The 115,343-nt window shown below is 50.7% G+C and carries 99 protein-coding genes and 3 tRNA genes (1 of these 102 running past the window's edge); 31 read left to right on the top strand and 71 right to left on the bottom strand.

Features of this window, described 5'->3' with window-relative positions:
- From B5D63_RS31830 to B5D63_RS31805, 6 genes are all read right to left on the bottom strand, one after another.
- Nucleotides 1-9, bottom strand: partial view of a SusC/RagA family TonB-linked outer membrane protein gene (locus B5D63_RS31830; protein WP_143313249.1) — the 5' portion only. The gene continues 3,003 nt to the left of window position 1, outside the view; the window shows 9 of its 3,012 coding nt (coding positions 1-9); its start codon is at nt 7-9; its stop codon lies beyond the left edge, outside the window.
- Nucleotides 10-452: 443 nt separating this feature from the next.
- Nucleotides 453-1,697 (bottom strand): MFS transporter, encoded by a 1,245-nt coding sequence (locus tag B5D63_RS31825; RefSeq protein WP_078672936.1) that lies wholly within the window; start codon nt 1,695-1,697, stop codon nt 453-455.
- A 31-nt stretch (nt 1,698-1,728) separates the two neighbouring features.
- Nucleotides 1,729-2,295 carry a TetR/AcrR family transcriptional regulator gene (locus B5D63_RS31820; protein WP_200817144.1) on the bottom strand — a complete coding sequence of 189 codons (567 nt, stop codon included), beginning with the start codon at nt 2,293-2,295 and terminating at the stop codon, nt 1,729-1,731.
- A gap of 129 nt (nt 2,296-2,424) precedes the next feature.
- The gene (locus tag B5D63_RS31815) at nt 2,425-3,468 is read right to left on the bottom strand and encodes an alpha/beta hydrolase family protein (RefSeq protein WP_078672934.1); all 1,044 of its coding nucleotides are present in this window, start codon (nt 3,466-3,468) and stop codon (nt 2,425-2,427) included.
- 21 nt (nt 3,469-3,489) lie between these two features.
- Nucleotides 3,490-5,910, bottom strand: a complete 2,421-nt coding sequence (locus B5D63_RS31810; RefSeq protein ID WP_078672933.1) for an ABC transporter permease — start codon at nt 5,908-5,910, stop codon at nt 3,490-3,492.
- Nucleotides 5,911-6,051: 141 nt separating this feature from the next.
- Complete coding sequence (locus B5D63_RS31805; RefSeq protein WP_078672932.1) at nt 6,052-6,945, bottom strand: hypothetical protein; 894 nt, start codon at nt 6,943-6,945, stop codon at nt 6,052-6,054.
- Between the two features lie 102 nt (nt 6,946-7,047).
- Here B5D63_RS31805 and B5D63_RS31800 point away from each other — a divergent pair, with 102 nt between their 5' ends.
- Entirely contained in the window at nt 7,048-7,788 is a 741-nt protein-coding gene (locus B5D63_RS31800) for a glycine-rich domain-containing protein (RefSeq protein WP_078672931.1), read from the top strand.
- A gap of 36 nt (nt 7,789-7,824) precedes the next feature.
- Complete coding sequence (locus B5D63_RS31795; protein ID WP_078672930.1) at nt 7,825-8,178, top strand: hypothetical protein; 354 nt, start codon at nt 7,825-7,827, stop codon at nt 8,176-8,178.
- A gap of 13 nt (nt 8,179-8,191) precedes the next feature.
- Here B5D63_RS31795 and B5D63_RS31790 read toward each other — a convergent pair whose 3' ends face one another.
- The 7 genes from B5D63_RS31790 to B5D63_RS31760 form a co-directional block, all read right to left on the bottom strand.
- Nucleotides 8,192-9,370, bottom strand: coding sequence for an acetyltransferase domain-containing protein (locus B5D63_RS31790; protein WP_078672929.1), 1,179 nt, complete (start codon nt 9,368-9,370; stop codon nt 8,192-8,194).
- Nucleotides 9,371-9,450: 80 nt separating this feature from the next.
- Nucleotides 9,451-12,699, bottom strand: coding sequence for a S41 family peptidase (locus tag B5D63_RS31785; protein WP_078672928.1), 3,249 nt, complete (start codon nt 12,697-12,699; stop codon nt 9,451-9,453).
- Nucleotides 12,700-13,039: 340 nt separating this feature from the next.
- The gene (locus B5D63_RS31780) at nt 13,040-13,486 is read right to left on the bottom strand and encodes a DinB family protein (RefSeq protein ID WP_078672927.1); all 447 of its coding nucleotides are present in this window, start codon (nt 13,484-13,486) and stop codon (nt 13,040-13,042) included.
- Between the two features lie 9 nt (nt 13,487-13,495).
- Entirely contained in the window at nt 13,496-15,400 is a 1,905-nt protein-coding gene (locus B5D63_RS31775) for an AAA domain-containing protein (RefSeq protein WP_078672926.1), read from the bottom strand.
- A 136-nt stretch (nt 15,401-15,536) separates the two neighbouring features.
- Nucleotides 15,537-16,391, bottom strand: coding sequence for a YwqG family protein (locus tag B5D63_RS31770; RefSeq protein ID WP_159456248.1), 855 nt, complete (start codon nt 16,389-16,391; stop codon nt 15,537-15,539).
- An 11-nt stretch (nt 16,392-16,402) separates the two neighbouring features.
- Nucleotides 16,403-17,047 (bottom strand): PAQR family membrane homeostasis protein TrhA, encoded by a 645-nt coding sequence (gene trhA / locus B5D63_RS31765; protein WP_200817143.1) that lies wholly within the window; start codon nt 17,045-17,047, stop codon nt 16,403-16,405.
- A 73-nt stretch (nt 17,048-17,120) separates the two neighbouring features.
- Entirely contained in the window at nt 17,121-18,122 is a 1,002-nt protein-coding gene (locus tag B5D63_RS31760) for a hypothetical protein (protein WP_143313247.1), read from the bottom strand.
- Nucleotides 18,123-18,218: 96 nt separating this feature from the next.
- Between B5D63_RS31760 and B5D63_RS31755 the strand changes: the two genes are divergently transcribed.
- The gene (locus B5D63_RS31755; protein WP_078672922.1) at nt 18,219-19,676 is read left to right on the top strand and encodes an SDR family NAD(P)-dependent oxidoreductase; all 1,458 of its coding nucleotides are present in this window, start codon (nt 18,219-18,221) and stop codon (nt 19,674-19,676) included.
- Nucleotides 19,677-19,712: 36 nt separating this feature from the next.
- Nucleotides 19,713-20,690: a leucine-rich repeat domain-containing protein gene (locus B5D63_RS31750; RefSeq protein ID WP_078672921.1), complete on the top strand. Its 978-nt coding sequence runs from the start codon at nt 19,713-19,715 to the stop codon at nt 20,688-20,690.
- A 19-nt stretch (nt 20,691-20,709) separates the two neighbouring features.
- Here B5D63_RS31750 and B5D63_RS31745 read toward each other — a convergent pair.
- The 7 genes from B5D63_RS31745 to B5D63_RS31715 form a co-directional block, all read right to left on the bottom strand.
- Nucleotides 20,710-20,781, bottom strand: a tRNA-Ala gene (locus B5D63_RS31745).
- A 91-nt stretch (nt 20,782-20,872) separates the two neighbouring features.
- The gene (locus B5D63_RS31740) at nt 20,873-21,835 is read right to left on the bottom strand and encodes a zinc-binding dehydrogenase (protein ID WP_078672920.1); all 963 of its coding nucleotides are present in this window, start codon (nt 21,833-21,835) and stop codon (nt 20,873-20,875) included.
- 43 nt (nt 21,836-21,878) lie between these two features.
- Nucleotides 21,879-22,184 (bottom strand): ArsR/SmtB family transcription factor, encoded by a 306-nt coding sequence (locus B5D63_RS31735; RefSeq protein ID WP_078672919.1) that lies wholly within the window; start codon nt 22,182-22,184, stop codon nt 21,879-21,881.
- A gap of 150 nt (nt 22,185-22,334) precedes the next feature.
- Nucleotides 22,335-22,410 (bottom strand) — tRNA-Cys (locus tag B5D63_RS31730).
- 12 nt (nt 22,411-22,422) lie between these two features.
- A tRNA-Trp gene (locus tag B5D63_RS31725) sits at nt 22,423-22,492 on the bottom strand.
- A 35-nt stretch (nt 22,493-22,527) separates the two neighbouring features.
- Nucleotides 22,528-22,884 (bottom strand): GIY-YIG nuclease family protein, encoded by a 357-nt coding sequence (locus B5D63_RS31720; protein ID WP_078672918.1) that lies wholly within the window; start codon nt 22,882-22,884, stop codon nt 22,528-22,530.
- The gene (locus B5D63_RS31715) at nt 22,881-23,480 is read right to left on the bottom strand and encodes a TetR/AcrR family transcriptional regulator (RefSeq protein ID WP_078672917.1); all 600 of its coding nucleotides are present in this window, start codon (nt 23,478-23,480) and stop codon (nt 22,881-22,883) included. The genes B5D63_RS31720 and B5D63_RS31715 overlap by 4 nt, the downstream gene beginning before the upstream one ends.
- Nucleotides 23,481-23,733: 253 nt before the next feature.
- Between B5D63_RS31715 and cfa the strand changes: the two genes are divergently transcribed.
- Nucleotides 23,734-24,900 carry a cyclopropane fatty acyl phospholipid synthase gene (gene cfa, locus B5D63_RS31710; RefSeq protein ID WP_078672916.1) on the top strand — a complete coding sequence of 389 codons (1,167 nt, stop codon included), beginning with the start codon at nt 23,734-23,736 and terminating at the stop codon, nt 24,898-24,900.
- Here cfa and B5D63_RS31705 read toward each other — a convergent pair.
- A complete protein-coding gene (locus B5D63_RS31705) occupies nt 24,890-25,723 on the bottom strand; it encodes a class I SAM-dependent methyltransferase (protein WP_078672915.1) in 834 nt (277 codons plus the stop codon). The genes cfa and B5D63_RS31705 overlap by 11 nt on opposite strands.
- Nucleotides 25,724-25,912: 189 nt before the next feature.
- On the opposite strand from B5D63_RS31705, the gene B5D63_RS31700 reads away from it, so the two are divergent.
- Both B5D63_RS31700 and B5D63_RS31695 read left to right on the top strand, forming a co-directional pair.
- On the top strand, nt 25,913-27,142 hold the full coding sequence (locus B5D63_RS31700) for a YncE family protein (RefSeq protein ID WP_078672914.1): 1,230 nt from the start codon (nt 25,913-25,915) through the stop codon (nt 27,140-27,142).
- Nucleotides 27,142-28,383 (top strand): TolC family protein, encoded by a 1,242-nt coding sequence (locus tag B5D63_RS31695; RefSeq protein WP_143313245.1) that lies wholly within the window; start codon nt 27,142-27,144, stop codon nt 28,381-28,383. Before B5D63_RS31700 ends, B5D63_RS31695 begins: the two co-directional genes overlap by 1 nt.
- Here B5D63_RS31695 and B5D63_RS31690 read toward each other — a convergent pair.
- On the bottom strand, nt 28,372-29,115 hold the full coding sequence (locus tag B5D63_RS31690) for a class I SAM-dependent methyltransferase (RefSeq protein WP_078672912.1): 744 nt from the start codon (nt 29,113-29,115) through the stop codon (nt 28,372-28,374). The genes B5D63_RS31695 and B5D63_RS31690 overlap by 12 nt on opposite strands.
- Nucleotides 29,116-29,122: 7 nt before the next feature.
- Nucleotides 29,123-29,929 carry an aminotransferase class IV gene (locus tag B5D63_RS31685; RefSeq protein WP_078672911.1) on the bottom strand — a complete coding sequence of 269 codons (807 nt, stop codon included), beginning with the start codon at nt 29,927-29,929 and terminating at the stop codon, nt 29,123-29,125.
- Nucleotides 29,930-30,056: 127 nt separating this feature from the next.
- On the opposite strand from B5D63_RS31685, the gene B5D63_RS31680 reads away from it, so the two are divergent.
- The 6 genes from B5D63_RS31680 (at nt 30,057) to B5D63_RS31655 (ending at nt 39,337) form a co-directional block, all read left to right on the top strand.
- The gene (locus B5D63_RS31680; RefSeq protein WP_078672910.1) at nt 30,057-30,659 is read left to right on the top strand and encodes an RNA polymerase sigma factor; all 603 of its coding nucleotides are present in this window, start codon (nt 30,057-30,059) and stop codon (nt 30,657-30,659) included.
- Nucleotides 30,660-30,757: 98 nt separating this feature from the next.
- On the top strand, nt 30,758-31,927 hold the full coding sequence (locus B5D63_RS31675; RefSeq protein ID WP_078672909.1) for a FecR family protein: 1,170 nt from the start codon (nt 30,758-30,760) through the stop codon (nt 31,925-31,927).
- A gap of 328 nt (nt 31,928-32,255) precedes the next feature.
- Complete coding sequence (locus tag B5D63_RS31670) at nt 32,256-35,777, top strand: SusC/RagA family TonB-linked outer membrane protein (protein ID WP_159456247.1); 3,522 nt, start codon at nt 32,256-32,258, stop codon at nt 35,775-35,777.
- A 14-nt stretch (nt 35,778-35,791) separates the two neighbouring features.
- Nucleotides 35,792-37,243, top strand: a complete 1,452-nt coding sequence (locus tag B5D63_RS31665; protein WP_078672907.1) for a RagB/SusD family nutrient uptake outer membrane protein — start codon at nt 35,792-35,794, stop codon at nt 37,241-37,243.
- Between the two features lie 25 nt (nt 37,244-37,268).
- Nucleotides 37,269-38,177 carry a hypothetical protein gene (locus B5D63_RS31660; protein ID WP_143313243.1) on the top strand — a complete coding sequence of 303 codons (909 nt, stop codon included), beginning with the start codon at nt 37,269-37,271 and terminating at the stop codon, nt 38,175-38,177.
- Between the two features lie 38 nt (nt 38,178-38,215).
- Nucleotides 38,216-39,337, top strand: a complete 1,122-nt coding sequence (locus B5D63_RS31655; RefSeq protein ID WP_078672905.1) for a TlpA disulfide reductase family protein — start codon at nt 38,216-38,218, stop codon at nt 39,335-39,337.
- 41 nt (nt 39,338-39,378) lie between these two features.
- Here B5D63_RS31655 and B5D63_RS31650 read toward each other — a convergent pair whose 3' ends face one another.
- Complete coding sequence (locus B5D63_RS31650) at nt 39,379-39,792, bottom strand: nuclear transport factor 2 family protein (RefSeq protein ID WP_078672904.1); 414 nt, start codon at nt 39,790-39,792, stop codon at nt 39,379-39,381.
- A gap of 42 nt (nt 39,793-39,834) precedes the next feature.
- Between B5D63_RS31650 and B5D63_RS31645 the strand changes: the two genes are divergently transcribed.
- Nucleotides 39,835-41,478 (top strand): acyl-CoA dehydrogenase family protein, encoded by a 1,644-nt coding sequence (locus tag B5D63_RS31645; RefSeq protein ID WP_078672903.1) that lies wholly within the window; start codon nt 39,835-39,837, stop codon nt 41,476-41,478.
- A 209-nt stretch (nt 41,479-41,687) separates the two neighbouring features.
- Nucleotides 41,688-42,380, top strand: a complete 693-nt coding sequence (locus tag B5D63_RS31640; protein WP_078672902.1) for a hypothetical protein — start codon at nt 41,688-41,690, stop codon at nt 42,378-42,380.
- A 54-nt stretch (nt 42,381-42,434) separates the two neighbouring features.
- Here the strand turns inward: B5D63_RS31640 and B5D63_RS31635 are convergent, their stop codons facing one another.
- Complete coding sequence (locus B5D63_RS31635; RefSeq protein WP_078672901.1) at nt 42,435-43,400, bottom strand: DUF5996 family protein; 966 nt, start codon at nt 43,398-43,400, stop codon at nt 42,435-42,437.
- A 49-nt stretch (nt 43,401-43,449) separates the two neighbouring features.
- Nucleotides 43,450-44,619: an acyltransferase family protein gene (locus B5D63_RS31630; protein ID WP_078672900.1), complete on the bottom strand. Its 1,170-nt coding sequence runs from the start codon at nt 44,617-44,619 to the stop codon at nt 43,450-43,452.
- Between the two features lie 170 nt (nt 44,620-44,789).
- On the opposite strand from B5D63_RS31630, the gene B5D63_RS31625 reads away from it, so the two are divergent.
- Nucleotides 44,790-45,668 (top strand): alpha/beta fold hydrolase, encoded by an 879-nt coding sequence (locus tag B5D63_RS31625; RefSeq protein ID WP_200817142.1) that lies wholly within the window; start codon nt 44,790-44,792, stop codon nt 45,666-45,668.
- 74 nt (nt 45,669-45,742) lie between these two features.
- Here B5D63_RS31625 and B5D63_RS31620 read toward each other — a convergent pair whose 3' ends face one another.
- The 3 genes from B5D63_RS31620 to B5D63_RS31610 all read right to left on the bottom strand — a co-directional run bounded on the left by B5D63_RS31620 (nt 45,743) and on the right by B5D63_RS31610 (nt 48,307).
- The gene (locus B5D63_RS31620) at nt 45,743-46,249 is read right to left on the bottom strand and encodes a hypothetical protein (protein WP_078672899.1); all 507 of its coding nucleotides are present in this window, start codon (nt 46,247-46,249) and stop codon (nt 45,743-45,745) included.
- 215 nt (nt 46,250-46,464) lie between these two features.
- A complete protein-coding gene (locus B5D63_RS31615; protein ID WP_078672898.1) occupies nt 46,465-47,403 on the bottom strand; it encodes a helix-turn-helix domain-containing protein in 939 nt (312 codons plus the stop codon).
- A gap of 10 nt (nt 47,404-47,413) precedes the next feature.
- On the bottom strand, nt 47,414-48,307 hold the full coding sequence (locus tag B5D63_RS31610; protein WP_078672897.1) for an NmrA family NAD(P)-binding protein: 894 nt from the start codon (nt 48,305-48,307) through the stop codon (nt 47,414-47,416).
- A gap of 301 nt (nt 48,308-48,608) precedes the next feature.
- On the opposite strand from B5D63_RS31610, the gene B5D63_RS31605 reads away from it, so the two are divergent.
- Genes B5D63_RS31605 through B5D63_RS31595 form a run of 3 tightly spaced genes read left to right on the top strand, consistent with a single transcriptional unit; the run spans nt 48,609 to nt 52,187 of the window.
- On the top strand, nt 48,609-50,015 hold the full coding sequence (locus B5D63_RS31605) for a TolC family protein (protein WP_078672896.1): 1,407 nt from the start codon (nt 48,609-48,611) through the stop codon (nt 50,013-50,015).
- Nucleotides 50,016-50,048: 33 nt separating this feature from the next.
- Nucleotides 50,049-51,005: an HlyD family secretion protein gene (locus B5D63_RS31600; protein WP_078672895.1), complete on the top strand. Its 957-nt coding sequence runs from the start codon at nt 50,049-50,051 to the stop codon at nt 51,003-51,005.
- A gap of 6 nt (nt 51,006-51,011) precedes the next feature.
- Nucleotides 51,012-52,187 (top strand): ABC transporter permease, encoded by a 1,176-nt coding sequence (locus B5D63_RS31595; RefSeq protein ID WP_078672894.1) that lies wholly within the window; start codon nt 51,012-51,014, stop codon nt 52,185-52,187.
- Nucleotides 52,188-52,230: 43 nt separating this feature from the next.
- Here the strand turns inward: B5D63_RS31595 and B5D63_RS31590 are convergent, their stop codons facing one another.
- The 6 genes from B5D63_RS31590 to B5D63_RS31565 all read right to left on the bottom strand — a co-directional run bounded on the left by B5D63_RS31590 (nt 52,231) and on the right by B5D63_RS31565 (nt 57,431).
- Nucleotides 52,231-52,782, bottom strand: coding sequence for a hypothetical protein (locus tag B5D63_RS31590; RefSeq protein WP_078672893.1), 552 nt, complete (start codon nt 52,780-52,782; stop codon nt 52,231-52,233).
- A gap of 43 nt (nt 52,783-52,825) precedes the next feature.
- Entirely contained in the window at nt 52,826-53,536 is a 711-nt protein-coding gene (locus B5D63_RS31585; protein WP_078672892.1) for a peptidase associated/transthyretin-like domain-containing protein, read from the bottom strand.
- An 86-nt stretch (nt 53,537-53,622) separates the two neighbouring features.
- Nucleotides 53,623-54,321, bottom strand: a complete 699-nt coding sequence (locus B5D63_RS31580; protein WP_078672891.1) for a LytR/AlgR family response regulator transcription factor — start codon at nt 54,319-54,321, stop codon at nt 53,623-53,625.
- Between the two features lie 32 nt (nt 54,322-54,353).
- Nucleotides 54,354-55,424 (bottom strand): sensor histidine kinase, encoded by a 1,071-nt coding sequence (locus tag B5D63_RS31575; RefSeq protein WP_078672890.1) that lies wholly within the window; start codon nt 55,422-55,424, stop codon nt 54,354-54,356.
- A gap of 120 nt (nt 55,425-55,544) precedes the next feature.
- Entirely contained in the window at nt 55,545-55,895 is a 351-nt protein-coding gene (locus B5D63_RS31570; RefSeq protein WP_078672889.1) for a VOC family protein, read from the bottom strand.
- Between the two features lie 75 nt (nt 55,896-55,970).
- The gene (locus tag B5D63_RS31565) at nt 55,971-57,431 is read right to left on the bottom strand and encodes a hypothetical protein (RefSeq protein WP_143313241.1); all 1,461 of its coding nucleotides are present in this window, start codon (nt 57,429-57,431) and stop codon (nt 55,971-55,973) included.
- A gap of 226 nt (nt 57,432-57,657) precedes the next feature.
- Between B5D63_RS31565 and B5D63_RS31555 the strand changes: the two genes are divergently transcribed.
- The 3 genes from B5D63_RS31555 to B5D63_RS31545 are packed head-to-tail and all read left to right on the top strand — an operon-like array spanning nt 57,658 to nt 59,923.
- Complete coding sequence (locus B5D63_RS31555) at nt 57,658-57,852, top strand: PepSY domain-containing protein (protein ID WP_078672886.1); 195 nt, start codon at nt 57,658-57,660, stop codon at nt 57,850-57,852.
- Nucleotides 57,853-57,909: 57 nt separating this feature from the next.
- Complete coding sequence (locus B5D63_RS31550; protein ID WP_078672885.1) at nt 57,910-59,160, top strand: MFS transporter; 1,251 nt, start codon at nt 57,910-57,912, stop codon at nt 59,158-59,160.
- 28 nt (nt 59,161-59,188) lie between these two features.
- On the top strand, nt 59,189-59,923 hold the full coding sequence (locus tag B5D63_RS31545; protein ID WP_078673055.1) for a DUF2625 domain-containing protein: 735 nt from the start codon (nt 59,189-59,191) through the stop codon (nt 59,921-59,923).
- Nucleotides 59,924-60,042: 119 nt separating this feature from the next.
- Here B5D63_RS31545 and B5D63_RS31540 read toward each other — a convergent pair whose 3' ends face one another.
- From B5D63_RS31540 to B5D63_RS31505, 8 genes are all read right to left on the bottom strand, one after another.
- Nucleotides 60,043-61,545 (bottom strand): RagB/SusD family nutrient uptake outer membrane protein, encoded by a 1,503-nt coding sequence (locus B5D63_RS31540; protein ID WP_078672884.1) that lies wholly within the window; start codon nt 61,543-61,545, stop codon nt 60,043-60,045.
- A gap of 27 nt (nt 61,546-61,572) precedes the next feature.
- On the bottom strand, nt 61,573-64,686 hold the full coding sequence (locus B5D63_RS31535; protein ID WP_078672883.1) for a SusC/RagA family TonB-linked outer membrane protein: 3,114 nt from the start codon (nt 64,684-64,686) through the stop codon (nt 61,573-61,575).
- Nucleotides 64,687-65,023: 337 nt separating this feature from the next.
- Complete coding sequence (locus tag B5D63_RS31530) at nt 65,024-68,212, bottom strand: PVC-type heme-binding CxxCH protein (RefSeq protein WP_078672882.1); 3,189 nt, start codon at nt 68,210-68,212, stop codon at nt 65,024-65,026.
- Nucleotides 68,213-68,248: 36 nt separating this feature from the next.
- A complete protein-coding gene (locus tag B5D63_RS31525; RefSeq protein WP_078672881.1) occupies nt 68,249-69,118 on the bottom strand; it encodes a ThuA domain-containing protein in 870 nt (289 codons plus the stop codon).
- 23 nt (nt 69,119-69,141) lie between these two features.
- On the bottom strand, nt 69,142-70,092 hold the full coding sequence (locus tag B5D63_RS31520) for a 2-hydroxyacid dehydrogenase (protein WP_078672880.1): 951 nt from the start codon (nt 70,090-70,092) through the stop codon (nt 69,142-69,144).
- Nucleotides 70,089-70,577, bottom strand: a complete 489-nt coding sequence (locus B5D63_RS31515; protein WP_078672879.1) for a VOC family protein — start codon at nt 70,575-70,577, stop codon at nt 70,089-70,091. The genes B5D63_RS31520 and B5D63_RS31515 overlap by 4 nt, the downstream gene beginning before the upstream one ends.
- A gap of 15 nt (nt 70,578-70,592) precedes the next feature.
- Complete coding sequence (locus B5D63_RS31510) at nt 70,593-71,759, bottom strand: mandelate racemase/muconate lactonizing enzyme family protein (RefSeq protein ID WP_078672878.1); 1,167 nt, start codon at nt 71,757-71,759, stop codon at nt 70,593-70,595.
- Nucleotides 71,760-71,766: 7 nt separating this feature from the next.
- On the bottom strand, nt 71,767-72,651 hold the full coding sequence (locus B5D63_RS31505) for a sugar phosphate isomerase/epimerase family protein (RefSeq protein ID WP_078672877.1): 885 nt from the start codon (nt 72,649-72,651) through the stop codon (nt 71,767-71,769).
- Nucleotides 72,652-72,887: 236 nt separating this feature from the next.
- Between B5D63_RS31505 and B5D63_RS31500 the strand changes: the two genes are divergently transcribed.
- Nucleotides 72,888-73,793 carry an AraC family transcriptional regulator gene (locus tag B5D63_RS31500; protein ID WP_078672876.1) on the top strand — a complete coding sequence of 302 codons (906 nt, stop codon included), beginning with the start codon at nt 72,888-72,890 and terminating at the stop codon, nt 73,791-73,793.
- Nucleotides 73,794-73,842: 49 nt separating this feature from the next.
- Here the strand turns inward: B5D63_RS31500 and B5D63_RS31495 are convergent, their stop codons facing one another.
- The gene (locus tag B5D63_RS31495; RefSeq protein ID WP_078672875.1) at nt 73,843-74,298 is read right to left on the bottom strand and encodes a DinB family protein; all 456 of its coding nucleotides are present in this window, start codon (nt 74,296-74,298) and stop codon (nt 73,843-73,845) included.
- Nucleotides 74,299-74,304: 6 nt separating this feature from the next.
- A complete protein-coding gene (locus B5D63_RS31490; RefSeq protein WP_078672874.1) occupies nt 74,305-74,811 on the bottom strand; it encodes a RidA family protein in 507 nt (168 codons plus the stop codon).
- Between the two features lie 65 nt (nt 74,812-74,876).
- On the opposite strand from B5D63_RS31490, the gene B5D63_RS31485 reads away from it, so the two are divergent.
- Nucleotides 74,877-75,269, top strand: a complete 393-nt coding sequence (locus tag B5D63_RS31485; RefSeq protein WP_078672873.1) for a Fur family transcriptional regulator — start codon at nt 74,877-74,879, stop codon at nt 75,267-75,269.
- A 76-nt stretch (nt 75,270-75,345) separates the two neighbouring features.
- Here B5D63_RS31485 and B5D63_RS31480 read toward each other — a convergent pair whose 3' ends face one another.
- Complete coding sequence (locus B5D63_RS31480; protein ID WP_078672872.1) at nt 75,346-75,732, bottom strand: MmpS family transport accessory protein; 387 nt, start codon at nt 75,730-75,732, stop codon at nt 75,346-75,348.
- A gap of 164 nt (nt 75,733-75,896) precedes the next feature.
- On the opposite strand from B5D63_RS31480, the gene B5D63_RS31475 reads away from it, so the two are divergent.
- Together B5D63_RS31475 and B5D63_RS31470 are read left to right on the top strand one after the other, a co-directional pair.
- Nucleotides 75,897-77,855, top strand: a complete 1,959-nt coding sequence (locus B5D63_RS31475) for a tetratricopeptide repeat-containing sensor histidine kinase (RefSeq protein WP_078672871.1) — start codon at nt 75,897-75,899, stop codon at nt 77,853-77,855.
- Nucleotides 77,818-78,453 (top strand): response regulator, encoded by a 636-nt coding sequence (locus B5D63_RS31470; protein WP_078672870.1) that lies wholly within the window; start codon nt 77,818-77,820, stop codon nt 78,451-78,453. Before B5D63_RS31475 ends, B5D63_RS31470 begins: the two co-directional genes overlap by 38 nt.
- Before the next feature lie 51 nt (nt 78,454-78,504).
- Here the strand turns inward: B5D63_RS31470 and B5D63_RS31465 are convergent, their stop codons facing one another.
- The 12 genes from B5D63_RS31465 to B5D63_RS31425 all read right to left on the bottom strand — a co-directional run bounded on the left by B5D63_RS31465 (nt 78,505) and on the right by B5D63_RS31425 (nt 89,027).
- The gene (locus B5D63_RS31465; RefSeq protein ID WP_078672869.1) at nt 78,505-80,547 is read right to left on the bottom strand and encodes a GxGYxYP domain-containing protein; all 2,043 of its coding nucleotides are present in this window, start codon (nt 80,545-80,547) and stop codon (nt 78,505-78,507) included.
- A 573-nt stretch (nt 80,548-81,120) separates the two neighbouring features.
- Nucleotides 81,121-81,270, bottom strand: a complete 150-nt coding sequence (locus tag B5D63_RS35210) for a hypothetical protein (RefSeq protein ID WP_159456245.1) — start codon at nt 81,268-81,270, stop codon at nt 81,121-81,123.
- A 6-nt stretch (nt 81,271-81,276) separates the two neighbouring features.
- On the bottom strand, nt 81,277-82,620 hold the full coding sequence (locus tag B5D63_RS31460; RefSeq protein ID WP_235021680.1) for a c-type cytochrome: 1,344 nt from the start codon (nt 82,618-82,620) through the stop codon (nt 81,277-81,279).
- A 13-nt stretch (nt 82,621-82,633) separates the two neighbouring features.
- Entirely contained in the window at nt 82,634-84,091 is a 1,458-nt protein-coding gene (locus B5D63_RS31455; RefSeq protein ID WP_078672868.1) for a c-type cytochrome, read from the bottom strand.
- A gap of 186 nt (nt 84,092-84,277) precedes the next feature.
- Nucleotides 84,278-84,412: a hypothetical protein gene (locus B5D63_RS35635; protein WP_262488182.1), complete on the bottom strand. Its 135-nt coding sequence runs from the start codon at nt 84,410-84,412 to the stop codon at nt 84,278-84,280.
- A 14-nt stretch (nt 84,413-84,426) separates the two neighbouring features.
- Nucleotides 84,427-84,579, bottom strand: a complete 153-nt coding sequence (locus tag B5D63_RS35205) for a hypothetical protein (protein ID WP_159456244.1) — start codon at nt 84,577-84,579, stop codon at nt 84,427-84,429.
- A 129-nt stretch (nt 84,580-84,708) separates the two neighbouring features.
- A complete protein-coding gene (locus tag B5D63_RS31450; RefSeq protein WP_159456243.1) occupies nt 84,709-85,572 on the bottom strand; it encodes an AraC family transcriptional regulator in 864 nt (287 codons plus the stop codon).
- A gap of 47 nt (nt 85,573-85,619) precedes the next feature.
- Nucleotides 85,620-85,985, bottom strand: a complete 366-nt coding sequence (locus tag B5D63_RS31445) for a hypothetical protein (protein ID WP_078672866.1) — start codon at nt 85,983-85,985, stop codon at nt 85,620-85,622.
- The gene (locus tag B5D63_RS31440; RefSeq protein WP_078672865.1) at nt 85,982-86,626 is read right to left on the bottom strand and encodes an SCO family protein; all 645 of its coding nucleotides are present in this window, start codon (nt 86,624-86,626) and stop codon (nt 85,982-85,984) included. The genes B5D63_RS31445 and B5D63_RS31440 overlap by 4 nt, the downstream gene beginning before the upstream one ends.
- 139 nt (nt 86,627-86,765) lie before the next feature.
- Nucleotides 86,766-87,293 carry a DUF3237 domain-containing protein gene (locus B5D63_RS31435; RefSeq protein ID WP_078672864.1) on the bottom strand — a complete coding sequence of 176 codons (528 nt, stop codon included), beginning with the start codon at nt 87,291-87,293 and terminating at the stop codon, nt 86,766-86,768.
- Nucleotides 87,294-87,322: 29 nt separating this feature from the next.
- The gene (locus B5D63_RS31430; protein ID WP_078672863.1) at nt 87,323-88,174 is read right to left on the bottom strand and encodes an RNA polymerase sigma factor; all 852 of its coding nucleotides are present in this window, start codon (nt 88,172-88,174) and stop codon (nt 87,323-87,325) included.
- Nucleotides 88,175-88,223: 49 nt separating this feature from the next.
- Nucleotides 88,224-89,027, bottom strand: coding sequence for an SDR family NAD(P)-dependent oxidoreductase (locus B5D63_RS31425; protein WP_078672862.1), 804 nt, complete (start codon nt 89,025-89,027; stop codon nt 88,224-88,226).
- A gap of 189 nt (nt 89,028-89,216) precedes the next feature.
- On the opposite strand from B5D63_RS31425, the gene B5D63_RS31420 reads away from it, so the two are divergent.
- Together B5D63_RS31420 and B5D63_RS31415 are read left to right on the top strand one after the other, a co-directional pair.
- Nucleotides 89,217-90,761, top strand: coding sequence for a hypothetical protein (locus B5D63_RS31420; protein ID WP_143313239.1), 1,545 nt, complete (start codon nt 89,217-89,219; stop codon nt 90,759-90,761).
- Nucleotides 90,761-91,849: a hypothetical protein gene (locus B5D63_RS31415; protein ID WP_078672860.1), complete on the top strand. Its 1,089-nt coding sequence runs from the start codon at nt 90,761-90,763 to the stop codon at nt 91,847-91,849. Before B5D63_RS31420 ends, B5D63_RS31415 begins: the two co-directional genes overlap by 1 nt.
- 57 nt (nt 91,850-91,906) lie before the next feature.
- Here B5D63_RS31415 and B5D63_RS31410 read toward each other — a convergent pair whose 3' ends face one another.
- The 4 genes from B5D63_RS31410 to B5D63_RS31395 form a co-directional block, all read right to left on the bottom strand.
- The gene (locus B5D63_RS31410; protein WP_078672859.1) at nt 91,907-93,283 is read right to left on the bottom strand and encodes a RagB/SusD family nutrient uptake outer membrane protein; all 1,377 of its coding nucleotides are present in this window, start codon (nt 93,281-93,283) and stop codon (nt 91,907-91,909) included.
- Nucleotides 93,284-93,309: 26 nt separating this feature from the next.
- Nucleotides 93,310-96,654: a SusC/RagA family TonB-linked outer membrane protein gene (locus B5D63_RS31405; RefSeq protein WP_159456242.1), complete on the bottom strand. Its 3,345-nt coding sequence runs from the start codon at nt 96,652-96,654 to the stop codon at nt 93,310-93,312.
- Nucleotides 96,655-96,890: 236 nt separating this feature from the next.
- Entirely contained in the window at nt 96,891-98,072 is a 1,182-nt protein-coding gene (locus tag B5D63_RS31400; protein WP_078672857.1) for a FecR family protein, read from the bottom strand.
- A gap of 102 nt (nt 98,073-98,174) precedes the next feature.
- Nucleotides 98,175-98,783, bottom strand: a complete 609-nt coding sequence (locus B5D63_RS31395) for an RNA polymerase sigma factor (RefSeq protein WP_078672856.1) — start codon at nt 98,781-98,783, stop codon at nt 98,175-98,177.
- Nucleotides 98,784-99,131: 348 nt separating this feature from the next.
- On the opposite strand from B5D63_RS31395, the gene B5D63_RS31390 reads away from it, so the two are divergent.
- The 3 genes from B5D63_RS31390 to B5D63_RS31380 are packed head-to-tail and all read left to right on the top strand — an operon-like array spanning nt 99,132 to nt 101,484.
- The gene (locus tag B5D63_RS31390; protein ID WP_078673053.1) at nt 99,132-99,413 is read left to right on the top strand and encodes a hypothetical protein; all 282 of its coding nucleotides are present in this window, start codon (nt 99,132-99,134) and stop codon (nt 99,411-99,413) included.
- 52 nt (nt 99,414-99,465) lie between these two features.
- The gene (locus B5D63_RS31385) at nt 99,466-100,209 is read left to right on the top strand and encodes a helix-turn-helix domain-containing protein (protein ID WP_078672855.1); all 744 of its coding nucleotides are present in this window, start codon (nt 99,466-99,468) and stop codon (nt 100,207-100,209) included.
- Nucleotides 100,210-100,218: 9 nt separating this feature from the next.
- Nucleotides 100,219-101,484, top strand: coding sequence for an FAD-dependent oxidoreductase (locus B5D63_RS31380; RefSeq protein WP_078672854.1), 1,266 nt, complete (start codon nt 100,219-100,221; stop codon nt 101,482-101,484).
- Nucleotides 101,485-101,561: 77 nt separating this feature from the next.
- On the opposite strand, the gene B5D63_RS31375 is transcribed toward B5D63_RS31380, so the two are convergent.
- The 9 genes from B5D63_RS31375 to B5D63_RS31335 all read right to left on the bottom strand — a co-directional run.
- The gene (locus B5D63_RS31375) at nt 101,562-101,954 is read right to left on the bottom strand and encodes a RidA family protein (RefSeq protein WP_078672853.1); all 393 of its coding nucleotides are present in this window, start codon (nt 101,952-101,954) and stop codon (nt 101,562-101,564) included.
- A 79-nt stretch (nt 101,955-102,033) separates the two neighbouring features.
- Complete coding sequence (locus B5D63_RS31370) at nt 102,034-102,726, bottom strand: helix-turn-helix transcriptional regulator (protein WP_078672852.1); 693 nt, start codon at nt 102,724-102,726, stop codon at nt 102,034-102,036.
- On the bottom strand, nt 102,723-104,180 hold the full coding sequence (locus B5D63_RS31365) for a serine hydrolase domain-containing protein (protein ID WP_235021689.1): 1,458 nt from the start codon (nt 104,178-104,180) through the stop codon (nt 102,723-102,725). Before B5D63_RS31365 ends, B5D63_RS31370 begins: the two co-directional genes overlap by 4 nt.
- A 338-nt stretch (nt 104,181-104,518) precedes the next feature.
- Entirely contained in the window at nt 104,519-104,821 is a 303-nt protein-coding gene (locus tag B5D63_RS31360; protein ID WP_078672850.1) for a helix-turn-helix domain-containing protein, read from the bottom strand.
- 170 nt (nt 104,822-104,991) lie between these two features.
- A complete protein-coding gene (locus tag B5D63_RS31355) occupies nt 104,992-107,364 on the bottom strand; it encodes an outer membrane beta-barrel protein (protein WP_159456240.1) in 2,373 nt (790 codons plus the stop codon).
- 155 nt (nt 107,365-107,519) lie between these two features.
- Complete coding sequence (locus B5D63_RS31350; RefSeq protein ID WP_078672848.1) at nt 107,520-109,802, bottom strand: M28 family peptidase; 2,283 nt, start codon at nt 109,800-109,802, stop codon at nt 107,520-107,522.
- Nucleotides 109,803-109,826: 24 nt separating this feature from the next.
- Nucleotides 109,827-111,461 carry a cyclic peptide export ABC transporter gene (locus B5D63_RS31345; RefSeq protein WP_078672847.1) on the bottom strand — a complete coding sequence of 545 codons (1,635 nt, stop codon included), beginning with the start codon at nt 111,459-111,461 and terminating at the stop codon, nt 109,827-109,829.
- A 46-nt stretch (nt 111,462-111,507) separates the two neighbouring features.
- A complete protein-coding gene (locus tag B5D63_RS31340) occupies nt 111,508-112,209 on the bottom strand; it encodes a thioesterase II family protein (RefSeq protein WP_078672846.1) in 702 nt (233 codons plus the stop codon).
- Nucleotides 112,203-115,343: condensation domain-containing protein (locus tag B5D63_RS31335; protein WP_235021679.1), on the bottom strand; the 3,141-nt coding region annotated here is incomplete at its 5' end. The genes B5D63_RS31340 and B5D63_RS31335, both read right to left, overlap by 7 nt.

Raw genomic sequence — 115,343 nt, 5'->3', positions numbered from 1 at the left:
TTTGTTCATAAAAGTGCGCTTTAATTTAGGCTGTGTGAAAATGATGATTGATTACCGGGCATACGGATGCCCGTGAAGAAATTCAAATGACGTGCGTTTCAGTGATTAGTTCGTGGAATTGTACATCTGTAAGGCTTTTCGGTTGATAAAGATGTTTATAAAAAATACTTTTTTTTATCGATTGTCCGAAGGATGATGTACATAAAGATCCACCATGCGAGTGCGAACTGACCGCAGTGATTTTCTTCATTGATAAGCAGGTTTGTAATAAAATTGATTTTGTAAAACTAGAAAGGGGAAACAGGATTTAATAGCGAATGGTGTTACCAGATTATTAATAATTAAGCGTGTAAACCATGGTCAACCTGGGTGATCATCTACCGGAAAAAGAAAATAAAAAAGGTGTATCCCTGATGGACACACCTTTTAAAACAATGTATTTGATTCCGCGCTTATGCTTTCTGCAGCTGCATTCTGGCCTTGATCATTTCGCTGACGCGATAGACCATCCAGATACTGATCATGGTTAAAGCGGTCATCAGATAACCAACGATATCATAATGTTCCAGCGGACTGCTTTTATCTTTCTGCGTGACAATCATGCCTGCAATCGCTGCTGCAACTCCGCCTGCAATTTGTTGCAAGGAAGAGTTGATACTCATAAAAGCGCCTCTGTCTTCCATATTGGGCACTGCGCTGATGAGTGCATTAGCGGGAATGCTACGCCCGAGGATTCCTATCATCAGCAGCACATTCCAGGTGATCACGATCACGAGCGGCGTAGGGCCCAGCTTTGTATAGATGAGTGCGATGATGATCATCCAGATGGCGCCCATGGCGAACAGTTTGAATTTATCAATGCGGTCTGCCAGCTTGCCTACAAAAGGCAGTATCACCAGTGCTACGACACCGGACACCATGAACAGGAAAGGCAGTTGTTCGTTCGTAAGGCCGAGGTTATTGACGGCGAACGCGCTACCGAAGGGCATCATCAGGAAGCCCCCGATGGATACCAACGCAGTGGCAGTATACCCCATCCTGTACTGTTTATTGGCAAACGTTTTCCATAAGTGTGCCAGGGGTGATTTGTTTCGCTGCATTTGCAGGTGCTGGTTCACTGGTTTTAATTTTACCTGTATCAGCACCATTACCAGCATGGCAAAGCCGGCCACCAGCAGGAAAGGCATCCACCATCCATAGCGGTTGGCGAAGAAGAGGCCGATCGGCACGCCTAACACCTGGCTGGCGCCGAAGCCCATCATCAGAAAGCCCATCACCCGTCCCCGATGATGAATATCAAACAGGTCGGTAACGATGGCCATGGAAATGGAAGCGATCACGCCGCCGAAAAGGCCGGTGATGATACGGGCGGCTATCAGCAATGGATAGGTGTGCGCGAGGCCGCAGAAAATAGTACCCAGGATAAAGCCGCTGTAAAAAAAGGTAAGCAGCTTTTTACGGTCGAAGCGGTCGGCAAATCCTGCTGTCAGCAGGCCGGAAGCCCCGGCACTGAACGCATAGGCGGAAACCGCCAGCCCAAACTGGCTGGGATGGAGGTCCATGGATTTCATGAGCAGGTCTCCCATGGGCGACATGATCATGAAATCGAGGATGACGGTGAACTGGGTGAGCGCCAGTATCAGCACAACAAATTTTTGATACCCTGTAAAGGGCACCTTAGTGGTATCTTTTTGCATGTGAATTAAAAATTGAAAATAAGGGCTGAGATTACGGTTTTAAAGCTTTTACAACGACTTCAAATGTTTGACGGAGCAATTCGTCGGTTAGTATAAATGTTTTTGTAGTAACACCGCGGCCTTTATAATGAAAGCGCAGCAGGTTGTACAGCGGTGCAAACGCCACCGACCACCAGGCTTCCACCGGAAGCGGAATCAATTCTTTTCTTTTTATCGCACCTTCCACAAAACGCTGCATACTGTTATGGAACATGCTACTGATGACAAATCCGGCTTTTTCACCATAGCTGGACATTTGTATCCTTTCTATAAACGCGGAAGACAATGGATTCGCCTTCAGATAAATGGCCCTGCTCGTCCACTGTTGCCACAGGCCCGTTTCAAAAGACTGGTCCGGATCAAAGTCTTTTAAAATAGCGTCTGTCAGCCGGACGCCCTCTTCCATGGCCACCTGTATGATCAGATCGTCTTTGTCTTTGTAGTAAATATACAAAGTGGCGACGGAGATACCGCAGGCCTTTGCCAGGCTGTTGACCGAAAAGTTTTCTATACCATTGGTCGCTACCATCTGCATCGTCATTTGTCTGACGAGTTCCATTTTTTCCGTGTTCCGGGTCCGCATATTTTTATTCTACAAACGTTTGAGAGCACAAAAATAAGTGAATGTTCGCTTATTTATGTTTTTTCCTACAGATTTTTTTTCGGGAGACAGGAAGGTTGCCGCTGCTCAGCGTACTTTCAGCCATTGCAGTAGTGCTGTCAGCATTTGCGATTTATAGTCCGTCATATCGCGGGGATTGGCGGTATTGCGGAAAAAATGGTCCACGGGGTATACTTTATAGGTAAGGTTTTTCTTACCGAGGCGCAGGAATTCGAGCGGCAGGTAATCGAGGCTGTATATGGGGGAATTGGTATCGTGGATGCCCGCCACCACAAACAGGGGAATATCGAGTTGGGCAAACTGCTGCACCGGCGGTTCTGCGCCGTAGCTGGCCCAGCGCTGGTAGGTATTATTTTCCCAGTCTTTCCGGGTATCCTGCGGATGCCGGTAGATATCTTCAAACCGGCGGAGCAGCGAATCGATCCGGCGCTGGGCCGCCTCGTAGGAAATATGGCCTTTTACAGCTTCCAGGCGAGCGTCGTGTATGAAGTCGTACAGTTGATTGAGGCCGCTGCCGAAGACGCTGGCGCAATGGGTCACTCTTTTATTGAGCACCGCCACCTTGGGCGCCACCTGTGCCCCTTCCGAGTAACCATACACCACCACGCGGCCGGCGTCTACCGGGAACTTCGCGCACACCACGTCAATTACCCGGGAAGCCGCCTGCGCACGCCATTCAAGGCCGCCTTTATGCCGGTAGATATACGGCATGGGCAGCAGCCGGTCCACGTCGTCCATGGTTACTGTATCCCGTTGCACCTGTATGGTGTCACAGAACGGGACGCCTGGCTTGCTGATCATTACCACATGGAAACGGTTAGCCAGTTTCAGCAGGTCGTGGTCGAAGGTGTTCATCACCTCCATACGGTGCGGCTGCTTCACCAGCAGGGCCAGCGGCAGGTGACTGGAGCCATCCAGTAGTACTAGCAGGGGCTTTTTGGTTTGCAGACCGTCAGTGGAGATATAGTAACGTACATCCCCCAACGCCGCATCGTGCAGCGTATAAGCGTTCAGGTGATAATCCGCCGGGGTTACGGGTTGTGCGTTTAAGCCGGTCGTCAGCCATAATAAAAGCAGGCAACCGGCCCATCGGTATAAGCGAAACATCATACCCTTAATATACGAAAAGTATTAACGCAACGCCACCACCGGATTTGCCCGCGCCGCCTTTATTGCCTGCAGGCAGATAGTGACGAGGGTAATGAGGACAGCCAGCAATGCCGTGGCGGCAAACACCCACCACCCGATACTGATACGGTAGGCAAAATCCTGGAGCCACCGGTCCATAATCCACCAGGCCAGCGGCGACGCCACTACGATAGCAACGGCCACCAGCTTCAGGAAATCTCGGGACAACAACGTGACGATGCTGGTCACGCTGGCGCCCATCACCTTACGGATGCTGATTTCTTTGGTCCGCTGCTCCGCGGCGTAGGTCACCAGTCCGAACAACCCGAGGCAGGAAATCAGGATAGCGAAACAGGTAAAGGAAACGAAGATCTTACCCGTACGCTGGTCGGCCGCATAAAGGCGACTGAAATCGTCGTCCAGGAAGGTATACAGGAACGGCTGCCCTTCCATGCCGGCCACGCTGTGGTACTTATCTTCTATTTTACTGAGCAGCGCAGGGATATCACCGGTGCGGATACGGAAAGCCATCATATCCGGCCGTTTTGCCAGGTGCAATACAATCGGCGGTATCTTCGTACGCAATGAACCGCTGTTAAAGTCTTTTACAATACCGATGATACGCAGCGGTCTATTACCTTCAGCATTCGAGTACAGGAAACGGTCATTCAGATCGGAATAGCCCAGCAGCTTAGCCGCTGTTTCATTGATCAGCAGCGTGTTGCTGTCGGAAGGCATTGCCGGCGAGAAGTTACGACCTGCGGCCATCTGCATTCCGAGCGTATGGAGATAATCTGCGTCCACTCTCCATTCAAACAGCCCCATTACCTGTCCGGCGCTGGCAGCGGCATCCTTAGCGAAAATGCTGGTGTTCATAATGGTGGATACCGGCAGAGCGTCAGCCATGGTACCGGCCTGCACACCCGGCAGCTTCAGCACCTCTTCCTTAAAGGCTTCGGCATGCGCCCAGAGCGACTGTGTATTTTTTAATACCACCACCTGCTCGCGGCTGTAGCCCAGCTTTTTATTGCGGATATAATTCAGCTGGCTATAGATTACCAGTGTGCCTACAATCAGGATCACCGCCGTAGAGAATTGGAACACCACGAGGCTGTTGCGCAACCATCCACCCCGGAAGCCTGTCGCCAGCTTTCCTTTGAGCACCTGCACCGGTTCAAACGAAGAAAGGAAAAATGCCGGGTAACTACCCGCCAGCAATCCCACCACAAAAATGGTGGTCAACATACCCAGTAATAACCACTTGCTAAGCAACACGTCCGGCGTAATCGCTTTACCGGCCACCTGGTTGAGATAAGGCAACAACAACAGCGCCACCGCTACCGCTATCAATGCGGCTATCGTTGTCGTCAGCATAGACTCGGTAAGGAACTGCGTAATGAGGTTGGAACGTTGCGAGCCCAATGCTTTCCGCACGCCTACTTCCCTTGAACGGCCGGCAGAACGGGCCGTAGAGAGGTTCATAAAATTGACGCAGGCTATCAACAGGATAAACACTGCTACTATCGTGAATATATATACGTACTGGATGTTACCGCCTGGTTCTACCTCGTTGGTGAAAGGAGAATACAGGTGTATTTTGGTGAGTGGCAGCACATCATACCGGAAATGACCATTGCTGCGTTCCAGCTCTTCAATACTGCTGCCGATCATCGCTTTCAGCGGGCCGTCCATATAGGTTTTAGTCAGCGTTTTCAACTGACTGAGGAGCGTGGCTTCGTTGATCCCCGGCCGTACCAGCAGGTAAGTATCATAGTTATCAGCCATCCAGGCCGTATTACGGCTGTCTTCCAGGCTGGCCATAGACTTGATAATGTCGAAGTGCATGTGTGAAGCGGCCGGCACATCTTTAATAACACCGGTCACCATATAATCATCCGTATTGTTGATATGCAGTGTTTTCCCAACAGCTGCCGCGGTGCTACCGAAATACTTTCCGGCCATCTTTTCTGAGATGACCATCGTATAAGGTTTGGTGAGGGCCGTTTTAGGATCGCCGGCCAGCATCGGCAGGGTAAACACATCAAACAAGGTGGAATCCGCAAAACCGGCGTTGTGTTCCATCAGCGTTTCATTCCCCTTTTTGATCAGGACGGAGCGGTCCCCGAAACCGCGGAACCGCACATAATTTTCGATGCCCGGAAAGTCTTTCCTCATGGTAGCACCCAGCTGTGCCGGCGTATATCTTTCCCGGAAAGCGTTGCCATTCACCAGGAAGTCCGCATTCACCCGGTAGATACGGTCAGCCTTCTGATTGTACCGGTCGTAACTCAGTTCATCGATCACAAACAGCGTGATCAGCAGACAGGTAGCCAGCGCTACTGCAAGACCAAAAATGTTAATAGCAGCATATCCCTTGCTGCGTGCAAGATTCCTGACAGCAATTTTAAAATAGTTCCTGATCATTGAACGGTTGGATGTTTGCCCTTATGTTAAAAAGACAATGCCATATTTTAATACATTGAAAATCAATATTTTATTTTTTGCATTTCAAGATAAATGTACGGTTTTAAAACATGCTTTGTCCATTTCCGGACAAGCTGCCGGCTAGTGTTCCATGATACGGTTTTCCCGTACATCTTTCAGGTGTGTCATGATATGCGGTGGTAACAGCGGGCTGTCAAACGGCAGGTCTATGGATGCTTTCTCAAAGTTACGGGCATGCGGCACACGATCGAAGATTTCATAGAGTGCTATGGGTTCTTCCGTGAAACTGACGCAGGTGCTGATGAATGAAAGTTCATTGACCTGGAAACCGGGGCGTTTCATTTTATCTTCCACGTCTTTCAACCGGCCTACAAAATGGCGCTGCCGGATAAAAGTGGTGCTGTTCATGATAATGAAGAGATAATTGGCAAACGAGGTGATCTTACCGTAATACATGTGATTGTCGCGTCCTGTCCGCTCTACCAGGTACTCGTCCCCGGAGCGGTATATCTCCAGGGAAGAGCGCCAGATGCGGTCACCCTCTTCCTGTTCCCGCATCGGCAGATTGCGGTTGTAGCAGTACCAATAACCCACCAGGTGCTCCAGCAGCTTATGGTTGACCGGCGCCAGCGGGATATTGATCTTCAGTTCATGAAAGGGAAACCCTTCCGTGGCGGTATTGATAAAATCGATGTAGTTCGTGTACCCGAGTGCGTTAGCGATAGTATTCAACCGGGAGAAGTTAGGGCTGCTGATGGCGGCCGCTGCTGTCCGGTTTTTCCATGGTTTTAGTTTTTTGATGACCAGGTGTTCGTAGAAATAATTATCACCGAAAGCCAGCGGGGCTGCAGCCGTTCTTTTCTTCTTCCGCTGTTTGTCCAGCAGGGCGTTAAACTCACCTGCCACATGCGTCCACTCTGTTTTGGAGACGTCTTTCCATTCTTTTTTACGGAGGAAATGCCAGGAGATATAGTTCATCAGGCGTTCCAGGTTAACCAACTCTTCCCTTGTCATGATAATACGATTTTAAGACGAAAAAAAGACGCTGTAAGATAATCAGAAGATTCGGGTATTATGGGAAAAAACGAATTTACTTTCAAATAAAAACAACGAACGATGACAAGTATCACACACACCACACCCCGCATCCGTGCAGGGACTAATTTCAGACAAGACCCGCTATGGCAAAGAATTGCAGCCTTTCAGCCGGATGACCCTACCGCCCCGCAGCCCTTCTCACGAAAACTGGCCCGGGAAAACGACTGGAACGAACGTTTCACCAGCAGGGCCATTACAGAATACCGCCGCTTCGTGTATCTCTGCTGCATCTCCCCCACCGGCGCTTCTCCTTCATATGTGATCGACCAGGTATGGCACAAACACCTGCTTTACACGGAGAACTACTGGGACGAATTCTGTGAAAAGGTCCTTGGCCGGAAACTCCACCATCACCCTTCCAAGGGCGGCCCGCCGGAAAAGACAAGACACGACGACTGGTTTATACAAACGCTCCGGCTTTACAAGACTGTTTTCAATGAAAGTCCTCCTGCCGACATCTGGTACAATACCCCACGTTCTCCCCGAAAACGCCTCCGCGACTTCTTCTTTCCACGGCTTCTCCCCTTGTTATTACTCCTCAGCTTCCTGCTAACAGGCTGTACTCCCGGCGGAACAGTGTTTGGACTAATCATACTGGCCCTGCTGGCTTATAACACCGCCCGCAAAAGCAGTAAAAACCCCAACAAGGGCGATTCCTCCGGCAGCACCTGCGGCGGCAGCAGCAGTAACTCCTGCGGAAGCAGTTGCAGCAGCAGTTGCGGAGGCGGATGCGGCGGTTGTGGCGGAGGAGGCGATTAAGCCTTCCACCATTATTCACCTCAAAAAAAATTACTGATGCGAACCATTTCCAGACAAACAAGTTATCTCCTGCTGACGGCCAGCGGTGCAGCCGTCCTTACCTTCCTGCATTTTGTTTATCACCGCTTCAATCCTTTTCACCTTGCAGGTAAACAGTTCCTCGGCTTTTACAGCCTGTTGCTGCTGTTTGCGCTGGGCAACGTGTTATTGCTGTGGCGGCAGTATCCCCGGATGGCCGGTCTGGTCAACGGGTTTTGCCTGCTGCTGGGCATTGCCCGGCTGATACAGGGCATGTATCACCATAAACCTGTCGGTTACCTGATGTTGTTGTTGATGTTCCCCGTCATCATTGCCTTCGCGCTGAAATCCTCCGCAGACAATCCTTCCTGACCTTCCCTTTTCTTTACAGGTAACTCAGCCACCATTGCCGGTGCGCAGCGCGGTACCGGTCAAACCAGCGACAGGGCCTGTATAGTGCCGCTACCACCCCGATCCAGATAAGGTATACCAACGGTAACGCATATCCGAATTCAGCGGGCCTGAACCAGAAGGGCACCTGCGCTATCTGTGCGGCGGAATGCCCGGTAGCAAAAAACACGATCACCAGCAAGGCGTGCAGCAGGTAAAAATGCAGCACGTAATAGAAAAAAGGCACCCGGCCATAGACGGTTAACACGCCGCTCCATTTTTGTTGCAGGTTTTCAAATGCTGCCAGCGCCAGCAGTGCCGGGCCAAGGGTCATCGCTGCATATTGCAGGGACGGCGGATACTTACTGGTGTCGAAGAATGACAACATGTTGGACCAGAGATCAGGATATATTTTACGGGGAACAGGATTACCATACAGGTTGATCCATCGGAGCAGCACAAACAGCGCGACTAATGTCACACCGGCCATGACCAGCCGTTGTTTTCTTTTTGCTGCGGGGAAGTCGCGGATAAACCAGCTGCCGATGCTATAGCCCAGCAACATAATGCCCGTCCACGGTAATATCGCGTAAAATATACCGAGTAAATGGGTGGCATCCAGCGGCACCACGGCGCCGCGGGTGGTCAGCAGTATCTGCCACATCACCGCTGCGGGACCTTCGGCCGGAAGTTTCATATAGTCGACCACGTTATGACCGAAAAACAACAGGATACCTGCTATGAGCACTGCTTTCCGCGACCACCAGCTCAGCAGTCCCAGTATCACCATGCTCCATCCGATGGCCCATATCACCTGCAGGATAATAAAATTAAAGGAAGGGTTGAAAGTCAGTCCCAGCGTTATCAGCGTTACTTCCACCAACACCAGCCACAAGCCTCTTTTAATGAGGAAATACGCTGCGTCCTGCCGGGTTCTCCGTTGTGCCGCCAGGAAAGCCGACACGCCGGAGAGAAAAACGAAAGTGGGCGCGCAAAAATGCGTGATCCAACGGGTAAAGTACAGCATCGTACTGGTAGTGGACGGATCGAGCGGGTCTGCCGTCATGGCCGTACGATGAAAAAAATCGCGGGTATGGTCCAGTGCCATAATTACCATCACGAGGCCACGCAGCACATCAATGGACGTTACCCTGTAGGGGGTGGTTGTGTTCATGTGGACGGTTTTAAAAAAAAGTCAGCCCGTCCGGTAATGGGTACCAAACGGGCCGACGGTGTAACGACTATAAATATACGTTATCTTTTTTCATATGCCGGTGTTGCCGGCGCTTTATATCCTTTGGACTGCAGCAGTGCTTTAATTTCTGTGATACCGCGTTCGAGTTGCGGATCGATGCCTCTGGCCATATCGCCCAGATTTTCATCGACCTGGATATCCGGGTCTACGCCGTGGCCTTCCGGGAACCAGGTACCATCGGGGTAATACATACGGAAGCTCGGGGCTGTCACATCACCGCCGTCGATCAGGGTAGGTGTGCCGGAGTAGCCGATCAGGCCGCCCCAGGTGCGGGTGCCGATCAACGGGCCGAGGCCTCTTTTACGGAAATAGTCCGGAAAAGCGTCGCCGCCGGAGCCGCTCCAGCCGTTGATCAGCATTACTTTGGGGCCGAAGTGGCCTACCAGTGGCGCTGATACCAATGCTCCGTCGCGGGTGGCCCAGTAAGCCAGCGGTTTGCGGTTGAGCAGTTCAATAAAACGGTCGGGTATCTGACCACCGTTATTGAAACGTTCGTCGATGATCAGTGCGGCTTTGTTCCATTGGGCGCTGAACTGGCGAACCAGTTCGTCCTGCCCGTCGATGCCGGTGCTGGGAACAAAGATGTAACCTACCTGGTTGTTGGTCGCTTCCGCCACATGTTTGCGGTTGCTTTCAATCCAGGCCAGATGGCGCAGGCGGTATTCGTTGCCGATAGCTTTCACCACCGCTGTTTTTGCGCCTTCAAAAGAAGGACGGGTATTGTAGGTGATCTCGACGGCTTTGCCGGCCAGTCCCTGGAAAGCGCTGAAAGGCTCACTGGCGGTCGTCAAAGGCACGCCGTTCACCGCCAGGATATAAGTACCTTCCGGTATATTGATGCCCGGTTCATCCAGCGGGGAGCGGGCTTCAGCGTCCCATTCGGCGCCGCGGATGATACGTTTCACTTTATAGAATTTGCCATCCGCTTCCCAGTCACAACCCAGGTATCCTACATTCATTTCCTTCGGTGTTTCCAGGTCGCCACCGGACACATACGCGTGGGAGGCGTTCATCTCCGCGATCATTTCACCGATCACAAAATTGACTTCCTCACGGGTACGGGCGCCTTCGAGGATGCGAGCATATTTCTGTTTCATTTCGGCCCAGTTAACGCCGTGCATGTTCGGATCGTAGAAGAAATCGCGCTCTATGCGCCATGCTTCGTTGAACAGCTGCTTCCATTCCTGCATCGGGTCCAGCAGCATGGTCATTTCGTTGATGCGGAGTTTTTTGTCCACCTTCTGGTTCGGTCCCAGATCGATGATCGCGTAGCGGTCGCCTGTAACGAGGATTTTTTTGCCATCAGCAGACACCTGGTACTGGCCCGCGTCTTTGATGATTTCTTTTTCCTCGCGGCTGTCGAGATCATAATATTTCAGGGTAACAGACCGGTCGCTGACGCCGGTGTTGGAGGCGTTGTTGTAAAGGATCTTGCCTTTTACCGCCGTAAGCCGGGAGTAGTTGCCTGCTTCCACCGGCAGCTCGTATAACCGGGCTTCGATATTCTCCAGATCTATTTTTACTTCGTTATTGTTTTTAGCGGTTTCTTCTCCCCCTTTCTTTTTATCTTCTTTTTTGGGAGACGACTGTGCGGAGTCTTTACCTATTTCCACCGCATCGTTTTGGGTGGATGTCACCGGCGGTACGTCTTTACGCAGGCTGATCGCAGCCACTTTGGTGGTATTGGCGTAGATGAAGCTATTCTCCACATCGCTGTAGATCGGCTTAAAGGTCCTGTTGGTAAGCAGGTAGAGGTATTTCCCTTCCGGATCAAACACCGGGTCGATGCTTTCGTAGAAGTCGGCCGTTACCTGATGACGCTGATTGCCTGGCACATTATAGAGGAAAGCGGCATTGTGCAGGTTATCACAGTCACGGCTATACGCCAGCCAGCGGCTGTCGGACGACCAGCTGCATTTCCAGGTGCGGAGGGCGTCTTCCGTATAATGCAGGGCTTTGTCTATGTTAGTCACCTTGCCGGAGGCCACGTCCACAATATGGATCCGCATTGTCTGATCGATGAAAGCTATTTTTTTATTGTCGGGCGACCAGTAGGCGTGGTAGCGAAAGCCTGGCCCGATATGGGTTACCTGTCTGGCAGCTTCTTCTTTGCCATTTTCGGCGATCCACAGTTCGTAGTCACCGGTCTGATCGCTCCACCAGGCGATATATTTTCCGTTGGGGGACCAGGACGCATCTCTTTCAGCGACGCCGCTGGTGCGGGTAAGGTCTTTCACGAAACCATTTTCAGCAGGCAGGGAGAATACTTCGCCGCGGGCGCCGATGAGGGCGCGTTTACCGTCCGGGCTGATGTCTGCATACTGGATATCTTTATCCGTTTTAATGGTGCGTGGTTTCAGGGTAGCCACGTCAGTAGTGATATTAATTTTCACTTCTCTGGACTGCTGGGATTCCAGGGAGAGGGTATACAGTTTGCCACCCGCTTCGTATACGATATCGGTTGGTCCCATGGCAGGCGTATGCACGTCATAGTCGGTATAATGCGTTACCTGCTCAAAGGTTTTGGTATCTGTTTTATACCGCCAGAGGTTCATTCTTTTCTCCGGTCCGCGGTCAGACAGCAGATAGACGTAGTTGTTATACCACATCGGAAATTCATCGCCGGCGTCGCTTTTAGCGGAGATATTTTCTGACTGGCGGGTATCGAAGTGATAAATATGGATGTTGGCTTTCATACCGCCGCGATAACGTTTCCAGGTGCGGGCGCTTTGCGAGCGGATGGCCACGGCGATGCTCTTACCGTCTGGCGAATAGCTGCCGAATTCGGCGTAGGCCAGGGGCAGTTTAACGGCAGTGCCACCGGTTTCAGGAATCGTATAAAACTGGTTGAAGCGTTCTTTGGTGCTTTCGCGGCGGGAAGAGAACAGTACCTGTTTGCCATCCAGTGTCCAGTCGATGACCATATCGGGGTTACCGTGCTGGGTGAGCCGAAAGGGCACGCCGCCGGTCACCGGCATCACATATGCCTCCAGATTGCCGTCGTAGTTGGCCGAGAACGCGAGTTTGCTGCCGTCCGGCGAAAAGCGGGGGTACATCTCCATCCCGGCGGGAGAGGTCACCCTGATAGCGGTACCGCCCTCTTTGGGGACCAGCCAGATGTCGTTGGCATAACTGAAGGCGATCTGCGTACGGGAAACGTCCGGGTAGCGGAACAGGCTGGCGCTTACCTGCGCATAGGAATGGGCGCCCAACAGGCACGCCATGGCCAGCATAACGTTTTTCTTCATAAGCGGTTGATTGTTAAAGGGTCTTCTCCGGAGGTTGATTTTTCCGGATAAACGAATGTAGCAAAAACGAAACATTTTATTTTAAATTATCTGTGTCGTTTAAAAGACGACTGTGCCGCAGAAAAGTTGCTTTTTCTGCAGGATTTTTTATCTGATTGGCCGTTCACGGCTGCAGAACTACAGCTTTCTTTCCAATAATACGATTGACGGCAGGAATAATACATCCCCTGGCATTGCGTATGCAACAGCCGGCAACAGGAGTAACCTTGTCCCGGGATAACAAAAGGGCGTAGCAGGAGGTCCTGCTACGCCCCGCGTAAAAAGGTCAGTGTAAATGCAGCTAAGAGTAAGCCACCAATTGCCGCAGGTGATGCTCCAGGTGGACCACATAATCTTCTATGAGAAAAGCCAGTGTGACCGGTTCCGGGCCGCCGGCATAACCGCGGCGCTGCAAGGCATCTTCCGGTATATGGCGGGCGATGCCCAGCAGCAGCCGGTTAAACCCCTCCCAGCTGTCGATCAGCTGACGGGCGGGCTGGAGCTGATGGTAACTATAACGGTTCCATTCATTCTGATGATATGTGATGCGGGGTGTTTCTTCAAACTGCACGCGTACAAAACGCTGATGGTTATTGGCGGCGCTGTCTATCAGGTGGCCCAGTATTTCTTTTTTGCTCCACTTTGTGGGAAGAGGTTTAAAAGTGAAATCTTCTTCACTGATATTTTTTAGCAAAGGCGGGATGATATTACACAGGTGTTCCCAACGATCAAGGCTTGCTGCGATCATATGATAAGTTTATAAGTCCATAAATTCCCAGGCGCTCTGGTAAGCGTTCTGTGTTTCTGCGTAGGCGATGAAGCCTGCGTAGAAAGGTAGTTGTGATAAAGTGGCGCTATCGCCCACCACGACCAGTTTTTTCCGTGCCCTGGTCATGGCCACGTTCATGCGGCGTATATCGGAGAGGAAGCCGATGTTGTTATCGGCATTGCTGCGGGTCATGCTGATGTACACCACGTCCCGCTCCTGTCCCTGGAAGCTGTCGATCGTATTCACGGAAATACTGGCGGCATGTGGCTGTAGTTCAGCGGCATGTTGCAGCTGTTCCTGCAACAGGTACACCTGTTGTTTGTAAGGTGAGATGATCGCAATTTCCGGGAAAGTATTGTTGCCCGGTTGTGCTTTCAGCGCAGCTACCAGCTGCAACAGATGGCGGAACAGGAAGGAGGCTTCTTCAGGGTTGGAAGTGCTGGTGCCTTCTGTTTTTTCATCGAAGCCACAGCCGGCGGTATCCACGAAAGTCAGCGGCAAGTCGTCTGCAAACAGGCGATGGCCGGCCACCGTATGATGGGCCTTTAGTTTGTTGTCATAAAAAACAGCCGAGGCATACCCCATGATCATTTCGTTCATGCGGTACTGTTCTTCCAGCAATACTACTGCTTCCGGATGCAGCGCCACACTCTTTTCCAGGAGTGTATTGCTGAGTCCCTGACGTGCCGCTTCGGCCGACTTGATGGTTGGCGGCAGCTGGCAGTGATCACCGGCGAAAATAACCTTCTGCGCTTTAATGATGGGTATCCAGCAGGCAGGTTCGAGCGCCTGGCCCGCTTCATCGATCACGACGGTTTTATATCGCACATTCCGTACCGTGTAATGGTTGGCGCCAACGAGCGTAGCGGTGATCACCTGTGCTTTGGCAATCAGATCGTCCGTGATGTATTGCTCTGTCTTGTCCACCTCTTTCATGATTTTATGTGCTTCATCAAAGAGGGCTTTACGTTGCTCCCTTTCCGCCTTGCCGAAGTTACGCTTGTACTTATGCGCCATATTTTTAAACTCGCTGGCTTGTTTCTTCAGGCGTTTCACTTCCTTCATGCTGGCGTGTTCGGACATTTTACTGTCGAGGGTGAGCGATGACAGTCGCGCTGATACGCGTGCGGGGTTGCCCACGCGCAGTACATTGAGTCCTTCATCCGCCAGTTTTTCACTGAGCAGGTCAACAGCCGCGTTGCTGGGCGCTACCACTAATATTTTCTCCTGGTCTTTTCTGATCAGTGCCTTGATAGCCTGTACCAGCGTAGTAGTTTTTCCGGTGCCCGGCGGGCCATGCACGATCGCCAGCTCGTTGGCCGACAGGATTCTATTGACGGCTTCCCGTTGTACGGAATTCAGTCCCGGCAGTGTTACCGGTGGCGTTATAGCGTCAAAGGTGGGTTTTCTTTCACCAATAAGAATTTTCACGAGATGACCTTCCGGCTTGTCTGCCAGGGCAGCCGCTTGTTTCAGCGCCTGTTGCATCTCATCGTAGCTATTGTCATCGAACAGCAGATCGATGCCCAGTTTGCCGTTGTCGGCCCATTCCGGCAGCTCATCCGTACGTAATGTCAGCTTCAGGCGGTTGCCTCCCTGAAAGGTAACAGTGCCTTCTACCCTGTCCTGTAACGGATCATGATTGGAAAACAATACCGCAGATACGCCGAAACGCAACTGGTGCGCTATATCCTGGTGAGTGGTACGTTCCACTTCCACGGTGAGATAATCCCCCCGGCTCATTTCCGTGCCCCTGATGGCCACCGGGTACCAGGTAAGGCCGTTCGTTCTGCGTTCTGCTGCAGATGAACTGGCTGTCTGGCGGAGCCAGGATTGTTTATCTTCTTCTCTTTCCTGGCGCAGCAGCTGAAAGAGCTTATCGAAATATAACATTGAACTTTGATTACGCTGATTTTGACTGATTTTCCTGAACTATGATGGTCATGATTATAATTGGTCCTCCTTGATATGCTGACTGATACCGTTTTCCACATCAGCGCCATCAGTCGTCATCAGGATCATGATCGTTTCAGGAGCTGTACAACGAGAGATACGTTTTATCAAACGTTCGGGCGAGCAGTGCTTTTTTATCCATCATAAACTGCAGGCAGCCGGCATCTCCCCAGCAGAAGCCCACTTCCTGGTCGGAGTCTACCTGGAGCAGCAGGGTCATGTCCTTTTCTGCGGCATCTGCGGCTTGCTGATCGCCTTTGAAGTGCTTCAGCAGGGCGTTGCGCGCATTTTTTGGAGAGTAGTCGTACGGTTGGCCAACAACGAGGTACATGGCCGCTTCTATATTGTGATCATCGTGTTGTCCGTCGGGGTAGCCGCCTATGCGGGCCACGCCGTCCGTCAGTTCCGAGCAGAGGTCGTCCATGGCGTCTCCTTCATCGTCAGAGAGCACTTCATAGTCTGCATAAGCATAGTTAGGCGGCATCAATGCGGCCACAGGTTCCATACGGTATCCGTTGAACCTCCCCTCTTGTTCCAGGATGGTAACGGCTGGAGGCGGTGTACGCTGCAGTCCGGTTTTGCCGGCCACATATATCACCTTATGGACGATATTTCTGGCCGTTTCCAGGTCGCCCATGAAAAAATACAGGACACCTGCGGGTGGCAACAGCTGTTCTGTTTCCAGCGGATAGACGGTCTCCAGGTCCAGCTGTGCGACGAAAGTCATCGGCGCCCCTGTTTCTGTTAAAGGCCACGCAAAACCTGCCGGCAGGTCAGGATCGCCACCTACACGGGAATTACCGGGTTGCTGGTAATTTTCCTTTGCTGCCCGTTTAAAATTCACAATGGGACGGGCGGCGGATAATACATAATCGGCTACGCCCGTAAGTTCGAATTCGAGGATTAATTCTTTATACTGTTCAATAGTCAAGACTACAATATTTACATGGATAACAAAATGGCTACATAATGGCATACCGCCCCGGAGAGTACCAGCAGATGCCAGAGTGCATGGGTGTATTTGTATCTGTCCCACAGGTAAAAGATCACGCCGATGGTATATAAGCCGCCTCCTACGCACAACATAACGATGACTGACAGCGGCATGTCGGCGAAGAAACGTTTGCCGCCTACCACCAGTATCCAGCCCATTACCAGGTAGATGAGCGTGGAGATGATATCGAACCGTCCCGTGAAAAAGACTTTAAACAGGATGCCTATTGCCGTAAGGCCCCACAGCACCGACAACAGCGAGATCCCGAAAGCGTTGTTCATATACACCAGCAGAAAGGGGGTATAGGTACCGGCAATCAGGAAATAGATGCTGATATGATCGAAGATGAGAAATACTTTTTTGACGGCCGACTCCTGGGAGATATGATAAATCGTTGAACAGGTAAATAACAAAATAAAACAAAAACTGTAGATCCCTGCCCCTACAATGCCCGGCGTATTACCGTGCGTGGCAGCGATGCTTGTCAGTACCGGAAGCCCGCTGATACCGAATACGATGCCAATAGCATGTACCAGTCCGTTTACAATTTCCTGCTTCCGTGTATAGCCTGTTGGTGAAGCTGTCATTCCCATGAGTCAAAAACATTTACCGGCTGTAAATGTAGGACAAACCATGGAGCCGCCGCGATAGAGATTGTCTATAGGATTATCGTTTTTTGAGGAATCCGCCCACCATTTCTCCGTTGGTGATCGTCAGCTCCCCGCCTGCTTCGTTATAGAGCTTACAGGAAAACTTCATCTTTACCTTCAGGCCGTAATATCCCGGATAGCCGGACCAGTCTTCCGCGCTCATGATGGTGAAGGTGCCGTTGGGCTGGCCGGTGGCGCCGTTCAGCGATGTCCAGGACACTCCTTTTTCATCCGTCCAGTTAAGCAGCATACCAGTGCCGAAAGTCTGGTTGTTCATGATCATGTAATTGTAATTGCCCGGCTGGAAGAAGTTTTTGAATTCCTGGTTGCTCACAGCGTCAAAATTGGCCAGCATCCCTTTGGCGATGATCATTTCCGTTTTGCCCAGGGGGAGACTGGCGCTGCCTGCCCAGGAGATACCGGTGCCCAGCAAGACATCGGTGCCGCCGGTGGTTTGCGAAACGAGTACGTACAGGCCGGCATCCGTCACTTCCTGCATATAGTCTTTCCCGTTAGCCGTCATCTTGTAGTAAAAATCTGCCGGCGGCGTAGGTATTTCAGGACCATTGCCACTTACCTTGACGGTGACGCCGCAGGAAGATCCGCTGGTCTTCAGCGGAAAAATAAAGGAGCCCTCCTGTTGAGGCGTTCCCCTGCCCATCAGCGTGATCGTATATTTGCCGGTAGCGGTGAAGGTGCCGCCGCCGGTAAATTCCATCCCATTCACGTTTCCGGTTGTCAGTATCCATGCACCCGGCATGGCCACCTGCACCGTTACCTGTATTTTTGCACCGGCCGCCACGGGAGTACCGGCTTTAAAAGTACCGGTCACCACAGCGTCGGAGCAGCTGCCACCCTGGTGTTCGAGGGCATAGGCCGCCATCTCGGAAGGCTGCTCCACCGGATCTGTTATCGGGCTTTCCCTGGAATACTCTTTGGAGCATCCCCACAGGGAGATAACCGTCAACAGGGTGAGTAAAGTACGGGCGCAGTGTATTCGGAAACGTAAGATCATCATGGTTTGTATTAAATAGGGTGCAGCCACAAATATATTAACATAAATTAATAAGATCTATCTTTAATCATCCAATTTATTTTTTAACCCAAGCGGAAGATGGAGCGAGCATTTACACAAGAAGAATGGGAAGCCTGCATAAAAGTGCTGCAGGTTTTATCACGGGACCCTGACCAGTCGCCGGACAACATGGTCTTAAAAGGACTGGTGACCAAACTGTACAAGCGTGCCAAGAAAGATAACAAGGCGGCGGTGGCAGAAGCCGCGCTGACGGCGGTAGCTCCGCCGCCGGTGAGAATGACCCTGCAGCGGTTGAAACAAATATCACAAAAGCAGGATGTATTGCGGCAGTACGACAAAAAAGAAGTGCTTTCCCAGACACAGCTTTTCCGAAAATATGAACTACCGGACACCGGTCAGCCGGCCGGTAAAAACGAAGACCTGACGCTGACCGGTCATCAACGCTGCTACACCTGCCAGGTCCCCTACTTGAGCGTGCATTTCTTTTATCATATGTTATGCCCATCCTGTGCGGCGCTCAATTACAGCAAGCGGCTGCAGTGTGCCGATCTTCGTGACCGCGTGGCGGTAGTCACCGGCGGCCGCATCAAAATAGGCTATCTCACCGCCCTGCGGCTGCTGCGCGATGGCGCCCGGGTGTGGGTGACCACCCGCTTTGCCAAAGACTGCGCGCTGCGCTTCAGCGAAGAAAAAGATTTTTCCGAATGGGGCCACCGGCTGAAAATTGTGACGCTGGACCTGCGCCACCCCGGGCAGGTCCGGCAGTTCATACAACAGCTGTATGCCGAAGAAACCCACCTGGACATCCTGATACACAATGCGGCGCAGACGGTCAAAAGGCCGGCAGCTTTTTACCAGCACCTTTTCGCGATGGAAGAAGCGCCGCTGGAAGCGCTACCCGCGGCAGTACGTTCCTGCCTCGCTCCCGCCCCACCCTTCCGTTACCCTGGTGATGTATGGGAGCAGCAGCTGTTGCCTGCCGAAATACACCAGTCCTTTCCCGCCGGACAGTACGACAAAGACCGGCAGCAGGTAGACCTCCGGGCTACCAACAGCTGGACGCTGCGGCTGGATGAAATACCACCGGGCGAAATGCTGGAAACGCAACTGGTGAACGTTACCGCACCTTTTATGCTCAACAGCCAGCTGAAAGCCCTGCTGAAAAAATCGCCCTTTCCCCGCCGGTTTATCATCAACGTGTCAGCGATGGAGGGACAATTCAACCGGGGCTCCAAAACGCCGTACCACCCACATACCAATATGGCCAAAGCCGCGCTGAATATGATGACCCGCACGTCCGCACAGGATTATGCGCTGGATGGCATCTATATGAACAGTGTGGACACCGGCTGGATCACGCAGGAAAATCCGCATCCTAAAAAAGAACGGCTATACGAAGAGGATGGTTTTGTACCACCGCTGGATGAAACCGACGGCATGGCGCGCATCTACGACCCGATCGTGTCCGGCCTTGCCAGTCCCGACATACCACTGTTCGGACATTTCCTGAAAGACTACCAGCCTTATGCCTGGTAAAACTTGTTTCGATCATCACCCGTAAAAGAAATAATTATGCAGAATAATACCGTTGTCTGTCCCGTTGACTATGTAAAAGAAACGTTTCCTTTTCACCGGAGCGACCTGGCCCCTGTGCTGGCCTACCTTGAAAACAACCAGCCGTTGCCCTTTACCAACCTGGTGTTTCCGGTAGGCACAGTTACTACAGACGGGCGACTGGACATGTGCAAGCAACAGCTGGGGGTGGAAGGCGTACAACTGGTGGCAGCCGCGCTGCGGGAGAACACACAGATCAAACATATCCTGATGGGCACCAATGCCTTTGGCAATGCCGGTGCGCGGGCGGTAGCAGACCTGGTATCTGTCAACCATACGATCGAAACGGTATATCTCGGATGTAACTACATAGAACAGGCGGGCGCACAGGCGCTCTGTGAGGCCCTTGGCGGAAACCAGTCCGTTAAAAGCATGTGGCTCAAAAGGAATCCCATCGGCAGCCAGAGTATGAAAAACATTGTGCAGCTGCTGCAACAAAATCCGCACCTGCGTACGCTGGACCTGGTGAATACCTGTGCCGGCGAAGGGTTTCTGACACTGCTGGAATACCTGAAAGAAAACAGGACAGTAGAGCGGCTGTACCTGAGCGGCAACTACCTGACCGCTGACATGATGATACCCGTCAGCGATATGCTGATCGCCAATAAACACCTGAAATCCCTTTTTCTGAGCGTGAATAATATCGGTGATAAAGGGGTGGCGCACCTGATACGCGGGCTGCAGCAGAACACCACGCTGGAACAACTCAGCCTGTCCAGCTGCGGCATTGAAGCTGAAGGTATGCAGCTGCTTCATGACCTGTTGTCCGCCAGGCCTTACCTGAAATGGATAGACCTTGGCTATGCCCCTTCCACCAAGGCACTGGGCGCCAAAGGCAATTTACCGCTGCATCTTTCCGCCATGAAAGATTTCCCGGCAGCAACCGGCGAATTTGTACATCCGGACAGTAAAGCGATAAAGAGTGTATATCGTTAGCGGAGAGCAAAAAATGTGACAGGACCGGAGAGAATCGAACTCCCACCTCCTGCTTGCAGAGCAGGCGCTCCTCCAATTGAGCCACGGTCCGTCACGGGCGCAAACATAATAACAGTTTTCAATATTTATAAAGATATGTTGTAAAACAGAAGAGGGTATCTTTCAGGACGCCCTCTTCTGTTTTACAACGACAGTACTATTTTGCCCAATAAAGGCCTGTCCCGTTTTGTATCTTCTATTCTTCGATGGGCATTTTTAACGTCTTCCAGCGGATAGATGCTGTCTATTACCGGCTTTACCTGTCCTGCTTCGATCAGCCCGGTAATATGATGAAGTTCATCCCTGCTTTGCCGGGTAAAAACGAAATGGTAGGTCGCATTCCGTTCCCAGGCATCGATCAGATTTTGCGGCTGTGCAATATCCACCAATGTTACCACTGTACCGTAGTTAGCCAGGGCGCGCGGACTATCCGAAAGTGTGGTGCCTCCTACTGTATCGATAATGACATCGACCCCTTTTCCCTTCGTATGTGCCTGTACCTCTTCGATGTAGTTTTTCCTGTGATGATCGATCACTACATCCGCTCCAAGGTGATACAGTTGTTCTTGTAAAATCCCCTGTCCTGTGGTGTACACGAATGCCCCCAATGATTTAGCCACCTGTATGGCTAATGTACCAACGCCGCCGGCCCCGCCGGGGATGAGGACCGTATCCCCTTTTTTCAGTTTGGCCCTTACCACCAGCATTTCCCATACTGTTCCCCCTACAAGCGGAATAGCAGCAGCTTCCGTGTAACTAAGGTCCTCAGGCATCCTGCTCAACGAAGATTCATCTGTAAGGTGGTACGCCGCATAACTGCCCGGCCCCCCAAAACGCGGGGAATAATAGACCTTATCGCCGGGCTGCCACTTTTTCACGCCTTCGCCCACGGCGATCACGTCGCCGGCAACATCGTGACCGGTGATAATCGGCAGATCGAACAGCGATGCATAATCCCCCCGCCTTACCTGGTAGTCGAGCGGGTTGACCGAGGCAGCCCTTACCTTCACCAGCACCTGGGCTTTATCTGTTATAACAGGAGTAGGCACCTCTTTTAACTGAAGGACTTCCGGTCCGCCATAGTTCTCTATGACAATTGCTTTCATAATTCGATATTTCGCGTATTTTCGAAATGTTTAGTTAAAAAAATCAGCGCATATTTTGGACTAACCCGCTCAGTTGCGCTATCGTCGCTTCATTGCGTTTATAGTATGTCCACTGGCCCACCCGGGTGGCTTCGATAAGTCCGCACTTTTGCAGTGAACTCAGGTGGTCTGACGTTGCAGACAGCGATAGACCGGCTTTTTCGGTAATGTCGCTGACACAAACTCCGAGATGGGCGTCATAGTCTTCCAGCTCCTCAGCCGGAAAGTGAAGCCGGGGCTGTTTGAGCCAATGGAGCATGTTGACCCTGGTTTCATTGCTGAGCGCTTTGAAAATCATTTTTAATTCCATGGCGCAAACATATCTAGATTTTCCGAAATAACGAAATTTAAATTTTTTATTTGGGTGATGCAGCGGTGGCGATGCGAATAAAAAAAGGGCGTCCTTTTGGACGCCCGCTACTGTCAATATCGTATACCCGTAAGGGTTACTTACTAAAAATGGTGGAGGAGCAGGGCTCGAACCTACATCTTCCGGCTTATGCTGGCCGGTGTTTTTCCATTTTAAACTATCCCCCTGAATAACGCAATAAAGCCGGCAGGAATCGAACTTACATCTCACGTTTTGGTGACGTGTATTTTTCCATTAAACTACAGCCTATTGCGGACGCAATATACTTAAAATCCGTATCTGCTTAGCTTTTCTGCTGGTGATATCCTCTATCCTGATAAGGCTGCAGTTCCTCCAGGCACAGTTTATACAGCGCCTGCACCTCTTTCTTATAATCCACCGCAGGGTCCCGGGTATCTTCCAGTTCCTCTACGATCTCATACATAAAATTCTCTTCTCCCAACCGGTTCCAGTCCTCCTGCAATGCGGCATTGGGATGCCTGTCTGACTGCAACTGCAGGCGAACGGAATTCCAGGCGCGGTCGAGGTCCATGCTGTGATGTATCCAAACGCGGTTGTCCTTTTTATTACGCAGGCGGAACACGCCCATGCGGAAAGTCATCTGCCGGTAAGCGTCTTTTAATTCCTTTTTTGATTTCATGTGTTCATCTCTTTTAGCTGGCTGTCGATGAAGGTATTGGCGGCTTTCAGGAACGCCGGGTAGCCTGCAGGCATCTGCCGGTTGATGTACAACAACAGCAGACCGGAAAGCCCGTAGAGCAGCGCTGCTCTTTTATTGGCTGCCGCTGCCGCACTTACTGTTTTATTTGCGATCAAATATTTCCATTCCTCCTCGCACAGCCTGTCCGGAAAACCGGTGATCATGGAAGCGGTCTCCGGTTGTTTGTTCAGCTCCGACAGTTTCTCCATAAAGAACAGTTCAAATATGCCGGGGTACTGCACGAAGTATTCGAGGTAAGCCAAAAGGATGGCGCGCAGTTTCTTCCCTCCTCTTGCCGCTTTGGCGCTGCGGGTAACCACATGCGCGCTGCATTCTTCCTGGAAGTCCTGCACGCAGAGGAATACAAGGTCTTTGGCATCCTTAAAATAGTTGTACAAGGTGGCAAAGGAATAACCTGCTTTCTCCGCGATGTTGCGGACGCTGACGCTTTTGAGTCCTTCGCTTTTCAGGATCTCTTTGGTTGCTTCAATGAAGTAACCTCTGATCCGTTGTTCCTGCAAAGCCTTGTTCTTCATAATAACCTATTCACGTTTTTTTTATTACCTGCAAATATAATGAACACTGTTCAAATTATAAAACAGTATTCTACAAAAGTACACGACAGCCTCAGGCAATCCTGCGACCCACATGCAGCAGCAGTGGTTTTTACCCGTGGAATATCGTTACATTTGTGACAGGCGATCGCACCCCAAACGGCCCGACACCTCAAAAAAAATCATTTTGGCAGGAACAAATAACTCTCCTGGCCTGTTAACTTGTTATACAGCCATGAACAACGAAAAAACAAAGGGCATTGTCACCCGGCTGCTATTGACAGCGGGCATCACGGTAAATGGAAGCAATCCGTGGGACATTCACGTATACAACGATGATTTTTATTCCCGGGCCTTATATGGCGGCTCTCTCGGACTGGGCGAATCGTACATGGAGGGCTATTGGGACAGTCTCCGGTTGGACGAATTCTTCTATAAACTACTGCGTTCCAACCTCGACAAAAGCGTCCGTAAAAGTATACGGCTGAAGATGGACATTCTGCTGGCGCGCCTGTTTAACTTCCAGCGGCCGGCACGCGCCACCCGCAATGGACAGCACCACTATGACGCGGGCAACGACCTTTTCCTGAACATGCTGGACAAACGCCTGGTGTACACCTGCGCTTTCTGGGATAACGCCATCACGCTGGACCAGGCCCAGGAAAACAAACTGGACCTCTCCTGCCGCAAGCTGCAGCTGAAGCCGGGCATGCATGTCCTCGACATTGGCTGCGGCTGGGGAAGCTTTGCGAAATATGCCGCCGAGAAATACGGGGTCACCGTTACCGGGGTCACTATCTCCAAAGAACAGCTGGCCCTGGGGCAGCAGCTCTGCGCCGGCCTGCCCGTTACCCTCCGGCTACAGGACTACCGCCTGCTGGATGAAAAATTCGACGCCATCGTTTCGCTGGGCATGTTTGAGCACGTAGGCCAGCATAACTACGGCGAATATATGAAAGTCGCCTCCCGCTGCCTGAAAGATAACGGCCTGTTCCTGCTGCATACCATCGGCGGCAATGAAACACACGCCTTCACCGACCAGTGGCTCAATAAATATATTTTCCCCGGCGCCGTCATTCCCACAATACGGCAGATAGGCCAGGCCATAGAAGGTATTTTCGTGATGGAACACTGGGAGAATTTCAGTGTTAATTACGACAAAACCCTCATGGCCTGGTACGACAATATCAGCGCCAACTGGGACAAGCTCAGGAACCGATATGATCAACCCTTCTTCCGTATGTGGAAGTACTACCTGTTGTCCTGCGCGGCATCGTTCCGTGCGCGGCATAGCCAGCTATGGCAGATCGTGCTGTCGAAAAGCGGGCTGCCCGGCGGCTATCACTTCACCACCGCCCTGGAGAACAACGGACTGACATATGCCAGCGCCATCAGGCCTTAACGCCTGAAGTCACCCGCAGGCTCCACTGGAAATAGAGCTTTCCATCGATCACATGCCGCCCTACCGCGCTGGCCACTTCCGACCGGATGATCTCCTGCACCGGCGGCGGGATATCTTTCAGTGCGTTGACCACATCCGCACTGACGCGCGTCACGTACTGCCAGTGATCGTCTACCGAATTAAACTGTACGATGCCCGTCAGTGCTTCCTCCTGCACCGATTGCAACTGGGCCGTTTCAAACCAGTCGGCCATTACCCCCGGCCGCATACAGTGAAACATGCCCGGCACATGCTGGTTGTACAGCTTACGGCGGGTCACCGCTGCAATGATGTCCAAAACCAGACTGATCCACAGGTTATGTTCCAGCAGCCCCCATGCAGAAGCTGCCAGGCGACCGCCGGGCTTCAATACCCGTTTGATCTCTCTCAATCCATCAGTGATATTCTTAAAAAACATGACACCGTTCCTGCATACTACAGCGTCGAAATAATGATCTTCAAAAGGCATGGCGACGGCATCACAACACACCGCCTCAAAATTGGTCAGGCCTTTCTCTTTTCCTTTTTCGTTAGCGATATCCAGCATCCGGGGAGATATATCCGTTCCTGTCACTTCCGCTTCCGGATATAACTGCGCAATAGACAATCCCGGTTCCCCGGTACCCGTGCCAACATCCAGTATCCGCACGGGATTTTTCAGGTGAAGGTGCTGCAACAATGCAGTGGTTACAGGTTTCAAAAAAAGGTTAATAACGTTTTCCCATTGTCTGCGATCATCTGACCGATGGTCCCAATAATCGCCGGGAAGCAAAGCATTTTCCATGGTGGGTGGAGTTAAAGGTTCACGAATAGTAACAAATCACTGCGCCGGTGAACGGTGCAATCAACGTTAAAAGTAGCGCGTGCTTATGCAGGCCAACGTCAGTAACAGACTGCTACATAGGTTCTTAGCACGTCCATTAGTTTTATTGCTCCGTTTGAATCATGTATGTCCTTTTAAAAACCACCACATATGAAAACTGCACGATTATTAACCAAAGTCCTGCTTTGTTGCTGCACGCTCTTCCTGTTGCACGCCTGCAAAAAAATTGAAAACCCTGCCGACAAGCAGCAGACCCTTTTCTTCATCGACTACCGGCATCTGGCCGGCGGCAACGATGGTATTGCGGTGATGGAGCTGGACCCGGAGTCCCCGGACTTCGGGAAGATCCTTCACAAAACTGAGCTGGGGAAAGGCGTACTACCACATCACCTGTATTTCAACAGGGATGAGAAAAAACTGTACACCACCGCGCTGGGCGGCAGCTTCCTCTATGAGCTGAAGATGGAATGGAACCATGAAGGATACCCGGTGATCTACCAGGTAAATCCCATCAACACCGGCGGGAATACGGTAGGAGAAGATATATTTTTTACCCGCAACGGCCAGTACTGGGTCACCTTCATGGGTGGCCAGGGAGGGCTCCGCGATGGCAGCGTAGGCGTTTTCAATGCGCAAAACAACCAGCTGATCAAAACCATTTCGTCGTCTATCGATACCAATCCCGATAAATTCATCATGTATCCGCACGGCATCTCCATGTTTGAAGACAAGGGCCTCGCCATGGTGACATCCACCATTCATCCCGATTTGACCAGCGGCGTCGGCAACACCTGCACGCTGATAGATATGCAAACTTTTAACATCATCAAGACCTACCGTGTGGCAGATAGCGCCAACGACCTGTCCAGCCCCGTAGAAGTACTGCTGCTTCGTAACGAATATCCACCCTACGCGCTCGCCAACACCATGATCGGCGGCGATATCTGGATGGCGTCCTTCAACGCTGAAGCCCGCCAGTACAGCGAATTCAAACGGGTATTAAAAGGCGCATCGAAAGGACTGGGCTGGGCATTGGAATTTTATATTGCGGATGATAAACGTATGTACGTCACCTTCGGCCAGCCGGGGAAGATATTGGTCTTCGATCTTAACTACCTCCCTGAGCTGCGGCAGGTGCGGACACTGCCGGCCGACAAGGGCGCGCATCATATGGCCTTTTTCAAAACCAAATCCGGCCGTTCTGTGGTAGCGGTGCAAAACAACCTGCTGAACCTGCCTAACCTCAATGCCGGCACCATCGATGTGGTAGACATCAACACCGGTGAAAAACTGGGCACGGTGGATATGCGCAACAAATACCAGCTACTGCCGGAATCCATTGAGGGCACTTTAGGCAAGGCACATTATATGCACCACTGATGATGTACCGGTTACTGGTCCTGTTGCTGACCGTCACCCTGCAGCAGTTAAGCGCACAGCCACCGCCGCCCGTGCTCCAGCCCGACAGTTTGCGGTCCCGCATAGCGCACAGCCACCTGTTGTTACAGGCGTATACCCTGAAAGCACAGGCTTACCGGTTGAATGCCGGCGCGGCCCTCGCCTGGACGCCGCCGGTGATAGGCGCCGGTACGTTCATGATCCCATGGTCGGCCCGTTATGTTTATAATGATATTGCCCTGGGCAGCCGCATCATACAGGCGGAACAGGAGATCCCGCATCCGGGACGGCTCCGGGCACGCTATCAGTATCTTGCTTTTCAGGCAGACAGGGTACTGACCGCGCAGCTTATCCTGTTGCACCAGCTTCATTTCACTGCCCGGCAGCAGTATATCCGCCGGGTGATGGCCTTGCAAAAGGCAGCAATATTGCGGCGGCAAGAGCAGGTCTTATTTTTTCTTCGGCAGGTGGCGCTGGTCCGCCTTCCTTACCGGCAGGCACAAGTGGCCGACGTAAGCATGGCGGACGCACGGCTGACCGGGGTACGTACCCGTATCCCTATGGAAGAAGCGCTGGCTGCCGGCTGCAAGGCACGCCTCAGCAGTTTGTTGTCCCTTCCGGGGAATTTTACCACAGACAGCCTGTACGCGCCGGTGTTTATCCCTGGCCATACAGATACAGCGTCACTGGCAAAAACGAACCGGGACACCTATCAACTGGAAGAGGCCATACGAGCGCAATATCTTAACAGAAAAGCGCTACGGCAGGAGCAAAAGCCGGACTTCAAAGTAGGTTTTTATCAATTCTTCCCCCTGTCTCCGTTGGTACCAAACAGTTTTAACATCATGGCCGGCATCCGGATACCGCTGGCGCCGTGGGCGGCGGGGTATCACCGGCGAAAAGCGCGGGCTATCGAGGCAACGATAGCGGCGCTCGCGCAACAGCGAACGGAACTGCTGCAACAGACACATGCCCGGCTGGTAGCGCTGGAACAGGACATCCGTGTCTTACAGCAACGGATATACGGTACGAGTGAAAAGATAATACCGCTCCTGCAACAGGCGCTGGAGGCAGATATGGCACGTTACCGGGAAAACAGGCTGGGCCTGCCCGCAGTATTGCACTCCCTTGAAGCTGTGACCATCATGGAGGGGCAGCTGCTGGACTACCGGCAACAGCTATATGAAATGATCGCCGTATATGACCGGCAGTTATACCGTTGATAGTTTTTGTGCCGCTATCAGTAGAAAAATAGGGCGGCGGGTTTCGTCTTTCATCTCCGGGTATTTCTCCAGTACGGCCGGCGATGGGGCGGGTTCTTCCACGCGGCTGATGCAAAAACCCGCTTCCAGCAGTCCGTTCATCAAGGTTGCCACCGTGCGGTGATATTTCACCACATCGTTATCCAGAAAGCGGGCTACACGGCGGCCTTCGTCCTGGTAGCGGTCTACCGGCCAGTGCTGCCTGCTGCCAGTTGCATCGTAATGCCAGTCCTGTGCAGCGATAGCTGTAAATACCGGATGTTCCGTTGAAAACACAAAATGGCCGCCTGGCGACAGGCAGTCGTATACTTTCCGGCAGATAAGCTCGTAGTGTTCCACATAGTGCACTGCCAGGGAGCTGAGCACCACATCAAAAGAACCGGGCGGGAAATTAATGTCTTCCATGGCTTCACGCAGGTAGGTAATGCCCGGGCCGTTGTTGCGCAGGCGCGCCTGTTCCAGCATTTTTTCGGAGAGGTCCATTCCTACCACACTGGCGGCTTGTTGTTCCATTACATAGCGGCAGTGCCATCCGAAGCCGCAGCCAAGGTCGAGCACCCGTTTGTTTTGCAGTGGTGGCAGCAGGCGACGGAATATTTCCCATTCACCCGCGGCGGTCAGTCCTTCTAAGGAGCGTGCCATCCGGCTGTAGTTTTCAAAGAAGCCGGGGTCATCGTACTTATTTTCTTTCATCGTGCTTTTACAGGTTGTCCCAGGGAACTGCTTCATAGGCCTGTTCCAGTATGTCTGCCAGCGTACCCTGGCTACGATCAAATATCTGTTGGTCTATCTGTGTGATCATCCCCCGGTGGTTAACGGAGTTGGTATAAAACGCGTTTTTATATTCGTATAACTGTGCCAGTGATATGTTGCGGTGCACTACGGCCACCCCGTTGCCCCACAGGCTGTCTGAGAGCAGCTGGACCATAATGCCCGGTAACGCCGGCGTGGCGGGTAGTACGATACTTTGGCCATCGTAAAAACCGACGTTCCAGATACTGCCTTCCGAGATATGCTGCTGTTCATCCACATACAGTACATCGTCGAACCCGGCCGCCATCGCCTGGCGGCGGTAGGCCAGGATACCCGTTACGATGCCGCCGTGTTTGATTTCCGGTAGCAGGCGTTTGAACCGGGCGGACTTCACCTTAAGTGGTTGTGTTGACGGTTGCACTGCCGGGGTTTTGGTGATCAGCACCTGCAGGTCATTCTCCCGGATGATCGTTTGTCCGAAGGCGGTAGTAAAAATATTCACCCGGAGCGAGCAATTTTCCCGGTCGTGTGTAATGTGGTGCAAACAATCCAGGATATGTTGATCCGGCAGGTGGCAGCCAAACAGCTGATCGCTGCTGCGGGACAGTCTTTCCAGGTGAAGGCGCAGTCCTTTTACCTTTCGCGATCTTACCTGCATCGCCGTAAAATGACCGTACTGCAATGCCATCAATCCGGGCATATCCGCGGTGGAAAGTGGTTTTTTGTCCAGCTCCTGTACAAAGGTATTGTCCATCCTTAAAGCTACTTAAAGTTTGGCAAATGCCCTGAAAGGGCCGGTGTTTGTGTTTTTAAAAAGATTTTGATACTTTAGCGCCCAAACCAGCCAAACCAACTTTTGTGAGTGGGGAATACTATAACTGATGAGGGGCAGTCAATATAATGAAAGGGAGATCGTTGCCCGGATAGCCAAAGGTGATGAATCCGCATTTGCTGTCTTTTTCCGTCACCATTACCAGAAAATTTACGAAGTAGGACTGATGCTGACGCAGACGGAATCCGTTGCGGAAGAGCTGGTGCAGGATGTTTTCCTGAAGGTATGGAAACAGCAGGCACAGCTGCCGGACATTATGGATATTCCTTCGTGGTTGTTTATTATTGCCCGCAACGACGCTTACAAAGCGCTTCGGCGCAGCACCCGGTTGAAAGTCATACTCGACACGCTTGAGCTGCCGTTGCCTGTTTCCAACGAAACCGATGAACAGATCATTTATCGTAACTACCATGAACTGGTGAACAAAGCCGTGAGCCAGTTGCCGCTCCGGCAGCAGACGGCATGGCGCCTGAGCCGCGAAGAAGGTTTAAAGCGGGAGGAGATCGCCGCCCGGATGCAGATCCGTCCGGATACCGTGAAGGAACATCTCTCGCTGGCCGTCAAAAACATCCGCAGTTTTCTCGAAGCCCACGATGCGTTTCTGATCGGCGCAGAGCTGATTTTCATCTCCACCCTGCATATGCTCAATTAAAAAATATTTTTTTTCTTACCCCCCACCCTTCTGTTTTCCGGGATCTTTATGATTAACGGAGCCGTACCACCTACTATTTACGACCGTTTACAGCTTATATGGACCAAAATCGACTGGAATATTTATTTAGCAGGTACGCTGCCGGCCAGGCTACGCCCGGAGAGCTCCGGGAGTTTGACGCGCTGATGCAGCAGCCTGAACATGAAGCAGCCATAAAAACAGCCATTGACCAGTTGTTCCGCGCCACCAGCGGGACGGCCACTATGCCGGAAAAGGCCATACAGGCCACGTTACAACATATTACCGGGAAACCGGCCTCTTCGTCCGTCGTTCGTTACCTGCGCCGCAGCTGGTGGGCCGCCGCTGCCGGGCTATTGTTATTAGGCAGCGGTGCCTGGCTGCTTACGCGTCCCCGCCAGGAGGCGGTAGCGCCGCTGGCAGACAAGGCCCCCGGCGGTAATAAAGCCGTGCTGACGCTGGCCGATGGCAGCACTATGGCACTGGACAGCAGCGGCCAGCAGGTAATTGGTCAGCAGCAGACCACTATCCGCCAATCCGGCGGGCAGCTGCAATACAGCGTACAGGCACGCAGCGCCGTTACGACCTACAACATACTGACCACGCCCCGCGGCGGACAGTTCCGGGTCATACTGCCCGACGGTACCGCCGTGTGGCTTAACACCGCTTCCGCGCTTCGTTATCCTACCGCGTTCAACGGCGCCGACAGGACCGTAGAGCTGCAGGGAGAGGCCTATTTCGAAGTAGCGGCCAACGCCACGCAGCCTTTCAGGGTAAAGACAGCGACGCAGGAAATACAGGTACTGGGCACCAGCTTCAACATCAACGCCTATACGGATGAAGCTTATACCGTCACCACACTGGTCAACGGCCGGGTGAAAGTGAACGCGCCCGGGAAAGATGCCGGCGTAGTACTGGAACCGGGGCAACAGGCCATAGCAGCCCACAGTGGCAGCCAGGCAATGACCGTAGCGCACACCTTTGCCCCCGATGTTATCGCCTGGAAGAACGGGTTGTTCCTGTTCGACAATGCCGACCTGGAGACCGTGATGCGTTGCCTGGAACGCTGGTATGACATCGAAGTAAAATATGAAGCGAAGCCCGACATACACTACACCGGGCAGATCGCCAGAAGTCAGCCGTTGTCCAAAGTAGTACATATGCTGGAACAAACCGGCCAGGCCCGTTTCAGGCTTGTCAGGGCCGGACAGGGACAACAGGCAAAAGATAGGATCATCATCCTGGAATAAAAAATGGCAGGGAGGGCCATACCATGATATTAAATTAATACAAAACGCGACTTTAAGACAACCACCATTAAAAAACCGGAAACGTTGGCGCGTTCCCGGTGCATGCCAGATCTACATTGCCTGACGCCGGCTCGTATTCCATGGCCAGGCAGGATCATGATTTATTACAAACCATCATCGTAAATCCAAACGACACGAAGATATGAGAGAAAATTTATTCTCCCAAGGGGGCTTATTGCCCCGTTGTATACCGATACCAACAACCAAAATTCCGTCAGATCCCACCATCAGACAGTCTGGCCGGAACCGATTAAAAAAAGTGTTATTAATGATGAAACTTACAGGAATGCTAATGCTTGCATTTTGCCTGCAGGTTAGCGCCAGGGTGTATTCCCAGAAAGTGACATTAACAGGGCGTAACGCCTCTGTGCAACAGCTCTTCAGCACCATCCGCCAACAGACCGGTTACCTGTTTCTGTACAGCAACGAAACACTGAAAAACACACACGCCGTTTCCGCTCAGCTGACAGAGGTACCACTGAAAGAAGCACTGGACTATATTACCAGTAACCAGCCTATTACCTACAGCATAGAAGAAAACAACACCATCCTTATCAAACCCAAGCCGGTAGCGGATATCCCCGCACCCGTCCTTCAACGGATCAACGGTACGGTGCGGGATGCCAAGGGGATGCCGCTCATCGGGGTGACTGTAAAAATCAAGGGCACCAACGGCGGTACCATCAGCAACGAGCAGGGCGCCTGGTATATACAGGCAGCCGATGAAGCGACGATACTGGTGTTTTCCTTCATTGGTTACAAGAACCACGAAGAGCCTATCAAAGGCAGAACAGTGATCAATGTGGTACTCAGCCAGGAAGACAAGAGCATGAGCGAAGTAGTGGTCACCGGCTACCAGAAAGTAGAACGGCGTTCCCTCACCTCTTCCATCACTTCTCTCAAAACCGAGAACCTCAAAACCATCAACCAGCCCAATATCGACAAGCTGCTACAGGGCCAGGTGCCCGGCATGGTGGTGATGAGCACCTCCGGCGCTCCCGGCGCGGTACCGCAAATACGCATCCGCGGTACGTCTACCCTGAGCGGAAACACACAGCCGCTGTGGGTGGTAGACGGTATCATTCTCGATGATCCTATCAACGCCTCTGTAGACGACATCCTCACCAACCGAAACCTGATCGCTTCCGGCATCGGTGGCATCAACGTGGAAGACATTGAGTCCATCAACGTACTGAAAGACGCGGCTGCCACCGCTATCTACGGTACCAAAGCCGCCAACGGGGTGATTGTGCTGACCTCCAAAAAAGGAACGGCCGGGAAGACCAGGATCAACTTCAGCAGCTTTGCCACGGTGGGTATGCGGCCGAAGATTGAAGATGCGTATATGATGAATTCAAAAGAAAGAATTGGTGTAAACCTGGAGATGATGCGCCGCGGTGTTTTGACAGCAGGCTCCTCTCGCGCCGGTGAATACGGTACGTCCACCGATTTTGAACGCGCATTGATAGATGTACACGATCATAAAATAACCTGGGCTGACTTCGAGAAAAAGGCAAACCAGCTGGAATCAGTCAACACCGACTGGTTTGATTATCTTTTCCGGAATTCATTTACGCATCGTCAGAACCTGAATATTTCCGGTGGTAATGAAAAAACGACGTTCTATCTCTCCGGCAGCTATATGGACGAACAGGCCACGGCGCTCCAGGCAGGCATGAAGACGTATACTGGCTCCCTAAAAGTATATACCAAGCTTCACCCTACGCTCCGTGTAGGTGGTATGCTGGACCTCAACCGTCGCGACAATAGCAGTTTTTTTGCCACAGACTCCCGCGAAAACCCTTTTGAATGGTCTATTTACACGACACGTGCACAGAACGCCTACGATGAAAACGGACAATTCAATCATCTTTACTACACCGGCATCAAATACAATTTTCTGGAAAACCGCAACTATGGCTGGCGTAATTCCCAGAACTTTGGTATCCGGGGGACGTTGGACTTAGAGTGGAAGCCCATCAATTCTCTTATATTCAGCAGTCTTTTCTCCTTTGCGAACCAAAATACCACCGATGAAGATGTAGCTACAGAAAACAGCTACTTTGTAAAAAGCAGACAGCGTGACTATTATATTGTTATAGACTACCAAGGGGTACAACTGTGGAAAGAAGGTGGCTACCGTAAAGGCAGAAACAACAACAATAAATCCCTTACACTGCGCAACCAGGTTTCGTTCATGCCTGTATTGAACGCCCATCACCGCTTTGATGTGATGGCTGGTCAGGAAATACGTACTTCCAGATACGAGGACGAAGTGACAGAGATATATGGTTATGTGCATGAACGTGGTCGCCAGCAGATGCCGCAGTTTGAACTGATGAAGCAGATCGGTCGCCCTTACTGGTCAGAAAGCCTCAATCAGACAGCGGCAGTTTCCTATTTTGGTACGACCGGGTACACCTATAAAAACCGCTATACAGTTAGTTTTAATGCACGCACCGACGGATCCAACCGCTTTGGCCTCCGTACCAATCAGTTGTTTCAGCCGTTGTGGGCGGTAGGCGCCAACTACCAGATGAAAGAAGAAAACTTCTTCGCCAGCAAAGACTGGCTGAGTTACCTTACTCTTCGCGCTTCCTATGGCAGCCAGGGCAATGTGGCTTCTCAAGCCTATTCCGACCTGGTAGCTACTATTGGCAAGCCCGATCTGGCTAATACAGACAACTATCTGATCATTAATGCGCCGAAGAATCCCAATCTGAAATGGGAAAAAAACTATACTACCAACCTCGCGCTGGAAATAGGATTGTGGAAGCGCCGTGTGATGGCCACCGTAGAATGGTATCACAAAAAAGGTGTAGACCTGCTGGGCAGCAAAAGGGTGTCACAGGTGTCTGGCTTCAACACGCTGCAGGTAAACTGGGCCTCTATGAAAAACACCGGCCTCGAAGTATCTATCAGTACCATTAACATCGACCGCAAAGATTTCCGTTGGTCCACCAACATCAATGCGGGATATAACAGGAATGAAGTGCTGGATGTATATTCCCTTCCTACTGTTGATGGAATGACTAACGCACAGCGTTACGATTATGCCGCATCTGCTGTTGTGGGCAAGCCCATCAACGGTTTATGGTCTTACCGCTTTGCAGGACTAAACAAAGACGGCCGCGCTACTTTTTATACGGCCAAGCCAGGTGAAACAGTATCCAGCGGCATGCGTAACATCAATGGCCTTGAATATTCAGGTTCTACTATGCCACTGGTCCAGGGAGGTTTTACGAACACAATTTCCTATAAAAAATTCACCTTATCAGCGCTGTTCATAGGAAGCTTCGGCAACGTCATCCGGCTCCGTAACCTTACCAGCAGCGATCTTTTCTATTATCCCGAACCGACTCAAAACTTATCAGCCGAATGGGTGAACCGCTGGCAGCAACCTGGCGATGAGCTGACGACCAATATTCCCAGACTGGAGTCGGAAACCAACATCCCGGGACTAACAGATGTATCGCCATACAACGGGACCATGTATAATAACAGTGACCTGCGTACTGTAAAAGGCGATTTTGTACGCCTGCAAAACCTTTCGCTGAGCTATGACCTTTATAACGCACGGCTGCGTAAGAGCGGCATCCAGAACATGCGTTTCATGCTGCAAGGCAACAATCTCCGTGTATGGAAGAACAGCGCGCTGAAGGGACAGGACCCGGAGGCGACCGGCTCGGTGATGAAATACGACAATACCAGGTCTGCCAATGTGTCCTTCGGTAACACCTATCTGCCGCTGCCACGTTCTTATTCTTTCTCTTTTTCCTTACAGTTTTAAAAACAGCTGCTATCATGAAATTAAGATATCTGACGCCCCTGTTATTGTTTTCACTGATTTTCACCAGTTGTAATAAAATGCTGGACATCAAACCGGTAAACCGAATGATGCCGGTAACTATCTCGGATTATGAATCTGTTCTGCTGGGCGGCTACCCGCGCGTAGACTATTTTATGAAGACAGAGCTGATGACAGACAATGTTTACGCCAATTTGAACATTATCGCGTCTGCCCAGAAAGACCTGGATCTCTGGTTTACCTGGTCGCCTTCGAAGCTGGCAGATGGCGTTGAAACGGATCCTTATTGGGGTCAGCTTTATACTTCTATCTACTATGCCAACACCGTTTTAGACAACTTCAATGAACGGCAGCCAGCGAGCAACGAAAAAGAGTTATTTGAAACCGTAAAGGGAGAAGCATACGCTTTGCGCGCCTGGAGCTACTTCTACCTGGTGAATTATTACGCCGAGCCTTACGGTCCTGCAACGCTGAAGGCGCATGGCGTGCCCATGCCGCTGACCGCTAAAGATGTTCATCAGAATACCCAAAACAATGTGCGGGAGCCGTTGGAGAAAGTATACATGCAGATTGTGTCCGACCTGGACCAGGCCTCCGCGTTACTGGCCGGTAAAAAGTCCCGTAACAAATTCCGGTTCGATGCGAGTGCCGTGCAGGCGTTGCGTGCCCGCGTGAACCTCTTCATGGGTGATTACGAAAATGCCATTTCCGCAGCCTCAGATGTCATCGTCAACAAACCACTGTCTGACATGAACAATATGCAGACACGCATCGATGATAAAGAAGACAGATATGCCTTCACAGGTAACGTAGGCGTAATCGATGGCGGAGACTATAAAAATGAGATCTTATTTTTCACCGGTGGGGTGGCCAATACAAACATTTACTATCATGCAAACTACATGTTCAGGCCATCACAAGAGCTGTTTGCGTTATGCAACCGTTCTACCGGCGGTAAAGATTATCGCCGCTACATCTTCGCCACATTCGCGGACATGAACACCAATGAAGGTAAACAAAACGGTCCTACATTGTACAATATGTACGCTAAGCAGGAAAATCCCTGTTACTATATCGGACTGAAGGTAAGCGAGGCTTATGTAATACGGGCGGAAGCCTACGCAAGGCTGAAGCAGAAGGATAAAGCTATCGCCGATCTCAACGCGCTGTTGGTACGTCGTATACGCAAAGGTGAATTTGTAGCGCTGAAAGCTACCGATTTCACAGACGAAACGTTATTAAGCCGCATTTTAGAAGAGCGCCGTGTGGAAACCGCCTTCGAAGGGGGCTTACGCTGGATGGACCTGAGAAGGCTGGGCAAACCGGCACTCTCCCATGTCTATAAAAACGGACAGATTTATAATTTAAAACAAAACGACAACAGATATCTGTTGCAGATACCACCTTCAGAACTGAACAATAGCCCTTCCATTCCTTTAAATCCGTGATCATCACCTGAAAATGAAACAAAACATGAAACCAATATATGTTTCCCTGCTTACCCTGGCAGCTTGCTGTATGGGCTGCTCGAAAGAAGACAAACCGGAGATTACGCCGGACCTGGGCATCGAAAAACAGTTCACACCGCCTGCCGATGCTCCCGCTGAAGTAAAGGACCTTTATAATCGTTACGGCGTCTGGGTGCGGATGGATTTCAACCACTGGAAAGAAGTGACCAATGGCGTGCTGGCCACCGATCCTATTAACCGTTGGGGGGTGGCGAAGATCGATAACGATCAACGGGCCGGTGCCACCATTTACGCACAGACCTTGCTTTCCAATGTATCTGAAAAATTCGCCAAAAATTTCTTTCCACTGGAGCTTTTCTTTGTAAAGAGCTATGGCGGTAGCTTCTGGATGGATGATTTCAAGGTACTGGGGCGGAGCCGTCTGGTAATATGCTGGCCCAATCAAATATATGGTGCATTACCGGTTACAGATCCCGCCAATCATTACTATAAAGATTCTGTTCTCGTCCGTATGACCTGGAGCAATCTCGGCGGCATGGTTGCCGCTCGCTTTGATGCTCCGCTTACAGAATTTGTACTGGCAGGAAAGGCCTATGACGGCGGTGAAGCACGGGATAAAGTATTTAAACAGTTTGAGAAGGACAAGGATGAAGATGCGAGGGATAAAGCGTTTGACCAAATAGCTCTTAACGGCGGATTCATCACATCCGTTGGCAGCATCAACTTCGAGAGTGATTTTGGAGAATGGTTCAGGTTACTTGCCACAGAATCCTATGCCAATATCAAAGCCAAATATCTCGATAACAGTCCGGCACGGGCACGCAAGTACGAAGTGATTATCCGTTTCTTCAATAGCTATGACTGGGATATCCAGGCATCGGGTAACAAATACCGGCAGAAGCTGGGCAACTAACACTTCCATACATCAACATCAGATAAACCAACGATTACATGAGAAAAATCGCATTAACCACTGCCTGTCTGCTACCTGTCCTGGCATTTGCACAGGAAGGACCGTACACCATCAGCGGCAGCATCGGCAAAGACAACACATTCGAAAAAGCGTACCTGTACAGCAGCAACAGCAAAGGCCGCGTCATTGATTCCGTTGCCATCAACAATGGCAGTTTTACGTTCACAGGTAAGACCGATATACCTGCCAGAGCATTCCTCTTTACCGGTAATACCCTCTCCTCCTCCTTTACTGCCAACCGCCTCGTGTTTTACCTGGAGCAGGGCAATATCAAAGTGGAGAGCGCTGACTCCATCGCCAACGCTACCGTAAAAGGCGGCGCTGCCAATACCGTGCATCAGCAATACAAAACCGCTTCCAGCGACGTGACCAAACGTTCCGATGCACTCAGTAAGAAATACTATGGCACACCGCCGGCAGAACGCCAGCAGGAGGCGTTTAAGCAACAGTACCAGGCCGATAATAAAGCGATTGCAGCAGCACAACAGAAAGTGGTGACCACCTTTATCAAAGCGCATCCAAATACCACGGTGAGCCTCGACGCCCTGACCGAGTGGGCAGGCTACGATCCGGACCCGGAGGTGGCAGAGCCGGTGTTTAAGCTGTTGTCGTCTACCGTGCGCAAAAGCAAATCCGGTCAACAGTTTGCTAACCTTTTGGAAAGTCAGCGCAGGACCGCCATTGGCGTAGTAGCGCCGGAGTTCACCCAAAACGACACGCTGGGTAATCCCGTATCCCTGAAAGATTTCCGCGGTAAATATGTACTGGTGGATTTCTGGGCCAGCTGGTGCGGCCCCTGCCGTCAGGAGAACCCTAACGTGGTGGCTGCCTTCAACAAATTCAAGGATAAAAATTTCACCATCCTGGGCGTATCCCTGGATAATGAAAACGGTAAGTCCTTCTGGATGCAGGCTATCCATGACGACCAGTTGCAGTGGACGCAGGTGTCTGATCTGAAAGGCTGGAAAAATGAGGCCGCCAAAATGTATGGTGTGCAGGGCATCCCGGCCAACTTCCTGATTGGCCCCGATGGAAAGATCGTCGCCAAAAACCTCCGTGCGGACGCGCTGGAGAAAAAGCTGGCCGCTTTGTTACAGTAATATTTCAGCAGCCGTCTCCGTTTTTCCGGAGGCGGCTGTTTTTAGCTAATATCAGTCAGTTGCGTAATTTTCCCCTCCGGAGAAAACGTAAATACAGACTGGCCTGCTAATGCCAGGGTATCCCCCTTTTTAAGGCCATTGGGCAGGTCGATAGCCAATACCGCGTGATAGTCGATAGCTATCGTCGTCTGATCGCCTGTATGGCTGAACGCCCCGATGGTCTGCTTTCTTTGCGTAAATACAGGCAACACCTGTTCCGCCTGCGCCCGCAGTTCAGCCTTTCCTTTAATACTGAGGGTAACCGCCCCGCCCGAAACGTTTTCAAAAACGATCTCCTCCGCCATATCCTGCAGCATTCCTTTTACATCTTTGTTGTTATAAGCCTCCACATAGGCTTTGATGATATTTTCCCGTTGTTCCATATTCGTGTAGGCCATCTGGTTAATTTCTGCCAAAGGTAAATTTCGTAAATTTAAGGTACATCAAATCCGTTGTGTATGTCTGGTCCCGGTTTCGATTTTGAACATGTCAGCAACCAGGTTCCCTTGCTGGAGAACTACAACAGCTTCACCACCCACCCCGTACTGCAAAACATCCTGCAAGCCTATGGCGGCGGCTGGGCCGCACCACTGGCCACTGAAATGGGGCAGCTGATGGGCAGTCACGAATTCCAGGAAGCCGGTACCCTCGCTAATACACATCTGCCGGCACTGCATACCCATGACCGTTTCGGCAACCGCCTCGATACCGTGACCTACCATCCGGCATACCATCAGATGATGACGGCAGCCATCCGGCACCAGGTGCATTCCATCGCCTGGACCACCGCCGAAAAAGGCGGTTACCTCGCTCACAGCGTACTCTCCTACCTGAAACAACAGATAGACGAAGGCAGTAGTTGCCCGCTAACCATGACTTTCGCCGTGGTCCCCTCGCTGCAGATAGCCCCCGACATCGCCCGGGAATGGCTGCCACGCGTGCTCTCCACCATCTACGACGAACGGCACCTCCCCTGCACCGAAAAACATGGCGCCACCTTCGGCATGGCCATGACAGAGCCACAAGGCGGCAGCGACGTACGCGCCAATATTACCATGGCGCAACCAACCGGCAACGGCACCTATCGCATTATCGGCCGCAAGTGGTTTTGCAGCGCCCCCATGAGCGACGCCTTCCTCATACTGGCACAGGCGCCCGGTGGGCTCAGTTGTTTCCTCCTGCCCCGCTTTACGCCCGACGGCGCCAAAAACCAGCTGCGGTTCCAACGGCTGAAAGATAAGCTCGGCAACCGCTCCAATGCCTCCGGAGAGGTAGAGTTCCACGGCGCCTGGGGCCGTATCATCGGGGAGGAAGGTCGCGGCATCGCCAATATTATGGAGATGGTACGCCACACCCGGCTGGACTGCGCCGTCGGTTCCGCCGCCACGCTGCAACGCGCCCTCGCCGAAGCGATCCATCATTGTAAACACCGGCATACTTTCGGGAAATCGCTGCTCCATCACCCGCTGATGCAGAACGTGCTCACCGATCTGGCCCTTGAATCGGCAGCCGCCACCACCTTCGCCATGCGGCTTGCCAAAGGGTTCGACGACGCCAAGACGGACGAGGCAGCCTTGCATTTCACCCGCATCGCTACGGCCGTAGGGAAATTCTGGAACACCAAACGTGCCGTGCTCGCCATGGGAGAAATCGTAGAATGCCTCGGCGGCAATGGCTATGTGGAAACGTCCATCCTGCCGCGGCTTTACCGCGATGTGCCAGTCAATGCCATCTGGGAAGGCTCCGGTAATATCCAGGCACTGGACGTGCTGCGCGCCATGCAGAAAGAACCAGCGAGTGTAGCAGCGCTGATGCAGTATTTTCAACAAGGCGCGGGATTGCACCCGTTGCTGAAAAAGCATTTAGATAGTTTGCAGCAGTTGCTCGCATGCCCATCAGATTATGAACGCTCCGCAAGGATCATCGTAGAGAAAATGGCGCTGGCGATACAGGCGATAGAACTGATACAGACAGCTTCCGCGGACACGGCGGAGATGTTTTGTCAGGCGCGGCTGCGTGCGGACAAGAGTTTGACATGGGGAGCGCTGGAGGAGATGAAGGGATGGGAGGAGGTGGTCAGCAGTAATTACAATGGCGATTAATTGGCTTCGCTAAAACATCCACTAAATCACCTTGGTAACTTAAACAAATATACGAAATAACGCTTCAACTAATGCAACTCAGTACAGTATTAAATATCATTGGATCGCTAAAAAAAATCGTTATAAAAAAAGAAAAGAAACATACGACCCACGTACCTTAGAGATGAACCTATGTTCAATTTTCTTAACCCAAATCAATTACATCTCCTATGATGACAAACAGTAAGAAAATCCTGTTGTTGATCGCGAGTACTACGTTACTTTTTATTTCCTGTAAAAAAAACACAGATGAGCAGGAACATTCGGAACAGTATTATAAATCACAACTTGAAAAACTGATCCACCTAAAGGTGATACCATCTTCCTCAAACACAAAGAGCACGCAGGGATTTAAAACTTACAAGGAAGCCTATGAGGCGTTTGCTTTTGTAAGGACTGGAGAAGTTTTTTCAGTTAAAGCGGTTGTTACGGAAGTAAAAGAACCTAAAGACAAAAACGCCCACCAAGCCAGAAGTTTTGAAGACGGCCAGCCCAAAAAATATAGCGTCTCTCCCAACCTACAAGTCAATTTAGGCAACACCACAACCCTAGGCTGTACGTTCACTGTCGATTTTAACTGCCAATGGACTGCCGGCTCCAGCATAGATGAATGGATACCCAGCGTTGTCGTCACCAAGAGATCAGATCCGGTATATTCATACTCCGGTTTGGGCAATATTACTGGTTATAGTTCTACCTGGACAAATCTTTCCTTCAACGGCCAGATACAAGGTATAACTCCAATAGCCGGCTCTACTACCTCGTGGTTTATAACTACTAAAGGTGGTGTTAACATCGTCGCCTCCCCGCAACCAGGCGGACTGCCCGAGGTTAATGCTACCTTTGAGGCCACAGCCCATTAACTTTATACCAGGTGATGTATCAGTACTAATACATCATCTGGTATTCTTTAGAAACTACCGCGTCTTATAACACCCATACGCCGCCTCCAGGTCAGAATGATCACACTCCAGCGCCTTCCGGTCCCACTTCCCGCTATTCGCCGCCGCCTCATAAGTAGACTGTAAAAACGCCATCAGCGTACCTTCCGGGTCATCCGACTGCTGCGCTGCCGCATAAGGCAACAGAAACTCACCCATCTCCTGGCTGTAGAAAGCTGCCGCCGGCTGCACCGGTTGCGTGGCAAATTCCGGCGCCGCAGGATAAGCGTAAGCATAAAAATAAGCTTCGGGAAACTGATCATTACCCGGCCAGAAGCCGCAGGAACTTACTTCTTTGGAATAGGCTTCCTGCATCACTACAGTAGGCATGTTGGGCATCTGTCCCTGGTGCTCTGGCGCATCCCGGCCGGAGAAGCGGGTCACCGCCAGGTCAAAAGCACCCCAGAAAAAGTGCACGGGACTGCTTTTACCGGTGAATCCGGCACGGAAACGGGTGAATACATTGTGTATGCGTACCAGCGCCTGCCAGAAATTCTCCATCTGGTGCTGGTCGTACGACTGATGCAGCTGGTCTTTGGTGAATGGGATCGCGTCCGCCATCTCGCTGGGAACAGGATAAATCGTCACATCGATCTGCAATGCCTTGAGCTTGTCAAACAGGGAGGCGTAAAAATCTGCTACGGTACGTGGCCGCAGCCCCAGCGCTTCTTTCTCCCCGCTGCTGGTGGTGATGATCAGCTGGTGATGGATAAAATCAAAATCGATCTGGAAGATACCGTGGCGGTAAGGCATACTGCCCGTGCTGAGCCCATAGGGATTGACATATAACGTGACATGCCACGAATGGTTGAGCCAGGGCATCTGGCGCAGGCGTATCTTACCTACAATCTGCGTCCACAGGTGCACGGTGGCGAGGGTATCCTTCCAATCGCTATAGCGGATGACCGGCCACTGGCCGGATGATAATGTAGTCTGCTGCATGGGTATCCTGCTGTTTTACCAGGATAACAACAGAACCCCTTCCGGGGTTCTATAAATATTTGCCGATGGTCCTGTTTTTCCTGACGATGGCTGTCAAACCCCAGCTGAGAAGCCAGCTGACCACGAAAGTAAGCAGGAATTTGGGCCATGCCGTCAAGCGCACGTCCAGCAGCAAGTACTGGCTCCACAACACAAAAATATAATGTACGAGGTAGATGCCGTAAGCATTGGCGGAAAGCGACTGCCATCCCACGCCGGTGCGGTTCATCAGGCTTTTGAAAGTGGTAAGGAAAGCGATGCCGCTCAGCGTACAGGACAATATCCAGACCGACCGGTAGATCAGATTGGCCTGCAATATGCTTAATTTCTGCCGGGCCATCATAGCTGTCAGCGGTGCTTCGCTGCCTTTCAGGGCTGCATATACGCCCGCCGCGGCCATCAACCAGCACCACCAGTAGCGCACCCATGGGGAACCGTCAGCGAAAACACTCCGCGCTAATCCCCCCGCTCCTATCAGTATCCCGAGTGAGAAATAACCGAAATACAACAACACCCGGCTCACCTGAAAATCAAAAGGCCCGATGCCGGTCCATCTCCCCGCGTCTGTTAGTAATACCAGCGGTACATACAATACCCACGAATAAAGAAACCAGAACAACACAAGCTTCACCGGCTGCTGTTGCAAGCCGGTCAACCATTGATTCCAGCGTGCGATGCGGTGCTGCATTACGGGAAATAATACCGCCACCACAACATTAAACACAAATAATACCCAGATAAACCACGGTGGCCCTACCGGCCACGCCTCTACGGTGAAAAAATCCACGACATAAGCAGGAATATTGTGCTGCCCATGCGCGATATACCAGGCGGGATAGTACGCCAACAACATCAGCACGGTAACCCCTGCCAGGAAAGGAATGAACAACCGGTAGAAACGGTCCCGTATAAATTTGCCCACCCCTTTATGCTGCAGGCTGCGGAATACAAAAATGCCACTGATCAAAAACATCAGCGACATAAAAAATACATCATTAAAATCTTCAAAAATATCCAGTCCCCTGCTACGAGCGGCATCCACGACAGGGTGCGTGGAACGGATATAAGCCGTTTTATCAAACCAGGCGAAAGTGGTATAGGCAAGCGATGAATGATGTGCCACCACCAATACGGTAATGAATGAACGTAGATTATCTACCCAGCTTGTTCTGTTGTCCATACTACAAGATATGTCTTTTCCTGGAAGTGCCGGAAATGAATGGGACCACCGGTAATGATTGTGCATTCACCCCCTTAAATTGTCGTGCTGACCCCTCTTCGATATCGATATCCCGCCATAATTTTGTTCTTGTTAAGACAACAGTTTATACCCAAATAAAACGCAGTAAAATGAACCATTTAACCAAAGCATTGCTGACCGTACTGATGATATGCAGCTGCTTCATTCCCGGTAAGGCACAACAACCGGCAGCCAAAGGATACGCACCGGTAAACGGACTTAAGATGTATTATGAAACCCAGGGAAAAGGCGCGCCCATCCTGTTATTGCACGGCGCTTACATGAGCATTGAAGGGCCTTTCCGCGAACTGATGGACTCTCTGTCACGCACCCGGAAAGTGATCATTTTTGAATCACAGGGGCACGCCCGTACCGCCGATATCAACCGTCCGATCACCTGCGAACATATGGCCGATGACGCAGCGGCATTATTACAATATCTGAAAATAGACAGTGCAGATGTATTCGGCTACAGCATGGGTGGCGGCACCGCTTTGCAGCTCGCCATCCGTCACCCCAAGAAAGTAAAAAAACTGATTGTCGCTTCTGCTTCTTTTAAACAGTCCGGTATGCAGCCGGAACTGATACAGATGATGCCCGGGTTCAAAGCGGAATACCTGGAAGGTACTCCCATGAAAATGGTGTATGACAGCCTCGCCCCCAATCCTAAAAACTTCCCGGTGTTGGTGGAAAAGCTGAAAGCGCTGGATATAGAACCGCAGAATTGGCCCGCCTCCGACATCAGCGGTATCAAATCACAAACACTGCTGATATTTGGCGATTCCGATGCTATTGTTGCCGAGCATGCCGTGGAAATGTTCAGACTAATAGGCGGCGGTAAAATGGGCGACATGGGTCCCCTGCCCAACAAACGCCTGGCGATACTTCCCGGCACTACCCATATGGGCGTCATGATGCGGCCAAAGAAAATACTTCCGGTCATAGAAGATTTTCTGCAACAGGATATCATCCCTCCGGGATACCTGTAACAACAAAACGAAAAGCCCCATGAGCATAAAAAAGCCTGCTTTGTAAAAAAGCAGGCTTTTTTGACACTTCCCTATCAGTCGTCATCCCCGTGACTATGCCGGTGTCCGCGGCCACGTCCATGCCAGCGGCGGCGGTCATCGTCATCATCGTCATCATCATGGTCCCGGTAGCGGCGGTAACGGTCATCGTGGCAATCACGGATCAGGTCCTGACGGTCGTACCAGCCACGATATCTGCCATAACGGTTCCTGTAGTAGCCGGCATTCAGATACGGTCTTGGCTCATTGATCACCACTTTGTACCCGCGGTACAGATCATAGTGATAATGACGCGGCAATGCCCGCGCAAATACCCAATCACCTTCATCACGGTCGAAATAAATAAACTGGCGGCGGGGAATATAGTAATAGGCATCAACGTCCGGGAGGTAATAATATTCGGCGTAGTCGTAGCCAACAGGCCCCCAAACCGGCTGACTGCCTACGTTCAGATTGACATTAACACGGACCTGGGCTTGAGTTGTTGGTGCATAGTACATGCCAGCGGCCAACAGAAAGGCCATCACAGCAAGCTTCTTCATAAAAATATGGTTTATGCCGCTGTCAATGCCAATTTAATGCCAGATTCCGCTAACCTTGTCCCAACGGAATATATTTCCGGTTCGGGGAAATCACCCCGGGAATTTTCCCCTCCTGTCAATGACCCATAATATGCCTGTATTGGATACCTTTACGCACTATCAAAGCCCTATTGTCCCGCTCCTTCTTTTCCTCAAAAAAACCTACAGTGAACAAACTACTGTTGATGCTTGCAGGTTGTTTTAAAGAATGACTGCCGGAAGGCCTGTGGCGAAAGGTTTGTTTTTGTTTTAAACAGCTTGCTGAATGACTGCGGGTGCTCAAACCCCAGCTCATAGGCAATTTCACTTACCGACAACCGGGTGGTGGACAGCTTTTCTTTTGCCTTTTCCATCAGCTTATCATGGATATGCTGCTGCGTGCTTTTCCCGGTCTGCACCTTCAGCAGCCCGCTGAGGTAGTTGGGCGACATATTGAGCTGGTCGGCGATGTACTGCACCGTCGGCAGTCCTTTATGCAGCAGCTCCCCACTGTTGCAATAGTCTGCCAGGAGATCTTCCATCCTGTCCAGCACCTGGTGGTTGGTGATCTTGCGCGTCAGGAATTGCCGGTGGTAGTAGCGCTCAGCATAAGTGAGCAGCAGCTCCAGCTGGGCGATCATCACGTCATGGCTGAACTGGTCCATGTTGCCATGGTACTCCTGCGCGATGTTCTGCATGATGGCGGAGATGATGGCTTCCTCTTTTTCGGACAGGTGCAGCGCTTCGTTTACCGCGTAGCTGAAATATTCATACTGCCGTATCTTTTTTGCCAGCGGGGTATTCCAGAGGAAATCGGGGTGAAACAGCAACAACCATCCCGTATGCCTGTATTCTTCATCGGTTTCGATGGAGAACACCTGGTTGGGCGCCATGAAAAACAAAGTGCCTTCATCGAAGTCATATTGCTGCTGCCCGTATTTCACTTTTCCGGCGAAGTTCTGTTTGAGGGCGATGGCGTAAAACGCCTGTACCAGCTTTTTGGGCTCGCCGGCGTCCCCCCTTTTCATATCCTCAAAGTTGATCACACTGATCAGCGGGTGCTCCGGGCTGGGTAAGTCCCGGAGCTGATGTAATGCACTGATCGTGGGAAGCTGGTGTAACTGTGTGCCTGCCATAACATTTAAATTAATTACTTTTTGCGAAAACGGCTGCAAACTCCCGGGCGAAGTCCTCTATTTTAACTTTCCCCGTTGTAGCTGGCGGGTTGCGGTAGAAGTCCTCCGCCAAAGCGCCGGAGTGCAGGCTGTCATACAGCTCAACCAGTGCGGCGGCCATAGCAGCGGGCACACCGTGCGTTTCCAGCTGTTCCCGCATCACATCGCCGGGAATCAGCCGCCACGTCAGGTCCGGCTTACCAATCGCTTTGCCCAGCACGGCTGCCACTTCGTTGCAGGTGCGTTCGTCGCTGGTGACGTAGCGTATTGCCGGTACACCGGCTGTACGGACCATCTCCTCCGCCACCGCATCTGCAATATCCGAAGGAGATACCCACAGCACCTTGTCGTTTTCCCCGTAGCTGGCGGCCATAAAACCCGTATGCCGGATCATATCGGCAAAATTATACAGGTTGTAATAGAAGCTGGTAGGACGTATATGCGTAACGGATAGTCCGGGTACCGCATTCAGTATTTTTTCGGAATGATGGGAGCCCAGGATAACACCTGTGCCGCGGTCCAGATGCGCGCCGAAGCTGCTCAGGTACACTACCCGTTTCACGCCGGCCTTTGCCAGCGCCTGTGCATAGTTGCCCGCGATCCGGGTGTAGTAGTCAACAGGCGCTTCGTTGGATACGTAGTTCGGAGGAGTCATACAGTATACGGCATCCGCGCCGGTAAACGTCTTTTCCAGGAAGGCGGTATCATTCAGAGAGCCGATAGCGGCAGTAGCACCGATGGCCTCAATGGCGGCCTGCTTTTCCGGATTGCTGCTGATAACGGTCACGGTGTGGCCTTTCTCTACCAGTTGTTGTGTCAATGGCCTGCTGATATTTCCAAGGGAGCCTGTTACGATGATGTTCATGTTGTATGTTTTTATGATAACAAAGGTCCTGTACCGGTACCGGCCCTACGAAGTCAAATCTACTTTTGTTGTAGCCAAAACGCATTATTTATTACCCGGAATTATTCTTTTTTTAACTAATTAATAAAAAAACAATATCAGTCGTCCTGTGCCCGCGCAGACATCTCCCGGAGGGGAACCTATCAACACAACACATATTTTATATATATAAAAGAAAAAATTAAACATTGGTTTATTTTATGTGTTATTCAAAGTAATAAGCTATGTTGCAACCATCTGTAGATTAAAAACGTGTTTATCAATGAAAAGTAAGCTGTCATTCCTACTGCTGTCATTACTGTTTTACCACTACGCCAAAGCACAAACGGCCCCCGGCTTCAAAGAGCTTCTGGACAGCGCCATGGTTCGGGATGCAGACCTCAAAGCCCAGCTTACCAAAAACAAACTGACCGTACTGGACCAGCACAAGCTGAAGGATGTTTACCTCCCCACCCTGGAAGTCAGTGGCATGGCCGGTTACCTGAATGCCACTGCACATGTTATTTCCCCGGAGCTGAACCTGCAACCGTTTCTCACCATCCCCGAAGGCAAGTACAATAACAACATCAATGTATCCGGTTTCTCCGGGCTGGCCAAGGCGGACGCTAAAATGCTGCTGTATGCCGGCGGTAAGGTGAAGCAGCTCAACAAAGCCCTCGAAGAAAAGCGGCAATCGGAAAACGTGTTACTGGAAAAAACATCCGATGAAGTGGCGGCCACCATCTCCAGGGCGTACGATCAGCTGGCGCTGGTGCACCAGTCCAAAAAAGTGCTGGACGAAGCCAAACGCAGGCTGGATGCCAACCGCAAAACCGCCGACAAAGCGCTGGGCTACGGGCTGATCACCCCTTACGACCACAAGAAGATAGAGCTGGCGCAGGCTACCCTCGACTCCAAAATGGCCGAATACGAAGGAAAAAAAGAACTGCTGCTGACTCAACTCGAAGTGCTGACAGGCATCGGCAAGGAGAGGCTTCGGCTGATTGAACCGGTACTGGCGCCGGTGGCGCTGCCGGCGCCGCAGAAAACCATCGAACAACGCGCCGAAATACGTGCGCTGGACCATGGCATCAGCGCTGCCGGCTATAAAATAAAAGCGGAACAAACGTGGTGGATACCCAAAGTACAGCTAAAGGCCTCCGCCTATTATATAGGGCTGTATGGCACCAGGATCAAGTCATCCGACAATATCATCCCTCCTATTCCGGCAATCGGCTACCCCGGCCGGAAACTGGACTGGCGGCCTACCAACCTCAATATCTTCCCGATGCTGAACGCCGGTATCGGCTTTAAATGGGAGATCTTCGACGGCAGGGAAGGAAAACATGCCATCGAAACAGCGCGCATCGACCGGGAGCTGCTGCAAAACCAGAAATACGATGCCATGCGCAAGCTCACGTTAAACCAGGCCAACAATCAATCCAATTATAACATCGCCAATTCGCAGATAGCCCTGAAGAAAAAAGAGAAAGAAATGGCGAACAATGCTTTGGTACAGGCAGAAAAAGAATTCAGGTACGGGATGTCCAAATCCACCCAGCTGATAGCAGCGGAAAACGACCTCGAAGCCGCGGAACTGGATTATCAGAACGCTATCTTCAACCAGCGCAGGGCCGCCGTGGAGCTGATGCGGTCTACCCAGGAGCTGGACATCACCAAATTGTATTAAGCCTACACCATTACTCAAACTAATTACTGTAAGATGAAAATAACTACACCCATATTATTGATCTGTTCACTGACATTCGCAGGCTGTGCTTCTAAAAAGTCCAACGCCGACCGTTTCGAGGGCAAAGCCAAAAAAGATGTGGTGTCTTTTGCGCCGAAAGTGACCGGCAGGATCCTGAACATTTACGTTAAAGAAGGACAGACGGTGAAAAAGGGTGATACCCTCGCCCTGCTGGACGTACCGGAAGTTTCCGCCAAAATAGCGCAGGCGCAGGGGGCGGTCAACGCCGCCACCGCACAGGAACAGATGGCGCGCAACGGCGCTACGGCCGATCAGCTGAAACAACTGCAGGCCAAATACAAAGGACTGAAAGAACAGTATGAATTCGCCCGCAAATCCTATGAAAGGGCCACCAATATGTTCAACGACAGCCTTATGTCGCCGCAGGCTTATGACGAAGTATACGCCAAATACCAGGGCGCCAAAGCCCAGTACGACGCGGTGATCGCCGAACTGGACGACGTAAAAAGAGGCACCCGCGTAGAGAAAGTGAACATGGCCGCCGGCCAGGCATCGCAGGCCAAAGGCGCGTTGCAGGAAGCCAATGTGGCCTACTCCGAACGTTATGTGATCGCCACCAATGACATGGACATAGAAACCATCAGCCTGAACCCCGGAGAGCTGGCCACCGCCGGCTTTGCGCTGTTCAACGGCTACATCCCCGGCAGCACCTGGTTCCGCTTCACCGTTCCGGAAAGCAAAATTGCCGGGTACAAAAAAGGACAGGACGTAAAGATGCAAGTGCTGTACAATAACGAAGAAACGGAAGGCACTATCGCCTACATCAAACAGTTGACCCGCTATGCGGACATCACCACTGCTTTCCCCGACTATCAGCCGCAGGACGTAATTTATGAGATCAAGGTACAGCCCAAAGATCCGGGCAAGACCAAAGACATACTGGTAAACGCAAGTGTTATACTGAAATAATCAGGCATGAAAGAATTTTTCCGATTGTTGAAACGGGAGTTTAGGCTGTTCCTCGGTAATTCCACCCTGCGCTCCGTGTTTTTCCTGGCGCCGGTGCTGTATGCTACCCTGATCGGCTTTGTATATAAAGCCGGAAAGGTGGAAAATATACCCGTGATCGTGATAGACAAAGACAATACCCCCTTATCCGCGCAGCTGGTAGAAATGCTGAGCGATAACAAAAGTATTAAAACGCTGAAGTACCTGCAGGAACCTCCCAATGCAAATGATGAAGTGATCAGAAAAGAGGCTGCCGCCATGGTGATGATCCCCGCGCGCTTTGAAGCAGACATCCTGCAGAAAAAATATCCGGAAGTAAATGTGTATGTGAACACCAGTAACGTGCTGACGGCCAACTTCGCCTCCAAGGCGCTGCAGCTTACCATCGGCACGTTTTCCGCCGGTGTGTCCATCAAGGGACTGCAGAAAATGGGCATGCCCGCTGTAAGGGCCGCCACGCAGTATGAACCGTTTAAAACGAACTATATCACCCTCTTCAATACCACCAGCAACTATCTCATATTTATGTGGCCGGCCATGCTGGCGGTGGTATTGCAGCAGGTGATACTGCTGGCGATGGCCATCAGCTTTGCTGCGGAGTTCCAGCGCGGGTCTTTTGTAACGGAGTATGCAGGCATGCGCCGCCGGGCGTTCCCGATCATGCTGATCAAGGTAATCCCTATCTGGACATTCTCCATTCTCATCGTTTCCATTTATTATTTCATGCACATGTTCTTCAATGTGCCGTTGCCGGAGGGCATTCTCAGCTTTATATGGCTGACCGCCTTCTTTGTGGGATCGGCTTCATTCATGGGCGTGTTTGTCAGCATTCTCATACCAGACGCCTTAAAAGCCACGCAGGTACTGATGGTGATCGCCTCCCCTGCGTTTATCATCAGCGGCTTTACCTGGCCGCTCAGCGCCATGCCGGCGTTTGTGCAGTTTATGGCTAATATCATCCCGCTGACGCCCTTCCTGCAGGCCTTCAAAATCCTGCTGATCCAGAAGGGATCGGTGGAACTCACCTATCCTTATATCCGGCATCTGGGCATTTTATTGCTGGTATATGCCTTCCTGGGCTGGCTGGCTTTAAAGATAAAGCTATGGTACCTGTTCAGGACAGCCAAAGAGGGTAAGTTGTAAGCCATACGGCCTACAACTTACCCTACCCGCCTGTTTTGTTGTTTTAGATTACCTGTGCCACATGATGCACCTCCTGCGGCTGCCCCAGTGGTTTGTAACTGGTAATGGCCAGCTGTGGCTGCATGGCCACCATGAAAGTATCAAAAGTGTCCGGTTGGCCGGTCTGTTCGGGTGATACCAACAGCAGCCGGTCGCCGATGATCTCCAGCAGCGTGAACGGCGGCGTGATGTAATTCAGCGCCACCCGGTGCTGCTGCCGGTCTTCAATGTCAGACTCGATCAGCTCCAGATGATACAGTTCAAAAGGCAGCTCTTTGTTACCGAGACAATCCTTCACCCCCGGTATCCTGTTGCCCATTTCCTGCAGATGTAGCCCTACTGCGAAGCCTACTTTATAATGCAGCGAATTGGATTTCGGGTTATGGGCTTTCAGTTCCGTAAAGGTCCGGAATTGTTTGTCAGTATTGTATGCCTGCGACTGCATCAGGAATTCCACATAGGAATCTTCGAATATCTTTTTCTCCAGGTCCCCCGTGGAAGTGGCATCTATAAGCTGTCTGTAAGACAGGATGATCTGCGCTGGCTGCATCTTCATAAAAAGAAATTAATCGACTGGTAAGAAATTGGTTGAAAAGAGATCATCTGATGTTGATAACGTGAGACAGGTTGTATCCCCCGCCGGCGGCAGGTGTTACAGTAGCCAGTTCAGTAGCCAGTGAGTCGTTGATGATAGTGTCAAGGTAGTTGGTAGTGGGGTTTTGTCCGTGTAATGCATATAACGGTGTGCTATATACGGCGGCGTTAACAGCGTCAGGGAAAGCAATCTGTGTAGTGAGGTACAGGCTGGTGCCGATGAAGATCTGCGCATGCAGATGGGTACAACGGCCGGGGTACCATCCGGGATAAATAGACAGGAAATGCACCATGCCGCTGGCGTTGGTGTACTGCAGTCCGCGTCCAAACAGGCGTCCGATATTGTTCTGCACGCCCAGGTAGCCGTTGTTCACGTAACCGGAATAGTAACCGTCTTTATCGCACTGCCAGATATCCACGCGTGCGTTGGTCACCGGTGCACAGCCCCTGCTTACGCTCTGCACTTTGATGTCGATATTGAGCGGCAGACCGGGTTTGTTGTCTGTGATATTTACCCGGTTGATAATAGAGCCGCGGCTGTTGTACAGCGGATAAGGGCCGTCCATATCGGGATCTGTGAGCCGGCAGGCAGCTTCGGCCTGTGCGCCGGAGGCAGCCGCTGCGGGTTCTGCATTGTCCTTTTTACAGGCTTCCAGCAGTACAGGGGCAGAGATGGCTGTAACAGCCAGTGATCTGAGAAAATTTTTCCTTTCCATAAGATAAAAATTGTTTAGCTAAAGTTCAGCCAACACATTTTTTTTATCAAGCAGGTATCGGTAAAAGCGACGGATGTGCCGACGTATTATTTACCGCTCCACTCCCGGATGTCTTCTGCATAGGTGCTGCTGACCGGCAAGCTGGTACCGGAATGCAGCAGTACCCTGCGATAGGCGATGGCACAGATGCTGCGCACCGCTACGATATAGCTGCGATGGATCCGCCGGAAGCGGTCATGTGGCAGCTTCTCCAGCACTTTCTTCAACGGCATCAGCGTAAGCACCGGCCGGCCGCTCAGCAGATGAATGCGGATGTAGTCTTCCAGACTTTCGATATACTCCACTTCATCCATCCATATCCGCACCTGTTTGTATTCCGCATATACGAAAAAAGATTCCGGCTCCCGCGGCGCCGCCGTGTGCCGGTAGTGGTACTGCGCCATCGTTTTCTGCATGGTGCGGGAGAACCGTTCTATGCTGATAGGCTTCAAAAGATAGTCCAGCGCTTCCAGTTCAAATCCTTCATGCGCGAATCGTTTATGCGCTGTCGTGAAAATGACCATGGGTTTTTCTTCGAGGGAACGTACCAGATCGATACCGGTGATATCCGGCATATTGATATCGATGAACAGCAGGTCTACATGGCGGCAACGGAGGAATTCCGCGCCGGACAGCGCATCATCGAAAGTCTGCAGCAGCTGCAGGGCGGGGAACTGCGCGGTGTAGGTCCTGATCAGCTCCAGCGCCAGCGGTTCATCATCTATAGCTATGGCTTTAATCTTCATACGGGCAAATGAAGTAAATGGTTTCGTACGGGTTAATCAGTCAGTAATGTCAGTCTGACGATATATAGGTTATTGTTTGTGGTGATATCCAGTACATGTTTCTGTGGGTACAGCAATGCCAGCCGTTGTCTTGTATTTGCGATGCCTACGCCGCAACTGCCGGTGGGCGTGGGTTCACGGTAGATGCGGTTACAGCAAAAAAAATCTATCTGATGGTCTTTCACATTCAGGCGGATAGTAACTGTTTCCGGCAGGTGCTTGCTGATACCATACTTAAATACATTTTCCACGAAAGTCATCAGTATCAGCGGGCTGATCAGCTTACGGTCCATCTCGCCGGATACCTGGTAGTCGACCGTCCCCGGCCGGAGGCGGAGCTGCTGCAGGGCGATGTAGTCGCGGATACAGGCTTCTTCCTGTGGCAGCGGCACGTAATCGGCGATCACATCGTCCGTAATGTAACGCATAATATTCGATAAGCGCAGAATACTGTCCGCAGTGTAATTATTTTTTGTCAGCGCAAGGGTATAAATATTATTAAGGGTATTGTACAGGAAATGCGGATGTACCTGCGCTTTGAGGAAAGACAATTCCGCCCGGATCTTCTCCCGCTCCGCGGTCAGCGCCCGCTGTTCAGTCAGCTGCCAGCGCCTTGTGGTGGTAATCGCTGCGCCCAGCGCCATGATCATAAAGAAGATAAAGAGACTGGTAATATCGATCACCGGCGGCACATACACCCACTCCACTCCTCCCGGCAGGGCGGCCCACTTCTGCCGCAGCAGCCGATCGAACGGCTGCAGTAAAAAGATGCCGGCACAAAGCAGCAGCGCCATGGCGGCATAACTAATATATCTGCCCGGAATAAAAAATCCGGGCATCAGATAATAACGATTAAAGTAGAACAGACAGATGTAACAGCTGCAGAACAGCCAATAACTATAATGGGTGGCAGGCGCTATCAGTTCGGTATACCCCTTCCCGTTAGACATGAACAACAACGGGAATATCATAAACAGCAGACAACAGACAATGTGGATGCAGATCTGAGGGGCTTTCCAGGATAACATATGCAAATTAAGGGAAGCAGCCGGGTTGTTTTTCATAAGTATCGATGAAACGGGGATATGTACCGATCTGTGGATGAAGATATAAAAACCGCTCCCATCAACAAAAAAGGTTGTAAGTAGCTGACTTACAACCTTTTTAAACTATTTACATCCTATTTACAGCGACCAGACCGCCAGTTCGTACCCGTTGGGGTCCGAGAAATGGAAGCGACGGCCACCGGGGAAGCTGAAGATATCTTTTACGATCTTACCTCCTGCCGCCTCAACTTTTTGCTGCGTCGCTTCCAGATCGTCAGCGTAAAGGATGACCAGCACCGTTCCTTTCTCCGGTTTACCGGTGGTAAAGCCGCCGTCTACATAGTCGCCTTCAAAAGCCGTATAGTCCGGACCGTAGTCGGTGAATTTCCAGCCAAAGCTTTTACTGTAAAATTCTTTGGTCCGTTCAAGATTTTTCGAAAGGAACTCCAGGTACTGTACCTGTCCGTTTATTAATTTCTGATGCGACATGGGTGAAATACTTTTTACATACAAAGATATACAATGAAAGAGGTAGCTTGTTTGGAAAAAAACGACAAAATGCCCTTACAGGTTATGAATAAACGCCACCATCACGGCAGCGGTCATCCGTGAAGCGGGCACGGTGCCGCGCTCGCCTGTCAGCAGGTTGTTTTCCTGCGGGTTGTCGAAATTAATGAACTGTTCATAGCTGCCCGAACGTCCGTACCCGAGGAACAGGCCGGTGCGCAGGTTGTACTTGCTTCGCTTTATGTTCACGCCCAGCTGACAGTAGTAATTATCCCATGTAGCGGTATTGGGCGCTGTACCGTCTGCGTCCGTCCGCTCCGCGTAGTTGAAATCCGTTCTCAGCGAACAGTAGCCCGTTAACCGTGGATTTATCTGATAGCTCACTCCCACCGCCGCATTGAAGATCGCTTTACGGGACTCGCTCATTTTAAGCAGCTCTGAAGCGCGGATGATGCTGTTGCCGGTATCCGGCCGCACAAAGAGATCACTGGTAGGCGCCAGTATCGTATATTCTTTTACTTTCAGGAAGTACTCGGCCGCCACATACACCTGTCCTTTACTATAGTCATATGCATATCCCGCCGCTATGCTGAACGGCGTTTTGTACCGGGTGTCCAGTTTGGTCTGCCGGGTACTGGCCAGCAGGTTCATGGGCTGGTCAAAAATGAAGTGAACGTTGGACACCGCGTTGTCACTGAGTAGCCGGCCTCTCCCCCAGGCGTGTATCAGCGGAGAAGACACCAGGAGGCCCAGGTGATGTTTGCCGGCCTCATAACTCAGCCCCGCCCGCAGCTTAAGGCCGAAATGCGTATAATCTACCTGGTACTTTCCTTCGTTGCTGGTAATGGGCAGCGTCGGCTGGTTGTTATTGACCAGCGCACGGGAGAGGAAGTTCTCACTGTAATGCTGGGAACGGGACTGCCCTTCCGCCATAAAGCCGATGGCCCAGTGCCGGTCCAGCCTGAACCCTGTGCTGATAAGTGCGGAGGCTTCTCTCGTAATATTCTGCAGATCGTACTGTCCCAGATAATATTCAGGGCCAGGGCTGTAGCTGTCGTTCAGCACATTCATCCTGGCGTCCTGCTGCTGGGTTACATTATAATTGATGACCGCGTTATGGGTAAGCGCATATGCAATATATACCGGCTTCTTACGGCCTAATTTCACCGTGCCTGTCAGCATCTGGGGAACGCTGGCCGATATCAGCGAATGCAGGTTTTTCCCCGTCCCTGCGCCGTTTTTAATATTGATCGATTCTACCTGGTAAATCATCCCTGATACAGAAATGGCATTTTTTCCGGAGAGCGGCTGCAAAGCGGGATTATAAAACAGTACACCGCTATCCTTGTTATTGGCCACTACCGCACCCGGGGACAAGAAACCACCGGCGCCGAAGTTTTTGGACCAGTAGTTGGCATCCTGCGCGGGCGCAACCCTCGATAAAAGAAAAAATATCAAACACAGCAAGCCGCTGCGCCATGCCTTGTTTTTCAACATCGGTAGTAACAGTCTTATCAAAGCGTTTTAATTTAATACGATATCCTGGTTTTTCTGGTTGATTCCCGAAGATCGTTTGCAATCCTTTCCTGCCGGGTTTTTTCGGGCGACAGTTCTATTTCCAAGATACTTAAATTTCCCGATTGGATAAATTATTTTCCCAATCCCGTTACCATCTCCGATGATTTCAGCTACATATTTGCCGTACATCATTTCCGGTGTCAACAAACCGGATAACGTTTACCTCATGGATATTAAAACCGCCAAACGATGGTTCAACTGGCATAAATGGAGCAGCCTTATCTGTACGCTGTTCCTGCTGATGCTGTGTGTGACCGGTTTACCGCTCATCTTTCACGAGGAGCTGGACAAAATACTGGAAAAACAGGTGGTGGCCGATGCTCATGCGCTCATCTATTCAATAAATTTATTGAATAGATGAGCGCATTTAATATCTTTGCCGGGCTGCCATTGTACTTTCCAACGGCACGCAGGCGATATGACAGACATCAAATTAGGATTAAAGGAAAACTGGCAACAGTTTACCCTGCTGGTGCTGGTCAACATGCTGGTAGGCGGTATGGTGGGCCTGGAGCGGACCGTAGTGCCGCTGGTAGGCACGGAGGAGTTTAAGATCGGCTCGGACATTGTGGTGTTTTCCTTCATCATCGCCTTTGGCGTCGTCAAAGCTTTTACCAACCTCGTTTCCGGCGTACTGGCCGATAAGTATACCCGCAAGCGGATACTGGTGACCGGCTGGCTGGTGGGACTACCGGTGCCTTTTCTGCTTGCCTGGGGGCCTTCGTGGAACTGGATCATCCTCGCCAACGTGTTATTGGGCGTCAGCCAGGGATTGGCCTGGTCTATGACGGTGAACATGAAAATAGACCTGGTAGGCCCCAAAAAACGGGGCTTTGCCATGGGACTCAATGAGGCGGCCGGCTACGGCGCCGTAGGGCTGACCGCTTTGCTGACAGGCTACCTGGCGTCCCGCTACGGATTGAGACCTGCTCCTTTCTATATCGGTATCTTCTACACCGTCGCCGGACTGATATTATCTGTGCTTGTGATCCGGGACACGCGGCAGCACGCCCGGCTGGAATCCGCACAGGTAACGCAACAACAGCTGGCCGGCGAAAAATTCCACCGGCCTGATTTATTATGGGTGTTCCGGGAGACATCACTCAAAAACCGCAACCTCTTTGCGGTCTCACAAGCCGGGCTGATCAATAATCTGAACGATGGCATGTCATGGGGCGTTTTTCCCTTATTGTTCATCGCAGCGGGCGTAGGACTGGAAGGCGTGGGCTGGATCAAAGCCGTATATCCGTTTGTGTGGGGCCTCGGACAGGTGATTACCGGTCCGCTCGCAGACAGGATCGGCCGCAAGCCGCTGATCGTCTGGGGCATGTTTGTTCAGGCGTTGGGACATGTGGTGATCGGGTTTTCCTTGTTCCCTCCGCTGACATCCGGGCTGGCAGGCTCCGTATTGCTGGGCATTGGCACCGCCATGGTATATCCCGCTTTGCTGGCAGCCGTCAGCGATGCGGCACATCCCTCCTGGCGGGCTTCCTCACTGGGTGTTTACCGTTTCTGGCGGGACATTGGCTACGCCGTGGGCGCGCTGATGGCCGGTATTGTGGCCAGTTTCTTCGGATTGATATGGGCTGTACATATTGCCGGTATCATCACCTTTTTATCCGGTGTGGTGGTATTGATCAACATGAAAGAAAATACTCCCCGGTTATAATATCTGATTGATTTATTTTGCATCCACTATGCACGATTCTTATTTAAAACTACTCGGCGTCAATCGTTTGTTAACTGCTGTTCCATCGCCCAAAAAATCCCGGGGAGACCTGATCAACACACAGGAACCCGGCTGGGACCTGGTTAGCTCCTGGATCAGCAACGCCACCAACAAGGTAGACGTTTTGCCCGTAACGGAAAGTATGGCGGGAGAAACGTTGTATGCCACACAGGTCACCACCCGCTCCCCTATGGGCGCTATTATATTCAACAGCGGCGGCATCCTCGTAGATCATGGCTGGATAAGGATCTTAGGATCAGGACACCCCACCCTGAACAGAACGTTGCACACCTGGAACATCAACAAAACAATTTTTGATAAAGGCAACGCCGGGTTCCTGCTGGTAGCGGACGATGCAGCAGGCGGGTTCTTCGCTATCAATAGTGGCGGTCTCGGCGAAGACATGGGCAAAGTATACTACTTCGATCCGGCAGCAATGGCATGGGAAGCGCTTGACATCTCCTATACGGAATTCCTGCTGTTTTGCTTCGAAGGCGATCTCGGGGATTTTTATCGTGACCTCCGGTGGAACAACTGGGAACAGGAAGTAAGTATGCTGGATGGTAACGAGGTATTTAGTTTCTATCCCATGCTCTGGACAGCAGAAGGTAAAGATATCAATAGCGTCCACAGAGCTAAAGTACCGGTGGAAGAGCATTACAATTTTACTGCTGATATGCTGTGGCAGCTGAACGGAGGATAACGATACAGACACATATTACCCAAAACAAACAGGCTTATAAGCACGTGACTTATAAGCCTGTTACCCTGCCGGCGCCGCATACTCACCAGCAAGGCATGGGGTTAAAAACAGTATTGTTGTTAGTACCCTTTCGTTGGTACCAGGTTAGGATTATTTCTCAACTCCACGCTGGGAATGGGGAACAACAGTTCCCGCTCCGTCAACGCACGGCCAACAGGGAACTTATGCCCTACATAGTTCTCAAAGGTTTTAGTGGTTACATTAAACGCCTTGCGGAGACGCACCATGTCAAACCAGGTAACATTCTCGAAACATAGTTCATACCAGCGTTCGCGCCATACCGCTTCCCTGAACTGTTCTTTGGTCAGCCCTGACAACGCCGGCAGCTTCGCCCTTGTCCGGATGGCATTTACTGCCTCATAGGCTTTGGCGCCTGGCCCGCTCACTTCGTTGGAGGCTTCAGCATATACCAGTAATATATCTGCATAACGGATCAGCGACCAGTTCAGATCACTGTTGGCCGTAGATGTCTGCGCTGCCACATCAAACAGTTTATACAAAAAGTATCCGCCCAGTGCCACTTTCTTGCTTCTGTCATCCTGGTGGGTAAACTCAGTAAAAAAGAACTGTCCTTCTTTTGCCCTGTAATCCGCCGGATCGTAGGATTTCACAAAGCTCTCTTCTGCGTATATGCCGCCGGTTTCCGATGAATAAGCGGATATATTTTTGTTATAAGGAATGATCAGCGACTGCCAGTTGCCGGGGATGACCTGCGTTTTGTACTGGATCATAAAGATGTTCTCTTCCACATTTTTCTTCGCCGGGTTGTGCAGATCGTAATAAGATTCAAACAACCGGTATTGTTTTGAATCCACCACTTCCTCCGCTTTCTTTGCTGCCAGGTCATAGTACGCAGCGCCTTTCTGCAACGGGTATCCGGCCATGGTGAGATATACTTTCGCCAGCAGTGATTTCACGGCGCCCAAAGAGGCCCTGCCACCCGCATCTACCCACGGAAGACCTGCCTTCTCTGCGGTGGTAAGATCGTCCACAATCAGTTTGTACACATCTTCCGGGTTCGCCTGTTTTGGCCTTATCTGTTCTGACTTCAGGTCTACCGGCTCCGTCACCAGCGGGATGTTGCCAAACAGCCTTATCAACGTGAAGTAGTACCAGGCACGCATAAAATGTGCTTCCCCCAGTAACTTCGTCTGCTCTGTCGCGTCCATTTTGATGTTCGGAATTTTAGCGATAGAGAGATTGGCATTGGTGATACCCTTGTAGTAATTTCTCCAGTAGCTCACACCAAACGCATTGTCAGCGGTATTCCGCAAGGTCCTGATATAAATAGCATCTACCGCCTGGCCGAGATCGGTGGCCGCCTGTCCGGTGGCAAATTCCGTCATGGTCCACGGTCCGCCGCCAAAGTCGCCGCCCATCGGATCACGCAGACTGGCATAGATCGCATTGACAGAACTCCTGGCATGTTCCGGTTTGGTAAAATAGTTTTCCTCGGTATAATTGCTGGGGTCTGATTCATCAAGGAATTTCCGGCACCCTGTCAACCATAAGGAGCCTGTTGTCAGTACCAGCAAACTGTATTTTATTATTGTTGTTTTCATAATTTCCAATTAAAGAATGACACAATACTATAACCCCACATTCAGTCCCAACATAAACACCCTTGGTTTGGGATAGTCGTACAACGTAAGTCCCTGATCGAAAGGCGCACTGGAGTTGGACACTTCAGGATCGTAGCCTTTAAATTTGGTCGCCAGGAAAAAGTTCTGCACGGAAGCGTACACCCTCAGGCGGCTCAACTTCAGGGCTGACACCGTTTTCGCAGGGAATACATATCCCAGCAACAGGTTACGGCCACGAATAAACGATCCGTCGGTTACCTTGTGGCTGTCATTGTAAGTATCGTAACCTGCATTGATCGGACGCAGCTGGGCTATCGGCGTATTCTGGTTGTTTTCTGTCCATGCGTTCAGCACGGTCCTGTAACTGTTGGCAATGCCCTGCCTGTCTTCTGCGGAGTGGATGCTCCTGTCCAGCACATCGTTGCCGTACATGAACTGGAGGTCTACCGTCAGGGACCATGATTTATACTGGAAAGTATTCAGGAAGGTACCAAAGCCGTCAGGAATACCTTTACCGATGATCACCCTGTCCAGATCATTGATGGAACCATCGTTATTGATATCCTTAAACTTCACGTCGCCGGGCAGCTTGCCGTACACCGCCGCTTCCGCTGCTTCCTTGGTGCCCCACGTACCCAGATGTACCCTTCCGAAGAAAGAACCTACCGGTTCTCCTTCCCTGATAATGCCATTGCCGGAAAGGATATCGCCATTCGCTAAAGCCAATACTTTGTTTTTGTTGATGGAGATATTGAAGATGGTATTCCAGGAAAAGTTATCAGTTTTAATGTTGACAGTATTAAGACCAAGTTCAATCCCCCTGTTTTCCATGCTGCCTACGTTGGAGAAAATCCTGTCGCGGCCGGTGGTGTAGGGCAAAGGTGCATCCAGCAGCATCCCGTCTACTTTTCTGCGATAGAGGTCCACTTCGAAATTCACCCTGTTGGCAAACAAGCCCAGTTCCATCCCGAAATCTACCTGTTTTGTTTTCTCCCAACGCAGACCTGGATTGGCGATACGATCAATGCCTACACCGGAGTTACGGGCGCCGTCAAACACCACGGTATAGTTGCCCAGACCTGCCAAAGCCCTGTAAGCAGGGATTTCGGAGTTACCGGTAGCGCCGTAGCTGGTGCGGAGTTTTAAATTGGAAATAACGGGAATGCTTTTCATGAAGTTTTCTTCCGTTACCCTCCAGGCGAGCGCCGCAGAAGGAAAGAAAGCAAACTGGTTGTCCCGCCCGAATTTGGAAGAGCCGTCCATACGGCCGGTAAAGGTGACCAGGTATTTATTGCGAAGGCCATAGTTAACGCGGCCGAAGAACGAATTCAGGCCATTGGCCGTAGCGATAGAGTAAGGCGGTTGCGGGCTGGACCCTGCACCGAGGTTGTTGTACTTAAAGTACGAGTCTGTGAATCCCTGCGTGGTGGCCTGGTTCTCGAAACGATCGATATGCTGCCAGGACACACCGGCCATCGCATTTACCGAATGTATTTTGGCAAACTCCCTGTTATAGGTGAGATAGTTTTCAAACTGCCAGGAGTTGTACCGGTTGTTGTTAACAGAGGCGTCGCCGTTATCTGAAATATACTGCATGCCTTTCGCCGCAAAATAATCTTCCCGCTGATTGATGATGTTCACGCCGAGGGTAGATCTCAGTTCCAGGCCTTCTGCGAGGTGAATATTGGCGTACATATTGCCCAGGAGAGTCTGTGTATGCAGAATGGATATCCTGTCGGCAGAAACGCGCAGCGGGTTGTCGCCCCCCTCCATACCGGGATAATCGCGGTTGCTGGCCCAGGAGCCATCTGCATATTTTACCGGGATGATCGGCAGCGCTTCCAGCACCTGGCGCATCATGGTGATACCGCCGCCGTCCAGCTGGTCTACCTGTTTTTCGCGCTGGTCGGTGTAGTTCAGGGTACCGCCTACTTTCAGCCAGTCTTTGATTTTACTGTCAAATACGATGCGGCCGGCATACCTGTCCTGCCAGGAGCCGCGCGCCAGCCCTTCCTGCGTGCGGTAGTTCAGGAAAGCGCCGAAGCTTTTCTTTTCATCCCCATCAGTGAATCCCAGCTGATGGTTTTGGGTAAATGCTTTCTGAAAGGTTTCATCCTGCCAGTCGGTATCATAGAGCGGATTTCCCTGTGAATCGAACAATAAGGGATTGGTGCGTTTTGTTTTGGGATCGGTATACTTGGTACCGGTAGCCCAGCCCGTGGGATCATATTTTTTTGCGTTGGCATACGCCTGGTCTTCTACAGCTAAAAACTCTTTAGCGTTCAGCAGCTCCAGCTTCCGGGGCAATACGCCGATGCTGAAATCCGGATCGTATGTCAGCCGTCCGCCACCTGCGTTGCCTCTTTTGGTGGTAACGAGGATAACGCCATTGGCGCCACGGGCGCCGTAAATAGCAGTGGAAGACGCATCTTTCAGCACCTCGATGGAAGCAATATCATTAGGATTGATATAATCGATGGGAGTACTGCCGTTCCGCAGGTCTACGGGATTCAATATCACACCGTCAATTACATACAACGGGTTGTTGGACACACTCAGCGAGCTGGCGCCGCGGATACGGATGTTAGCCCTGCCCCCGGGCCTGCCGGAATTGGATGACACGTTCACGCCGGTCACCCGGCCGGACAGGCTTTGGTTCAACGATGATGCCGGCCGCTCCTGGAGCGCTTCTGATTTCACCGTACCGACTGCTCCGGTCAGATCTGACTTTTTAGTTGTACCATATCCTACTACCACTACCTCATCTATTTTTTTTACACTGGGTACAAGCTGAATAACCATGTCTGCCGTAACCGGTACCTCCTGCGTGGTATAACCTATGTAAGAAACAATCAGCACTGCGTTGTCAGAAAGCCCTTTCAGGACAAACTTTCCGTCAGGATCTGTTGTTGTGGCCTTATCGGCATTCTTTACCTTGATGCTCACTCCGGGCACGCCTACACCGTTTTCTTCCAGCACGCGGCCACGTACATCCATAAGCGGAGCGGCTGCGTTAGCATAGGTCTGCGTGACAGCCCCTATCAGCAGGGCTAAAGTGGCATAAATGATCTTCTGGCGCAACGCCATCATTTTAAAAATCACCGTGGAAAACTGTCTCATAGTTAAAAAATTATCAGGTTAAATTTGTTCATTCCTTATCCGTGCACCTATATCAGCAGCTTATTCCAAATACAGTCAGGCAGTGGCAAATAGCCGCCCGTACCGGCGGATAGCAGCACCGGACTTCAGAAGACATAAAAAGGGGATGGATTGGTTTTACCGTATTTTTGTTGGTTGATAAATATATACCAGACTATAATAATTAGAACTCCTAACAATATTAAATCTCCAAACCGATACTTCCTTGTGATATTTTCGCTAAGTGAGATAGTAATTTAACAGAAGAAAGTGTTAGCCGGGCGCTTTTCCTGCGCCCGCTAACATCTGTTTATGAAGGTCACTTTTTTTCCATCGGATGTTCTTTCAACAGCTGCTCAGGTGAATAGAAATCGGTTTTGTTTTCTATCTGCTTTCTAACCTGTTTTACTTTCTCCGGGGAGATGGCTGAGCCGGTGTTTCCAAAACTATTACGCACATAAGTCAGCACTGCTGCAATCTCTTCATCTTTCAGGAGGTTACCGAAGGGGGTCATCGGTACCTGCCCCGGATACTTTTTATTATTCACTTCTATGGGTCCCAGCATTCCTTTCATCACCAGTTTAATGAGCCGTTCTTCACTGCCAGTCACCCATTGGGAGTTTGCCAACGGCGGGAAACCGGAATCAGGCAGTCCTTTACCATCCGGCTGATGGCATGTTCTGCAGTATCCTTCGATAGAATAGATCTGTTTTCCCTGGTTGAACAAGGCCAGCGCAGCGCCTTTCAGTTTGGCGTTGCTTCCCTCTTCTTTTTCATTGCCGACATTTTCTCCTTTCAGGTGGGCCACTGCCGCATCATAAGCGTGGACCATCCATTCGTCGAGTGGCATTTTCTTCGCCTCTGCCAGAATGGGCAGCCCTTTTTCTTTCCCTAGCCAGGAGGCCGCAACAATTCCCATCAGGCGTACCCGGCTGTTTTCATCCTTTACGGCCTGCATGAGCAGGTCGGCCTGGTCCGGTATCTGATGACCGACATAGCGCACTACCTGTACAGCGGCAGCCCTGGCATGATAGTCTTTCGCCTTTAGCACCTGTTTTAACAGGTCACGATCTACCTTATCCATGCCCCAGCTCACCCAAAGCCCTTCCAGCAGGTGATGATCGTATTCAGGATCGTTTTTGTCGAGGTTGGCTACCCATGTTTTCAGTTTTGCCAGTACCTCCGATACATCACGGCCTCTCAGTTCGCGGCGGGTGCGGTAGCGGGTCCGGTATTCCGGCAGTTTCAGGTTGTCCAGCAGTTCCTCTATGGTGGCGCCGGCGATGTGGGCGGGTTTTACCAGCGGTCTTGACGGATAGGTGATGCGGTATATCCTTCCGTGAGAGTGGTCGCGCAACGGGTCGCGTGCATTGTGCTGCATGTGCCCGATCAGGATGTTATGCCAGTCGATCACATAGAGCGATCCATCAGGCGCAAACTCCAGGTCTACCGGGCGGAAGTTCGGGTCGCCGCTCACCAGCAGGTCCTGGCGGTGGTGACTCTTATAGCCGGTGCCGTCGTCCTGTAAGGTGTGTTCTTTTGTTCCGAGGAAACCGATGGTATTGTTGATCAGGAAATCGCCCTGCACTTCGTCCGGAAAGTGCCGGCTGGACACAAATTCCAGTCCGGAGGTAGGCCGTACTTTATGTTTATCCTCTACCAGCTGTATCGACTTATGCGTGTGTTGTCCATATTTGGGCAATACGGTACCTGGCAGCATCCAGCGTACATCCGGACTGGAAGTTTCGGCGAAGAAAGGCTGTCCCCAGTCGTCGAAAGCGATGCCCCATGGATTAGGAATCTCCAGTTGAGCCGTACGTTCCAGCTTCCGGCGTTTCGGATCGTAGCGGTAGAACCCACCATTGGTGCCCCTCACAGTGCCGTAGGACGTTTCCACGTTGGTATGCAGGAAAACGCCTTCGCCGGAATAAATGGCTCCGGAAGCATCTACTGTAAAAGCATGACTGCTGTGGTGGGTATCATGGTCATCGAACCCGCTGAGCAATATCTCCTCTTTATCGGCTTTGTCGTCACCGTTGGTATCTACGTATAATTTCAGGTTGGTGCCCTGTGCTACGTATACGCCTTCGGGTGCTATCTCAAAGCCGATAGGCAGGTGGAGGCTGTCGGCGAAGACCGTTTGTTTATCGGCTTTCCCGTCATTGTCAGTATCTTCAAAAATAAGGATCTTGTCATCCGGCTTGGCATCTCCCGGTTTATAATGCGGATAGCTCGGCATCACGGCCACCCATAAACGACCTTTGTTATCAAAGGACATCTGCATGGGTTTGGCTAGGTCGGGGAACTGTTCTTCCGAAGCAAATAGCTCTACCTTATAGCCGGGCGGTACTTTCAGTTTAGCTACGGCTTCTTCCCCTGTCAAATAGCGCAGGTTACCGTTCTTAGCGGGGTTGTAGTTGGTCTTCACTTCCGGCAGTACTTTCGTACGTTTATCCGCCACCGTGATGTCCATTTTCGTGCCTTTCGATGCCGCCTGCCATATCGCAGAATCCCGGACAGCCGTCATTTCACGGATTTTTTCTATCTCTGCGGGATAGTTGTCTGGCCCGTAGGGATCGTAGCGGCGCCCGAATACATGCACACCGTTAGGGATTTTATAATCGTTGAGCCACATCCAGTTTTTCTCTTTAACCGCAGCATATACCAGCTGCCTGTTGGCTTCCGCTTTCGCGGGGGCTTCGCCGAAAAGTGTTGCTGTCAGCAGGTTGCCCAGCTTCCTGTATCCTTCTTCGTTCAGCTGGGACCCGTCGATGGTGAGCGGTTCTTTTGTGTCTGCATACCATTTTTGGGATGGTGTAAAGGCATCTACAAACAGGATATTGTTTTGCGCAGCCACTTCTTTCATAGCCTCCGTGTACATTGCCAGGTTTTCGTTTTCCTGTTTTCCGTTGGGGAGGTCGTATTTATCGGAGAGATCTTCGAAGGCAATGGGTGAAACGAGCGCCAGCTGCGGCGCGGACTTGCCATTGTATTTCTGTTTCAGCGTCCATTTGATGAAAGCGTCCAGTTCCGCTTTGTAATCGGCCAGTCCGGCTTTGCCTTCAAAGGATTCGCTGTAGCCGAAAAAGGCGATGATCACATCTGTTTTCAGGCGGGTCAGCCACTGGTCAGGTGTTTCAAAAAATCCCTGGCTGTGGTTGTCCATATTCTCCACTTCTTTGGCCAGCTGCGGGCGGAACTTCTCCGCGCCCGGAAAAGCCCAGGGGGAGTTTCTGCCGGAGTGCGGCCGGAAGCCCGGTGTTTCACCGCCGTCGCACATATTACGGATGATCAGGTTATAGTCGGGATAGCGGAGATAAAGCGCTGTTTCAAAGTTGTCATAGTGGACCATTCTCGATCCCAGGTTATTGCCGATCAGGGAAATATGCGTACCCGGGGAGATGGTCAGCGGATCATGCCCCTTCGGTTTACAGGCATCCAGTATCATTATCGCCAATACCAAAGGCACAAGCGGTACGTACATACCGATTTTAAATAGTCTGGACATCGTATCAGTTTTAGCGGGAATCAGGAAACGTTGTACTTATTTGGCCACACGATAGGGCACGCGGATATCTATTTTTTTCCATTTCTTTGGCACTTTCAGTCCCAGTTCATCATGAATGGCGTTAATCACCAGCCGCTGGAAAGGTTCCTGTCTGAAATCTTCCGGATGGCCCATGGTCGTCATGAACACTTTACCGCCGAAGGAGTTGGTGCCGGTCCACGCCACAGGATTTTCGATGGCTTCTTTGTCCGGGTTCACCGCCTTGCCCATCAGCAGCCAGGTGGAGCCTTTCACGGGATAGTCCGGTAATACGCGGTACAGCCAGGAGCGGACGTGAAAGTTTTTAGCGACGCCTGTCAGGATAGGGTTGGCCGCCTGTTCAGGCACGATGCTGACATCCGTGCTGCTCTCGTGTCCATAGTGCGTATGTTTGGCGGCGCCGCCCCAGCCCGGAGGCGCATTGAGCGCAAACTCCCCGAAGGCGTTCCATTTTTCGCTGGGATGACCTTCCGGAAAATGGAATGCGTGGGTGGTGGTGCGGAAGCCCATCACCGGTTTCCCGCTTTTAAGGTAAGCTTCTATCAGCGCCAGTTGTGCAGGAGGCAGCAGGCGCCAGCGTAAATAGAACACGACCAGGTCTGCCTTTTTCAGGGCTTCGAGGCCCGGAATATTTTCTTCGCTGTTATAATCCGGATATGCTTTGAGCACGATGGTCTTCATGCCATAGTCTTTCTCCAGCGCAGCGGCTATCAGCGGCATTGTTTCTTCACTGCTGTACTCATGATCTCCGGTTACAAATACCACCAGCGGCTTTTTAGCCTTTTTGGCGGACTGTGCGAAGAGGATGCCGGTGCAGGTGATACTGACACCGGCGATGAGTAATAAACAAAGGAGTATTTTTTTCATTGTACAGTGTTTATGGCGGCGGTTTACAGAAGCGCGTGCCGGTTAAATATACTGTTGGGATCAGGATTGTTCCCTGTGAGTGCGGCCACCACATTATTGACCGTGAGCAGGCATATCTGCCGGTAAGTGGCGGCGGTAAGACTGCCGGAATGTGGTGTGACCATCACCCGCGGATGATGCACCAGGTTGCGGGACTGTACCGGCGGTTCATCCGGCAGTACGTCCGCGGCGTACCCTCCTATCCTTTTTTCGTTCAATGCCTGCAACAGGGCGGCATGATCTACCAGCGCGCCTCTGGCGGTATTGATCAGTAAGGCGCCGGGTTTCAGGACTGCCAGTTGCGCAGCGCCCAGGAGCCGGTCGGTTTCTTTATTGAAAGGCAGATGCAGGCTCACCACATCAGAACGTTGCAAGACTTCTTCCATGGAGGCGAACGGATAGGGCACATCGCCGGCGGATTTGCTCCAGTACAGCACTTCCATACCAAAAGCTTCTCCCAGGCGGGCCACCCGTTTACCGATATTTCCCATTCCCAGGATGCCGAGCGTCTTACCATTCAGCTCATCGCCTGCATATTGATTGCGCCAGGCCCAGTTGTCCTGTTTTACCTGTGCTACTGATTCATACATGTTACGCATGAGCATCAGCATCAGCGCCAGCGTATGTTCTGCTATCGTGGCGGCATTGCTGCCCGGTGCATTGATCACCATTACCTTCCTGGCGGTAGCTGCTGCCACGTCCACGTTGTCCAGTCCCACACCGCAGCGGGCAGCTACCTGCAGCTGCGGACAGGCGGCCATCAGCGGTTCGTTGATCAGCCCTTTGCCCCTGGTGATGATGGCATGGATATCCTCCCTGTCTAATACGCCCTTAAGATCAGCTTCGTTGTATCCCGTGAACACGTTCACGTGCTCCCGGAGGACAGCCAATGCCTCATCTGCAATCGTCTCGAGCAGTAATACGTTTTTTCTCATCTGTCGTGATATAAAGTAGCGTCGTCGGACCGGTATCCTCTGAAATCATTTCTGTTGGAGACATACAGGCCTTCTTCATACAATTCATCTGTAAAGATACGGGGATCGATCTCAGCGCCCGGCTGGGAAGAAATTTCCACCAGGTTGCCTGCCGGATCACGGACAAACATCTGCATGGCGCCATCGGGCAGTTTCCGTACTTTGCCCCAGGGGTTGACATCAATCGTATTCAGTTCCTTCATGCGGAAGAAGATACTGTTGAAATCGTCTACCTGTACACAGATATGACCGCGGAAAGATGTTTTGTCTTCCCATTCAGAGATATGCAGTTGTTGTTCATCATTAAATTTGAAGAACATCACCGGATAATCAAACCTAAAGGCGGCAAGCGGCTCTAAGCCCAATTCGTGCTGGTAGAAGGCTCCGGCTTTTTCCAGATTATCTACGATCAGCGTAACGTGGTTAATTTTAAGTGCTTTAGCCATATATCATTATTTTCACTATGCTTTTTGTTGATACTCCCGTACAAAATCCCAGTCGGGGCTTACGCCTAATCCCGGGGCCACAGGCGCGGGGATCATACCGTTGGTGACGGTGATTTTTTCTTTTACCAGTTCATACATCATCGGATTTCCGCCGAGGGAGAACTCGATAATGGTCGCCGAAGGCGATGCAAAGGCCACATTCAGTCCGGCCATAAAAGAGAACGCGGACCCCCAGCAATGCGGCGCCAGCTCCAGCTGATGTACGCTGGCCAGATGCGCTACGCGTACCGCTTCAGAGATTCCTCCGATAATAGCCGCGTCAGGCTGTACCACATCGATGGCCCTGATATCGAGCAGTTCGTTGATATCAAAACTGGTATATTCACTTTCGCCGGCCGCGATGGGAATATGGGTGGATGCTCTCACTTCCGCAGTTCCCTTGCGGTTATCCGGACTGATAGGCTCTTCAAACCAGTAGAGGTTGCAGTCCTGTACGCCGCGGCAAAACTGTTTGGCTTCGGGTACGCTGAAGGTGCCGTGCGCGTCGGTCATCAGTTTGATGTCGGGACCCAGCGCTGCCCTGGCAGCTTTTACCCTTTCAATGCTGTTCCGGACGGTCTTATCCATAACGCCTACGCGCATTTTAACACCGCCGAAACCTTTTTCCACGTAGCCGTTCAGCTGCGCGCCGATGTTGTCCACGTCTGCCCATCCCCCGCTGGCGTAGGCCGGCATGTGATCGCGGCAGGCGCCGCCCAGCAGGTCCATCACCGGTACGTTCAGCATTTTACCTTTCAGGTCCCATAAGGCGGTATCGATGCCGCTCATGGCGGAAACGGTGAGCCCCCTTCTGCCGAGCACCGGGAATTTGCGGCCTCTCGACAGCGCGTAGTGGTCGCGGGTGCCATTGTACATCTCTTCCCAGAGACGGGTGATATCTTTCACATTTTTACCGATCAATGCCGGCTTCAGTTCATTTTCGATACAGTTCACAATGGAGGCGCATACCCCTGAAGACCCCACTGCAGCCTTGGCTTCTCCGAATCCCTGCAGCCCGTCTTCTGTTGTGATCACCACCAGCGTCATGTCAAAGTTCGCCAGCAGTCCGTAGTCTGAAGTATGTTGTTTTTCTTTTGGAACGGGACAACGCAGCCAAAATGCCTCTACATTAGCTATTTTCATCAGTTCTCTAAATAAGTTTTGATAAAGTATTAAATGACTTGCTGGTGAGCATGGTATAAAACGCTTCGGTGACGGCGGTGCTGCCGTGGTCGATGAGAAACTTCTCCTGTTCGGGAGAAAGGTTTTCCGGGCTTTCATCGATGGAGTCCGGATACGGGTTGGCCGGCGTGCGGTCCAGCGGGGAACAGAATTCGACTGACAGTACATCGTCATACCCCACTTCTTTCAGGGTGGCGACGATCTTCTCCCAGTTGAGATGTCCCATGCCCGGCGCCATGCGGTTGTTGTCCGCCACGTGAAAACCGACCAGTCGTCCTTTTGCTTTACGGATGGCGTCGAACATATCTGTCTCTTCCATGTTCATATGGAAGGTGTCGAGGCATACGCCGCAATTGGGTCCTGTGGCGGCTGCCAGGGCCAGCGCCTGTTCAGCCCTGTTGATAAAATAGGTTTCGAACCGGTTGATAGGCTCTATGCCCAGCAGGATACCGGAAGCTTCGCTGTAGTCATAGATTTCTTTCATGGCGTCTACCGCCCATTTCCACTCTTCTTCCGGTCTTCCGTCGGGAACGATTTTGCCGACGGTACCTGGTACGACAGACACCATATGACCGTCCAGCTCCTTCACCATTTTCACTACGTCTTTCACATATTGTACAGACCTGGCGCGCTGCGCTTCGTCCCTGGCCAGCAGGTTGCGTTCTCCCAGCATGAGGGTCACGGAACCCCAGCAGGACAAGCCATGGTCCTTCATGAGTTTTGCGATTTCTTTGGTATCGTATTGTTCAGGACTACCGGCAATTTCCAGCCGGGTATAGCCAAGCGCAGACACCCTCCGGATGGTGGTGGCTATTGTTTCGGAGCGCATCCAGTTGTGTATTCCTAATTCCATAACGCATGAAGTATATATCGTGATTAAAATACTGGTTTACCCTCTACAGTGTTAATAAAACGATTCGCAGTGCTTTTATCTGGCTGGTCTCATAACGGGAAAGCATCATTGTCTTACAAACATATTCAGACTACCGTTGAAATAAAAGTACTGCATTTGCAAAATATTGATACTATATTTACCTTAATTCCGATTTATCCCCTCATAAAATAAATAGTGTACCAATAACACCAATTATGAAAGTTGCCTATCGACATATATCTACTCCGGAGGATGCCAGTTTCGTTGTCAAAGAATACTGTCAGCCCCGTTTTACGAACACGTTTCATTTTCACCACGGGCATGAATTGATCCTGATCGTAAAAGGCGCCGGTAAATTGTATGCCGGCAACAAGGTCGTCAACTTCAGCGGGGGTGAGATTTACATGTTCGGTCCCGGCCTGGTGCATTGTTTCTGTAATGACAACCTCCCCGCCGACACAGAAGAAGAAGCTGCGCACGCGATCATCGTACAGTTTACAGAAGACTTCCTGGGCAAGGATTTTTTCGACAAACTGGAATTAAGAAAGATAAAAGAACTCATGCAATTGTCTGAACGCGGCATCAAATTCAGGCAACCGCCGGCTGTGCTTCCCGGCATGTTTTTCCAATTCCAGGCCAACCAGCAGATGAAAAACCTGCTCATCCTCTTACAGTTGCTGGACGGGCTGTCTCAACAAAACAGTGAAAATGTGCTGCTACTGGCAGACGATCCGAGAAAGATACACTATAAGGATGTAGATTCGAAAAAACTGGAATCGATATTTAAATATGTGCTGGAGAACTATCATACGCACGTAGACAGTAAATCGGCCGCCTCGCTGGCCTGTATGAACGAAGCCGCGTTCTGCCGTTACTTTAAAAGAAGGACCAGTAAAACCTTTTCGCAGTTTGTCAATGAAACGCGCATCAGTCACGCTACCAAGTTATTGATCGGGACCGATCATGGAGTGTCCGAGATATGTTATGCCTGTGGGTTTGACAACCTCTCCTATTTCAACCGGCAGTTTAAAATTTACCAGGGAAAATCACCGAGGGAATACCGCAAAGCGCTGGAGGAAAGTAATGCCAGCACACCGAGCTTCCGGCCTACAGATGACTGAAGGACCGTCCCCACCTGATAAAAACAAGTACCTGTTTCCACTGCATTTGCTACTCGCTGCCTTTCCTTTCATAGAAAATAAAATCGGTCATCACAGGTTCCAGTCCGCTCTGCCTGAATTCAGTAGCGATCTGTCCTCTGTGGTAGGTGGAATGATTGACGACGTGAAAGAGGACCTCACTGATTTTTTTGCTGAAAGGTTTCCCTTTGATTTTAGGATGCCGGATGACATCATCCAGGTCAAACTGACGGATGATATCCAGCGTATGCTGATAGTTGGCCAGGTCCAGGTCTCTGCAGACCGGCAGGGAGTGTATGTACCATACGTCCGGCACGGCATCCCGCTGCTCTATGCGGTTGTTCCAGATCTGATGTCCGTTCAGGATATGATTGTATAGCCTGATGGCTTTTTCAGACGTCTTGTCCGCGTGGGCGTTCATCACCTCCCACAGTTGCCGGTTGACGTTGTGATTATATTCAAACAATGACTGAAAAAATGTTTTCATAGCCGGTTATTGTTCTTTTGGTATGAGTGCTTCTATTTCTATTTCCACCATAGCATCGGGCAGTCCCAGTTCTTTCACGCCGATCCAGCTGCCTGTAGGAAATTGATGCGTGTATATTTTCCCGCGGTATGCCGCGTTTTTCTGAAGGTCCGCCATGCTGGTGGTGTATATGTTCTCAAGGACCACGTCATCAAAGGTGCAGCCATAATGTTTCAGCACTTTCTCCAGGCTGGCGTAGACATTCGTCAGCTGCTGACCGTAATCCCCTTTTCCCGTCAGGTTTCCTTTATCATCGATGCTGATGACGCCGCCAATTTTGACGAGGTTACCTATTCTTACCGCCTGTGTGTAACCGTACATTTTTTCCAGTTCGGGCCGCAGCAGGAAATATTCCGGTTTTTCAGATACTGCGGGTGCAGTGGCTGCAGGCGTTTTCGGCGTTTCCTGGTTACAACCGTATGTTGCCAAAGCACATGCCACGATGAGGCTCGCCTGTTTTATCTGTCTGATCATGAGTAGTATTTTTTGCAATAATAGGGAAAATTCTTATTATTGCGATTAAGTCGCAATAATAAACAATGAAAAGAAGGAATACGCAGGCGCAGGCAGCTGTTTTACAGGTACTGAAGTCGTCGGACAGAGCTTTGAGCCATGAGCAGCTACAGGCGGAGCTGGGTACGAAAGTGGACCGGGCCACGATCTACCGGGTGCTGAACAGGTTTTGTGAAGATGGCCTGGTACATAAAGCCATGGATGATGACGGGAAGCAGTATTTCGCCTATTGCGCCGGTTGTGATAAACCGAACAATAAACACAGCCATAACCACTTTCATTTTAAATGCCGCCAATGCGGGAAGGTGGAGTGTTTGCAGCATAAGATGCACATTCCGTTACCGGCGGGCTATGTGGTCACCGACTTTAACGGGATGATATCAGGGTATTGTAATCGTTGTGCCCCCGGGGAAGCATAAAACGAAAAGGCCGCAGGTATCACCTGCAAGCCTTTTCACCCGCGCATAGGCGGAAATCTTTCAGTAACGGGTCTCCTTAAAACTTATATCCCAGCGTTACGGACAGTACTTTGCCGGGGGAGGCGGTTTCTTCTTTCTTCAGGTCGCCATCCACGTAAATCCTTACTTTCATGGTGCTGGTAGTAGAGGGCCCGCTGCCGTTAACCACGATATTGGCGTTGTAGGCGCCCGCAGGGGCTGTAACATCGGGGCTGCTCCAGTTGGCTGTATTAAGGTTAAGCGCATTGTGTGTATCGGCGTCAACGCCATAAACGGCCGCATTAACAACCCCGCCGTTCTGCCCTACGGCTTCGAACCGTACTTTATGCGCGGGCTGGTTATTATCTTCCTTCTTGTCTTTGGAACAGGAGGTCACCAGGACGGCGGCCATGAGGAGACTTGCAATGGATAATTTTCTGAACATATCAACAGTTTTTATGCGTCGTTTCAAAGCGAAACAACGAATACAAAATTATCTTCACCGGCCAGGCGGGACAATGACCCCAAATAGCTATTTTTATATAGCTGTTTTCAGTCATTCTGTGAACAGCCCTTTGCCGTTATTGTCTTGTGTAGCAAATTGCACGTATGATAAAATACCTCCCACCCCTACTGCTGCTTTTATTATCAGGTCTTTGCGGGCGCGCCCAGGAGCCGCCGGGAAGATATAACCGGGACAGTCTTGTCCGGCAGGCGGAACAGCCATTGCCCGACAGTGTCCGGGCAGCTGTCTTTTTCCGTTTGGCGGAAGACTGGATAGAGCAGGACACGATCATGGCAAAAAAATATGCCGGACAGGGAAAGCGGTTGGTCCGTGACAACGTCCGGCTGCAGGGCATCTCGCTTTACTACGATGCCAGGTTGCTGGCTGCCACCGCGCCCGATTCCGCCGCAGCCATCTACCTGCAGGCAGAAAAGAAGCTAAAGCCGTTCACCGACAAAGAGGCGCTGCGTTACCGTTCCATGTGCTGGCACGATTACGCCCATGTGTTCCACTTCGATAAAGATGATCCCGAAGCGTACATCAACCTGCTGATTGAGCGGGCCATCCCGCTGGCGGCGCAGTCGGGTGACCAGGCATGGCTCGGGAAAAACTATCTCGACCTGGCTTACGGCTTTAAAAACCTACAGCAACTGCCCAAAGCGGAAACTTATCTGAAGCAGGCCATTGAAACGCTGCGGAATGAAAAAAGCGGTATCGGATACCTCACAGCTGCTTATCATACGTTATCGGAAAACAATTCCCTGTCCGGCCATCCCACGGAAGCCGCGGCCTATATGGACAGCTTACGGCTGTTACTACTGCCCTACCCTCATGCCACTGCCTGGCTGGACTACTACGCCGGCGAAAGCATGCGCCTTACCGTAACAGGGAAGTTTGACCAGTCTCTTGAAGCCACCCAAAAAGGTATCCAGCTGGCAAGGCAACTGAAGAAACCTTACCCGGAGCAACGTTTGCAACTCCAGCAGTTTTACGCCCTCTATAATAAGAAAGATCTGACGCGCGCCCGGGATGTAGCACTGGACCTCACCACCAGGAAACCTTTTATCAATGTTGCGATGAACCGGCTATTGATATACTATGGCCTGGTGGTCACCTACGAAGAACTGCACAACATCCCGGAGGCTTTCAGCTGGCTGAAACGCTACAGCCACCTGCGGGACAGCATCTCCCAAAGTAATCTGGAAGCGAAGGTCAACGCCCTGGAAATAAAATTCAGGAAAGCAGAAGACCAGCGGAAAATCACGACGCTCAACGCAGCGAACGACAAGGCCCAGTCGGCCCTGAAGCGTACCCGGTTATTGAACTGGTCATTGAGTGTGGTCATCATGCTGTTGTTTATTATCCTGCTGCTCGGTTATTTCTTTTATCGAAACAGGAAAAAAACGACAGCCCAGCGGGAACAGATAAAGGTTTCACAAGCTATGTTGCAGGTCCAGGAAGAAGAGCGGCAACGGATAGCCCGTGATCTGCATGACAGCCTGGGCGGGTTGCTGGCATCTACCAAAATAAACCTGTCAGCCATCGCGGGCCATCAACCCGAACTGAAGCCCGTTATCAGCCAGCTGGATGTTTCCGTCATGGAACTGAGAAAAATTGCACATAACATGATGCCGGAAATGTTACTGAGACTGGGACTGGAAGCTGCGCTGCAAGACCTGTGCAATGCATTTACAACAGACCAGCTGGCGGTACAGTGCCAGTGCCTCGATATTCAGCCCGACATTCCACAGCAGGAACAGGTAACCATTTACCGCATCATACAGGAGCTGCTAACGAATGCTGTTAAACATGCCGGGGCTACCAAAATTTTATTGCAGTGTAATCAAAGGGACAACCGGTTCTTTATTACCGTTGAAGACAACGGCAAAGGTTTTGACACTACCGCAGACAGCAAATCCGGCATGGGTTTCATCAACATCAGGAACAGGGTCGCTTACCTTCATGGCAGTATTGACATCACTACCACACAAAACGGAAAAGGTACATCCATAAATATTGAAGTATATGTCTCATCAGCCATACCAACTGGCCATCCTGGATGATCATCCCATCGTATTGGAGGGGCTGGTCAGGGTACTTTCGGGCAATGGCACTTTCGACATCGCCGGCGCCTTTACCACGGCGAAAGATTTTCTCGTATTCCTCAGTAACCATCCTGTGGATGTAGTGCTGCTGGATATCATATTACCTGACAGTAATGGTATGGACCTGTGTAAAATCATCAAAACAACAGCCCCCGATACCGTTGTGCTGGCACTCAGTAACCACGACCAGCGCAGCGCTATTATGAAGATGCTGGAAAATGGCGCCAGCGGCTACCTTCTTAAAAATGCCTCCATCGAAGAACTGGTGAATGCCATCAACGATGCGCTGGCTGGTCAGCTTGTTTTCAGTGACACCATCCGGGAAATCATTACCCGCCCTGCGCCGGACATGGCGGCAGCGCCCGCCCTGACCGCCCGGGAACAGGAAATACTGAAACTGATCGCTTCCGGCATTACCACCAAACGGATCGCAGAAATGCTCTTTCTGAGCAAGTTCACTGTAGAAAACCACCGCAAAAACCTGCTGCAGAAGTTCGGCGTAAAGAATGTGGCAGGGCTGATACAGGCAGCCAACAACCAGGGACTGCTGAGCTGATGGCTGCACCATTTTAACGATGATACTTACCCCGTATACCCGTTACCGTTACTAACGCCGGTAATGCTGCAACGCGCCTCCCCTTAAAAAGCTGGTATCGCCTACCGGCAGGCTGTTAGCTTCCCGGATCAGCTGGAAGATGTGGTCTGGCCGTACCACCCGGTAGTCGGCATTCAGCGAAGCAGCTACGTTCTTAAAACTGGTTGGGGTAACATTCTGCCAGGGTTGCGCCTGTATGATGATAAAGCGCGGGCTGGTACCGTTCCACCCTGCCGCAGCAGAGGCGATATGGTCTTTCATGGCCTGTTCATTTGTACAGTAGTTGCAGGACAGCGCCATTCCCGGCAGCGTGTTATTGTAGATCGTCAGTCCGCCGCCGGTGTTCTGTCCTGTCATACCCAACAGTGACGGTGCTTTCTGCGCGAATGTCTGCCCTGTATTTTGATTGATCCCCCCGGTAATGGTGTTCCAGATGGTCACTACGCGGAAGCCTGCACGCTGGTTATAGGTTTCTGTAGTCGCCACAAACTGATTCAACTTTTGCTGGTCCGGCCAGCTGTTTGGGTACGTATAGCCGTAACCGGAAGGACCTGATATCAGGTTGTCATTGTTGGTGGAGCTTTGCCACAGGTAATTGAGCGCACCAGGCATAGCGTCTACCATGGCGGGCGACAGTGTCCATCCGATGGGCACTGCACCGCGATCGGGGTTGTTCCACAGTTTACGCATCAGGTGTTCGATATATTGCAGGTTATCGCCGTCGCTGAGGATGAAGGCGACATAGAGTTTATTCTGCAGTGGCGGTTTGGGCGGTATCGGTTTTTTATTGATGGTCCGGGGAGTGCCGCTGTGAAGGGTCAGGTTCGTACACCAGTCACTCGCTATGGTAGGTATACCATAGGTGGAAGACCGTTCTACTCCCGGTCCTTCTTCCGGCCACCATCCCATAAAGTTGGCGCCTGCCGGCATGGAAGCAAGGAAGCTGTTCAGCAGGGTGCTTTCCGCGGGGATCGCAGGATCGAGCCAGATGACGGCAGCGCCCAGCGCTGCGGCATATTCACGCAACGCAGATTTGTGGGCTTCCGGATTCAGGCCGATCAACACGCGGTGGTCCAGGTTAGGCCAATAAGTGTTATACAGCGCCTGGTAGACCTGCAGTTTGCTGGTGAACTGGCCGCGCAGGTCCAGTACCACCGGCAGATTATAAGGCGCGGCAGTCAGTCTGGACAACAGCAGAGGTGATACCACCAGTGCGCGCCTGTCTTTGGCCAGCATCGTTGCCAGGTTGACCGTGTGTATCTGCGCCGGGTCATATACGATCAGTCCCGCTATTTCGCTGCGGTATTTTGTGATGAGGCTCCATTTATCCGTGACTTCCGACCAGTTTAAGCCCAACGACTGCAGCCAGGTATACGGTCCTTCTGCAAACGCATCGCCTTCGTAGGAGAAGATGCGTGGCTGCGTTCTGTTAACGACACCTTTCAGGGAGGCGAACAAATACATTTCAGCCGAAGAACCATTTTGCTGAACACCCACCCAGTCCACCTTCGTATAGGCTGCGCCACGCCAGTAGATACGCAGCTCTATCGACTGATGCTCTGCCGGAATCGTAAAGGGCAGGGTAAAGTTGGTGTAGTTGGAGGCAACGGGAAACTGCTGCCGGGTAATTGTCTGCGAGGCCAGTATCGCGCCGGTGGTCGCGTTCCGTACGTCGATGTCCACTACCGGATCATTATTGGCCGTGTTGTTGTCGATTTTCATCCGGAATTCCGCGACATTGGGACCGGCGGGCAGGTTCGTGTCGTAAGGACCGTAGATCATATGCTGGTTGGCTGCATCGATGCCGGTCTGACATAACCAGCCGTCAGATTCCAGTCTGCCGGTTTTATGGCTTAGCGCGGAGCCTTCTGCCTCCCAGCGGGAGTTCGACTCCCGCAGCATGATCAGGTCCTGCGTTTGTGCCGGCGCCGGAAAAGAGGGTAAGATCTGCCCTGCGGGCCAGCTGATCTGGGCGGAAAGCGATAATGTGAAAAACAGCTGCAGGAATAACAGCAGCGTAGTGGTCCTGAGAGACGAGGGTGTTGGGTTTACCATAGGTTTTACAATTAATACGACATGGTAACAACGAGGAGATACCGTGCCAACGTGGAATACAAGAAATTTTATATCAGGTCAACCAAATTCGAATTGATCTGTTCTATATAAAAATAACCATTTTTAACCAAAAAAGTATGTTATGTTACTTCAAACGCCCCTCGAAACGGTACTGATGTTCCTTTTAATTATTGTGGTTGTTGTGCTGTCTCTTGTTTCCTTCCCTAAAGGCTGAGCAGAAATTATAAAGGCGGCATCTGCGCAGTCTGGCTCTGAGGGTTCCATAGGTACGTCCTTTATACTTTCCCGCTAAATAAAGATCCGTATAGCACCTATAGTTAACCTGAAGGGACTTTACTCTCTTAGGCTGACGGAACTTGTACTGAAAATGAATAGTGTATATTCCCTTCTTTTCATAATTGATCCCCGGGATAACCGATGTCTCTATTACCGACCATGAAAGGAAAGGAGGATCAACGTCTTTCTTCACTGCAAACAAACAATCACACCAAAACAACAAAGGACAAACCGGAAGGCATCCGGTTTGTCCTTTAAAATCCTTCGTGCGCAAAGCTAAAACGGCGGCCACGCCGTCTCGTCACCAGCATTTACCAGCGCATCGTCTTTCGATAAATACAAAATGTTAGTGGAGACTAATATCAGCTGCCGCAGTATCCCGAACAGCAGCCCTACGATAGCAATAACAAAACAGGTAGTTAGCATCTTCCTTTATTTTACTGATAAAATATACCCGGTTAACGCGGTCATCTCCTGCCCGGAGAGCTGCGGAAATCCCGGCATCTGCGGGTAGTCCTCTCTTTTCTTTCCCGGCTTACGTATCCAGGCTTCCAGTCCGGGCAGATCGTTGTGATAGATGCTGACCATTTCCGTTACCGGCGGTCCTACCAGGCGTCCGTCTTTTTTATGGCAGGAAGCGCAGTTGGTTTGAAATACTGCCTTTCCGGCTGCATGGGGTATATCCTTTGCTGCAGCCGTTGCATTTTCTTCCGGTGCAGGCTGCGCCCTCGCTTCAGCAGACAACTTCTCAAAAGCCTTTGTCTTTTCCGCCATTAGTTTTTTATGGGGCGCCAGCGCGTTGGACCTGTAAACATGCCGCCCGCTGGCCATCAGCAGCACTGTAAGGCTCATAGCTGTGATCACCTTGCCGAAATTCTTACCGATATCTTCCGGCTTTCCGGAGATACCCTGCCACATCCAGTACATAGCCGGTAAAGCAGCGGCGGCGCCGCTCAGGATGACAACGATAAGATTCCATTGTATCCCTTTGGAAGGCAGGGTAATCAACACCAGCGGCCCCAGCACAAACTGAAACAAGGAGGCTCCCAGCGTCAGGCTGTACATGCGTTTGCGGATATGATAAAGGGAAATGGTTTCAAAGCGCGTTTCAAAAGCATACCGGCGTCTCCCGAAGTACCAGAACAGGAACAGACCGGTGATGGCCAGCGATGCGCAGAGGAAATGCAGGTACCGCGGGAATACGTTGGGCAGCGCCAGCGCGCTGACAAATCCTTTGACCGTGCCCCATTTTTCGGGGAACAGCATCAGGTTGATGTTGGTCAGAAAAATCAGCGGGATAAAAAGGAAAATCAGTACGGCCAATCCGAGGATGGCAATATGTAATCCTTTATGTTCCTCCAGTTTGTGCCAGGCATATTTATGCAGGTACGTCAGCAGAAAGGCCGCCGTCACCAGGGGTATGATGGATATCCACATCAGGCCTGTCAGCGCATTGGCGGAATAAAAATAGACGGTATAGAGCACATTAATGCTTAACAACGGGGCCACACCCAGCACTACCGCCAGGCTTTTATTGACGGTAATGGTTTTAGCGATTTCATAAGCCAGCGTATCGTAGGCTTTGTCTTTCAGTCCTTTCACCTGTGCCCATAAGGTGAGCAGGGAACCTCCCAGCATCAGGTTCACAAAAAGAATATGGGCCAGGAAAGAAATGACCAGTAATACTACCAGCAACCATTCCGGCAATGGAAGCGGTAATGGAATATCTCTCGGCACAGGGGTGACCGACTGCAGTAACGTTAACATATGATTCATGGAATTGCGGTTATTATTTCGATTGTGCCGTATCGGCCAAAGGTTGAGTGTTATGCATATTGTTGTCCGGGTTGACCATTACCCCGGCTGACTGGGCCCCTTCGAGCGACTCTCCTGTCACCTGAAGATGTTTGATGTAGGCTGCCAGGGCATGAAGTTCTTCCGTATTTCCGGGAAACGGCGGCATATAGGTCCTCCCCTGGTGCATGTTGGGAATGTAAGCTGCCACAGAATTTTCGTCCAGCGGTTTACCCACACCATAAAGCCTTTCAAAGACATACACGATGGAATTGATACCGTTGGTGGTATGGCATCGGCTGCAGGACAGCATAAAGACATCCTGCCCTGTGCTTAACTTATTTTCCGGCGTTACCTTGCCGGCCGTCGCGTAGGTGGCGTAGGTCAGCAGGCCGTTCCGTTTATACAACGGATAATCTTCTTTCCTTAACAGGTTGGAATACATGTACCCCCCGATTACATAAGGCTTACGGATAAACTCCCGCACCCGCTCAAAAATCCCCAGAAAACCAAAGGCAGCGATACAAGGCACCAGCACCATCCACATGCGCACAGAACGGGGCCGCAGCCATGTCCATACACCGAGGACCACTACCAGGGATACAGCGCCGGGGATGATGTAACGCAGCAAATCGTAGTATTGGGCGAATTCCATGGTGCCTACTGCCGTGCTCAAGTTTTCGCGCATCGCTTCGGGCATAGCCTTGTAGTAAATGATAGCCGCTGCCAGCGAAACAGGCGCCCAGCAAAGCATCCACCTCGCGCCGTCCTTCAGGGCCGTCTCCCGCCATTTGGAGTTACGGCTGGCAAAAAGCGTTGTCAGCAACATCCCGAATACGCCGCCCAGCACCATCGCCGTAGGTGTCCGGAAAAACAACTGCGGGAGATAAATAGGATTTGTAAAGCCGCTGATCAGGGAATGATCGTTGTTCCAGTTACCGGGGTCCATCATAAATCCAAGAATGGAAACGATAATACACATGGTGATCCAGGAGAAAATGGACAGGAACCAACCGAAGCGGATATGTCTTATTTTGGCTTTCAGGGAATGGTTGCTTTGCTTCCATGTCAGGAAATAAATCATGATCAGCACTACTTCTGTCACGAATGTCAGCCACTCCACGAACCAGGCAAAATAAAACACGCGGATAAGACTGCCGATGGAAGAAGGACTGATTAAGCCGGCGGAAAACCAGATCCCGACGCCTGTCATGGCGCCCAGCGTAGTCGTAATAATAAAGGCAACCTTCATTTTCCGGTATATGAGGTGGTCCCATTCCGGATCAGTGATGTCTGCAGCACCGGCCATCCTCACCCCTTTTTGCTCCAGCCAGGCGATATAGGGGATAAAGCCAACAGCCAACCCATGATTAATGAATACGTGCACGATAGCGATCACCGCTATCAGAAACCGGTCGTTCAGCCAGTCGAGATGAAACATTGGAAAGTCCATGCAACAATACTTTTAGTATGCCGCAAAGTTAGACTGGTGGCGGATAAAAGTGAAGAAACAGAAAAGCCGGAAGTTTCAGAAAACAAGCCGGCTTTTGCTGATTTAGTAAATAAATACTTAGAAAAGAATTCGTGGCAATACTGATTTTAGTGACAACTATATAAAATTCCGTCACTGCCAGTGGAACTATATACGGACCAACAGCAGTACCAGGCAGCAAAACAGCACTACCAGCGCTATCCTGTTGGCCCATATGACCGCATCGATCACATTCCTGTTCTCAGGATCCACATATCTTGCTATAAAATCTGTTAGTTTCATGAAATAAAAAACGTTTAAAAGATGTTTTTAAGCAATGCCACAATGTGGTTAAACTGTAACAGCACGATCAGCGATAACAGCAGTAACAATACGGCTTTCAGCATTCTTCTGCTGCGATTGAACTTCCGTTCGTTTTCTTTCAGTACTTCTATGGTATCTCTCAGCATATAATGTTTTTTTAGTTAAGATTCATTTTTACCACTTTGGGGCGCGGTATAATTTTAATGTCTTTACGAACACGTACCTCCACCCTGATCGCTATTTTTTCTTCTGTTGAATGTTTATCCATCCTGTTTTTATTGATGATTTTTCCGAAAATTTTCCGGTGTCGTACCCACGTTCCTTTTAAAAAAAGTGATAAAGTAAGACACGCTTTCAAACTCCAGCTGCTTGGCGATGTCCGCAATGGGCAGCACGGTATAGTGCAGCAGCCTTTGCGCTTCGATGGTGATCCTCTTTCTGATCAGTTCACCGGTGGACACGCCATGATACTTTCCGCATAGCTTGTTCAGATAGTTGGTCGTAATATTTAGCCTGGAGGCATAGAACGAGGGTGCTTTATGTGCCACAAAATGCTCATCCAGCAAAGACCTGAACTGTTTGATCTTCTCCTCATAGGTGTTTTTTTTCATCAGCGGAACTATATGGGAAAACTCCCGGTCCAGCTTACACAACATGACATTCAGAAAAGACCTGAGCACGCTGTCAGCGCCTTTCTGTTGACCGTTGTATTCTCTTTTCATAAAAGTGGCCAGCTGTTCCCATTCCAATGCTTTTTCTTCTGTCAGCCGTACATGGCTCCCATATTCCCTTTCCAGGAACGTGAAATTGGACAATGCGTTGTTGTTATACCGGATAGAGAAAAAGTCTTCCGTAAAGCACAGCAGAGTGCCTGCCGCCTTCCGGTTTATTTCCAGGCTGAATATACTTCCGGGATGGATACAGATAATCTTTGGGTGGTCCAGCCGTAAGGTATGGCCATCAACGATAGCCGTACCCTGCGCCCTTTCTATGATCATTAATACATAAAAGCGCCTTCTGTTGGGAAATTCCAGTACGGGAAATTTCTCCAGTACATGCTCCAGGTCACCCACCCAGCAATCATCACTACCCCCCTGAAACATGCTCAGCGACAAAACAGCTATTTCTTCTGTTTTCATAAGCATATAAAAGATTGGTAACGTTAAATGAACTGTTAGTAATAATGCTAACAGACGGGAGGTTTAAAAACCGGGGGCTGGTGGGAAGTGGGGAAATAGGGGGATATATAAATGCCGGATGATCGTTTTATTTCCGGCGGTATGGAGATGATCGCCGTAGTAATCGGTTCAAAAAACAGCAGCACTTCTTTGTGTTTCAGTTCAGGCGTCCGGTCCTGCTGATGTTCATTTTCTTCCAATTTCTGCTGAAGATAACAGATTCCCCGGCATACCGGTATCTGTTCAAAGCGGTTGACGCATACCGTATTGGCAATACGGTTCCTGTTGAGATAAAATGCCGCAATGATCCAGCAGTTGCCCGTACTTTGGACAAGTATGATAGCCAGGAGCCATATGGATACAAAGTGCTTCAAATTTTTCCGGAATCTTCCTTCAGGAGGGTTTGAACGTCATTGATGAGCACCTGCATCGCTTCTTTGTTGGTGCCGTCATAGATGCCCCGGATATGCCGTTGCGCATCAATCAGCAGCATGCCGCCGCTATGGATATAATTGACCGGGTCGGTACTGTCTTTAACAGCTGATACATAGTACCCCTTCTCTGCCAGCCTGAAGATGGAATCCTGGTCACCCGTTACGAACCGCCATTTCCGGTCCGTTATCTGCAGGCTGTTGGCAAAGGCTTTCAGCCGCGGGATGGTGTCATGCTTTGGGTCTATGGTGTGCGACAGAAAATTGACCCTGTCTTCCGCCTTAAAGTGCTGATATACCTGCTGCATATTGGCATTCATTTTAGGGCAGATGGTAGGGCATGACAGGAAAATGAAGTCCGCTATATATATTTTACCCTGGAATGTCTGCGGTGTGACGGTCATGCTGTCCTGATCGGTCAGTGAAAAATCAGGCACTACCGGGTAAGCCGAGTCATACACCGTCTTACCATCCCGGAAATGTTCCGTCACCACCGGCGTCCCCAGGTAAGGCAGCCGCTTCGCCGGCTGCCGGCAGGCCCCCAACAACAGTATGCCTGCCAGCATTAACATAACAACTCTCATACGATAACCTGTTTTTTAATACAACAATCACGACACTACGGCCTCTTTGATGGTGCAAAGGTATTGGCTATCGGGTAAAAGTACAGGAATTAGAGCGGACAATAATTTAGAATAAAGGGACTGATGAGTAAATCTTCCGTCACTTCACCGCATAAATCCGGTAGATGATTTTACCGGGCGCCGAAAAGCGGCCCACGCCAACGGCGACTGTATGGTTTAGCCATGCATACTTTGGGCTGCTGGTCTCAAACACGGGTATTGACCGGAAGTAGTAATCATCCGGCGAAAGTTCGTGGCCTCTGCCCTGCTGCAGCAAAGCGGCACTTTTTCCGCTGGCATGGTTATAACCGGAATACGCCATATAAATAAGTGCGCCATCGGCTGTTTTAATGGTGGCCCGGCTGTCCATCTTAAAGGTGGCGGAATCCAGTGCAAGTCCCCACTCTCCGCTACAGTTCAGTACTTTTCCATGGATGGCCTCTCCTGTTACCTTACCGTCTTTAAACGGGAAGATCAGCCGGGTTCCGTTCAATGCGGGGCCAACTGCCTGGGGTGGATCGAGGCTGATTTCCAGATCAAATAAAAAGGCCGACCGGAGCGTCTGCGCCGAGGTTTGTCTGCAAAGACAAGTGAAAAAAAGTAGGATAAAAAAGAAAATGTTTCTCATGGTGATCAGTGTTTATTGAATGGGGTCAGTTAATTCGTTCCTGGTTTCTCAAAAAAATCGCCGACGTCGCCGATGGCGGTCCTGGTGCATCTCATGATGATATCCTGCAGATCGGAACCGGAAGAGTGCAGCGGGTCGATCGCCTTTACCAATACGGTCCGCAAATCGTACAGCTCCGACCGGTTGAACTTCTTCGAACCTTTTACCAGGTCCAGTTTCATCCGTTCTTCCTGCTGGTCCTGTTTAGGGTTGAAGATGCCATTCAGCTGACTGCACTGATCGCAGACGCCGTTTTTGTTGACGAGGGCGCACCTGTTATCAAAAACCTCCGTCATCGTTTCTCTTGAGCCATTCAGCAGATGTTTCACCACACCTTCGGTTTTATCAAGGATGAGGCATATTTCCTTCACGGGGAAATCGTAGATGTCTTTCAGGATCAATGCCACCTGATGTTCTATAGGCAAGGTTTTGGAGATGCAGGTAAAACAGAAATCGATATGTTCCTTCATCTCGTAGGCCCCGGCATTGAAGGTGCTGTGCACGATCCGGAACGATTCGGCGATCTCCGAAGAACCGATGGCCAGCGCGGCCCCCTGGTCCTGCGCGTCGGCCGGCCATCGCCTTAACTTTTTCAGGTGATCATAAGCGAGGTTGGTGGCTATTTTAAAAACCCATGTTTTCAGGGAGGACTGCCGGTTGAAGGTGGCTATTTTATCAAACGCCCTGATGAACGTATCATGCGTGAGGTCGTCCACATCGTTGCGGTCCGTTACCAACCGGTAGAGATATGATTTCAGCTGGTTTTGAAATGCGGCAAACAACTGCTGAAAGGAGTTGATATCCCCTGCCAGGGCTTTCCCGAGTATGGCTTCTTGTTCCATTATATTTGGTTTAAGACAGGTTACAGGCAGCCTGTAACCTGGTAAATTTCTATAATATATTTATTTTCCCACAATCAAAATCGACGATATGGCTGTTGAAAACCACCCCATTTTCGGAAACGAGGAAGGCGGCTGTTTCCCCCAGCTGTTTCAGGGTGGGACCGGATGACAGAAGATCGAACCGGGTGTAGTTCAGGGCCATCTCTTCTCGGGGAATGCCGCCAAGCGCCGAAAAATCGGTGATCATCTCCTGTATCTTCCGGGTCTCCATCAGGGCGCCGGAACAGATACAGATTGCTTTGATGCCATGTTTCCCGAATTCGGCGGCCATGACCCGGGTCAGCCCTTCTATGGCAGCGCAGGCGGCGGCGAATCCAGCCATATTGGGCGTTTTTGTCCTCGCCATGGAGGCGTTCAGCAGCAACAGCGTACCGGCGGAGCCGGAGGCGATCATGTACTTTGCCGCCACCCTGGAAGTCAGGAACTGTGATCCGCAGATCCGTTGCAAAGGGTTCATGAATTGCCCGAAAGTGGCTACGGTAGTGGGCGTACCGCTACCAGCATCTTTATAGTAGCTCCCGATGCCGTTAAAGACCATATCCAGCCTCCCGTTATCAGCTACCACCTGCTGTAAAAAGGCGTCGATCTCCGCTTCGTTTAACGCATCCACTTTACCCGCTTCGGCCTTCCCGCCGTCGAACACCATTTCATCGGCCAGCGCGATGGCTGCCTCAAGGTCCCGGGCCGTCACATATACTTTAGCCCCGTGTTGCGCAAAAGCCCGGGCCACCGCCCCTGCTATCTCTCCCGATGCCGCAAATATAACGGCTACTTTGTCTTTTAAACTGTTCATGGTAGGTCGTTTTCTCTTTTGGACGACTGAGCGAAACAAAACGATCGGCTTTTGAGAAAAAAGTCTGACATGCTGCAACAAGAAAACTTTTGTAGACATATAAATAATTACTATATTAGCTTCAACTATTCACTGAGCAGCAAACACCCCTGATTGTTATTCCTCATTTCTCATCCCTAAGATTCACACATGAAGCACATTTTTACGCTATTCTTACTGTTGCCAATGGCGACGGCCTACGCACAATCACCAGATACCATCCGGATCGATTACCAGCATTTGCCCCAATCCAAGATCAGGCACAAAGCACAGCATGGCAGCCTGGTTGTATTGGAGATCGTCAACATTAACAAAAGCCGGTACAACGTCCAGGTGAACAGTACCAGCACCAATTTCTTCCTCCAGCAGCCCGACATTCTGAAAAAACTGGACGGGTCGGCCGTTAAACTCAATACAACAGAAGACCCCAAAGAGGATAACGGATCATCCTTTGCTTTTGACGATGGCGGTCTGCGACTGAGAGCACAGCTGCAGGGAGCGCTGGCGCCTTTCAAAACCAGCTTCAAAAAAATCAATGACAAACTGGACAACTACTGGACGAGCCTGGAAGATTTCAGGAAAGCAGTCGACGTACTGCAACACAGCCTGCTGTACAAAAATGAACTGGTCACCGTCAAAGATGCCTGCGACGGCACTTATCCCAAGGCAGAACAGGACCTGCTGACGGCAACCACCCTCTTTGTCAACAATAATAAAATAAGTAACGAAACAGCTGCTACCTCAAAAGACCTGCTGCTGGCCCAGGTGACCAACATTATTGACCACTACACGAAAATAGCCTCCACAGAAAAAGCAAATCTTGAGCAGCTGCAAAAAGACATCACAGAAGAGGAAAAATCCTTTAAAGAAGCGGCAGATCAGATGATGGCCGGCCTGCTGCCCCTGAAGAAAGAAGCCAGGTCAGCGGATTTTATCGTGGATAGTACCATTCTTGAAAAGGCCATCAGGACCACCCACGAACGAGTGGATGCCATGGAGTCCAACAAAACGGTGATCACCAAAGCCGGGGACCTGGTCGACAACTACATTCTGCTTGATCAGAAAACGTTAATCGTGAACAGTTACAGGATGATCACCCCTGTCAATTATACCATCAGGCATACCGCGTTGGCAGACAAAGATGAACTGAAATTTGACATCAAAATAGATCCGAAAGACAACACCATCTGCGCAGACCCCGGCTTACAGACACCTATTATCGTAAGGACATATGGCGGCTTTAAGATCGACTTCAGCACCGGCTTCTTTATGAACTTCGGGAACAACAACTTTTTTGATCAGTCTTACCGGCTGGACAGCATTCCCGGTGATCCGGACCACGCCACCATTGCCCGGAATGATAACCGTAATAAAGTAATTCCTTCTCTGGGCGCATTGATGCACGCCTACTACCGGACCGGATGGGCCGTTCAGCCGGCACTGGCGATAGGCGTCAGCCTCTCAACCGGCTCTTCCACCAAGTTCAATTACCACGCCGGCATATCGCTTGCTGCGGGCCGTGACCAGCGGATCGTGGCCAGCTTTGGATGGACGCTGACACAGGCTACCCTGCTTTCGTCCAAATACCAGGAAGGACAGGTGGTGGCAAGGTCCGTGATGGGAACCACCGTAGAAACAGAATCTTTTCACCGATGGGGCAATTTCCTGGCCATCACCTATAATCTCACCCGATAATGGCAACCTATATAAAACGACTGCTGCTATGCATCGCCATTATATTGCTGCACGGACAAAACCGGTTGTACAGTCAGGACCCGCTACCGGTACAACCGGCCAACGATACTATCCCGGAAGATAAATACTTTATATTTTCCTGTGGATTTGTCAGCAGCCAGCTGGAAGACCAATGTATCCCGGACATGATGCCATCGTTAAGTCCCGACGGCCTCACTCCCGCCATGGTCGTTGTTAAAATCCAGCAACTGCTGGGGATGGGCGATGATAATCAGACAGCCGCCAATTTCGTCCTGTATGAATGCCGCTTTCCGGGGCCTGTATTTAAAGCCGTTATGACACGGGGCGACAGCACCCGGTATATTTTATATAACCGGGAATATCTCAACAAATTAGTCGCGCAAAATACCGATTGGGTGACCTTTGCCATTTTCGCCCATGAGGTGGGGCATCACTTCCTGGGGCACTCCCTCCGCAACAAACGGCTCACCTACGCCCTTTCCAGGCAACGGGAATTAGAGGCGGACTTTTTCTCGGGGTATATCATCAGAAAACTACAGGGCACCCTGCCACAGGCGGAATCAGGTATCAGGGCGATCGATAACCATCCTACGCCGGAACTGGAAGCGGGATGCACCCATCCTACCAAAGCCAAAAGGCTGGCAGCCATCGCGAAGGGGTATAACTTCATCAACCAGCCGGGGGCGTCGGTACGCAGTTTCCTGAACATCGACAGCCTCGTCAAAACCGAAGGAATTGAGCAGTTGCTGAACAAAACCAACCAGTTGTACCAGGAGAAAAAATACCAGCAGGCACTGGAACAGATCGACAGGTTGTTTGACAGGGTCAGCAGCCAGCAGCTACCGATGATGTACAACAACCGGGGCATGATCAAACTACAGCTAAAACAGCATATTTCTGCCCTGGAAGACTTCAACAAAGCCATCCTGATCAACAGTAACCGCGCCGAGTTTTTTGAGAACAGAGCGCAGCTGAAAACGCAGTTGCCAAGGCAGCTTAATATAAAGGATGCACAAAAAGATATCGACCGGGCCAAACTACTGAAAGAACGCCAAAGGATCCAATAATAAAAAAGGCCGGTCTTTATCAGACCGGCCTGGCATAGGAGATGGAACGGTTAAAACTCAATATCCTTTGTTTTGTGTTAGTTTCGGGTTCCGCGCAATATCTATCGAGTTAAAAGGCAGATATAAGCGGGTAGCATCCTTGCCTTTGGTGGCGAGGAAAGGAATAGCCGTACCGAAGCGGCGCATGTCTTGCCAGCGGCGGCCTTCGCCTGCAAATTCCCTTCTTCTTTCATTTTCCAGCTCTTTCAGGAAAGCAGCGGCGCCAGCAAAGTCGCCGTTGCTTTTGGTGCTGGCTTTACGGGCAGTCCTCAACTGGTTATAGTAGGTCACGTCTACCACGCCTTTCCTGGCGCTGGCTTCCGCCGCTATCAGAAAAGCTTCACTGTAACGGATATACGGATAAATAGCATAAGAGGCAGAAGTGGATTGTAACGTATCCACTGAAAACTTCAGCAGATAGGTCACTTCCTGGCCGGTAGCGGCATTGCGCTGCCGGTGCAGCAACTGCCTCCGGATATCGGCAGGCTCGTACAGGGCCACGAGGTCGTTGCTCATCCAGGTCAGTCCGGGGCTGTTGCCTTTAAACGGAGCGCCGGGGCTGTAAAAGGAGTACAGGCCATAACGGTTGAAGTTGGCGCTCAACGGGCCATCTACTCCCCTCCACATCATTTCCTTCGCGGGACTGGCGAACTGGAAAATCTGGCCGTAGTTACTGCTGACCAGGGAGAATTTTCCGGAGCGGATCACCGCTGCGGCCAGATCACCGGCCTCCTGGCTCTTACCCAGTTGCAGGTAAACCCTCGCCAGCAGCAGCTGTGCTGTCTGCCGGCAGGCGGCGTTAGGCGTGGTAAAATCCTTTAACAGCGGAATAGCTTCTGTAAGGTCCGCAACGATAGCGGCATATACTTCTGCTTCCGTATTCTTGTCGCGGCGGATTTTATTGATATCCGTTTCTGTATCCAGTGTCAGAATAACGCCACCGTATGTTTCCACCAACCGGCTGTACTGGAAAGCCCTGAGCGCCAGCGCTTCTCCCAGCACCTGCGACTGGTCGGACAACTTTTTACTCCGGATGTAATTGATGATAATATTGGCATTCCCGATACTTTTGTAAGCACTGGCAATGGTGCGGTTGTTACCGAAACCATCTTCCACCGTGGGATTGCATGCGTCATAACCGGCAGGGTTAAACTGGGAAGGGGTACCGCCCTGTATGGATACGATATCATCACTATAGATATCCCATACCGGATAAGACTGGTAATAAACACCGTCCGGCTTGTAGGCGCCCTGTAATAACAGCGGCAGCTCCTGCGGCTGCAGGCGGTCCAGATCGATAGAAGTGTCCGGCTGTGGTTCATCCAGTTTACCGCTGCAACCAGCCAGCGACAGCGCGGCAGCAAACAACAACAAAGTCTTTTTATATGTCAGCATGTTATAATCTTTTTAGCAATATGAAATTAGAACCGGGCGTTGATGCCAATGGAAACAGTGCGTGGCATAGGCACGATCGCCTGCTGCACGCCGTTCTCCATGGCCTGTTCAGGATCGCCGGATTTCAGGCCTTTGTCTTTGATGACAAAGACATTCTGTACGGCGCCGTATAGGCGTAACTGTTCGAACATCTTGTTCTTTACGACTCTTCCTGCGAAATCATAACCCAGTGTGAAGTTTTTGAAGCGGAGGTAAGAACCGCTGAAGAGATATAAAGTAGACGGTCTGCTGTTCCAGTCCGTCGTTTGTCCGGCACCGTGAGGTCCTGTTACCGCACGCGGGTAATGACTGTTATCACCGGGTTTGGTCCAACGGTCCAGTACCCAGTCAGGCATGTTTTCCATCACACCTGTTTCATCGCTCAGGCCATAAAAGCGGGCAAACTGGTCGCTAAGGTTATAGATCTTATTACCGACGGTGTACACGAACTGCGCAGAGGCGCTGAAACCTTTCCAGGAAGCTTCGCCATTAAAACCGCCGCTGAATTTAGGCTGTGCTACCGGCAGGTAGATCATATCCGCCTGGTTGATCACACCGTCTTTGTTCATGTCTTCATAGATGATATCTCCTGTTTGCTGATCGATGCCCTGTGCTTTGTACATCTGCAGCATACCTACAGGCTGGCCCATCACTACAAATCCCATCGGTCCGCCGGGATAGTAACCGGCGTAGTTCATAATGCTGTCGCGCAGTGCTGTAATGCGGTTACGGTTGATATTGCCCACTATGCCTACATTCCATTTGATGCTGTTGGCGCCGGTGGCGGCACTGCTATAGTTGATGGCTATGTCCACACCGCGGTTGTCCATAGCGCCCAGGTTTACACGTTGACTGGTGAAGCCGCCGCTGGACGATGGGATGAGAACGGAGGAGAGCAACCCGTCGGTTTTCTTGCTGTAATACTCAATGGTGGCGCTTAAGCGGTCGTTGAGGAAACGTGCTTCCAGGCCGATGTCCTGCTGGCGGGTGCGTTCCCATTTAAGCGCCGGGTTGCCCAACCGGGGATTCAGTTGCAGCGCCGGGGCGTTCAGGTAGGTTTGCGTGGCGAGCAGGCTGGTCACGTCTGTCAGTCCAAGCGGACGGATGTTACCGGTAATACCGTAGCTGGTACGCACTTTCAGGTAACTGATCCATTTCTGCTGTTTCATGAAAGGTTCGCTGCTGACTACCCAGCCCGCGGAAACTGCCGGGAACCAGGCGTAGCGGAAGTCTTTCAGCTTGGAAGAACCATCTCGCCTGATAGAAGCGCTGAACAGGTATTTATGGTCCCAGCTCATGTTGGTACGCAGGAAAAAAGACTGGGAGTTTTCGCGGAACTCGCGGTTTCTGGAGGCATAGCTGTTGTCGAACGCGGAGGCGTTGCCTGGTTTCCAGAGGCTGGGCGTAGAAGGGAAGCCGATCAGGGAGTAACCGCTGGTGTTATAGCTGTTATCGGTGTATTCCTGTCCCAGTACCGCATCGCCTCTCCATTTGTCGAGCTGGTACCGGTAGCTCAGTACGTTGTTCCAGGTGTAGCGCAATCCTTTATTGCCGATGTTTTGATAAACTCCACGCCGGGCCTGCCCCATATAGCTAATCGGGTTATCGAACGTTTCCTCTGTCACGTCGCTTTTTGAGGCAGCCAGCATGGTGCGGAAGGAGAAATTTTTCGGCAGGGTGATTTCTCCGAAGAAGTTACCGACATAGTTCCAGGTGCGTACGGCGCTGGTATAGCCGTCTCTTCTGGCATAGGGATGTTCCTGCAGCCCATGCCAGTAACCATAGGTGCCGTCGCTGTTGTATTTAATGGAATCAGGTGTATCCGGCCTCACTCCCATGGCGTTGGAGAGTGGGGAACCCATCAGGTCAATATCTTTGTTCAGCACATTGGAGATGGCAATGTCAGCACCTGCTTTGAACCAGTTGAATAATTTCTGGGTAACGGCCAGTTTACCGGAATAGCGTGAAAACCGTCCTTTCCCGATGGCGTTATCTTCGGAGTACCGGCCAAAGGAAAGATAGTAGGTGGTTTTGTCTGTACCACCGGCTACACTGGTTTGTATGTTTCTGGTCATCGCTTGTGAAGGTGTTACCTTTTTCAGCCAGTTGTTATCAGCGGTGCCCAGTTCCAGGTTATCTATCTGCGCCTGCACAAGGCCTTTTTCATTGTTCAGGTTGGCGATCTGGTCAGGCGTAAGTCCGCCTGCCGCCAGTTGTTTGTCGATATCGCTGATACGGCTGTTTCTCGCCTCCCGGAACATCATCCCGTATTCCTGTGTGTTCAGTGGCCGGTAGTTGAATACGGATTTGGTCACGCCCCAATAGGCGTTCACGTTAACATTCGGTTTGCTGTTGAAGTTACCTTTTTTGGTAGTGATCAATATAACGCCCTGTGCGCCTCTTGCGCCATATATCGCCGAAGAAGCGGCGTCTTTCAGCACTTCAATGGATTCAATATCCTGCGGGTTGAGGTTGGCCAGGTTATAGTTGGCATTGGCGCCGGCGCCGGCAGCGTCTACCACCAGTCCGTCTATTACCATTAAAGGATTGGAACCGCCGCCCACTTCTGTCTGCAGTGTTTGTATCCCCCTGATAGTGAATTGGGGAACAACGCCGGGCCTGGAGTCGCCCTGTTTCACAAACAGGCCGGCTACGCGGCCCTGCAGGCCATTGACCGTGTTGGCCGACATATTTTGTTCCGGCTGTACGGAGGCCACCTTGGCGATGGAGCCGGTCAGGTCTCTCCTTCTGGCGGAGCCGTAACCAATCACCACTTTTTCATCCAGCGCCTGCGGCGCGATTTTCAGGACTACCTTAATGACGGGCCGGCTACTGACCGGCACTTCCTGGGGTTGATACCCGATGGAAGACACCACCAGTACTGCATCTGCCGCTACTTCCGGCAGGATAAACTCTCCGTTGGCATTGGTAATGGCGCCTTTAGTGGTGCCTTTTACCCCAACAGACACGCCCGGTACCGGTTGCCCGTTCTCATCATAGATAAAGCCTGCCACCCGGATGGGGGGCGGCGGCGGAAGGGGCCGTTCCCGGATAATCACCATGTTATCCTGGATGGTATAGGCCAGCGGCTGGTTACGCAGGCAGCTATCCAGCGCCTGCACCAGTGTCACATCCTTCAGGTCCAATGTCACTTTTTCTGTCTGACGCAGCTGTGAGGCGGTATACACGAAGGTATACCCCGATTGCCGGTGTAATTCACTGAACACCTTGCTGACGGGTGCTTCGTTCAGAGACAGTTGTAATCGCTGCGAATAACCGGTGGCACTGAGTTGTAGACAGGCCGCCAGCATAATAACGGCGGATAACTTCATAATCCTCCACAATTTGGTTGATGGGAAACGGAAATCAATTCCGGCTTGGTTCCAAGCAGGTAAAATCATACTTTTGATGTTGGGTGATTAATAAATGATCATCAGCGTGATGTTTAAATTACCCGCAGCACCTGGTGTTAGCAGCACCAGGCGCCGATCCTGTTCATTAGCAGTGAACAGGATTTTTTACGGGATGACTATACGAATGGTTGGTTCGTCTCTTTTTTCATGATAGTTCAGGGATATACGGTTACACGCCGTCCTTCCAGCCGGAAATGTACTTTTCCGGTGAGTTCCAGAATTCTCAACGCTTCCGCCGCATTGGCAAAGCGTGGGATCTCGGCATAAAACTGTTCATTCACCTCTCCCGCATACACCACTTCTATATTATACCAGCGGCTCAGTTGCCGCATAATGTCCTTGATGGGGGTAGCGTCGAAAAGGAACTTCCCGTTTTTCCAGGCTATTGCTTCATCGACGTTGACCTGCATGCTGGTCAGCTGCCCCGTACGCCGGTTGAGCGCTGCCTGATAACCCTGTTTCAGCGGGACGCTGACATTATTGTGTTTCATCACTACTTTGCCACTGAGCAAGGTGGTGTTCACAAACGTCTCGTCGGGATAGGCCGTCACGTTAAAGCTGGTCCCCAGTACTGTCAGTTCCATGTCGTTGACTTTTACGAGGAACGGTTGGGCGGCGCTGGCCGATACCTCGAAATAGGCTTCGCCGGTGAGTTCCACTTTCCGTGTTCCATCGGGGAACATGTCCGGATAGCGCAAGCTGCTCATAGCGTTGAGCCATACTTTGGTGCCGTCTGCCAGGATTACCCGGAATTGCCCGCCTGCGGGAACTGTCAGCGTGTTGTAGGACGGTTTGCCATCCCTGACAGCCAGCTGCTGATAGGTCACCAGTCCGCTGTCCGTTTTAACGATACGCACGTTATTGCCGGCGATGATGGTGTTGGTCGTGGTACTGTCCAGCGCGATCACCGACCCGTCGGCCATGGTCAGCGTGGCCCTGTTGCCTCCCGGCGGCGGAACTTCTTTTTTCACCGTTTTCGCCACCGCTGGTGCGGAGGGTGTTTGCGGGCGGGACTTCCACACGACATATCCCCCCGCCAGCGCCGCGATAGTTACCGCGGCGGCGGCATATCGCCACATTTTACGCATGGGGCGCACGCGGGAGCTTACAGGAACAGGCTCCTGCCTGCCTAAAATCTCGTCCATGATCCGGGAAGAAGCCGTGGCTGTCAGGTCCGTCACCGGCTCGTAATTGGCCCAGGCGCGCTCCAGCACCCGCTGCAGTGCAGCATCGTCGGCGGACTGTTCTATCCACGTTGCAAGTTCTCTTTTCTCAGCCGCCGTGCAGGTCTGCTGAAAAAACTTTGCCACGAGGTCATCTATTCTTCCTTCGGACATGGAAACAGGTTTAATAGGTAATGCCAGGTGTTAAAAATGCCCCTGATTACCAGTAAGACAATAAAAAAGCGGGATATGTCTAGTGGAATGGAAATTTTTTTTTCAGAAGAACGGCTTTTCTGAAACGCTCAGTAACAGAAAGAATACCGGCAACAGGTCGGTATGATTGCCCAAACCTGTGCGCAGCGCGTGGAGTGCCTGTACCAGGTGTTTATTGACGGTAGAGGGGGAAATATGCAGCAACTCGGCAATTTCTTTGTGTTTCAGGCCCTGTTCCCTGTTCAGGAGATATACCTTGCGTTGCTGCGGAGGCAGGGAGTCTATAATTTCCTGTACCCGTTCGCGCAGGGCCTTGAATTCTATTTCTTCGTTGGAATCTGTTGCCGGCGTTGTTTCCTGCCGGTCTGCTTCCTCTATCGGTAAGAGCGTAGCTCTGGCCATTTTCCGGAAGTCGTTGATGGCCTGGTTCTGTGCCATACGGAAAAGATAGCTGTTGAAGTGCGTAATGGTCGCCAGTTTATCGCGTTCTTTCCAAAGTTTGAAAAACACTTCCTGCACGATATCCTCGGCCGCCGCAGCCCCGTTCAACTGCAACATGAAGCTATACAGCTTTCGTCCGTACTTCCTGAAAAGTGCTTCAAAAGCTGTTTCGTCTCCTGTAGCAGCCGAAGCCAACAGTACCTGATCATCCCGCTCACCTGACATATTCATTATGGTCACTCCCTTGTTTCTAAAAATCGCATCCTCCGTAATGGAACCGTAAAAATAGAGAATAGCATGAAAGTATTTAATATAATATTACTTCCGGGCCACTCCATTATCGCTTTACAATATACAACATTTAAATGAGGGAACCTCCCGATTGACATTGAAATAAAAGATTGATTTTAAATAATTTAAGCCCCTTTATTAAAATTAGTGCTTTTCATACAGCCGCATCTTTCGCTTTCTGTTACCGGATACCAGCTGTCGAAATAGAAATAAACACTCACTTTGCAATTCAAAGTACTTTCCATAACTTTAAACAAGCATTGTTTTATCATCCTGAAAATCCAGACCATGGAAACGAGAACATTTAGCGTCGTCACCGCGCTATCGATGGTATTTACCATTACCGCAGCAGTCCTCAGCGTGGCCGGTATCGCCATCACAGGCTTCTATCCGGCGATCGCGGTGTTTTTGGCATTGGCATTGATTCCTATGGCCTCCCGGTTGTATGCTAAAAAAATGAAAGGAAAATATAACACCCCGCTGATCGTCATCAATGTGCTGTTAATACTGGTGGTGTTGTGGATGACGTTCGTTATCGTGCATGACCGTATACTTGGCGATTGTTGTTGATTTTATCTGCAGGTAAAAACTATGGATAAGATCTTTAAAAGATCACGCGCCCATGGAAATCAAAAGCATACCGCCTGCTAAAAGCCTGACCGATTTTGTTGAAAGCTTTTGGATGATCCGGAACGATGCCCCGGAAGAGAAAGAAATTATTGTCCTGCCCGACGGCCGGTTCGATATTATTTTTTCTGTTGGCGGTAACGAGGCTTTTCACGCTACGCTACGCGGCCTGGACACCCGCCCCTCTCAGGCCGCTATACCGCGGCAAATTACCATGTTTGCCGTCAGCTTTAAACTACTTGCTATTGAATACCTGCTCGACATTAAAATGGCGGACATGGTAAACGAAGGGCAGCAGCTGCCGGATGGGTTTTGGCATATTGTTCCTGCCGACCTGGAAGACTTCGACCGTTTCTGTGCCAAAGTATCGGCAACCCTGCTCCGTCTCATCAAACCCGGTATCGACAATCGAAAGAAAGAATTATTTGACCTGATCTATTCCTCCAACGGCTCACTGGCTGTACAGGAACTGGCGGACAGTGTGGCCTGGAGCAGAAGGCAGATCAACCGGTACTTCAACGAGCAGTTTGGGATCTCTTTAAAAGCTTACTGCAACATATTTCGCTTTAAAGCGTCTTTGCAACAGCTTAAAGAAGGCCGGCTCTTCCCTGAACTGAATTATACCGATCAAAATCATTTTATTAAAGAAGTAAAGAAGTTTGCGGGCGTGGTCCCGAAAGAACTCGCTAAAAATCAAAACGGCCGTTTTATACTATTATCTGACCCATCGCAGGAATAATTTTGCGATATGAAGATTCAAGACAAAAAGATCGCTATCATCGGCGGCGGTCCCGGCGGCCTCACCCTGGCACGGCTCTTACAACTGAAAGGTCTCCACGTAACCGTCTACGAAAGGGACGTCCATCCCGCGGTGAGACAACAGGGCGGCGCGCTGGACCTGCATACCGACTCTGGCCTGGCAGCGTTGACAAAAGCCGGTTTAATGGAAGCCTTCAAAGCCAACTACCGGCCGGAAGCAGGGTTTATGCGCGTGGTGGACGAGCAGCTGAAAATGTACTTCGACGAACATCAGCAAGGCAAAAAAGAAACTTTCGGGGATAACCACCACCGACCGGAGATTGACCGCGGACCACTCAGGCAAATACTGTTGAATTCATTGAAACCTGATACCGTTGTCTGGAATAGCCACCTCCTCTCTGTGGCAAAAATACAAGGTGCCTGGAAGCTGGTTTTCGAAAACGGTCATACCGCTACCGCCGATCTGATCATCGGCGCTGATGGCGCCAATTCCAAAGTCAGGCCCTTTGTAACGCCTATCCAACCTTACTGGACGGGCATCACCATGCTGGAAGGCTCGCTGAAGGACGGCGCTAAAACGGCCCCTGTCATCAGTGAGTTGTTAAAAGGCGGAAAGTTGTTCAGCTACGGGAAGGGGCAAACGCTGATCGTCAGCTCGAAAGGCGACGGCAGCCTGGGTTTTATGGTCAGCTTTGCTTCCCGTGAACACTGGGCCCAGGAAAGCGGCATCGATTTCAGGGACCATCACCAGGTCCTCGCCTGGTTCAAAAAAGAATTCTCCACCTGGAGCCCGGTGTGGTGGGAACTCTTTGAAAGTTCCGATACGCTTTTTATTCCGCGGCCGCAATACTGCATGCCGCTTGACCAGCAATGGGAGGCCAACGCCGACATCACCCTGCTGGGAGATGCCGCCCACTGGATGCCGCCCTTCGCCGGCGAAGGCGTGAATATGGCTATGCTGGACGCATTGCAACTCAGCGAAGCGCTGACCAACCCCGCGTTCGACACCACCAAACAGGCCATCGCTTTTTATGAAAAGCAGATGTTGGCCCGGTTCGCTAAAATAGGGCAGGCGACCTTGTTTAACACTAAATGGATGCATCAGCCCAACGCATTGAAGGATATGCTGGCGATGTTCGGCAGGAACAAATGGAAGCAGGCGGTGTTCTTTACGAAATACGTCCTGCAGATAAATGTCATTCCATTTATCCGACGGATGTTAGGATGGTCGCCGGTGCAGGAGGTATTTCGCTGACTGCTGGAAGGCCAAACTAAATCGAAAGGCTTATAAGCATTCACTTACAAGCCTTTCGATTTACGTTAAGCAGAGGATCACTTTACAACTGTTGCTTCCAGTTCTACTGTCAAAGTAGCAAACAATTCTTTGACACCTAATAGCGTGGTCGCCTGCCGGATACCGTATTTTTGAATAAACGGTACATAGATATCCATACAGCTGGTAAAGAATGTCTGCGGGGATGTTGTATAAACATTCAGCCTCACAATGTTCTTACACTCGTATCCGGCTTCATTTATCAGCTGCTCAAGATTCTGAATGGTTTGGGCCAACTGAGAACGCATATCTGCATTGGACGGCACGCCATTTCCATCTATGGCCACCTGACCAGAACAATAGAGGGTCCCCGTCACGTTTTTTACTTCAACGGCCTGCACTGAGTTTGTGTTTTTGCCCCATTCCCAAGGGTCGAAAAGCTGCTTTTCCATCATTTTTACGATTAATTGTGATTTGATGGAACAAAGCTAAAAGGGGGTTGCGACAGCCTTATGTCAGGGGTATCAAAAATTAATAATACTTATCAAAATATTCCTGTAAAGTCATTTTATGCGGCGTGAATTTTTCCTGCATGATTTCCAGTTTCCCAATCCGGTCCGGGCGAAAATACCGGAATGTTTTACGTAGCCGGCACCAGGCAATCAACAGCCAGTTTTCGTTGGTGCTGACCAGGGCAAATGGCTCAATCATCCTGTGGGTCGTTTCGTTTTGTTCGTTGGTATACGAGACTTTTACCAGGCGGAAGTTAGTGAGCGCATGTTGAAGTTGCGAGATATTGTTGCTATTCCGTTCTCTGCTGATGTTCTGCTCAAAACGGGTACGGTCGGCCAGCAAATTCGCTTTATCTTTTTCCGATTGCCTTAATACGGCCTTTATTTTGTCGATCGCTTCGGTGTAATCCCTGATAAAAGAAGCGTCTTTATTTTTGAGCACCAGCTGTTCTGCCAGAATAAGTGCGTTGGCCTGGCTTTCTGAAAACATTACCGGAGGAATTTTATATCCTTCCATCAACGTATACCCTTTCCCTTCTTCTGTAAGAATAGGCACGCCCGCTTGTTCCAAAGCCCTGATGTCTCTGTAGATGGTCCTTATACTTACACCAAATTTATTGGCGAGATCCGGAGCCGTCAACAATCGTTTTGTTTGTAACTGCGTTAAAATCGCAGTCAGCCGAGAAAGCCGCGTAGCGTTATTGTCATTCATCTTTTATTTATTACGGGCACCGGAAAAACTTCATCGATCCCATGGGTACCCTCCTTTATCGACACCTCATTTCCTTTTTCACCTATTGTAAAATCGATCAAATACTTATTGATCTTTGACAGCAGGTTAAACTCAATTTCAAATATATTGGAAGTTTTCCAATGCCCTCTCAACGCATACAAATGTCCTGAGCGGGTATCCTGGTAAAATTTATAGGCTGCTCCCTTCCCTAAAGGATAGATGACGGTTGGCGCTCCGGTTTGTTTTAACATTAAAGCCAGGTTCCCTTTTTTCGATATGATTTCAGCATTTTTTATGGCTAAACTGTTGGCCGGGAAAACCATCTCCTTATTAAACAACTTCTCTTCACCAGCAGCGTTGGGAGCGTACACCGGCGAATCGGTCCCCGCTTTTGCCGCCTGAAGCGTCCTCTTTTTTAAGTTTTCAAAGGCCGCAGGATCACTTTTCAGCTTTTTATCCGTACTGAGCGAATGACCAATCATCTGGCCTATCCGTTCCTTCTGCTCATCGGTGAGTCCTCCCGCGGTTTCCACAACGAGGGCGTTGTGAATGGAATCGATATGCACCCTTTGCCTGCCTCTGCCTTCCAGATTATAGCTACCGTCTTTATCAATCCAAAAACCATAACCATAGCCATTGCCGTTTCCAAATACGGTGTTCATCGATTTGGCCTTTTTTATCCAGTCCGCAGAAATAAGGGTTTTACCATTCCATTGCCCTCCGTCTAACAAGAGCTGGCCAATTTTAGCCAGATCAACCGGTTTCAGGGCCAGGTCTCCCCAACCGTAGTTAATACCCTTCTTATTCTTAGACCAATAGACCGATGTGATACCCAGATCATTAAAAAGGTATTTTTTAGCAAAGTTTTCGGGGGACAGCGCCGTTGCCCGGTAAATAATTTCTCCCAGCAGGTAATAATTACAACTGCAATAAGAGAACTGCTGGCCGGGGTTGGTGACAAAAGGAATATCGAAGATAAATTTGGGCCAGTTGTCTGATGGGAACAATTCATGGAACAAACTATCTTCATTGGCAAAGCCACAATCAAAGCCTGATTTCATGGTAAGCAGGTCTTTGATGGACAAAGTTTCAAACCCTTTCGCTGTTGGTTTGATCTCCGGAAAAAATGACAACACCAGCTGATCTTCACTTTTTATATAGCCTTTGTCGATGGCGATGCCAATTAACAACGATGTTACTGATTTGGTACAGGAGGCTATGTCATGCCGCAAACCGGAGCGAAAGGGATAAAAGCAGGCATCAAAAACGATCTTTTTATTCCGTACGATTAAAAGGCTGTGAATGTTGACGTCGTTTTCCTTCACATAAGTGAATATCTCGCTCAGACCTTTAGAGGAAAAACCTTCCTCTTCCGGGACGGAGAAAGAAAATGTTTCGCCGGGGAATACAGGTTTTGTTACCTGGGAAAACATCGGCGCTGCCTTCATTAGTAACAGTAGCATAAAAGCAATCCCTTTACAATGGGAACGGTGCATAACAGGGAATTTATTGGTATAAGGGATGAAGATATAACATTTCCATTGATAGCGTAACGATAGGGAGAGCCGATAGCAGGGTAAATACAACCGGCTTGTAAGCGAATACCTGCAAGCCGGTTTATTCCAATATCCTTTACTGCTGTAATTGGATCATGGCTGATCGTGAGAGAATAGCAACCGAAAGCCTAATGAACTTTGTCTTATGATCAAAGCAATAGTTTCTCTTATCCTTTTGGTAAGGATTCCACAATGTTTTACTGAAGCGCGTAAATTCAGCTGTCTTTATCTACCAGCTGTTGAAGGTATTTATTCTGTTGTTGTAAAAGGATTAACATTTCCTTTCTCTGTAGTTTTTCCTGCTCTGAGGGGCCATCCACTGCATTTTCAGATAAAAAATCTGTTATAGGGGTATTGGTGTATTGGGCAATCCGAACAAGGTCATCAACATATACCCTGGATTTATTAGATTCTATTTTTGACAGGTAAGACTGAGACACTTCCAGTGCGACAGCCAGTTCTTCCTGCCTGATACCCAGACGCAGGCGAATCTTTCTGATTGTAGTACCGATTTCCATCGTATTAATTTTAATATGACACAATTATAGTTGGCAGCATGGCAGGCAACCTGACAGTTAATAGTAGTTGTTATCGTGGCACAGGCATCCATATGGGTCTTTTTTCCATAGGGACGGTTGCTTGGCAGCCGTGGCGCATAGGGGGTGCTAACGCCACGGCATGTTTGGGACTAATTTGCTCTGTTCAGTAATTCCTCATTATCCAGTTTCTGGCTTTGTGCTGCCTTCACTGTATTTTTTCCGAAGTTGTATACCAACCCGATACCGATTCTGCGGCTATCCGAAAAAGTATAGAAACGGGAATTCAGATTAGGCGTTGTTAGGTTAAATCCACTGATGTCGTCCTTAAAAATATCTGAAAAGGAGATTGTGTATTGGAGTTTCTTCTGCATGAGGTTACCCTTAAGCGCCAGCCGTGCAAAACTTCTTTTCCTGGATTCCGCCAGACCATACGACCTGGGAGTGCGATAATTAAAAGTAAGGTCCAGTTTCAGGTCACAGGGAAGTGAAAAGGTACCGGAAAACCCGAGAATCATTGCCAGACCATCATTTGTCACCAGGTCTTTACCCAGCATCCCTTTGGTTTCAAAATAACTGCCGCGCACAAAGGCGTTACCCTGCCACCATGGGAACAGCCGGTAATCGTAGCTGATGGTGGTCATATAATTCCGGACGTCCAGGTTGATCACTTTCCAGGCAGTAGTGTCTTCGCGCTGTATGGGCAACTGGGAAAAAGCGTCTTTACTGTGGCTGTAATCAAGGTCAATAAAGAGTTTGTTCTTTATACCGGCGTTCACATTCAGCAGGTCTGTATACTGGGGTTGCAGGCCGGGGTTTCCCTCCAGCACGGTATAGTCATCGAGGTAATTACGGTAGGGTGTCAGCTCCACAAAAGAAGGACGGTTAATACTTCTTTTATAGTTGAACGCCATTGTATAATCCTTTGAGAATATTTGCTGAAGCAGCAATGAGGGGAAGAGGTCGGTAAAGTTCCGCTCATATACCCCTTCTACTTTCATCATGGTCTTTTCTGCCCTCACACCTGCGTTAAAAGAAAATTTCCCGAAAGACTTCTGCAGGCCTGCATAAGCGGCCAGGACGCGTTCGCGGTACAGATTATTGAACGACAGTGCTGGTATCAAAGACCAGTGCTGGTCGGCATTCAGCAATTCCTGGAAGGGATCAGATTTAAGTTTGGAAAAACTGAGCTTAACACCAGCGCTTGCCTCCCAGGCGTTTTTAAAAGGAAGTTGTGCATCGGCCTGTGTCACTACGATAGAAGAGTTGCTGGGGTTTGTATTGCGCACTACCGGGCGCTCACTCAATATTTTGCCGGCGGGGTCAATTACATTCTGGTATTCCATCTGGTTCATGGTCCGTTTATCCAGTGGCGTATATATTATCGTAGCGCTTATTTTTTTCCCCGAGGCATCCAGCTTTCCTTTGTAGGTGAAGCTATAGTTGGTGATATTGGTACGGCTGTTTGCCCGCTGCAGGGCTACCAGGGTAGAATCGGGCTGTTTACCGAGCTCACGGGAAAACCCGATCTGGTTATGCCACCGGGTACCATCCAGCATGCTACGGTAGTTGCCATCTACCTGAGCAAGCACGCTATGGTTAGTGCTCAGGGAATATTGGAGGCCAAGCGTTCCTGAGAATGTGCGGTTCTTGTATAGGTCCCAGGGCGTTTCATTGAGCACAATATTACGGTCATGCAACGTAAGTACCCGATAGCCATAATTCTGTACCAGGTAATCGCCGCCTTTATAATTCAGCGTTCCGTTTATCACCATCTTTTTTTTACGGTAGGTAAAACTGACGCCTGCATTACCATTGGCATAGATACCCTGGGAAACTCCGGCAATCACAGAGCCGGTAAAGCCCATCAGCTGGCCTTTTTTAGTGATGATGTTGATAACGGCATCAGCAGTGCCATCATATTGTGCAGAGGGGTTGGTAATAAATTCTATTTTTTCGATGTCCTGGCCTATCATGGATGCAAAAATGGCATCCAGCGATTCTTTGGGCCTGGGCACATTATCGACCAATACCAACAGGTTCGATTTCCCGTTTATGGTCACGGTTTCCCGTTCTACGTCCATAAAAGGCAGGGCCTTGAATATGCTCAAAAGATCGTTGGCCTGATAGGTGCTGGCAGCCACGTTCATCACGAAGCGGTCGGCCTTTTTCTCCAGCACGCGCTTACCGGCTTTTACCTCAAGCCCTTTCAGCGTAGTGGCAGTGTGAATAAGGGTAATAATACCTGCATCATACGTCCCTTTTCCTTCGGCCAACTCAAATACAGGCGTAGACACCGGGGCATAACCAATATTGGTGATTGTCAGGAAATAACGACCATACGGAATGTTCTTCATATTAAAAACGCCGTTCTCCCCGGAGAAACCGCCTTTCACCTGGTTACTGTCTGCCGCCGACCGCAGATTAACGGTAGCAAAGGGCAATCCAGCTTGCTGAGGACCCCTTACCGATCCGGACACAGTGCCTTCCTGGGCCAACAAACGTACACTACAAATCAGCAGCATCGCAATAAATGAAAAGGACTTCAGTAATGGGGCTGCGTTCCTACAAAGACGGGCCTTTCTAAACAAATGGCAATGAGGGTTCATTCGACAGATTAATAGCATTTTGAAGAAAGTTGTTAAAATAACAAATATTACCATAATACCAAAATACAAGACTACAAGATTAAGGTTTGTTTTACCTGCAGACAGTTGCTCATATAATCCGGACCAAAAATCATGTTCTCCGGCAACCTGTTCTCCAGCAGGTGAGGGGGCAACCCTCTCCTGCTTTCTATCAGCAGTAGCCTGGCAGGGTCCTTCCCTTTCACCCTGCACTCCAGTTGCAGCCCTTCGCGGGGAGGCGCAAAGAAGGATATCCTTCCCAACCTGGTACGCGGATCATGCGCGATATTCCGGGCGGCCACGCTGGCTGCCGTTATCTTATCAGTGAGCAATAGCTCCAGCGAGTTGGTACCTTCGCCGGGTACGATCAACAGCTTCAGCTGCCGGTCTCCATTCACGAGCGTATCCTGTATAACGTTCACCGAAGCGGCCTGCTGCGCCGTATAAGGAGCCTTGTTCTTCCACACGTAGTAATCAAAATCCTGGTAAAACTCGTTAAAGGGACTTTTCGCGGCTGCAGGAATATATCTACTCAACCAGTCATCTTTATACCGGAGCGTGGAGACCCATACAGCCTCTTTCGCGTCTGTATTGACGCCGTACATCAACTGGGTAGCCGCAGGGCGCTGCGTCGTGTTAGCAGCATAAATATGGGCCATTATCCCGCCGGCCAGCAGCAGGCATATGGCCAGTACTGCCAGCAAGCGGTGACTGAGCGCATCCAGCACGGGCTTGACCAGAATGAGCAATGGAATGAACAGACTAATAAAAACCGCTGCTGCAAAGGGAAACGACAGGCTAAACACCACATACAACAGGTAAGCGAAAACGCCCCATAATGTCAAAGGAAGCCACCACTGCAACACCAGCGCGGCGGCGTATAAGTAAGGCCGGCGCTCAAACCGTATATCAAACCAGTATATCCAGGCGGTAACAGACAACACCGGTATCAGCGGAATATAGAGCATATAGGCACCAGAGGGAATATAAAACTTCGCCGCAAGCATCATAACAAGCAGCACCAGCATTGCGCCTGCAAACAGGCCAGTACTGCGCCAACGACGGGCTATGAGGTTATACATGATGACGAACACCAGCAATCCCGCTCCTATCAGCGATAACAAATAATATTTGGCATTGTAGGTATTACCGACGCTGAAGTTCAGGTACTGCGGATAAGCTGCAAACAGCCATTTACTGAGCAGCCAGATCAGGCCGGAGAAGACCAGTATAGTTAACAGGAACCATGCCGCGCCCAGCAACAACCATTTTACGGTGAGCCCCTGCCGGAGGAAAGCTGCGGTCAACAGGGCCGCGAACAGCAGCATGGTGACGGCAATCAGTATGTTGTCCATCGTGTAACTATACACCAACAGCCAGCTGCCGGAGGGATTAAAAAATACCGCATCGGCATCGGGAGCATGGGTAATGTCCAGATCAGCAAAGTAACGGACAGCCGCCAACATCAGGTCTCCCTGATGCTGAAGGGTACGCATATCCAGATTACCGGGAGTATCGGTCATACTGTGGTAATTGCTGTAACCTTCTATGAACGCAGTATTCCACCCCGGTATACCTTTATTTTTAAACACTGTAAAGTCAGAAGCGTTCGGCATATGCTTATACACTTCACAGGCCAGGGAATTACCAAGCGCCCCGGGGACCGCGGCAGCCAGTCCTTTCATGATCCAGCTGTTGGCGCCTGAGGTCTCAAAGATATAATTCATGCCCGCATTACCTCTTGCATCAAAGTTCAGGACGATACCGATGCTATCAATACCGGGGTAGTTATTAACAAAAGCCTCTGCCCCTAATTGCCCGGGCTCTTCAAGATCCGTGAACAGGAAAATTACATCATTCCTCAAGGCGGGGCCTTTTGCCAGAAGGTCAATCGTTTCCATCATAGAAGCCACTGCACATCCATTGTCTCCCGCGCCCGGCGTATTAGGCTGTGAATCGTAATGAGCTGCTACCAGCACAGCTTTACCGGGCGTGCCGCCTTTCAGCCTCGCTATAATATTATGCGCTTCGCCGGCGACGAGGCGGTAATCTCTCCTGTTGAACCCGACGGCTGTTTGCACCCGGGTTTCCAATCCATGCTCTTCGCAAAAGCCGGTAATATAGGCGCGTACCCTGGCATGAGCAGGCTCTCCGCTACTATGGGGTTCCCTGGCAACAGCTTCAAGGTAAGGGAAAGCCCTTGCTGCAGAAAACGCAGCAGGTCTGGCATTTGCCGGCACTACCTCCGGAGGAACCAGCTCCCGGCCAATAAAATATATAGCGACTGCGATGGCAATAGCAAAAAATAAAGCAGCTAATTTGGCAGATCCTGGCATAGTAAATAGTATTTGTTGATATTTTTATAATTGTCGTAATTCCAGGACGCTATTATCGGGTTGTATGTCCTTTACGATATTTCCGTACTCAAATTTTATGATTCGATCCGCATGTTTAAAGTAGGCATCGTCATGCGTAACAGCAACGATCGTTTTGCCTTGTTTCCTGAATTTTGGCAACAGTTGTTCATAAAAATACTTTCTGAAGTGGGGATCCTGGTCGGCGGCCCATTCATCCAGCACCAGCAAAGGGCGTTTTTCCAGCATGGCATAAATCAACGCCATGCGTTTGCTCTGCCCTTTGGAGAACTTCCTGCGGGCAGATTCCTCATCGTCATCCTTTACGATAGTATTCAGTTCCATGGTTCCCAGCAGGGCAATGTACGCTTCGTTGTTCTTCAGTGAATAGTCCTCGTAGTTCGCGGAAAACAGGTGATGATCGGAAAATACAGCAGCAATATGGTCCCGATAATGCTGCAGATCGTCCAGGATGGGTTTTCCGTTCAGCAGTACACGTCCTTCCAGCGGTGTATATATGCCGGACAATATGTTTACAAAGGTGCTTTTACCGGAGCCATTGCCGCCAACTATAAAAATCACCTCTCCACCGCTAACGGTAAGATTCAGCTGCTGCAGGGCGTACGCGGCGTCCGTCGGCGCGCCGGGGTATTTATAGCTGATATTTTCGAATCTTAATTCTCTGAGCACTTCTGCACGACCGGCAGCTCCTGGCACTTCACCTTCCCCGGGGAGAGCATCCATCTCCTTTAAGAAGGCAACGATGCGTTTGTTGGCAGCAAATGCCTTTGTAAAAAAGGTCTGCATGCTGGTCAGGGCATTGATAGGCCCACGGACAAAAAGCAGGACCACAACAAAAGCGCTGATCTCTGATGCGCTGAGCAGGTCCAGGCGGGGCAATATAAAGATGACCACCCCTATTATAACGTAAAGTCCGTACTGGCTGATCAGGTTAATGACAGATAAATAGTTGGCGACATAATTTTCCGTATTCCTGACATCGGCACGGTTGGGCTTCAGGTATTTTTCGTGAAGGTTGGCCCGCCTGGTACGGCTTAGCTTCAGCTCCTTAAAGCCTTTCAGGATATCGTCTACCAGATTGAAATAGTTGTCATTCAACTGTCTTAACAGATGTACCTTGCCCGCTATTTTTTTGTTCACAGCAAAGTAGATACCGATGATGCCTGCTATAAGCCCTATTACGAAAAGAGCAGAGGGAGCCGACACCACGAAGAAATAAACGATACAGATAAGAAGGGTCAGCACCAGTGTAATAGCGGTGGATATCATACCCGGCAGCAATACCAGCATCCTCATATCTTCAATGGCCCCGTAAATACGCTGGGAGCCTATCCTTTCCAGCTGATGCAGGCCGGCTTCCTGGAACTTCTCCATTATCCTAAGCTCGTTCTCATAAATCAGCTTGTTGGAGAACGAGGTAATCTTTTTCTGCACAATTACATTGAGCACAAAAGACACGGCAATCAGGGAAAAGAACGTGATATCCTGGTGAGCAGTGATCATCAGCGCCTTTCCTGAAACGATGTTGTTCATGATCACCAATATTCCTACAGACAGCAGGGTATTAGGAATACAGAACAACATCAGGTAAAAGAAATTACGTATAGATATTCTGAACATTACCTTCTTTTAAATTTTTGAACGTGTTGTTACCAGGAGACTGCCGCTAGGCAACCGGTGCGCACAGGTTGGCGCGGATAAGCTGCATGAGCATGTCTGCATGCTGGTAAATAAAAAAATGATCGCCTTCCACCACCCTGGCCTCGAAAGCGCCCAGCGTATAGTTTTTCCAGTTCTCTATTTCCGCTGCGTATTTTTCCCTGTTTCCCATTACTGCAAATACAGGTGTATTGGTTTTATACGCTACCACTATATCCTCTGCGTCTTCCAGCAACTTAAAATCGGCCCGGAGTATAGGCTCGAAGAAATCCATCAGTTCTTCATTCTCCAGCAGATCGCCGGGTATTCCACCCATTTCCCTTAGCTTGAAAAAAAATTCATCACGGTCCAGACCTGCCAGTTTTTCCCGTTTATGCACATTGGGGCCGGCATTGCCAGTTGGAATGAAACATACCGGCGGATCGCCGGCCTGCTCCAGCTGCATGTTGACAAGGAAGCCCAGCTCAGCGCCCATACTATGACCGTAAAGCACATAGGGGACGCTCTGCCTGCGCTCCCTGATCTGCCGGAGCAGGTCGGCCACAGCCTCCTCCCTGGTACACAAGAGGGGCTCCCTTATTCTTTTACCACGACCGGGCAGTTCCAGCAGCTCAACGCTATAATGGTCTTTCAGACAGCTAAACAGGTGCTGCAGAGAGTACATATTACCACCTGAAAAATGAAGGACAAATACCTGTGGTTTTACCATGTTGTTTTAAGATTATTAATTGTTACTTCTTCACCGCGTGCAATATCAATAAGATATTTTCTGTAGTCTGCTGCTATGTTCTCAATAAATCCGTGCTCAAACATCTCTGTTTTATAATTGATCAAAAACGACAGTGGCTGACCGGAAAAGACCATGATGGTAAGCGGGCTGTTATTATTATCTCTGAAGCCGGCATTACTGAATTCAAATGCAGGAGCGTTGTCTTCTTTCTTCCGGCTATTCAGGCCGGGATAATTCTGATGCACCAGTAAACTTTCGAACAGGGGCACGTCCTGGTTGATGCCGTTCAAACGGCGGATATCGCTCAAACCAACGGCGCCGTACTGGTTATACTCCATTTGCTGCCGGTGCAGGGCCAGTAGCCATTCCTGCAGCGGCTCGTCAACCGGGCAGGCTACCTTTACGGGGATGGTGTTAATGAACAGCCCCACCATGGCGCTTATGCCTTCAAATGCCTCACTCCGACCGGAGATCGTCATACCAAACATCACTTCGCCGGCATGGGTATAATCGCTTAACAAGCGCGCCCATGCCGCTACCAGCAGGGTGTGCAGGGTTACTTCGTATTTTGCCGCGGCATTTTTTAGCAGGGAACTTTCGGCAGTAGTAAAAACGGTATGCCATTCACGGTAGCCTTCCTCCTGTATGCCGGAGGCGGCACCTTCCTGCAGGGCGAGCCGGCTAACCTGTCCTGCATAAAGGCCTTGATTTTTCCAAAACTCCAATGCCTTTGCCTGGCTGCGGGTCAGCAACCAATCTACATATTTCCCGTAGCTGGGCACCGGGGGCAGCATTACAGGCTGCTGCCGGCTGAGGGCCTGGTATACTTCATTCAATTCTGCAAATAAAACGGGCATGCTCCATCCATCCAGGATGATATGGTGCAAAGTCAGCAGGATATGAAAGTCCTGTTCATCCCGTTGCAGAATAGTGTACCGGAACAAGGGCGCCTTTTCGAAATCGAAAGGCGTCTGCGCATCTGCCTCCATGCAGGCCGCCAGCTGCGCTTCCCAGGCAGCCCCGCTGAGATCACGACAATTGATGTAACTGGCCTGTACCTCTGTGCGTCCGCTTACCACCTGGAGCAAGCCGTTTTTTTCGCATAGTACAAATGCGGTACGGAGCATGGAATGCCTTTCGACCAGGCGGCTCCAGGATAATTTGAAAAGCGCAGGATCAATGTTCTTCAAACGCCCATGCTGCTGTACGACATAGGCGCCTTCATCGTCCGCCACCAGGGAGTGAAAAAACATGGCTTTCTGCATGGAGGTGGCAGGATATACCTCCTGCATTTCCGGGAAGCTTTCTTCCAGTTCGTCGATCTTTTCCTGGCCAAGTGCTGCCAGCGGGAAGTCAGAAGGAGTAAAATGCGTTCTTTTCACCGCCATACAGTGCGATATCACTTCCTGCAATGCCTGCCTGAAACATCCGGCCAACCGGGTGGTATCCTCCACAGGGTACTCCCCTTCCAAATAGGAGATCGCAAACCTGAGGCAGTTATCTATTATTGCACCGTTAAATTCGAGGGAATACAGCGCATGCTGCCTGCCGGATATGGTGTTACCTGCGCTTTCGCTCATAGCAACAGCCGCCTGGTTACGGGCCTGCGTAAAATCACCCAGGTAATTAAACAACACAGCGGCAGGACGCCTGCGTTCACAGGCAGCTATATCTGCGTCTTGAGCGAGATATCGCAATACGCCGTAGCCAAGCCCGTTTGCCGGCACTGCCCTTAAATTCTCCTTGACCGACCTGAGCGCGGTACCTATACCATGAGGAGTTTCAAGGTTTATTTGTCCTTTGTTCAGGAGTACCGGGTAGATACTCGTAAACCAACCTACTGTCTGGCTTACATCCGTTCCTTCAAAAATATCTTCTCTGCCATGACCTTCCAGGTGCACCAGGAAGCTGCTGATGTTGCCCCAGCGACAAATGGCTGTCATCAGCGCTGTTAACAGCAAATCATTAATATGGGTGTTATATGCTTTAGCACAATGGTATACCAGGTTGCGTGTTTCAGCCTGATCCAGCCCGACCACCAGCTGCCGCTGGTTGGCAATGCTACGATCAGCCGTACCGGAGCCGGCGGGGAAAGGATCAACGGCATCGTTCAGTACCGCATGCCAGTAGCTACGCTCCATCAACAGGCGTTCGCCGGTTGCATATGCCTGCAGCTGTTCTGCCCAGCGCTTGTACGAATCTGACTTGCCGCCGGGGATAAACGTTTGGTCACCCGACGCCTGTGCCAGCAAGCGGTTCAGGTCATCGATAAGCAGGCGCCAGGAGATCCCGTCTACCAGCAGATGATGGGCTACCAGCAGCAAACGCCCCGGGCTGCCCGCACCATAGTTATACCATACCAGCCTGCATAGCGGACCATCGGCAATGGAAAGGCTTTCCTGTACCCCTGCGGCATGTGTATTTACCAGCGCTGTGCGTTCGACAGGAACGAAATCGCAATAATCCTCCACGGTGGCAATTGAATGCAGCAGCTTTTCGGAAAAAGGTTCATGCCATGCAGTACCTTCCTCCCAATGCGGGAAGCGAAGTCTTAACGCATCATGTTTATCAACCAACGCAGCTGTCAATGCAAAAAAACGCCGGCTGGTAAGTTCTTCCGGCGCCGTCAGCATTACCGCATAGTTGAAGTGATGCACGTCCTGCTGCTGGTGCTCAAAATACCACCGTTGTATGGGAAGCAGCGGCATAGCGCCGGTAACCGCTTCCTGCCCGGCCGCTGTGTTTTCTTTTCGTTTAGCCGCCTGCGCAAGCATGGCGATAGTGGGGTATTCAAACACCTGGCGAACAGTAATCTCTACCTGCTGTTGACGGGCCTTAGCAATAATTTCGATCATGGAAATAGAATTGCCGCCTATACTGAAGAAATTATCGTGAATGCCGATGGTATTTAGCCCAAGTACCTGCTGCCACACCTCCAGCAACAGCTGCTGCATTTCATTTTCGGGGACAGTATAAACGCTACCGGGCTGCCTGCCGGCTTCTACACCGGGCAGCTTCTTCCTGTCTATCTTACCGTTGGCGGTAAGGGGCAGCGCTTCCAGGCGTACAAAACCTGCCGGAAGCATGTAGTCGGGCAAACGGCGGCCTAACCA

The sequence above is a fragment of the Chitinophaga eiseniae genome (assembly GCF_900167135.1).
Taxonomy (GTDB): domain Bacteria; phylum Bacteroidota; class Bacteroidia; order Chitinophagales; family Chitinophagaceae; genus Chitinophaga; species Chitinophaga eiseniae.
This window is presented reverse-complemented; position numbering and strand designations above follow the sequence as displayed.

What these genes read in the sequence shown, in the direction of transcription:
- B5D63_RS31825 (WP_078672936.1), bottom strand. Translation starts at nt 1,697, where the DNA reads ATGCAAAAAGATACCACTAAGGTGCCCTTTACAGGGTATCAAAAATTT.
- B5D63_RS31820 (WP_200817144.1), bottom strand. Translation starts at nt 2,295, where the DNA reads ATGGAACTCGTCAGACAAATGACGATGCAGATGGTAGCGACCAATGGT.
- B5D63_RS31815 (WP_078672934.1), bottom strand. Translation starts at nt 3,468, where the DNA reads ATGATGTTTCGCTTATACCGATGGGCCGGTTGCCTGCTTTTATTATGG.
- B5D63_RS31810 (WP_078672933.1), bottom strand. Translation starts at nt 5,910, where the DNA reads ATGATCAGGAACTATTTTAAAATTGCTGTCAGGAATCTTGCACGCAGC.
- B5D63_RS31805 (WP_078672932.1), bottom strand. Translation starts at nt 6,945, where the DNA reads ATGACAAGGGAAGAGTTGGTTAACCTGGAACGCCTGATGAACTATATC.
- B5D63_RS31800 (WP_078672931.1), top strand. Translation starts at nt 7,048, where the DNA reads ATGACAAGTATCACACACACCACACCCCGCATCCGTGCAGGGACTAAT.
- B5D63_RS31795 (WP_078672930.1), top strand. Translation starts at nt 7,825, where the DNA reads ATGCGAACCATTTCCAGACAAACAAGTTATCTCCTGCTGACGGCCAGC.
- B5D63_RS31790 (WP_078672929.1), bottom strand. Translation starts at nt 9,370, where the DNA reads ATGAACACAACCACCCCCTACAGGGTAACGTCCATTGATGTGCTGCGT.
- B5D63_RS31785 (WP_078672928.1), bottom strand. Translation starts at nt 12,699, where the DNA reads ATGAAGAAAAACGTTATGCTGGCCATGGCGTGCCTGTTGGGCGCCCAT.
- B5D63_RS31780 (WP_078672927.1), bottom strand. Translation starts at nt 13,486, where the DNA reads ATGATCGCAGCAAGCCTTGATCGTTGGGAACACCTGTGTAATATCATC.
- B5D63_RS31775 (WP_078672926.1), bottom strand. Translation starts at nt 15,400, where the DNA reads ATGTTATATTTCGATAAGCTCTTTCAGCTGCTGCGCCAGGAAAGAGAA.
- trhA (WP_200817143.1), bottom strand. Translation starts at nt 17,047, where the DNA reads ATGGGAATGACAGCTTCACCAACAGGCTATACACGGAAGCAGGAAATT.
- B5D63_RS31760 (WP_143313247.1), bottom strand. Translation starts at nt 18,122, where the DNA reads ATGATGATCTTACGTTTCCGAATACACTGCGCCCGTACTTTACTCACC.
- B5D63_RS31755 (WP_078672922.1), top strand. Translation starts at nt 18,219, where the DNA reads ATGGAGCGAGCATTTACACAAGAAGAATGGGAAGCCTGCATAAAAGTG.
- B5D63_RS31750 (WP_078672921.1), top strand. Translation starts at nt 19,713, where the DNA reads ATGCAGAATAATACCGTTGTCTGTCCCGTTGACTATGTAAAAGAAACG.
- B5D63_RS31740 (WP_078672920.1), bottom strand. Translation starts at nt 21,835, where the DNA reads ATGAAAGCAATTGTCATAGAGAACTATGGCGGACCGGAAGTCCTTCAG.
- B5D63_RS31735 (WP_078672919.1), bottom strand. Translation starts at nt 22,184, where the DNA reads ATGGAATTAAAAATGATTTTCAAAGCGCTCAGCAATGAAACCAGGGTC.
- B5D63_RS31720 (WP_078672918.1), bottom strand. Translation starts at nt 22,884, where the DNA reads ATGAAATCAAAAAAGGAATTAAAAGACGCTTACCGGCAGATGACTTTC.
- B5D63_RS31715 (WP_078672917.1), bottom strand. Translation starts at nt 23,480, where the DNA reads ATGAAGAACAAGGCTTTGCAGGAACAACGGATCAGAGGTTACTTCATT.
- cfa (WP_078672916.1), top strand. Translation starts at nt 23,734, where the DNA reads ATGAACAACGAAAAAACAAAGGGCATTGTCACCCGGCTGCTATTGACA.
- B5D63_RS31705 (WP_078672915.1), bottom strand. Translation starts at nt 25,723, where the DNA reads ATGGAAAATGCTTTGCTTCCCGGCGATTATTGGGACCATCGGTCAGAT.
- B5D63_RS31700 (WP_078672914.1), top strand. Translation starts at nt 25,913, where the DNA reads ATGAAAACTGCACGATTATTAACCAAAGTCCTGCTTTGTTGCTGCACG.
- B5D63_RS31695 (WP_143313245.1), top strand. Translation starts at nt 27,142, where the DNA reads ATGATGTACCGGTTACTGGTCCTGTTGCTGACCGTCACCCTGCAGCAG.
- B5D63_RS31690 (WP_078672912.1), bottom strand. Translation starts at nt 29,115, where the DNA reads ATGAAAGAAAATAAGTACGATGACCCCGGCTTCTTTGAAAACTACAGC.
- B5D63_RS31685 (WP_078672911.1), bottom strand. Translation starts at nt 29,929, where the DNA reads ATGGACAATACCTTTGTACAGGAGCTGGACAAAAAACCACTTTCCACC.
- B5D63_RS31680 (WP_078672910.1), top strand. Translation starts at nt 30,057, where the DNA reads ATGAGGGGCAGTCAATATAATGAAAGGGAGATCGTTGCCCGGATAGCC.
- B5D63_RS31675 (WP_078672909.1), top strand. Translation starts at nt 30,758, where the DNA reads ATGGACCAAAATCGACTGGAATATTTATTTAGCAGGTACGCTGCCGGC.
- B5D63_RS31670 (WP_159456247.1), top strand. Translation starts at nt 32,256, where the DNA reads ATGATGAAACTTACAGGAATGCTAATGCTTGCATTTTGCCTGCAGGTT.
- B5D63_RS31665 (WP_078672907.1), top strand. Translation starts at nt 35,792, where the DNA reads ATGAAATTAAGATATCTGACGCCCCTGTTATTGTTTTCACTGATTTTC.
- B5D63_RS31660 (WP_143313243.1), top strand. Translation starts at nt 37,269, where the DNA reads ATGAAACCAATATATGTTTCCCTGCTTACCCTGGCAGCTTGCTGTATG.
- B5D63_RS31655 (WP_078672905.1), top strand. Translation starts at nt 38,216, where the DNA reads ATGAGAAAAATCGCATTAACCACTGCCTGTCTGCTACCTGTCCTGGCA.
- B5D63_RS31645 (WP_078672903.1), top strand. Translation starts at nt 39,835, where the DNA reads ATGTCTGGTCCCGGTTTCGATTTTGAACATGTCAGCAACCAGGTTCCC.
- B5D63_RS31640 (WP_078672902.1), top strand. Translation starts at nt 41,688, where the DNA reads ATGATGACAAACAGTAAGAAAATCCTGTTGTTGATCGCGAGTACTACG.
- B5D63_RS31635 (WP_078672901.1), bottom strand. Translation starts at nt 43,400, where the DNA reads ATGCAGCAGACTACATTATCATCCGGCCAGTGGCCGGTCATCCGCTAT.
- B5D63_RS31630 (WP_078672900.1), bottom strand. Translation starts at nt 44,619, where the DNA reads ATGGACAACAGAACAAGCTGGGTAGATAATCTACGTTCATTCATTACC.
- B5D63_RS31625 (WP_200817142.1), top strand. Translation starts at nt 44,790, where the DNA reads ATGAACCATTTAACCAAAGCATTGCTGACCGTACTGATGATATGCAGC.
- B5D63_RS31620 (WP_078672899.1), bottom strand. Translation starts at nt 46,249, where the DNA reads ATGAAGAAGCTTGCTGTGATGGCCTTTCTGTTGGCCGCTGGCATGTAC.
- B5D63_RS31615 (WP_078672898.1), bottom strand. Translation starts at nt 47,403, where the DNA reads ATGGCAGGCACACAGTTACACCAGCTTCCCACGATCAGTGCATTACAT.
- B5D63_RS31610 (WP_078672897.1), bottom strand. Translation starts at nt 48,307, where the DNA reads ATGAACATCATCGTAACAGGCTCCCTTGGAAATATCAGCAGGCCATTG.
- B5D63_RS31605 (WP_078672896.1), top strand. Translation starts at nt 48,609, where the DNA reads ATGAAAAGTAAGCTGTCATTCCTACTGCTGTCATTACTGTTTTACCAC.
- B5D63_RS31600 (WP_078672895.1), top strand. Translation starts at nt 50,049, where the DNA reads ATGAAAATAACTACACCCATATTATTGATCTGTTCACTGACATTCGCA.
- B5D63_RS31595 (WP_078672894.1), top strand. Translation starts at nt 51,012, where the DNA reads ATGAAAGAATTTTTCCGATTGTTGAAACGGGAGTTTAGGCTGTTCCTC.
- B5D63_RS31590 (WP_078672893.1), bottom strand. Translation starts at nt 52,782, where the DNA reads ATGAAGATGCAGCCAGCGCAGATCATCCTGTCTTACAGACAGCTTATA.
- B5D63_RS31585 (WP_078672892.1), bottom strand. Translation starts at nt 53,536, where the DNA reads ATGGAAAGGAAAAATTTTCTCAGATCACTGGCTGTTACAGCCATCTCT.
- B5D63_RS31580 (WP_078672891.1), bottom strand. Translation starts at nt 54,321, where the DNA reads ATGAAGATTAAAGCCATAGCTATAGATGATGAACCGCTGGCGCTGGAG.
- B5D63_RS31575 (WP_078672890.1), bottom strand. Translation starts at nt 55,424, where the DNA reads ATGAAAAACAACCCGGCTGCTTCCCTTAATTTGCATATGTTATCCTGG.
- B5D63_RS31570 (WP_078672889.1), bottom strand. Translation starts at nt 55,895, where the DNA reads ATGTCGCATCAGAAATTAATAAACGGACAGGTACAGTACCTGGAGTTC.
- B5D63_RS31555 (WP_078672886.1), top strand. Translation starts at nt 57,658, where the DNA reads ATGGATATTAAAACCGCCAAACGATGGTTCAACTGGCATAAATGGAGC.
- B5D63_RS31550 (WP_078672885.1), top strand. Translation starts at nt 57,910, where the DNA reads ATGACAGACATCAAATTAGGATTAAAGGAAAACTGGCAACAGTTTACC.
- B5D63_RS31545 (WP_078673055.1), top strand. Translation starts at nt 59,189, where the DNA reads ATGCACGATTCTTATTTAAAACTACTCGGCGTCAATCGTTTGTTAACT.
- B5D63_RS31540 (WP_078672884.1), bottom strand. Translation starts at nt 61,545, where the DNA reads ATGAAAACAACAATAATAAAATACAGTTTGCTGGTACTGACAACAGGC.
- B5D63_RS31535 (WP_078672883.1), bottom strand. Translation starts at nt 64,686, where the DNA reads ATGAGACAGTTTTCCACGGTGATTTTTAAAATGATGGCGTTGCGCCAG.
- B5D63_RS31530 (WP_078672882.1), bottom strand. Translation starts at nt 68,212, where the DNA reads ATGTCCAGACTATTTAAAATCGGTATGTACGTACCGCTTGTGCCTTTG.
- B5D63_RS31525 (WP_078672881.1), bottom strand. Translation starts at nt 69,118, where the DNA reads ATGAAAAAAATACTCCTTTGTTTATTACTCATCGCCGGTGTCAGTATC.
- B5D63_RS31520 (WP_078672880.1), bottom strand. Translation starts at nt 70,092, where the DNA reads ATGAGAAAAAACGTATTACTGCTCGAGACGATTGCAGATGAGGCATTG.
- B5D63_RS31515 (WP_078672879.1), bottom strand. Translation starts at nt 70,577, where the DNA reads ATGGCTAAAGCACTTAAAATTAACCACGTTACGCTGATCGTAGATAAT.
- B5D63_RS31510 (WP_078672878.1), bottom strand. Translation starts at nt 71,759, where the DNA reads ATGAAAATAGCTAATGTAGAGGCATTTTGGCTGCGTTGTCCCGTTCCA.
- B5D63_RS31505 (WP_078672877.1), bottom strand. Translation starts at nt 72,651, where the DNA reads ATGGAATTAGGAATACACAACTGGATGCGCTCCGAAACAATAGCCACC.
- B5D63_RS31500 (WP_078672876.1), top strand. Translation starts at nt 72,888, where the DNA reads ATGAAAGTTGCCTATCGACATATATCTACTCCGGAGGATGCCAGTTTC.
- B5D63_RS31495 (WP_078672875.1), bottom strand. Translation starts at nt 74,298, where the DNA reads ATGAAAACATTTTTTCAGTCATTGTTTGAATATAATCACAACGTCAAC.
- B5D63_RS31490 (WP_078672874.1), bottom strand. Translation starts at nt 74,811, where the DNA reads ATGATCAGACAGATAAAACAGGCGAGCCTCATCGTGGCATGTGCTTTG.
- B5D63_RS31485 (WP_078672873.1), top strand. Translation starts at nt 74,877, where the DNA reads ATGAAAAGAAGGAATACGCAGGCGCAGGCAGCTGTTTTACAGGTACTG.
- B5D63_RS31480 (WP_078672872.1), bottom strand. Translation starts at nt 75,732, where the DNA reads ATGTTCAGAAAATTATCCATTGCAAGTCTCCTCATGGCCGCCGTCCTG.
- B5D63_RS31475 (WP_078672871.1), top strand. Translation starts at nt 75,897, where the DNA reads ATGATAAAATACCTCCCACCCCTACTGCTGCTTTTATTATCAGGTCTT.
- B5D63_RS31470 (WP_078672870.1), top strand. Translation starts at nt 77,818, where the DNA reads ATGTCTCATCAGCCATACCAACTGGCCATCCTGGATGATCATCCCATC.
- B5D63_RS31465 (WP_078672869.1), bottom strand. Translation starts at nt 80,547, where the DNA reads ATGGTAAACCCAACACCCTCGTCTCTCAGGACCACTACGCTGCTGTTA.
- B5D63_RS35210 (WP_159456245.1), bottom strand. Translation starts at nt 81,270, where the DNA reads ATGCTAACTACCTGTTTTGTTATTGCTATCGTAGGGCTGCTGTTCGGG.
- B5D63_RS31460 (WP_235021680.1), bottom strand. Translation starts at nt 82,620, where the DNA reads ATGAATCATATGTTAACGTTACTGCAGTCGGTCACCCCTGTGCCGAGA.
- B5D63_RS31455 (WP_078672868.1), bottom strand. Translation starts at nt 84,091, where the DNA reads ATGGACTTTCCAATGTTTCATCTCGACTGGCTGAACGACCGGTTTCTG.
- B5D63_RS35635 (WP_262488182.1), bottom strand. Translation starts at nt 84,412, where the DNA reads ATGAAACTAACAGATTTTATAGCAAGATATGTGGATCCTGAGAACAGG.
- B5D63_RS35205 (WP_159456244.1), bottom strand. Translation starts at nt 84,579, where the DNA reads ATGCTGAGAGATACCATAGAAGTACTGAAAGAAAACGAACGGAAGTTC.
- B5D63_RS31450 (WP_159456243.1), bottom strand. Translation starts at nt 85,572, where the DNA reads ATGAAAACAGAAGAAATAGCTGTTTTGTCGCTGAGCATGTTTCAGGGG.
- B5D63_RS31440 (WP_078672865.1), bottom strand. Translation starts at nt 86,626, where the DNA reads ATGAGAGTTGTTATGTTAATGCTGGCAGGCATACTGTTGTTGGGGGCC.
- B5D63_RS31435 (WP_078672864.1), bottom strand. Translation starts at nt 87,293, where the DNA reads ATGAGAAACATTTTCTTTTTTATCCTACTTTTTTTCACTTGTCTTTGC.
- B5D63_RS31430 (WP_078672863.1), bottom strand. Translation starts at nt 88,174, where the DNA reads ATGGAACAAGAAGCCATACTCGGGAAAGCCCTGGCAGGGGATATCAAC.
- B5D63_RS31425 (WP_078672862.1), bottom strand. Translation starts at nt 89,027, where the DNA reads ATGAACAGTTTAAAAGACAAAGTAGCCGTTATATTTGCGGCATCGGGA.
- B5D63_RS31420 (WP_143313239.1), top strand. Translation starts at nt 89,217, where the DNA reads ATGAAGCACATTTTTACGCTATTCTTACTGTTGCCAATGGCGACGGCC.
- B5D63_RS31415 (WP_078672860.1), top strand. Translation starts at nt 90,761, where the DNA reads ATGGCAACCTATATAAAACGACTGCTGCTATGCATCGCCATTATATTG.
- B5D63_RS31410 (WP_078672859.1), bottom strand. Translation starts at nt 93,283, where the DNA reads ATGCTGACATATAAAAAGACTTTGTTGTTGTTTGCTGCCGCGCTGTCG.
- B5D63_RS31405 (WP_159456242.1), bottom strand. Translation starts at nt 96,654, where the DNA reads ATGAAGTTATCCGCCGTTATTATGCTGGCGGCCTGTCTACAACTCAGT.
- B5D63_RS31400 (WP_078672857.1), bottom strand. Translation starts at nt 98,072, where the DNA reads ATGTCCGAAGGAAGAATAGATGACCTCGTGGCAAAGTTTTTTCAGCAG.
- B5D63_RS31395 (WP_078672856.1), bottom strand. Translation starts at nt 98,783, where the DNA reads ATGAATATGTCAGGTGAGCGGGATGATCAGGTACTGTTGGCTTCGGCT.
- B5D63_RS31390 (WP_078673053.1), top strand. Translation starts at nt 99,132, where the DNA reads ATGGAAACGAGAACATTTAGCGTCGTCACCGCGCTATCGATGGTATTT.
- B5D63_RS31385 (WP_078672855.1), top strand. Translation starts at nt 99,466, where the DNA reads ATGGAAATCAAAAGCATACCGCCTGCTAAAAGCCTGACCGATTTTGTT.
- B5D63_RS31380 (WP_078672854.1), top strand. Translation starts at nt 100,219, where the DNA reads ATGAAGATTCAAGACAAAAAGATCGCTATCATCGGCGGCGGTCCCGGC.
- B5D63_RS31375 (WP_078672853.1), bottom strand. Translation starts at nt 101,954, where the DNA reads ATGGAAAAGCAGCTTTTCGACCCTTGGGAATGGGGCAAAAACACAAAC.
- B5D63_RS31370 (WP_078672852.1), bottom strand. Translation starts at nt 102,726, where the DNA reads ATGAATGACAATAACGCTACGCGGCTTTCTCGGCTGACTGCGATTTTA.
- B5D63_RS31365 (WP_235021689.1), bottom strand. Translation starts at nt 104,180, where the DNA reads ATGTTTTCCCAGGTAACAAAACCTGTATTCCCCGGCGAAACATTTTCT.
- B5D63_RS31360 (WP_078672850.1), bottom strand. Translation starts at nt 104,821, where the DNA reads ATGGAAATCGGTACTACAATCAGAAAGATTCGCCTGCGTCTGGGTATC.
- B5D63_RS31355 (WP_159456240.1), bottom strand. Translation starts at nt 107,364, where the DNA reads ATGCTGCTGATTTGTAGTGTACGTTTGTTGGCCCAGGAAGGCACTGTG.
- B5D63_RS31350 (WP_078672848.1), bottom strand. Translation starts at nt 109,802, where the DNA reads ATGCCAGGATCTGCCAAATTAGCTGCTTTATTTTTTGCTATTGCCATC.
- B5D63_RS31345 (WP_078672847.1), bottom strand. Translation starts at nt 111,461, where the DNA reads ATGTTCAGAATATCTATACGTAATTTCTTTTACCTGATGTTGTTCTGT.
- B5D63_RS31340 (WP_078672846.1), bottom strand. Translation starts at nt 112,209, where the DNA reads ATGGTAAAACCACAGGTATTTGTCCTTCATTTTTCAGGTGGTAATATG.